This window comes from Chryseobacterium pyrolae (assembly GCF_025153485.1).
Taxonomy (GTDB): Bacteria; Bacteroidota; Bacteroidia; order Flavobacteriales; family Weeksellaceae; genus Chryseobacterium; species Chryseobacterium antibioticum.
In genome coordinates this window covers 57,672-173,014 of sequence record NZ_JANZQH010000005.1, presented here as the reverse complement: position 1 = coordinate 173,014, position 115,343 = coordinate 57,672, and the positions used below count along the sequence as shown (strand labels likewise).

General features: G+C 38.0%; 100 protein-coding genes, 2 pseudogenes and 2 riboswitches (2 of these 104 cut by a window edge). Of the genes and pseudogenes, 46 read left to right on the top strand and 56 right to left on the bottom strand.

Features of this window, described 5'->3' with window-relative positions:
- Positions 1–195, top strand: partial view of an enolase C-terminal domain-like protein gene (locus tag NZD88_RS12310; protein ID WP_259829495.1) — the end only. It extends 798 nt beyond the left edge of the window; 195 of the gene's 993 nt are visible here — the last part of the coding sequence; the start codon falls outside the window, past its left edge; the stop codon is at positions 193–195.
- A gap of 85 nt (positions 196–280) precedes the next feature.
- Here the strand turns inward: NZD88_RS12310 and NZD88_RS12305 are convergent, their stop codons facing one another.
- Positions 281–568, bottom strand: a complete 288-nt coding sequence (locus NZD88_RS12305; protein WP_259829493.1) for a c-type cytochrome — start codon at positions 566–568, stop codon at positions 281–283.
- A gap of 21 nt (positions 569–589) precedes the next feature.
- Positions 590–880 carry a c-type cytochrome gene (locus tag NZD88_RS12300; RefSeq protein WP_169234173.1) on the bottom strand — a complete coding sequence of 97 codons (291 nt, stop codon included), beginning with the start codon at positions 878–880 and terminating at the stop codon, positions 590–592.
- Between the two features lie 140 nt (positions 881–1,020).
- On the opposite strand from NZD88_RS12300, the gene meaB reads away from it, so the two are divergent.
- The gene (gene meaB, locus NZD88_RS12295; protein ID WP_259829487.1) at positions 1,021–2,004 is read left to right on the top strand and encodes a methylmalonyl Co-A mutase-associated GTPase MeaB; all 984 of its coding nucleotides are present in this window, start codon (positions 1,021–1,023) and stop codon (positions 2,002–2,004) included.
- Here meaB and NZD88_RS12290 read toward each other — a convergent pair.
- The gene (locus NZD88_RS12290) at positions 2,001–2,552 is read right to left on the bottom strand and encodes a DUF4251 domain-containing protein (RefSeq protein ID WP_259829486.1); all 552 of its coding nucleotides are present in this window, start codon (positions 2,550–2,552) and stop codon (positions 2,001–2,003) included. The genes meaB and NZD88_RS12290 overlap by 4 nt on opposite strands.
- A 106-nt stretch (positions 2,553–2,658) precedes the next feature.
- Between NZD88_RS12290 and NZD88_RS12285 the strand changes: the two genes are divergently transcribed.
- Complete coding sequence (locus NZD88_RS12285; RefSeq protein ID WP_259829485.1) at positions 2,659–3,465, top strand: M48 family metallopeptidase; 807 nt, start codon at positions 2,659–2,661, stop codon at positions 3,463–3,465.
- 88 nt (positions 3,466–3,553) lie between these two features.
- Positions 3,554–3,865, top strand: a complete 312-nt coding sequence (locus NZD88_RS12280; RefSeq protein ID WP_259829478.1) for a hypothetical protein — start codon at positions 3,554–3,556, stop codon at positions 3,863–3,865.
- A 35-nt stretch (positions 3,866–3,900) separates the two neighbouring features.
- Here the strand turns inward: NZD88_RS12280 and NZD88_RS12275 are convergent, their stop codons facing one another.
- The 12 genes from NZD88_RS12275 to NZD88_RS12220 all read right to left on the bottom strand — a co-directional run bounded on the left by NZD88_RS12275 (position 3,901) and on the right by NZD88_RS12220 (position 14,887).
- Complete coding sequence (locus tag NZD88_RS12275) at positions 3,901–4,515, bottom strand: porin family protein (RefSeq protein WP_259829476.1); 615 nt, start codon at positions 4,513–4,515, stop codon at positions 3,901–3,903.
- Complete coding sequence (locus NZD88_RS12270; protein WP_259829474.1) at positions 4,499–5,314, bottom strand: ABC transporter ATP-binding protein; 816 nt, start codon at positions 5,312–5,314, stop codon at positions 4,499–4,501. Before NZD88_RS12270 ends, NZD88_RS12275 begins: the two co-directional genes overlap by 17 nt.
- Entirely contained in the window at positions 5,314–6,066 is a 753-nt protein-coding gene (locus NZD88_RS12265; RefSeq protein ID WP_259829472.1) for an MlaE family ABC transporter permease, read from the bottom strand. Before NZD88_RS12265 ends, NZD88_RS12270 begins: the two co-directional genes overlap by 1 nt.
- Before the next feature lie 119 nt (positions 6,067–6,185).
- Complete coding sequence (locus tag NZD88_RS12260) at positions 6,186–7,556, bottom strand: exopolysaccharide biosynthesis polyprenyl glycosylphosphotransferase (protein WP_259829470.1); 1,371 nt, start codon at positions 7,554–7,556, stop codon at positions 6,186–6,188.
- 45 nt (positions 7,557–7,601) lie between these two features.
- On the bottom strand, positions 7,602–8,231 hold the full coding sequence (locus NZD88_RS12255) for a 7-carboxy-7-deazaguanine synthase QueE (protein WP_073328950.1): 630 nt from the start codon (positions 8,229–8,231) through the stop codon (positions 7,602–7,604).
- 7 nt (positions 8,232–8,238) lie between these two features.
- On the bottom strand, positions 8,239–9,123 hold the full coding sequence (locus NZD88_RS12250) for a bifunctional 5,10-methylenetetrahydrofolate dehydrogenase/5,10-methenyltetrahydrofolate cyclohydrolase (RefSeq protein WP_259829464.1): 885 nt from the start codon (positions 9,121–9,123) through the stop codon (positions 8,239–8,241).
- Between the two features lie 21 nt (positions 9,124–9,144).
- Positions 9,145–9,969, bottom strand: a complete 825-nt coding sequence (locus NZD88_RS12245) for a class I SAM-dependent methyltransferase (RefSeq protein WP_259829463.1) — start codon at positions 9,967–9,969, stop codon at positions 9,145–9,147.
- 3 nt (positions 9,970–9,972) lie between these two features.
- Positions 9,973–11,613: a glucose-6-phosphate isomerase gene (gene pgi, locus NZD88_RS12240; protein ID WP_259829462.1), complete on the bottom strand. Its 1,641-nt coding sequence runs from the start codon at positions 11,611–11,613 to the stop codon at positions 9,973–9,975.
- A 202-nt stretch (positions 11,614–11,815) separates the two neighbouring features.
- Positions 11,816–12,424: a hypothetical protein gene (locus tag NZD88_RS12235; RefSeq protein ID WP_259829461.1), complete on the bottom strand. Its 609-nt coding sequence runs from the start codon at positions 12,422–12,424 to the stop codon at positions 11,816–11,818.
- The gene (locus tag NZD88_RS12230) at positions 12,414–12,923 is read right to left on the bottom strand and encodes an RNA polymerase sigma factor (protein WP_259829460.1); all 510 of its coding nucleotides are present in this window, start codon (positions 12,921–12,923) and stop codon (positions 12,414–12,416) included. The genes NZD88_RS12235 and NZD88_RS12230 overlap by 11 nt, the downstream gene beginning before the upstream one ends.
- Before the next feature lie 25 nt (positions 12,924–12,948).
- A complete protein-coding gene (locus NZD88_RS12225) occupies positions 12,949–13,818 on the bottom strand; it encodes a TraB/GumN family protein (protein ID WP_259829458.1) in 870 nt (289 codons plus the stop codon).
- 157 nt (positions 13,819–13,975) lie between these two features.
- The gene (locus NZD88_RS12220; protein WP_259829456.1) at positions 13,976–14,887 is read right to left on the bottom strand and encodes a DUF4349 domain-containing protein; all 912 of its coding nucleotides are present in this window, start codon (positions 14,885–14,887) and stop codon (positions 13,976–13,978) included.
- Positions 14,888–15,098: 211 nt separating this feature from the next.
- On the opposite strand from NZD88_RS12220, the gene NZD88_RS12215 reads away from it, so the two are divergent.
- Complete coding sequence (locus NZD88_RS12215) at positions 15,099–16,457, top strand: acyl-CoA dehydrogenase family protein (RefSeq protein ID WP_259829454.1); 1,359 nt, start codon at positions 15,099–15,101, stop codon at positions 16,455–16,457.
- Between the two features lie 84 nt (positions 16,458–16,541).
- Here the strand turns inward: NZD88_RS12215 and NZD88_RS12210 are convergent, their stop codons facing one another.
- The 3 genes from NZD88_RS12210 to lon all read right to left on the bottom strand — a co-directional run bounded on the left by NZD88_RS12210 (position 16,542) and on the right by lon (position 21,260).
- The gene (locus NZD88_RS12210; RefSeq protein WP_259829452.1) at positions 16,542–16,919 is read right to left on the bottom strand and encodes a DoxX family protein; all 378 of its coding nucleotides are present in this window, start codon (positions 16,917–16,919) and stop codon (positions 16,542–16,544) included.
- 471 nt (positions 16,920–17,390) lie between these two features.
- Positions 17,391–18,503 (bottom strand): AI-2E family transporter, encoded by a 1,113-nt coding sequence (locus NZD88_RS12205; protein ID WP_259829451.1) that lies wholly within the window; start codon positions 18,501–18,503, stop codon positions 17,391–17,393.
- A 351-nt stretch (positions 18,504–18,854) separates the two neighbouring features.
- On the bottom strand, positions 18,855–21,260 hold the full coding sequence (gene lon / locus NZD88_RS12200) for an endopeptidase La (protein WP_259829449.1): 2,406 nt from the start codon (positions 21,258–21,260) through the stop codon (positions 18,855–18,857).
- Between the two features lie 260 nt (positions 21,261–21,520).
- On the opposite strand from lon, the gene NZD88_RS12195 reads away from it, so the two are divergent.
- From NZD88_RS12195 to NZD88_RS12175, 5 genes are all read left to right on the top strand, one after another.
- Positions 21,521–23,674: a peptidylprolyl isomerase gene (locus NZD88_RS12195; protein WP_259829447.1), complete on the top strand. Its 2,154-nt coding sequence runs from the start codon at positions 21,521–21,523 to the stop codon at positions 23,672–23,674.
- A gap of 131 nt (positions 23,675–23,805) precedes the next feature.
- Entirely contained in the window at positions 23,806–24,756 is a 951-nt protein-coding gene (locus NZD88_RS12190) for an MlaD family protein (protein ID WP_259829442.1), read from the top strand.
- A 7-nt stretch (positions 24,757–24,763) separates the two neighbouring features.
- Entirely contained in the window at positions 24,764–26,101 is a 1,338-nt protein-coding gene (locus NZD88_RS12185; protein WP_259829440.1) for a 4Fe-4S dicluster domain-containing protein, read from the top strand.
- 71 nt (positions 26,102–26,172) lie between these two features.
- Positions 26,173–26,958 carry a (Fe-S)-binding protein gene (locus tag NZD88_RS12180; RefSeq protein WP_259829438.1) on the top strand — a complete coding sequence of 262 codons (786 nt, stop codon included), beginning with the start codon at positions 26,173–26,175 and terminating at the stop codon, positions 26,956–26,958.
- Between the two features lie 103 nt (positions 26,959–27,061).
- The gene (locus tag NZD88_RS12175; protein WP_259829436.1) at positions 27,062–27,550 is read left to right on the top strand and encodes a hypothetical protein; all 489 of its coding nucleotides are present in this window, start codon (positions 27,062–27,064) and stop codon (positions 27,548–27,550) included.
- Between the two features lie 21 nt (positions 27,551–27,571).
- On the opposite strand, the gene NZD88_RS12170 is transcribed toward NZD88_RS12175, so the two are convergent.
- Both NZD88_RS12170 and NZD88_RS12165 read right to left on the bottom strand, forming a co-directional pair.
- Positions 27,572–28,180, bottom strand: a complete 609-nt coding sequence (locus NZD88_RS12170; protein ID WP_259829435.1) for an acyltransferase — start codon at positions 28,178–28,180, stop codon at positions 27,572–27,574.
- Positions 28,167–29,399 (bottom strand): lipopolysaccharide biosynthesis protein, encoded by a 1,233-nt coding sequence (locus tag NZD88_RS12165; RefSeq protein ID WP_259829433.1) that lies wholly within the window; start codon positions 29,397–29,399, stop codon positions 28,167–28,169. The genes NZD88_RS12170 and NZD88_RS12165 overlap by 14 nt, the downstream gene beginning before the upstream one ends.
- A 71-nt stretch (positions 29,400–29,470) precedes the next feature.
- Here NZD88_RS12165 and NZD88_RS12160 point away from each other — a divergent pair, with 71 nt between their 5' ends.
- Positions 29,471–29,995 carry a hypothetical protein gene (locus tag NZD88_RS12160; protein WP_259829431.1) on the top strand — a complete coding sequence of 175 codons (525 nt, stop codon included), beginning with the start codon at positions 29,471–29,473 and terminating at the stop codon, positions 29,993–29,995.
- A gap of 67 nt (positions 29,996–30,062) precedes the next feature.
- The gene (gene serS, locus NZD88_RS12155; RefSeq protein WP_259829429.1) at positions 30,063–31,331 is read left to right on the top strand and encodes a serine--tRNA ligase; all 1,269 of its coding nucleotides are present in this window, start codon (positions 30,063–30,065) and stop codon (positions 31,329–31,331) included.
- Positions 31,332–31,410: 79 nt separating this feature from the next.
- Here serS and NZD88_RS12150 read toward each other — a convergent pair whose 3' ends face one another.
- From NZD88_RS12150 to NZD88_RS12105, 10 genes are all read right to left on the bottom strand, one after another.
- Positions 31,411–32,187: a hypothetical protein gene (locus NZD88_RS12150; protein WP_259829427.1), complete on the bottom strand. Its 777-nt coding sequence runs from the start codon at positions 32,185–32,187 to the stop codon at positions 31,411–31,413.
- A 78-nt stretch (positions 32,188–32,265) separates the two neighbouring features.
- A complete protein-coding gene (locus NZD88_RS12145; protein WP_259829425.1) occupies positions 32,266–33,006 on the bottom strand; it encodes a hypothetical protein in 741 nt (246 codons plus the stop codon).
- Between the two features lie 16 nt (positions 33,007–33,022).
- Entirely contained in the window at positions 33,023–33,781 is a 759-nt protein-coding gene (locus tag NZD88_RS12140; protein WP_169234142.1) for a sulfite exporter TauE/SafE family protein, read from the bottom strand.
- Complete coding sequence (locus NZD88_RS12135) at positions 33,772–34,224, bottom strand: FixH family protein (protein WP_169234141.1); 453 nt, start codon at positions 34,222–34,224, stop codon at positions 33,772–33,774. Before NZD88_RS12135 ends, NZD88_RS12140 begins: the two co-directional genes overlap by 10 nt.
- A gap of 64 nt (positions 34,225–34,288) precedes the next feature.
- Positions 34,289–35,743, bottom strand: coding sequence for a cytochrome c oxidase accessory protein CcoG (ccoG, locus tag NZD88_RS12130; RefSeq protein ID WP_259829421.1), 1,455 nt, complete (start codon positions 35,741–35,743; stop codon positions 34,289–34,291).
- Between the two features lie 93 nt (positions 35,744–35,836).
- Entirely contained in the window at positions 35,837–36,718 is an 882-nt protein-coding gene (locus NZD88_RS12125) for a cbb3-type cytochrome c oxidase N-terminal domain-containing protein (protein WP_169234139.1), read from the bottom strand.
- A 10-nt stretch (positions 36,719–36,728) separates the two neighbouring features.
- On the bottom strand, positions 36,729–36,929 hold the full coding sequence (locus tag NZD88_RS12120; RefSeq protein WP_259829419.1) for a cbb3-type cytochrome oxidase subunit 3: 201 nt from the start codon (positions 36,927–36,929) through the stop codon (positions 36,729–36,731).
- 16 nt (positions 36,930–36,945) lie between these two features.
- Entirely contained in the window at positions 36,946–39,207 is a 2,262-nt protein-coding gene (gene ccoN / locus NZD88_RS12115) for a cytochrome-c oxidase, cbb3-type subunit I (protein ID WP_259829418.1), read from the bottom strand.
- 5 nt (positions 39,208–39,212) lie between these two features.
- Complete coding sequence (gene ccoS / locus NZD88_RS12110) at positions 39,213–39,440, bottom strand: cbb3-type cytochrome oxidase assembly protein CcoS (RefSeq protein ID WP_169234137.1); 228 nt, start codon at positions 39,438–39,440, stop codon at positions 39,213–39,215.
- A gap of 109 nt (positions 39,441–39,549) precedes the next feature.
- The gene (locus tag NZD88_RS12105; RefSeq protein WP_259829416.1) at positions 39,550–41,928 is read right to left on the bottom strand and encodes a heavy metal translocating P-type ATPase; all 2,379 of its coding nucleotides are present in this window, start codon (positions 41,926–41,928) and stop codon (positions 39,550–39,552) included.
- A gap of 88 nt (positions 41,929–42,016) precedes the next feature.
- On the opposite strand from NZD88_RS12105, the gene NZD88_RS12100 reads away from it, so the two are divergent.
- From NZD88_RS12100 to NZD88_RS12050, 11 genes are all read left to right on the top strand, one after another.
- On the top strand, positions 42,017–42,730 hold the full coding sequence (locus NZD88_RS12100; RefSeq protein WP_169234135.1) for a Crp/Fnr family transcriptional regulator: 714 nt from the start codon (positions 42,017–42,019) through the stop codon (positions 42,728–42,730).
- 62 nt (positions 42,731–42,792) lie between these two features.
- Positions 42,793–43,608 carry a 3-methyl-2-oxobutanoate hydroxymethyltransferase gene (panB, locus tag NZD88_RS12095; RefSeq protein ID WP_034701375.1) on the top strand — a complete coding sequence of 272 codons (816 nt, stop codon included), beginning with the start codon at positions 42,793–42,795 and terminating at the stop codon, positions 43,606–43,608.
- A gap of 3 nt (positions 43,609–43,611) precedes the next feature.
- On the top strand, positions 43,612–43,935 hold the full coding sequence (locus tag NZD88_RS12090) for a hypothetical protein (protein ID WP_259829415.1): 324 nt from the start codon (positions 43,612–43,614) through the stop codon (positions 43,933–43,935).
- A gap of 3 nt (positions 43,936–43,938) precedes the next feature.
- Positions 43,939–44,616: an RluA family pseudouridine synthase gene (locus tag NZD88_RS12085; protein WP_259829414.1), complete on the top strand. Its 678-nt coding sequence runs from the start codon at positions 43,939–43,941 to the stop codon at positions 44,614–44,616.
- A gap of 159 nt (positions 44,617–44,775) precedes the next feature.
- Positions 44,776–44,873, top strand: a riboswitch (TPP riboswitch).
- A 58-nt stretch (positions 44,874–44,931) separates the two neighbouring features.
- Positions 44,932–45,138, top strand: a complete 207-nt coding sequence (thiS, locus tag NZD88_RS12080; RefSeq protein WP_259829413.1) for a sulfur carrier protein ThiS — start codon at positions 44,932–44,934, stop codon at positions 45,136–45,138.
- Between the two features lie 25 nt (positions 45,139–45,163).
- Positions 45,164–46,975 (top strand): phosphomethylpyrimidine synthase ThiC, encoded by a 1,812-nt coding sequence (gene thiC, locus NZD88_RS12075; protein ID WP_259829412.1) that lies wholly within the window; start codon positions 45,164–45,166, stop codon positions 46,973–46,975.
- Positions 46,972–47,562: a thiamine phosphate synthase gene (locus NZD88_RS12070; RefSeq protein WP_259829411.1), complete on the top strand. Its 591-nt coding sequence runs from the start codon at positions 46,972–46,974 to the stop codon at positions 47,560–47,562. Before thiC ends, NZD88_RS12070 begins: the two co-directional genes overlap by 4 nt.
- 35 nt (positions 47,563–47,597) lie before the next feature.
- Complete coding sequence (locus tag NZD88_RS12065; protein ID WP_279324423.1) at positions 47,598–48,212, top strand: thiamine phosphate synthase; 615 nt, start codon at positions 47,598–47,600, stop codon at positions 48,210–48,212.
- Entirely contained in the window at positions 48,209–48,985 is a 777-nt protein-coding gene (locus NZD88_RS12060) for a thiazole synthase (protein WP_259829410.1), read from the top strand. Before NZD88_RS12065 ends, NZD88_RS12060 begins: the two co-directional genes overlap by 4 nt.
- A 16-nt stretch (positions 48,986–49,001) precedes the next feature.
- On the top strand, positions 49,002–50,120 hold the full coding sequence (gene thiH / locus NZD88_RS12055; RefSeq protein WP_259829409.1) for a 2-iminoacetate synthase ThiH: 1,119 nt from the start codon (positions 49,002–49,004) through the stop codon (positions 50,118–50,120).
- Positions 50,121–50,262: 142 nt separating this feature from the next.
- Positions 50,263–50,973, top strand: coding sequence for a HesA/MoeB/ThiF family protein (locus tag NZD88_RS12050; protein WP_259829408.1), 711 nt, complete (start codon positions 50,263–50,265; stop codon positions 50,971–50,973).
- Between the two features lie 68 nt (positions 50,974–51,041).
- Here the strand turns inward: NZD88_RS12050 and NZD88_RS12045 are convergent, their stop codons facing one another.
- Positions 51,042–53,255 carry an outer membrane beta-barrel family protein gene (locus tag NZD88_RS12045; protein WP_259829407.1) on the bottom strand — a complete coding sequence of 738 codons (2,214 nt, stop codon included), beginning with the start codon at positions 53,253–53,255 and terminating at the stop codon, positions 51,042–51,044.
- A gap of 121 nt (positions 53,256–53,376) precedes the next feature.
- A riboswitch (SAM-I-IV-variant riboswitch) is annotated at positions 53,377–53,475 on the top strand.
- 289 nt (positions 53,476–53,764) lie between these two features.
- On the opposite strand from NZD88_RS12045, the gene NZD88_RS12040 reads away from it, so the two are divergent.
- On the top strand, positions 53,765–56,503 hold the full coding sequence (locus NZD88_RS12040; protein ID WP_259829405.1) for a TonB-dependent receptor plug domain-containing protein: 2,739 nt from the start codon (positions 53,765–53,767) through the stop codon (positions 56,501–56,503).
- A gap of 984 nt (positions 56,504–57,487) precedes the next feature.
- Here NZD88_RS12040 and NZD88_RS21315 read toward each other — a convergent pair.
- The 12 genes and pseudogenes from NZD88_RS21315 to NZD88_RS11985 all read right to left on the bottom strand — a co-directional run bounded on the left by NZD88_RS21315 (position 57,488) and on the right by NZD88_RS11985 (position 77,658).
- The gene (locus NZD88_RS21315; RefSeq protein WP_341483019.1) at positions 57,488–59,002 is read right to left on the bottom strand and encodes an RHS repeat domain-containing protein; all 1,515 of its coding nucleotides are present in this window, start codon (positions 59,000–59,002) and stop codon (positions 57,488–57,490) included.
- A 194-nt stretch (positions 59,003–59,196) separates the two neighbouring features.
- Positions 59,197–59,412: a hypothetical protein gene (locus NZD88_RS21310; protein WP_341483018.1), complete on the bottom strand. Its 216-nt coding sequence runs from the start codon at positions 59,410–59,412 to the stop codon at positions 59,197–59,199.
- Between the two features lie 1,185 nt (positions 59,413–60,597).
- Positions 60,598–60,906, bottom strand: a pseudogene (locus NZD88_RS21370) (RHS repeat-associated core domain-containing protein); the annotation flags it as partial.
- A gap of 307 nt (positions 60,907–61,213) precedes the next feature.
- Positions 61,214–61,525, bottom strand: a complete 312-nt coding sequence (locus NZD88_RS12025; RefSeq protein ID WP_259829403.1) for a hypothetical protein — start codon at positions 61,523–61,525, stop codon at positions 61,214–61,216.
- Positions 61,526–61,597: 72 nt separating this feature from the next.
- Positions 61,598–62,764: pseudogene (locus NZD88_RS21300) on the bottom strand (RHS repeat domain-containing protein); the annotation flags it as partial.
- Between the two features lie 136 nt (positions 62,765–62,900).
- Positions 62,901–63,368, bottom strand: a complete 468-nt coding sequence (locus tag NZD88_RS12015) for a hypothetical protein (RefSeq protein WP_259829401.1) — start codon at positions 63,366–63,368, stop codon at positions 62,901–62,903.
- A gap of 8 nt (positions 63,369–63,376) precedes the next feature.
- A complete protein-coding gene (locus tag NZD88_RS12010; RefSeq protein WP_259829399.1) occupies positions 63,377–67,072 on the bottom strand; it encodes an RHS repeat-associated core domain-containing protein in 3,696 nt (1,231 codons plus the stop codon).
- Complete coding sequence (locus NZD88_RS12005) at positions 67,069–67,428, bottom strand: four helix bundle protein (protein ID WP_259829397.1); 360 nt, start codon at positions 67,426–67,428, stop codon at positions 67,069–67,071. Before NZD88_RS12005 ends, NZD88_RS12010 begins: the two co-directional genes overlap by 4 nt.
- A 26-nt stretch (positions 67,429–67,454) precedes the next feature.
- A complete protein-coding gene (locus NZD88_RS12000) occupies positions 67,455–70,226 on the bottom strand; it encodes a hypothetical protein (protein WP_259829395.1) in 2,772 nt (923 codons plus the stop codon).
- Positions 70,227–70,231: 5 nt separating this feature from the next.
- The gene (locus NZD88_RS11995; protein ID WP_259829393.1) at positions 70,232–71,773 is read right to left on the bottom strand and encodes a T9SS type A sorting domain-containing protein; all 1,542 of its coding nucleotides are present in this window, start codon (positions 71,771–71,773) and stop codon (positions 70,232–70,234) included.
- 509 nt (positions 71,774–72,282) lie between these two features.
- Positions 72,283–74,550 (bottom strand): aconitate hydratase, encoded by a 2,268-nt coding sequence (locus tag NZD88_RS11990; protein WP_259829392.1) that lies wholly within the window; start codon positions 74,548–74,550, stop codon positions 72,283–72,285.
- 327 nt (positions 74,551–74,877) lie between these two features.
- Entirely contained in the window at positions 74,878–77,658 is a 2,781-nt protein-coding gene (locus NZD88_RS11985; protein ID WP_259829391.1) for a bifunctional aconitate hydratase 2/2-methylisocitrate dehydratase, read from the bottom strand.
- 442 nt (positions 77,659–78,100) lie between these two features.
- Between NZD88_RS11985 and NZD88_RS11980 the strand changes: the two genes are divergently transcribed.
- From NZD88_RS11980 to NZD88_RS11945, 8 genes are all read left to right on the top strand, one after another.
- On the top strand, positions 78,101–78,871 hold the full coding sequence (locus NZD88_RS11980) for a WG repeat-containing protein (protein ID WP_259829390.1): 771 nt from the start codon (positions 78,101–78,103) through the stop codon (positions 78,869–78,871).
- Positions 78,872–79,184: 313 nt separating this feature from the next.
- Complete coding sequence (locus tag NZD88_RS11975; protein ID WP_259829388.1) at positions 79,185–81,323, top strand: TonB-dependent receptor; 2,139 nt, start codon at positions 79,185–79,187, stop codon at positions 81,321–81,323.
- A gap of 138 nt (positions 81,324–81,461) precedes the next feature.
- Positions 81,462–82,214, top strand: a complete 753-nt coding sequence (locus tag NZD88_RS11970) for an HU domain-containing protein (protein ID WP_259829385.1) — start codon at positions 81,462–81,464, stop codon at positions 82,212–82,214.
- Positions 82,202–82,753: an acyl-CoA thioesterase gene (locus NZD88_RS11965; protein ID WP_259829384.1), complete on the top strand. Its 552-nt coding sequence runs from the start codon at positions 82,202–82,204 to the stop codon at positions 82,751–82,753. Before NZD88_RS11970 ends, NZD88_RS11965 begins: the two co-directional genes overlap by 13 nt.
- Positions 82,754–83,020: 267 nt before the next feature.
- Positions 83,021–83,950, top strand: a complete 930-nt coding sequence (locus tag NZD88_RS11960) for a 2-hydroxyacid dehydrogenase (RefSeq protein ID WP_259829383.1) — start codon at positions 83,021–83,023, stop codon at positions 83,948–83,950.
- Between the two features lie 228 nt (positions 83,951–84,178).
- The gene (locus NZD88_RS11955; protein ID WP_259829382.1) at positions 84,179–85,441 is read left to right on the top strand and encodes a serine hydrolase domain-containing protein; all 1,263 of its coding nucleotides are present in this window, start codon (positions 84,179–84,181) and stop codon (positions 85,439–85,441) included.
- 23 nt (positions 85,442–85,464) lie between these two features.
- Complete coding sequence (locus NZD88_RS11950; protein ID WP_259829379.1) at positions 85,465–87,222, top strand: Ig-like domain-containing domain; 1,758 nt, start codon at positions 85,465–85,467, stop codon at positions 87,220–87,222.
- 4 nt (positions 87,223–87,226) lie between these two features.
- A complete protein-coding gene (locus NZD88_RS11945; protein ID WP_259829377.1) occupies positions 87,227–87,685 on the top strand; it encodes a heme-binding domain-containing protein in 459 nt (152 codons plus the stop codon).
- A 108-nt stretch (positions 87,686–87,793) separates the two neighbouring features.
- On the opposite strand, the gene NZD88_RS11940 is transcribed toward NZD88_RS11945, so the two are convergent.
- From NZD88_RS11940 to NZD88_RS11920, 5 genes are all read right to left on the bottom strand, one after another.
- Positions 87,794–88,309 (bottom strand): NUDIX hydrolase, encoded by a 516-nt coding sequence (locus NZD88_RS11940; protein ID WP_259829374.1) that lies wholly within the window; start codon positions 88,307–88,309, stop codon positions 87,794–87,796.
- Between the two features lie 42 nt (positions 88,310–88,351).
- Positions 88,352–89,266 carry a site-specific tyrosine recombinase XerD gene (gene xerD, locus NZD88_RS11935; protein ID WP_259829372.1) on the bottom strand — a complete coding sequence of 305 codons (915 nt, stop codon included), beginning with the start codon at positions 89,264–89,266 and terminating at the stop codon, positions 88,352–88,354.
- Positions 89,267–89,272: 6 nt separating this feature from the next.
- Complete coding sequence (locus NZD88_RS11930; protein WP_111958590.1) at positions 89,273–89,695, bottom strand: deoxycytidylate deaminase; 423 nt, start codon at positions 89,693–89,695, stop codon at positions 89,273–89,275.
- Between the two features lie 43 nt (positions 89,696–89,738).
- Positions 89,739–90,506 (bottom strand): enoyl-CoA hydratase/isomerase family protein, encoded by a 768-nt coding sequence (locus NZD88_RS11925; protein ID WP_169234107.1) that lies wholly within the window; start codon positions 90,504–90,506, stop codon positions 89,739–89,741.
- A gap of 104 nt (positions 90,507–90,610) precedes the next feature.
- Complete coding sequence (locus NZD88_RS11920; protein ID WP_259829369.1) at positions 90,611–92,098, bottom strand: catalase; 1,488 nt, start codon at positions 92,096–92,098, stop codon at positions 90,611–90,613.
- A gap of 131 nt (positions 92,099–92,229) precedes the next feature.
- Here NZD88_RS11920 and NZD88_RS11915 point away from each other — a divergent pair, with 131 nt between their 5' ends.
- The 9 genes from NZD88_RS11915 to NZD88_RS11875 all read left to right on the top strand — a co-directional run bounded on the left by NZD88_RS11915 (position 92,230) and on the right by NZD88_RS11875 (position 100,756).
- Complete coding sequence (locus NZD88_RS11915) at positions 92,230–93,180, top strand: LysR substrate-binding domain-containing protein (RefSeq protein ID WP_073335787.1); 951 nt, start codon at positions 92,230–92,232, stop codon at positions 93,178–93,180.
- Positions 93,181–93,411: 231 nt separating this feature from the next.
- Positions 93,412–94,692, top strand: a complete 1,281-nt coding sequence (metK, locus tag NZD88_RS11910; RefSeq protein ID WP_259829364.1) for a methionine adenosyltransferase — start codon at positions 93,412–93,414, stop codon at positions 94,690–94,692.
- An 83-nt stretch (positions 94,693–94,775) separates the two neighbouring features.
- Positions 94,776–95,267 (top strand): hypothetical protein, encoded by a 492-nt coding sequence (locus NZD88_RS11905; protein ID WP_259829361.1) that lies wholly within the window; start codon positions 94,776–94,778, stop codon positions 95,265–95,267.
- A gap of 198 nt (positions 95,268–95,465) precedes the next feature.
- The gene (locus NZD88_RS11900) at positions 95,466–96,056 is read left to right on the top strand and encodes an RNA polymerase sigma factor (RefSeq protein ID WP_169234102.1); all 591 of its coding nucleotides are present in this window, start codon (positions 95,466–95,468) and stop codon (positions 96,054–96,056) included.
- A 205-nt stretch (positions 96,057–96,261) separates the two neighbouring features.
- On the top strand, positions 96,262–96,957 hold the full coding sequence (locus NZD88_RS11895; protein WP_259829359.1) for a YjjG family noncanonical pyrimidine nucleotidase: 696 nt from the start codon (positions 96,262–96,264) through the stop codon (positions 96,955–96,957).
- A gap of 254 nt (positions 96,958–97,211) precedes the next feature.
- On the top strand, positions 97,212–97,661 hold the full coding sequence (locus NZD88_RS11890; RefSeq protein WP_259829355.1) for a PepSY-like domain-containing protein: 450 nt from the start codon (positions 97,212–97,214) through the stop codon (positions 97,659–97,661).
- A 195-nt stretch (positions 97,662–97,856) separates the two neighbouring features.
- Positions 97,857–98,528 carry a response regulator transcription factor gene (locus tag NZD88_RS11885; RefSeq protein WP_259829354.1) on the top strand — a complete coding sequence of 224 codons (672 nt, stop codon included), beginning with the start codon at positions 97,857–97,859 and terminating at the stop codon, positions 98,526–98,528.
- Positions 98,528–99,811, top strand: a complete 1,284-nt coding sequence (locus tag NZD88_RS11880; protein ID WP_259829353.1) for a sensor histidine kinase — start codon at positions 98,528–98,530, stop codon at positions 99,809–99,811. The genes NZD88_RS11885 and NZD88_RS11880 overlap by 1 nt, the downstream gene beginning before the upstream one ends.
- Before the next feature lie 93 nt (positions 99,812–99,904).
- Positions 99,905–100,756 (top strand): zinc ribbon domain-containing protein, encoded by an 852-nt coding sequence (locus NZD88_RS11875; RefSeq protein WP_259829352.1) that lies wholly within the window; start codon positions 99,905–99,907, stop codon positions 100,754–100,756.
- A 94-nt stretch (positions 100,757–100,850) separates the two neighbouring features.
- On the opposite strand, the gene trpS is transcribed toward NZD88_RS11875, so the two are convergent.
- The 7 genes from trpS to ileS form a co-directional block, all read right to left on the bottom strand.
- Positions 100,851–101,819 (bottom strand): tryptophan--tRNA ligase, encoded by a 969-nt coding sequence (trpS, locus tag NZD88_RS11870; RefSeq protein ID WP_259829351.1) that lies wholly within the window; start codon positions 101,817–101,819, stop codon positions 100,851–100,853.
- A 168-nt stretch (positions 101,820–101,987) separates the two neighbouring features.
- Positions 101,988–102,632: a SanA/YdcF family protein gene (locus NZD88_RS11865; protein WP_259829350.1), complete on the bottom strand. Its 645-nt coding sequence runs from the start codon at positions 102,630–102,632 to the stop codon at positions 101,988–101,990.
- 15 nt (positions 102,633–102,647) lie between these two features.
- A complete protein-coding gene (locus tag NZD88_RS11860; RefSeq protein WP_259829348.1) occupies positions 102,648–103,286 on the bottom strand; it encodes a lipoprotein signal peptidase in 639 nt (212 codons plus the stop codon).
- The gene (locus NZD88_RS11855; RefSeq protein WP_169234091.1) at positions 103,286–103,471 is read right to left on the bottom strand and encodes a DUF2683 family protein; all 186 of its coding nucleotides are present in this window, start codon (positions 103,469–103,471) and stop codon (positions 103,286–103,288) included. The genes NZD88_RS11860 and NZD88_RS11855 overlap by 1 nt, the downstream gene beginning before the upstream one ends.
- 20 nt (positions 103,472–103,491) lie before the next feature.
- On the bottom strand, positions 103,492–103,737 hold the full coding sequence (locus NZD88_RS11850) for a DUF6576 domain-containing protein (protein WP_259829347.1): 246 nt from the start codon (positions 103,735–103,737) through the stop codon (positions 103,492–103,494).
- Between the two features lie 80 nt (positions 103,738–103,817).
- Positions 103,818–104,198: a TraR/DksA family transcriptional regulator gene (locus NZD88_RS11845; protein ID WP_066754506.1), complete on the bottom strand. Its 381-nt coding sequence runs from the start codon at positions 104,196–104,198 to the stop codon at positions 103,818–103,820.
- Between the two features lie 59 nt (positions 104,199–104,257).
- On the bottom strand, positions 104,258–107,647 hold the full coding sequence (gene ileS, locus NZD88_RS11840) for an isoleucine--tRNA ligase (protein WP_259829341.1): 3,390 nt from the start codon (positions 107,645–107,647) through the stop codon (positions 104,258–104,260).
- A gap of 345 nt (positions 107,648–107,992) precedes the next feature.
- On the opposite strand from ileS, the gene NZD88_RS11835 reads away from it, so the two are divergent.
- From NZD88_RS11835 to NZD88_RS11825, 3 genes are all read left to right on the top strand, one after another.
- A complete protein-coding gene (locus NZD88_RS11835; RefSeq protein WP_279324422.1) occupies positions 107,993–109,681 on the top strand; it encodes a M23 family metallopeptidase in 1,689 nt (562 codons plus the stop codon).
- A gap of 88 nt (positions 109,682–109,769) precedes the next feature.
- A complete protein-coding gene (gene flxY / locus NZD88_RS11830) occupies positions 109,770–111,062 on the top strand; it encodes a flexirubin biosynthesis putative acyl-CoA ligase FlxY (protein ID WP_259829339.1) in 1,293 nt (430 codons plus the stop codon).
- Positions 111,063–111,154: 92 nt separating this feature from the next.
- Positions 111,155–111,763, top strand: a complete 609-nt coding sequence (locus NZD88_RS11825; protein WP_259829338.1) for a hypothetical protein — start codon at positions 111,155–111,157, stop codon at positions 111,761–111,763.
- A gap of 34 nt (positions 111,764–111,797) precedes the next feature.
- On the opposite strand, the gene NZD88_RS11820 is transcribed toward NZD88_RS11825, so the two are convergent.
- Positions 111,798–113,054 (bottom strand): NAD(P)/FAD-dependent oxidoreductase, encoded by a 1,257-nt coding sequence (locus NZD88_RS11820; protein ID WP_169234085.1) that lies wholly within the window; start codon positions 113,052–113,054, stop codon positions 111,798–111,800.
- 97 nt (positions 113,055–113,151) lie between these two features.
- Here NZD88_RS11820 and flxA point away from each other — a divergent pair, with 97 nt between their 5' ends.
- Together flxA and flxB are read left to right on the top strand one after the other, a co-directional pair.
- On the top strand, positions 113,152–114,672 hold the full coding sequence (gene flxA / locus NZD88_RS11815) for a flexirubin biosynthesis tyrosine ammonia-lyase FlxA (RefSeq protein ID WP_259829335.1): 1,521 nt from the start codon (positions 113,152–113,154) through the stop codon (positions 114,670–114,672).
- Positions 114,673–114,740: 68 nt separating this feature from the next.
- Positions 114,741–115,343, top strand: partial view of a flexirubin biosynthesis SDR family reductase FlxB gene (gene flxB, locus NZD88_RS11810; protein ID WP_169234083.1) — the 5' portion only. 129 nt of this gene lie beyond the right edge of the window; only the first 603 of its 732 coding nucleotides appear in the window; its start codon is at positions 114,741–114,743; its stop codon lies off the right edge, out of view.

The window sequence follows — 115,343 nt, the reverse complement described above, 5'->3', positions numbered from 1 at the left end:
TATAAGATCATGATAGGCTGTATGACAGAATCTACCGTTGGAATTTCGGCAGGCTGTGTACTGGCAGGATTGGCAGATTTTGTCGATCTGGATGGAGCCAACCTGATCTCCAATGATCAGGCTTCCGGAAATTTCGTGGAAAACGGGAAAATAATCCTATCCGGAAAACCAGGATTGGGAATAGTTCTAAAATAAGCCATAAAGGAGTTATGAATGATAAGTAGTTATAAGTTTTGTACATCTATACTCTCAATCTCTCACTCACTCCAACTCTAAAATACTATTTCTTATTCACAGAAATCAGATAATCATAAACCATCTGGTGCTGTTCATTATTTAATTTAGCCTTCGGAGCCATTCTGCTTAAAGTTTTGATCCATCCCTGATCATCATGCTTGGCAGGATCAGGTAGTTTATGGCATCGGGAACATGAATTTTCAAAAATAGTTTTCCCTTGAACCAGCTGTTCAGACGCGGTATACTTCGGTCCGGTCACAGCTGTACTTTTAGGGCCGCACGATACCATCAATACAGTACATGCTCCCATACCTAAGATTGTTTTTTTCATACCCATATTTTGATTTGGTGATTATTTCTTCACAGAAACAATGTAATCGTACACCCACTGATGCTGCTCGTCTGTCAATTTCGCTTTTGGAGCCATTGAATTCATGATTCCTACCCATTGTACAGACGTGTGTGCTGTAGGATCCGGTAGTTTATGGCATCTTCCGCAGGCATTTTCAAAGATTGTTTTTCCCTGTGCTATTTGTTCTGCAGTAGAAACAGCGGGTCCCATAGGGGCGGCTGTAGAAGCCTTTGGTGTACAAGATGCCAGTAAAATACAGGTAAATAGTGCAGCAGCGGATATTTTTTTCATGTTTCTCAATTTTGATTCCTAACAAATGTAGGAATTTCCCTCTCCCGTTGATGAAACGACTGCTAGTTTTAATTTAGAAGAAATAAAATTAATGGCCGTTTGTATGGGAGTTTGAAGGTTATTTTTATACTTTTGAATCAATGAAATTTTCTACAGAAGAACTCATCGAAGGAATACGGTCAGGAAATAAACGTCTGACTGCAAAAGCTATTACATTAGTTGAAAGCAAAAAAGCCGAGCACAGAGCCCAGGCTGAAGAACTTCTGAAAGAAATCATGCCTTTTACAGGAAACTCCATCAGAGTAGGAATTACCGGAGTACCGGGTGCCGGAAAATCTACATTTATTGAAAATTTCGGAAGATTGGTCATTGCTAACGGAAAAAAAGTAGCCGTTCTGGCTATTGACCCAAGTTCCTCCATCAACAAAGGAAGTATTTTGGGGGATAAAACAAGAATGGAAGAGCTTGCCAAAGAAGAAAATGCCTTTATACGCCCTTCCCCAAGTTCCGGATTTCTTGGAGGGGTAGCCAATACCACCTTTGAAACCATGATGATCTGCGAAGCGGCAGGATATGATTATATTTTGATCGAAACTGTAGGTGTTGGCCAGTCAGAAGTTTTGGTAGCCGATATTACCGATGTATTTCTATTCCTGAAGATCATTGGTGGGGGAGACGAGCTGCAGGGCATCAAGCGTGGGATTATGGAGATGGTGGATGTTATTTTTATCAATAAAGTAGATAAGGATAACCTTCAGAAGGCAAAAAATACAAGATTGGAATTGAAACGGGCCCTGGACTTTATTCCTCCCAAAGAGAAAGGCTGGAAAATTCCTGTATTATTAGGTTCTGCTCTTTATAATGAAGGTCTGGATGAGGTTTATACAAAAATCTATGAATTCATAGATCTAAAAAAGAAAAGCGACCGCTTTAAAGAAGTTCGCACCCAACAGGCCGAAAAACGCTTTGAATATTGGGTTCAGGAATATATTCTGGCCATGATGAAAAGAAGCAGTTCTGTAGAAGAGGCTTATGTACAGCACAAAAAAAATGCTTCAGAAATGGTTTCTAATCCCAGCACTGAAGCAAAAATATTTGTTGAAAATTTTTTATCTAAAGACTAAAGTTTTTCCTGCGGTTTCTCTGTTTCTTCATTTTTTGAAACAGTACCGTCATAGGTAATTGGCTGTCTGTCGTTACTTCTCATAGAAACGAATGCTTTACCGTTTTTAAATACTTCTATCGTAATTTCGTCAACGTTTCTTACATCCACAGGTTTGATCTTTAAAGTCCAGTTTCCCTTTTTATTTTGAGATTTGTTTACTGTGAAATCTTTCGAAGTAAAACGGTAGCTGTTATTTGCGGTATTATAAGAAGCATTGTATAATCTTCCAAAGTAAGGGAGAGTAACTTCTAAATTATTTTTCTTAAGAACAATAGTGTAACTTAGTCCATCCAGCTGAAGCATTCTTGTGGAAGGAGCATTTTGAATAGACCCCATCACATTAATCACCTCATAGTTCATAGGATTGGCCCGTTGGGCATAAAAAGTAAATTCCTCAGAATCTACCAGTGTGTCTACTGTTTTGGAATCCAATGAACCCTGTGAAGAGCAGCTCTGAAAGAAAAAAAGAAAACCAAAAATAAATATAAGTGAGATATACTTTTTCATAACCGTAATAATTGTTAAATTTAAATAGCAAAATGTATGCAAATATATCCCTTCTCAACCATTTTGGAACAAAAATTGTAAATGTTGAATTATTAACACTCGAAATATGAAATTTACACATCTATTAGGAATAGGAGCAGTTGCCTTGTCAACTGTAGCTTGTACTACAAATCCGATTACGGGCAGGTCTTCATTACAGATCGCCAATAACTCGGAAATACTGACTATGTCTTCCCAGGAATATAAAACAACATTGTCTAAATCTAAGATTATCTCCGGAACTGCAGATGCCAAAAGAGTATCGAGTGTAGGGAGCAGAATAAAAAGCGCTGCAGAAAGATACTATCAGAGCATAGGAAGATCAGCAGATCTTGCCAATTACAACTGGGAGTTTAATCTTCTGCAAAGCAATGAATTGAATGCCTGGTGTATGCCTGGCGGAAAAGTGGCAGTATACACAGGAATTCTTCCTGTCACGAAAAATGATAATGGTCTTGCAGTAGTTATGGGACACGAAGTTTCACATGCTTTGGCAGGGCATGGAAATGAAAGAATTTCTCAGGCAATGGTAGCACAGTATGGCGGTTCTATTTTGGGCGGAACCATTTCCAATTCACAATGGGCCGGTATTTTTGAAAAAGTGTATCCTATCGGGTCACAGGTGGCTTTATTGAAATACGGAAGAAATCAGGAATCAGAGGCAGATCAGATGGGACTGTACCTGATGTCTATGGCAGGATACGATCCGAGAGAAGCCATTCCTTTCTGGAATAGAATGGAAGGTGCCTCTTCAGGAGCAAAACAGCCGGAATTCCTGTCTACTCACCCAAATCCTGAGACCAGAATTTCAGACATCAATAGAAACCTTCCAAAAGCTTTGGAATATTATAAAGCGGCAGGAGGAAAGATATAATGATTTAACATTTTAATCTTATATAAAGCCTTATTGAATTTTATTAAATTGGGTAAGGCTTTTTAATCAACCACTAAACACAATATTTATGAAAAGTTTATCAATTACCGGACTTATACTGCTTGCGGTTTCAGCATTGCTTTTTTATCTGACCACTGATTTTACGGTAGGAGGAATTACCATCTCACATATGATGGGAATGATGGCCGGAGTAGGAATAGGCCTTATTATCGGCGGAATGGTAGGATATGTAAGCAAAGGAAGCGCCCTCAAGGCTGAAGAAAAAAGAAAAGAATTCAAACAACTGCAAAAAGATAAAGAAGAACTGGAAAAGCAGGCGGCAGAAATTGCCCAACGTGAAGCACAACTTCAGCAACAAAATCAAAACCCTCAAATTTAAAATTTGAGGGTTTCTTTATAGCTGTTATTTTCAAATTATTTAAATCTGTAGCCTACACCTACCAAAAACAGGTTAGGTCTGTTGTCGTATCTGATCTCTGAACCAGAAACCTTATTGATGAAGTTTCTTTCATCCTTACTGAATGAGCCTTCATATCGGGCATTAACGATCAGTTTTTTAATTTCAAGCTGCGCACCGAACTGATACCCTACTGTGAAATTATTTTTAACGTTTTCCTTGAAATCGTTGTAGGTATTTTCCTTACTCAAATTGTAGCTGGCCACTGGTCCTACAAAAACCCCAAGCATATCTCCTAAAACATTATGCCCCAGAAGAACAGGCATATCAAGACGGTTGCTTTTTACATCAAAAGTAGTATTCTCTGTAGTGAATTCATTTTTGAAATGTGTATAATATAATTCCGGCATTACATAGAATGAGCCCGGAAGTGCTACTTTTACTGATAGTCCAACATTGAAGCCTGCATTGTTTTTTCCTGTTCCTTCAATGGCTTCATTCACTGTTCCTTTAATATTTTTCCATGAAGGAGAGCCTGTCGGGAAGATTAAGTTAGCTTTTCCTGCCAGTGAGATCTGCGCAGAAGCGAACATTGAAAACCCGATTAATGCTATACTAAGTACCTTTTTCATTATCATCTATTTTATGGATTGTATTTTCAATCGTTTTATTATTTTCAAGTAAATATTCTCTCAGTTCTTTAAACAGTTCCGAAGAATAAACGAAGTCAATAAGATTTTTATTGCCCGCAGTGATCAGAATGTCTTTATTTCCTTCCCATTCTTTGATCCCTAATCTCAGGTATACAATTTTCTGCCCAATCGTCATCACAGAATTCATATCATGAGTATTGATGATGGTTGTTGTATTGTATTCCTGGGTAATCTCCACAAGAAGATCATCAATGATATTCGACGTATAAGGATCAAGACCGGAATTCGGTTCATCACAGAACAGATACTTCGGATTGTTCACAATGGCTCTTGCAATGGCGACACGCTTCTGCATTCCTCCGGAAATCTCCGATGGGAATTTTCTGCCTGCTTTATCAAGATGCACCCTGCCTATTACGTCAAAGACCCTTTTCTTTTTTTCTCTGAAAGTAAGATTTGTAAACATATCCAGCGGAAACATGATATTCTCTTCCACGGTAAGCGAATCAAAAAGTGCACTGCCCTGGAATACCGTTCCAATCTCCGACCGAAGGTGCTGTTTTTGATCTCTGGTCATCGTATTGACATCACGGCCATCAAAAAGGATCTCTCCTGATGAAGGCTGGTAAACATTCAGCAGGCTTTTCAGGAAAACTGTTTTCCCCGAGCCACTCTGCCCGATGATCAAATTCACCTTTCCTTTGTCAAAGGAAGTCGAAATTCCCTTAAGCACTTCAACATTGTCAAAACTCTTCTTAAGATCTTTTACCTCAATCATTAGCTTAATATTAATTGGGTTAAAATTAATTCAGAAATGATAATAAATACCATGGTCCATACTACTGCCTGCGTACTGGCTCTACCTACTTCCAGCGATCCTCCTTTTACATTATAACCGAAATAAGAAGGAACTGTAGCAATAATAAAAGCGAATACAGTAGTTTTTACAAATGCATAGTACACGAATAAGTTCGGCATAAACATCTGAATACCTGTGATATAGTCGTTTTCAGTCCAGTTTCCGGTCAGCATACCTGCCAGATGTCCACCCCCAATACCAAATACGATACTGATGGCGATAAGGAGAGGATTGAAAATAACACAGGCGAAAATTTTAGGCAAAATCAGGAAATTGGGAGAATTCACCCCCATAATGTCCAATGCGTCGATCTGTTCAGAAACCCTCATGGTTCCTATACTTGATGCAATATAAGATCCTACTTTACCCGCCAGAATAAGGCTGATGATGGTGGGAGAAAACTCCAGAACCAAAACTGCCTTTGTAGCATATCCCACGAATGAAGGCGGGATTGGAAAAGAGGAAGAAGCAAAGTTGTTGAACATCTGGATAGCGACTACCGCTCCCACAAATATAGAAGTGAAGATCACAAGCCCAAAAGAATTGACGCCGAGATCATTAATTTCTCTCATGAACAGCTTCCAAAAAACCCTCATTTTCTGGGGTTTCTGCAAGGATTTACCTAGAAGGATAATGTATTCTCCTACTGCTGTGAAAAACTTTTTTAACATGCTGCTAAATTAGACTTTTTTTATTTAATTAAAGTTAAGGCTCAGGGTAATACCTGAGGTTTATTTAACCTTAGAAGCAAATATGATTCCTCAATCTTAATCTTAACCTTTTGTTTGATTTATTTTGCGTTTTTATCGCCACCGATCACCAATAAGACTGTCTTTAAAATAATGACCAGATCCAGAACAAAACTCCAGTTTCTTACATAGAACGTGTCTGCAAGGATCCTTTTTTTCATTTCTACTTCCACATCTCCGTAATCTCCACGCAATCCACTTACCTGAGCAAGGCCAGTGATACCCGGGGATACCATGCTTCTTAAGCTATATCTTCCGATCTTTGGTTTGTAATAATTGTCCACAGACAGCATATGTGGGCGTGGACCTACGATAGACATTTCTCCTTTCAGGACATTAATAAACTGAGGAAGCTCATCAAGACTTGTTTTTCTAAGGAATTTCCCGATTTTTGTGATCCTTGAATCATTCTCTTCCGTAGTTTTTGTAGCAGATTCGTCATTGACGACCATGGTTCTGAATTTTAGGCAGGAAAATACTTCTTCATGGAAGCCGTACCTCTTTTGTACAAAAAAAACAGGGCCTTTGGACGTTGCTTTTATTAGAATCGCAATCACCGGAAAGAGCCATGAGCAAAGTAAAACTAAAATCGTAACTGAAAAAGCGATGTCAAAAATCCTTTTAACCAGAAAATTGGAATAATAGTCCAAAGGATATTTTGCCTGGCTTAGGATCGGCTGTGTCTGAATATACCCAAGATCATACAGGAAAAAATCACTCTGTGTAATGCTGGGAATCAATGAGACGTGAACCTTATTGTCCTCCGCCAGTTTGAAGATTTCTGTTTCTATCCCCTCACTGAATGTATTTTCTGTAGATAAAAACAGGGTGTGAATTCCATTTTTTTTCCAAAAAGCAACCAGATCATTGGGACTTATATCAGAGCTTTCGTAATCAAAAGTTTTATATCCGTAATCTTTTCTGTCTTTAAATATATTCTTTAAAATCTCAGTAGAACCGGTCTCGCCCAGAAACATGACATTTCTATAATTAATCCCCAGCGACCGGAAGTATTTTATGGTAAAATAAATAACTGATTTTGCCAGAAAAATAAAGAAAAAAAGATAAAATGAAAGCCAGTAAATATCCGAATTGAAAAATACATTCTTACTAACCTTTCCTATAAGCATGACTCCCAATATAAAAAATATGAAGTGAATCAGAAGGCGTTCCAAAAACAAAGTATAGGTAAGATTTCTCTGGATATTATAAATTTTTGTCCTGCCGCTAAGCAGCATCCAGAACAAAAAGAGTAATATCAGGGAAAAAATATTCTGATACCAGGTTTCTTCGTGATACCGCAAGCTTTCATTTCTGCTGATAAAAAAGAAAATGAAGATAAATGCAATAACCATAAGGTCAAGCAAAATAATGATCGATTTCAGGTATCTAGAGTATCGAATTCTCTGCATCTATCGGTGTTTATAACGGATACGAAGAGCTAAGGTACGTATTTTTTACGGTATATTCAGGTATTTATGAGTCTGAACCGAAGCCTGCCATTCCGGGTGGGCCAAAATAAAATCGGTAATCTTTGGATACATCTCATCACGCTTGCTCCATTCGCTTTGCATATACAGCTTACAGTTTTCTGAAACCTTTGCTGCCTGCTCCTGTGCAAATGTAAAGTCGTGTTGATTGAATATGATCACTTTAAGTTCACTGGCTTTCTCATAGATCTCTTCTTTCGGAAGTCCTGTTTTCTTAGGTGAAAGGGTGATCCAGTCGATCTGTCCGCTTAGCGGATAGGCACCAGATGTTTCAATATGAATGGTACATCCCAGTTCCTTTAATTTGGAGGTCAGGATATCCAGATTCCACATCAGCGGTTCTCCACCGGTCAGGACAATCGTTTTACAGTGTTTTGCTGCCGTTTCGGCAATTTCCTCTGCATTCATCAGCGGATGGAGGTTAGGATCCCAGCTTTCTTTTACGTCACACCAGTGACACCCAACATCGCAGCCTCCCAATCTTATAAAATAGGATGCTTTTCCGGTGTGGGCTCCTTCTCCCTGTAAAGTGTAAAAATGCTCCATTACGGGGAGCATTTTACCTTCTTTTAATAAAATATCTTCTTCTTTATTCATTTTAAAATTAGTCGTTATAGACCGAAGTTTTGTATGCGATGATGGTGTTCTTCATCAGCATGGCTCTAGTCATTGGGCCTACTCCTCCAGGTACGGGTGTGATCCAGCTTGCTTTGGCTGCACAGCTGTCAAAATCTACATCACCTGCAAGGTAGTATCCTTTTGGAGAGTCATCATCTACTCTTGTAATACCTACATCTACGATTACTGCGCCATCTTTGATCATATTTCCTTTTAAGAAATGAGGATCGCCCAAAGCGGTAATAACAATGTCCGCTTTTCTTGTATATTCTTCGATGTCTTTCGTGTAAGAGTGTGTTAAAGTCACGGTAGAGTTCCCCGGGAAATCTTTTCTTCCCATCAGGATGCTCATCGGTCTTCCTACGATCTTGCTTCTTCCGATGATGACACAGTCTTTCCCTTTAGTTTCAATATTATATCTTTCCAATAAGGTCAGAATCCCGAAAGGAGTAGCAGGAAGGAATGTATCCATTTCCAACGCCATTTTCCCGAAATTTTCAGGATGGAAACCATCTACATCTTTTCTTGGATCAATAGCCAGAATGATCTTTTCCTGATCGATCTGATCTGGTAAAGGAAGCTGTACGATGAAACCGTCAACCGCCTTAGATTTATTCAGCTCGTCGATCTTTTCCAATAATTCAGACTCAGAAACGGTGCTTGGGAATTTGACAAGCGTAGAACGGAATCCTACTTCCTCACAGTCTTTTACCTTACTGTTTACATACGCCTTGCTCGCTCCGTTGTTTCCTACAAGAATGGCTACCAGATGTGGTGCTCTTTTCTTGCTTTCAAGGATCTTTTCCACTTCAACCTTGATCTCCGCTTTTATTTCTTTGGATACTTTCAGTCCGTCAAGAATTTCTGCCATTTTTACTTTTTTTACTTTTATTTAGATTTTATTGAATACAACAATATCCTGAAATTCATCCGCACTTTCCTTATCTACATTAGTTCTCCAGAACCCTTCTTTTACTGTGGTCACTTTTAAACCGGCTTCTGCAGCCATTTGGTTCAGTAAAGGGATACTTACCGCAATATTAGCTGCGGTCACTTTATCATCCATCAGTCTGTAGCCTTCATATTGATGTGGAAATGGCATGGTGCCAAATTCTGTTTTAGAATCATCATACAGAAAGAAAGTGGCTAAACACTGTCCGCTGCTGTTTAAAACACGACTGATCTCATTCAGATATCTTTTGATCTCGGGAATCTGCATATGCGTGAAAACCGAGAATAGGAATACTTTGTCAAATTCTGCATCATGATAAGGGAATGTAAAACTCTCTGCTTTTTGGCTGAAAGTATTATAAAGGTCATTGTAAATAGGGGTAAACTTGAATTTAAAATTCGGATGTTTCTGACTGATATTTTTGTTGCACCAGTTGATTCCTTTTTCTACAGCATCAAAGCCGTCATAAGTTCCTTTATCGATGATTCCTGTAAGTGCTACGGCGGTTCTTCCGATTCCGCATCCCACATCCAGGACGTGATCTGTATTTTGTAAGCCGATATATTTTTTAAGGGCATTTACCTGACGTATCCCGTGAGGAATAAAGTCGCTGCCCCCCACATAAATATCACCTTTCTTAGGTTCATTCTTGGATCTTTTTCCGGTAAGGCCATCATAGAGATCTATTGGGAAATAATAGATCTTTCTTCCCAAGAGCCTAAGGCTGGGAGGAAGTTTATAATAATATGATCGTAATGCAGACATCTGCTATTTATTTCCTTTATAATAATTGATCAATCCATTGGTAGAGCTGTCATGAGAACTTACTGCCTCATTGTTTTCAAGCTCGGGAAGGATCTTGTTGGCTAAAACTTTTCCTAATTCTACACCGAACTGGTCGAAGCTGAAAATATTCCAGATAACACCCTGAACAAAGATTTTATGTTCATACATCGCAATTAACTGTCCTAATGAAAAAGGAGTTAACTCGTTGAATAGTATAGAGTTGGTAGGTGTGTTTCCGTGGAAGACTTTGTAGTTCAGCAATCTGTCGATCTCCTCATCAGATTTTCCTTCGTTTCTTAATTCCTGTTCTACTTCCTCTTCCGATTTTCCAAAGGCAAGTGCTTCAGTTTGAGCAAAAAAGTTAGCTAAAAGTTTCGGCTGGTGATCAGAAACTGCGTTGCTGCTTTTTACATAAGCAATAAAATCTGCAGGAATAAGTTCAGTTCCCTGATGGATAAGCTGGTAGAAAGCATGCTGCCCGTTGGTTCCCGGTTCACCCCAAATAATTGGTCCCGTTTCATATTCTACAAATTCTCCGTTTCTGTCAACACATTTTCCATTACTTTCCATATCTCCCTGCTGAAGATAAGCGGCAAACCTGTCCAGATATTGAGAATAAGGAAGAATTGCATAGGTTGTTGCAGCATAGAAATTACGGTACCAGATCCCTAAAAGCCCCATCAATACCGGAACGTTTTCTGAGAAATCAGCCGTCTGGAAATGTTGATCCGTATCGGACGCTCCTTTCAGAAGCTGTTCAAAATTATCATATCCTACTGCCAGAACGATGCTTAGACCGATAGCGCTCCACAGAGAATATCTTCCACCTACCCAATCCCAGAACTCAAAAATATTTTCTTCTGCAATGCCGAAGTTTTTAACTGCCTCAACGTTAGTAGATAAAGCTACGAAATGCTTGGCCACATCTTCTCCTTTTCCGGCTTTCAGGAACCAGTCTTTCGCTGAGTTGGCATTGGTCATCGTTTCCTGAGTCGTAAAAGTCTTGGAAGCGATAATGAACAATGTGGTCTCGGGATTCAGTTTTTTAACGGTTTCTGCAATATGATTGCCATCAACGTTTGAAACGAAATGAACGTTTAATCTTGTTTTAAAATGTTTTAAAGCAGAACAAACCATCACTGGGCCAAGATCTGAACCTCCGATTCCGATATTCACGATATCCGTAATTTCTTTTCCACTGAAGCCTTTGTGTTCCCCCGAAATAATTTTTTCGGAGAAAGCTTTCATATGGTCAAGAATTCTTCTGATCTGAGGTTTGATATTTTCTCCGTCTACGATGATCTCTTTATCTGAAAAATCCCTTAAAGCGGTATGCAATACGGCTCTTCCTTCTGTTTCATTGATCTTGTCTCCGGAAAACATTTTGGAAATAGCATCTTTCAGCTGACATTCTTCTGCTAATTGCAGCAAAAGCTCCCTGGTTCTTGCGTCGATCAGGTTTTTAGAATAATCAAAAAGAAAATTATCTTTCTGCAAAGAAAATTCTTTGAAACGCTCAGGATTGTACTGGAAAAGACTTCTTAAGTCAAAGTCGTTACCTGCAAAATGTTCGTCAAGAGCTTTCCAGCTGGTGGTTTGTATAGGATTTATTTTTGATAGCATATTTTAGGAATTATATAGATTCAGAAATGAAAGGTTGGATCAGATGTTTAAAATCCATATCATTTTATTTCTGATGTGCAAATTTAAGGAAAAATAAAACCTCAGATAAATTTGAGCATGATAAATAACAATTTTTTAAAAAACAAACCTCAGATCAAGTCTGAGGTTCATCGTTATTGTTTGTGAAAGATGGATAAGAAAATTATTCCTCCATTTCGTTCAGAATATTTTCAAGACGCTTGGCGTTTCTTCCATAGATGTATTTGGTCCATAAAACAATGCCGGTTACAATGGCTATAGTTCCGATGAGAACGATCATAATCAAAGCCTGCTGATAGGAATCGGCGAAATTTCCTAAAGACTTGCCTTTTTTCTCGAATATATTATAGAATTCAAGTCCTAATGCGATCATGAAATGGGGTAGAAGCAGGAATCCGAATGACTGATAGCGCTCCATGTTCAGTTTCAATTCATGGTATATTTTCCAGAGGCTGTTTTTGGTATTTCCGCTATACAGCTCGGTTTGCTTATAAAATTTATAGAATCCGAAAAAGTAATAGGAAGATATGACGACAAGCATGGCGTAGGATGTATAATAAATGATGTACTGAGAGGGCGGAAAATCCAATTGCTGTGGAAAGAAGGCAATAAGAATGATGGCAATGACCTGCATAGGAAATTCTGCTTTCATGCTTTTCTGGATCTTTTCAATGGGATGCTTGCTTTTCTTTAACTGTTCTATGGTGTTGGGAATATAGACGCTGCTACCGTCTTCATTATTCCACTGTTCTTTTAATTGATCAAAATTCATAGCCTGATTTTTTTATGATTTGCTGTATTTTTTCTTTGGTTCTGTTTAGTTTTACACGGGCATTTACTTCGCTCAGCCCTAGGTTTTCCCCAATCTCTTTGTGGGACATTCCTTCCATGAAATAAAAGATAATGGCTTTTTCAAGAGCCTTAAGTTCCTGGACCGCACTGTAAAAAACTTCCATCTGTTTGTCCTTTGCGGGATTGTAGTCTTCATTTTGTACTTCAAAATGGTGGGGTACATCGGTTTGATTACTTGTGCGCTGTTTTTCTTTTTTTAAATAAGTAATAGCGGTATTGATGGCCACACGGTACATCCACGTTGAAAATTCACTGTTACCCTTGAAGTTCTGGTAAGATTTCCACAGCTGAATAAGAATTTCCTGCTGCAGGTCTTCCCGGTCTTCCACAGAATCCGCATAGATGCGGGAGGCCTTATATAGAATGCCTTTGTGCTGGTTGACGAGCTTTAAAAAAGCGGTTTCAGTTTGACTGCTCACGATGATTTCATGGTTTGATTATACATTAAAGACTTGATACGGGTTTTACGGTGTATCCTTTCGATCTTAAAAGATGGATCACTCCGTTTTCACCCATAAGATGAGCGCCTCCAACGGCAAAGAAAGCACTTTCTTTTTTCATCATTTCCGGCATTTTTTCTACCCAGTTTTTATTTCTGTCCGTAAGCATGGCTTTTTCCTGCCCGGCATTCATTATTTTATCATTTTTAAAAAGGGTGTAAACGGACTGTAGATCTTCTTTTTTAAATGCGGTTATCATTTTTTTTAACAGAATTTCGTATTCTTTTCCCATTTTCAACTGTCCGATCACCGCTTTCAAGTCATAAGCTTTATTAATGGAGGTCATCTGGTCTTCTACTTTTTCAAGCCCGGAGACTTTCTTTTTATTTTTAAGGGCATTTTGAAGAAGTTCTATTTCATATAATTTTATTTCAGTCTGTGGGCATGGTAAGGCTTTCATTGAAATCAGCGCGTACAGTGCCTGTGAGCTGGAATTGTCCATCTTTTTTAAATCTGTTCCGTAATCTGCTAAGACCTTATCCAGTTCCTTAGCTTCTTCAGGAGTAAGCTGATCGGATAGTTTTTTGTCCGTCTGATACATTTTCTGCATAGCCGCCATTTCAGTTGGATCCGTATAATTGATCTCCATTACAAAATGATTAGATTTTTCAAGAGCTTTCAATACTTTCGGTTTAATCTCAAAATCCTGACTGCACATGATATGGAACGTTCCTGCTATATAAGAGGGTTGTGTAAGTCCATTTCCGGAAACCTCCCAAAGTGTACTGTTTTCTGTGTCCTTGCTCTGAGCTTTTGCAGTCATAAAGGTTACCGATAATAATGTTGCGAACCCAAGTTGTATTAAATTTTTCATATGATTAAGTTTTTGATTATTTATTCTTTTAAACAGTTGGTAAGGGTAGTATAATAATCGTTACAGTTTTTTTGAAAAAAATAAAAAAACCTCCTGAACAGGAGGTTTGAAAAATCTAAAATTATGATGATAACCAATGGGTTAGGATTGCTTTTTGTTATTCTGTAATTTTTGTAGTTTGCAGTTTTGTCAGCTTTCTTTTTCTTAAAAAGTATATGACTACAGCTAAGATTAATAATAAAGGCCATACTGTGATAAGTCCTACGGCAATTTTTTGGATCAGATAAAACCCTTCTACAAAGGCATTTTTAGCATCATATATAAAATTGAATTTATATTTATTATCAATGTTACGGGTATTGGTAACGGCTATTTCAGCGATGCGAAGTTTAGGTTCTTTAATATAAATATCTATCGTGCTGTATTTGATGTTGTCTGTAGTGTCCATGCTGGCGAGCTGCTGCAGATTTCCTTCCGCCATATTATCATTGTCAAGTTCTACTTTGTCTTTATTGGCTTTCAGCTGATCGATATTTTCGCCTGTTTTTTTAACTCTTTTACCCTCCATTTCCGCGTATTTGATGTTTGATGTTACATCTTCGGCATTGATCGTTCTGGAATTCAGGAAAAGCTTTTTATCATTGATGAGCACAAGAAGCTCACCCAGTTTTTCTGTCGGAACACGCACCTGCATGGTATTTTCCGTCTGGTATTTTTTGATCAGCATGGCATCATCGGTGGAAGTATTGTAAGTGTCCTCGGAAATTACATTGCTTTGAAGATTGCTGTGGGTAACGAAGCCTCCCAAATCCTGCACTGTTTTTTCAATAGAAACCGTTGCTTCATAGACGTCCTTAACTTCCATATTGACATCAGCTGTTTTAATAAACTGTTTGTCCTTTATTTTCATTGTTGCTACAGACGAAACACTGTCTGAAACAATGGCCGTTGCAGAGTCTGTATTAGCATAGGCTTCGAGATCAGTTGAGGCCACTTCTCCTTTTTTACATGAATAGATTCCTAATAAAAGAACTGCTGACAGGGATAATTGAATGTAAGTCGTTTTCATAGCGTTGATTTTTTTTGTGGGTTTTCTTAGATCAAAGTTCTGTCAGGATCGTTTGTAATATTTGAAAATCCGTCGCAAAAAAATTGTAAAGAAATATTTGTGTTTTAATGGGTTGTAAATGAGTGTTTTGTAAAATAGATTGCAATGGGATGGCTTGTTTTCGGAGCAGTTTTTGCTTCACTTTTACAAATCAATCCCACAAAACATTACTATGTCAAATACTTTTTCCAAAATCAGAAACGCAATAGAATTATTCAGATCCATAGATTTTGACGAGTTGAGTACTATTTCTCAAAAAGTCGATCTCCCTAAACTGATGCAGAACTTTTCCCAACTGGATGATAAACAACTGAACGGAATGATGAAAATGCTTGATCCTGATCAGAAAAAACGTGAGCTTCCCCCGATCGATGGTGATTTTTATGATATCTACCACACACTGACTCCTGAGCAACGTGAGATTCAGCTTAAGGTAAGAGCGTTCATGGAAAAAGAAGTAAAACCTTTGGTGAATCATTATTGGCTGAGAGATGATTTTCCTTTTGAACTCATTCCTAAATTTCAGAAACTGAATATTTGTGGGGTCACCTATGAAGGATATGGCTGTCCGGGAATGCCCTTTCTGATGGAAGGGGTGATTGCTATGGAAATGGCGAGAATAGATGCTTCTATTGCTACATTTTTCGGAGTTCAGTCGGGCTTGGCAATGGGATCTATTTATATCTGTGGATCAGAAGAACAGAAACAAAAATGGCTTCCCCAGATGCAAAAGTTTGAAAAAATAGGGGCTTTCGGTCTTACAGAGCCAGAAGTGGGGTCCGGGGCAGCAGGCGGTCTTACCGTCACCTGTAAAAAAACAGAAGAAGGCTGGATTCTTAACGGTCAGAAAAAATGGATCGGAAATGCAACATTTGCTGACTTAATCATTATCTGGGCAAGAGATATGGATAGTGGAGAAGTGAAAGGTTTTATTGTCGAAAAAGATAATCTGGGCTATTCTGTTGAGAAAATCAAAGGGAAAATGGCTTTAAGGATTGTTCAGAATGGTTTGATCACTTTAAAAGACTGTCTGGTAACCGAAGAAAACCGGTTGCAACATGCCAATTCATTCAAAGATACCGGAAAAGTATTGCGTATGACCAGAGCTGGAGTGGCCTGGATGGCTACGGGTTGTGCGAGAGGGGCATATGAAAGTGCACTACAATATACCAGAACAAGAGAGCAGTTCGGTAAACCCATCGCCTCATTCCAGATGATCCAGGGACATTTGGTAGAAATGCTTTCCAATCTTACGGCCATGCAGACAATGGTTTTCAGACTGTCTGAAATGCAGGATGAAGGAATTTTAAAAGATGAACATGCTTCGCTGGCCAAGGTTTTTTGTACTTTAAGAACAAGAGATATTGTTTCCAGAGCCAGAGAAGTGTTGGGAGGAAATGGTATTCTTCTTGAGTATGATGTTGCCAGGTTTGTGGCAGATGCTGAAGCTATCTATTCTTACGAAGGAACGAAAGAGATCAATTCACTTATCGTAGGAAGATCTATTACCGGATTTAGTGCATTTGTATAATAAAAGATGGCAGGTAGCAGATGATAGGTTGCAGGTTAATGCGCGCTTTGTTACTTGCCACCTGCTACCTATTACTATAACCTTTTAACCAATCAAAGCTTTATATTTCTCCCGGTCATCAATAATTGCCCAGATATTAATGAGGAACATTACTCCAGCGGTGATAATTCCCATTTGGGTTGGGTCTCTGTATATATTATGAATTACGATTCCTACCATGACAGGAAGGAGGATAATGGCGCCCAAAGCTTTGGTTTTCTGGAAGATAAATAGGACTCCGCCAACAATTTCTACGATTCCCACTAATGGCAGTAACCAGCCGATTTCACCGAATGCAGCAAAGATTTTTATCTGCTCATCGGACATTTTAGGCATGGGTGAATAATGGAAAAATTTGTTCAGACCGGCATGAATAAACATCAATGCAAATATGAACGAAAGGATAAATTTTACGATTTTCATGATTGTTGATTTTATATCAAATGTAAAACAAAAATGGTATTCGTTTATTTATTTTAAATAAAACTTGAGAATATTTATTATTTTATCTAGTATCACATATGATTTTTTAATTTGATTTGATATATTTGTTGAACAAATCAAACTAAACAATAGTATTATGCTGAAAAATCTTCAAAAATTAGATCGCGAAAATTAAAAAAAATTAATGGGGGAGGTAAAACGCCTATCTGTGATATAGGTCCGGAAGGCTGTTCATGTAAAATACCACCGGGAGACCCTTGTTTAGGAGGTTCAGGCGGTGGAGGTGGTTCGGATTTAGGATATTATTCTGATAGCCATGCGTATATTCCATGTAATCAGACTTGTCCTAACGGGATGGATCCGTTATATGCATTGTAAAAATTACCTATAGGCTGTCTCAAGTGAGGCAGCTTTTTTTATAAGTGATAATCGATGAATGATGACTCATCATCAGTCCATTTCCTTCAGAGTAATGTTTTTAGAGATCTTGTAGGTCTTTTTCTTTTTATTAGGCTTTTCTTCCTCTCCAAGCAGCTTACCCCAAGGTTTCAAGCCATCTACTCTTTCGAAGATGATTTTAATGATGGCAATAGCCGGGATGCAGAGAAACATTCCCGCGATTCCCCAAAGATGTTCACCCAAAATAATTCCGATAAAGGAAAATAAAGCGTTGATCTTCACTTTTGAACCCACTACAAATGGAAGCACAATGTTCCCGTCAACGACATGAATGGCAATATACCCAATGGCTACATAAATACAGGTAGAGGGCGTACCTGTGGCAAAGGCAATGAAACATGAGATCAAAAGGGAAATGCAGATTCCCAGATAAGGAATCACATTGAGTAAGCCTGTCAAAACGGCAAGAAGTATCGCATACTTTACTCCCAGAACTGTAAGAACGATTGAACAAAGAATGGAAACGATAAGAACCTGTAGGCAGAGTCCGAAAATATATTTCTTCGTCATTACTCTGATCTCGTTTACAACTTCCTGTACGCTGGTTTTATGTCTTTCGTTAAAAACGGTTACAATGAAATTATTAAGAATTCTTCTGTAATTTAAAATGAAGATAAAAAACAGGGTGAAGAAAACAATAAAGCCGAAACCGCTGGAAAATATTCCAAAAGTAAAGCCTAAGATGACACCGGAAGAAGAAAGTAATTTATTTAATCCCTGATTAATGTAATCAAGCTGTTCATCTATTTTTACGTTGAATGTTTTTGAGATCCAGTGCTGAAGATTATTAAAAACAGTGGTCATCTGATCCCTGAGATGGGGCAGATCTTTGCTGAAATCGGAAAGCTGTGATCCAAAAAAATAAATGATTCCGGATAAAATGGCGAGCATAACGAAGACCGAAGTCATCGTCGATATAGATCTTGGAAACCTTAGCCTTCTTTCCATGAAAGTCGCAGCAGGAAGAAAGAGCATAGCCATTAAAAAAGCCAAAAAGAAAGGAGCTAAAATACTCTGTCCAAGTGTCAACAGGTAGCCTAGACCAATGATGGAAATAACGACAAGCGTGAGCTTAACAAGAAACGGGAGTCTAAGGAAATTCATAATTTTTCAAATCTGTCGGATAAAAATAAGAAAACACAACTAATTAATCGGGTCTTTTGGTTTAATTAACATAATTCTTTTTGAATCAGAAGATGTAGGAATAGCGCCGTGTGGTATGTATTTCTTTAAAATAACCTCACGGAGATTTCTCAGATTACACAGATTTATTATACTGAAGAAAATCTAAGATTTTCATAAACTTAAGTGCTATTCCTATGTGTAATATATTTAGCTTAAAATCACGTAAGTGTTAAAACTTTTGCATCTTTTGTAGTGAATTTTAATAACAAAAAACGCACCCCAGACAAAATCTGAGACGCGTTTCCTTATTGAGAGTTGATATGTTTTGAATTATTTTTCGATCGCCACATCAATCACCTCTTCCATTCTGTTCACATAATGGACAGTCAGGTTTTTAAGATAATCTTTTTTAATCTCTTCCACATCCTTTCTGTTCGCTTCACAGAGAATTACTTCTTTAATTCCTGCTCTTGTGGCGGCAAGTAGTTTTTCTTTGATTCCGCCTACAGGAAGTACTTTTCCTCTTAACGTTATCTCTCCCGTCATCGCAAGGTGAGGTCTTACTTTCTTGTTTTTGAATGAAGAAACCATTGACGTCAGCATTGCAATACCCGCAGACGGCCCGTCTTTCGGTGTTGCTCCTTCCGGAACGTGAACGTGGATGTTTTTCTTATCCAGATCTTCCTGAGCTATTCCAAGATCGTCATGTCTGGCTTTGATATATTCCAAAGCAATAGTGGCGGACTCCTTCATGACCGTACCTAAGTTCCCGGTCATGGTAAGGCTTCCTTTTCCATTGCTTAAAATGCTTTCAATATATAAAATATCTCCCCCTACACTTGTCCAGGCCAAACCTGTTACAACACCAGGTACACCCGTGATCTCAGACAAACTTTTAGGTCTTGGAACCCCAAGAATTTCGTCTACTTTCTCAATAGTGATCTTTGGATCGTATTTTTTTACTAATGCAGTCTGAAGAGCAACCCATCTTGCAATAGCAGCAATTCTTTTTTCTAAAGTTCTCACCCCACTTTCCGAAGTGTGTGCTTCAATGATATGCTTAAGCTCAGGATTTCCAAGTTTGAATGATTTCGCATCCAATCCATTTTCTTCCTGTTGTTTTTTAATTAAATGTCTTTTGGCGATCTCCGTCTTTTCTTCCATCGTATATCCGGCAATCTGAATGATCTCCGTTCTGTCTAAAAGCGGTGTCTGAATCGTGGAAAGTGAATTGGCAGTTGCGATAAACATCACTTTAGACAAGTCATAACCCATTTCTAAGAAATTATCATAGAACGCTTTATTCTGTTCAGGGTCGAGAACCTCTAAAAGGGCAGAGCTTGGATCACCATGAAGGCCCTGAGCGATTTTATCAATTTCATCAAGGACAATCACCGGGTTAGAAGTACCGGATTTTTTGATCGTCTGCAGGATTCTTCCCGCCATGGCTCCAATATATGTTTTTCTGTGTCCACGGATCTCACTTTCGTCATGAAGTCCACCCAGAGATAATCGTACATATTTTCTTCCCAAAGCATCAGCAACAGATTTTCCTAAAGAAGTTTTTCCTACTCCTGGAGGCCCTACAAGCAATAGAATAGGGGATTTCATGTTGTTTTTTAATTTTAAAACAGCCATGTGTTCCAGAATCCTTTTCTTAATATCTTCAAGTCCGAAATGAGCCTTGTCTAAGATCTTCTCAGCTTTAGCAATATCAAAAACATCTTTTGTGTAAGTCTCCCACGGAAGATCCGTAAAGAAATCAAGATAATTTCTCTGAACGTTATAGTCCGGAGAATTCGGGTTCTGCCGCTGCAGTCTGTTGATCTCCTTCTGGAAATGATCTTCCACTTCCTGGTTCCATTTTTTTCTGCTTGCTTTATCGATGAGTTCTTCCACATCACTTTCCGGACCGCCTCCCAGTTCGTCCTGGATGGTTCTGATCTGCTGGTTCAGAAAATATTCTCTCTGCTGCTTATCAAGGTCTTTTGATGTTTTCTGATGGATCTGATTTCTTAATTCCAGCTTTCTGAAATCCTCGTGCATCATCTCATAGCACTTGTTAGCCCTTTCTACCAGACTCTTTTCTTCAAGAAGTTTCTGTTTTTCTAGAGATGGGAAATTGGAGTTGGTACAGATGAAATTCAGCAGATCATCATTATTATTGATATTCTTAATCGCGAAATTAGCCGCGTTGGGAATATTCGGGTCCAGTTCAATGATCTTTAAAGCAAGATCTTTTATATTTTCAAGAAGAGCATCATACTCTTCCTTATTTTTTGGACGTGTATCTTTTAGTTTTGTGATTTCCGCTTTAAAATAAGGCCGGCTTTCTACGATCTTTTTGATCTTAAATCTGTGGAAACCTTTTGTAATAGCTGTAATATTACCTTCAGGAAGTTTGATGATTTTGATGATCTTCGCCAGTGTTCCGGTCTGGTACATATCTTTCTCGGCAGGCTGCTCCAACTCTGAATTTTTCTGGCTGACGATTCCAATGAAATCACCATTTTTCTGAGCTTCTTCCAAAAGCTGTATCGATGTTTTTCTTCCTGCAGTAATAGGAATTACTACGTTCGGAAACATAACCATATTTCTTACCGGAAGTATAGGGAATATTTTTTGTTCGGAATTTTTATCAGTCTCCGAAAAGTCTGAAAGATTGATCTCTTCGGCTACAATGTCAAACCCATCGCTGATCATTTCCTCTAAACTAATATCTTCAAATTCTGTCATAGTTAATCAAATGACAAATTGTCATCTTCGTTTTAAATCGTTAAAATGATATTTTACAATATGCGCTGAAAACGTGCAGCGTACTATAGTTCTCTATATTGCACAATACCTATGCCATTTGTTTTTTGCTAAAAAATATGGTCAAAATTTCCTTTTTTCAACAATCTTTCATTTTAAAAATTAAAATAAAGGACTTCTGCTTCTCTAATTTCTTAAAAATGTGTATTTTCGCAAACTGATAAAAAACTATAATATATAAAATGGCAATTTTAGGACAGATTAGGAGTAAGCCTTGGCTTTTGATGGGAGTGATAGCATTGGCGCTTTTAGCGTTTCTGGTAAACCCTGAGAGCATCGACAAGGTTTTTGGGAAAAATCCTGACGTTTTAGGAAAAGTAAACGGTGAGAAAGTCACCCGCGAAGAGTTCAACGATCAGCTTTTCGTACTGCAGCAACAGGCTGAACAACAAGGCCGTCCAAAAACGGGACTTGAAGAGCAGGCTTGGCAGTTACTTGTACAATCTAAACTTATCAAGCAACAGTTTGAGAAGTTGGGCTTTGAGATGACTGACGACTATTTCTGGAATCAGATCCAGTATGATCAGATGTTTGCCCAACAAAAGCAGTTCTTTGATGAGAAAGGTAATTTTAAAACTCAAGAACTTAAAAAAGAAATTGAAACGTTAAAAAACACCAATCCGGAAGGTTACAACCAATGGTTGAAAACCAGAAAAACCGTTGAGTACAGACTCATGGCGAGACAGGTGTTTACTAATATTTCAGCGGGTATTACTACTGGTAAGAAAGAAGCTGAAGAGCTTATGAAGCAGAGAGACCAGTTAGCAGACATCGATTTTGTAAAGATTGATTATGCTGCATACCTTCAGAAAACGAAGATCAACGTTACTACGGCAGACCTTGATAACTATATCAAGCAACACCCTGTAATGTTTAAAGCCGAACCTAGCAGAAATATTGGAATTGTATATTTCCCTTCTACACCTAGCCCTGCAGATGATGCAGCTACTCAGAAGGAAATCAATAAACTTTTCTCTGGAGGTACAGATGCAAGTGGAGGAACTGAAAACTTCCAGAATACAAAGAATGACTCCATGTTTGTAATGGCCAATTCTGATATGCCTTATAACAATCAGTATGCAAAGCCGAACCAATTGCCTCAGGCTATTCAGGGACAGATTGCATCTGCCGCTATCGGACAGACTTTCGGACCTTACAAGGAGCAGAATTTCTATGTAGTTTCAAAGCTTTTGGATAAAAAGACTTCTGACTCTACCTTGTCAAGACACATCCTGATCGCTTTCAAAGGAAGCCCGGCAGGAGAAGGTGTGACAAGATCTAAGGAACAGGCTAAGAAACTGGCAGACTCTATCGGAGCTATTGTGAAAGCAAGCCCTGCTAAATTTACAGAGTTTATCAAACTTTCTAATGACCCAAGTTCTGCTGCACAAGGAGGAAGCTTAGGATGGACAACTCCTGAAACGCCTTTCGTTCCGGAATTCCTTACCTATCTAGCCAATAATCCTAAAGGAGCTACTGGTGTTGTGGAAACACAGTTCGGATACCATATCATCAATATTGAAGATAAAAAAGCAGGGTCAATGAGCTATAAAGTAGCTAACCTTGTAAAAGAAGTGAAGTCTTCAGATGCTACAGAAGCAGAATCTGATAAAAAAGCAAGAAGATTTATTCAGCAGGTTCAAGGGAAATCTTTCAACGATTTCGTGAATATTGCTAAAAAAGGAAACTATCAGTTCTCCAATCCTAAAGCAGCCAAAAGATTTGACGGACAGCTTCAGGGACTTGGTACAGATAAAGATGGAGAGATCTTAGCTTGGGCTTTCGATAAGAAAAGAACAAAAGGAGATACAGAATTCTTTACCGTAGAAGGAACAGGTGATAAAATTATAGCCTATCTTAACGGGAAGCAGGATGCAGGTCTTGCAGATGCTGAATCTGTAAGAGACCAGATCGAAGTGATCGTTAAAAACAAATTAGCGGCAAAACAGATTACTGATAAAATTGCTGGAGCTAAAGCTTCTAATTTAGATCAGATCGCTAAACTGTTTGCTTCAACAAAGCAGTCTGCTCAGGTGAATATGCTTAACCCTTCAGTAGCCGGTTCTATGGAGCCTAAGGTTGCTGGTGCAGCTTTCGGTGTTGCGAAAGGTAAACTTTCAAATGCTATCGAAGGTGGAACAGGAGTTTATGTATTGATCAAAAAATCAGAAACAATAAACAAACAGCCGGGCGACCTTAAGCAGTTTACTGAATCTATTACGCAGAGAGGAGCACAGATGTTCGGACAGGCTTGGATGAAGAGTCTTCAGGATAATGCAGATATCAAAGATTACAGAATTGAGATCTGGAACAAGGTTGGAAACCAACAACAGTAAGAAATTAATTTTTACAGATATAAATAAAAGCGGCAGATTTTTCTGCCGCTTTTTTGTATTTAACGCAGAACAATAAAGAAAAAGATTAATTTAAAATGTGTTATATTTGCTCATTAGAAAAAATTTAGCAAGTGAAGTTCAGTAAAGAATTAAAAGCTGGTGTGATCGCACTTTTGGCTATTGTAGGCTTTGTGGTGTTGTTTCAATTCATGAAGGGCAGAAGTCTTTTTACTACCGATAATATATTTTACGCAAAATACGACAATGTAGAAGGGCTGGCTCAGTCGTCTGCAGTTTCCATCAACGGTCTCAAAGTAGGACAGGTCGATAAGATCATTCCTAAGACGGCAAAAGACGGAAAAATTAGTTTTGTAGTAAAAATTACGGTGGATGACAAGTTCGAGTTTTCCAAAAATTCAACTCTAGAAATCTTTGAACCAGGCCTTATGTCCGGAAAAGAAATGAGGGTAAACCTTATGTATGGCGGGCAGACTGCAAAAGACGGTGATACCCTACAAGGGACTTTCAAATTGGGAACTTTGGGAAGTCTTTCTTCTCAGGTAGGTCCGGTGAAAGATCAGCTGCAAACAGTATTACATCGTGTAGACTCTCTAATGGCTAATGCCAATCTATTGGTTGACGGGCAGAACAGAGCTGAAATCAAAGCATTGCTTTCGAATCTTAATAAGACGGTAAGCGCCTTACAGACTACAGCAGGAAGTGTAAATACCTTGGTAGGACATAATGATCCCAAACTTCAGAAAGTACTTGATGATGCAAGCGTTACCATGCAGAGTGGAAAAGTGACTTTGGATAAATACGGAAATCTTGCAGAAAGCATCGATACTAAAAAACTGAATGCAGCCATATCCAATTTAGATGCTACTGTAGGGAAACTTAATCAGGTCATTGCAGGCGTTGATAGCGGACAGGGAAGCTTAGGGAAGCTAATGAAGGATGAGCAACTTTACAATAATCTGAATTCTGCATCTACAAACCTGAATTCATTGATTGAAGATATGAAAGCGAACCCTAAGAGATATATTAATTTCTCGGTTTTCGGTAAGAACAATAAAGACTAATCACCTTATGCAGTACATCGATAACATTATTTTTCTGATCTTATTAGTTGCTGGATTTGGGCTATTTGCAAAAAGCCTGCTCAAGATTTACAGAAATATCAAGCTGGGAAGAGAGATCAACAGAAGCGACAAAAAAGCCGAGCGCTGGGAAACCATGGCCAGAGTGGCGATGGGCCAGAGCAAAATGGTGAAGCGTCCTGTAGCAGGTATTCTCCACCTCTTTGTATACGTTGGTTTTGTTATTATCAATATCGAATTGATAGAGATTATTGTAGACGGAATCTTTGGAACCCACAGATTTTTAGCTTCCATTTTTGGACACGGTTTCTATAATTTCTTTACGGCGACATTGGAAGTACTGGCTCTTTTAGTAATCATTGGAGTGGTTATTTTCTTTATCAGAAGAAACTTCTATGGCGTGAAAAGGCTTACCATGAAAGAACTTTTTGGCTGGCCTAAAAATGATGCTAACTGGATTCTGATCATAGAGTTTGCTCTGATGATGGCGTTCTTTAGCATGAATTCTGCGGATTATGTTCTGCAGATGAGAGGTGTTCTTGCGGAACATGGAAGTTTTCCGATCAGCGAAATGACATTGGTCCCGTTTTTAGAAGTTTTCAGCTTTGATAACGGATTTCTAATGTTTGTTGAAAAAGGAGCCTGGTGGTTCCACTTTGTAGGGATCCTTTTCTTCATGAACTATCTTTATTACTCAAAACACCTTCATATTATTCTGGCATTTCCAAGCACTTGGTTTGCGAATCTTGATAAAAAAGGAAAATTCAATAATCTTGACTCTGTAACCAAAGAAATCAAGCTGATGATGGATCCTAACGCTGACCCGTACGCCGCACCGGCCGAAGGAGAAGCAGCAGATGTTCCGTCCAAGTTTGGAGCAGAAGATATATTTGACCTGAATCAGGTACAATTACTCAACGCCTATTCCTGTACAGAATGCGGAAGATGTACTTCGGTATGTCCTGCTAACATTACAGGGAAAAAGCTTTCTCCAAGACTGATCCTGATGAAAACAAGAGACAGGCTGGAAGAAGTAGGTAGAAATATAGACAAAAACGGAAAATTCGAAGACGACGGTAAGAAGCTTCTGAATGATTATATTACAAAAGAAGAACTTTGGGCATGTACAACATGTAACGCCTGTACAGAGGCATGTCCGGTATTGCTGGATCCGCTTTCTATTATTTTCGAAATGAGAAGATTCCTTGTAATGGAGCAGTCCGCTGCACCTCAGGAGCTAAATCTGATGATGACAAATGTAGAAAACAATGCTGCTCCTTGGCAGTATAATCAGGCTGACCGTCTGAACTGGGCAAACGATAATTAATGTAAAATAATGTAACAATGTAGCAATTCATTGGTAAACTGGTACATTGGTATATTCGTAAATTTGAAAAAATGGATTTCAATATAAAAACAATGGCAGAATATGCTGCCGAAGGAAAATCCCCGGAAGTTTTATTTTGGGTGGGATGTGCCGGAAGTTTTGACGACCGTGCGAAAAAAATCACCAAAGCCTTTTGTAAAATTCTTAATAAAATAGGAGTTGAATTCGCTGTTCTCGGACAGGAAGAAAGCTGTACCGGAGATCCCGCGAAAAGAGCAGGAAACGAATTTGTCTTCCAGATGATGGCCCTTACCAATATTGAGGTCCTGAATGCGTACGAAGTTAAAAAGATCGTTACCGCCTGCCCTCACTGTTTCAATACCCTTAAAAATGAATATCCGAGCCTTGGAGGACACTACGAAGTGGTTCACCATACTCAGTTCCTTAAGACATTAATGGAAGAAGGAAGACTGAAGATCGAAGGAGGAGCTTTTAAAGGAAAAAAGATAACTTTCCATGATCCTTGCTACCTGGGAAGAGCCAACAACGAATATGAGGCTCCGAGGATTCTTCTTGAAAAACTGGATGCCGAACTTGTAGAAATGAAGCGTTGCAAAACCAACGGTTTATGCTGTGGAGCAGGAGGTGCACAGATGTTTAAAGAACCTGAAAAAGGGAACAAAGACATCAATATTGAAAGAACGGAAGAAGCTTTGTCTTTCCAGCCTAAAGTCATTGCGACAGGATGTCCGTTCTGTAATACCATGATGACAGATGGTGTAAAACACTTTAACAAAAACGAAGAAGTAGTTGTAAAGGATATTGTAGAACTTCTTGCTGAAGCAGAAGATTTATAAGAAATCTATTAAAGATATGTAAAAACTCAGGCTCAGGCTTGGGTTTTTCTTGATTATAAACTCAGGAATATTTCTTAATTTTATACTTTAAAACCGACAGGATATGAAAATTGAAGAATCTAGTATAGTAGAAACCAACGACTACAGAGTCATTATATACCCCGCATCGAGACCATTTGAAACCAAAGAAGCTAAAGTGATCACTGAAAAACTGTTCGATTTCCTTGCTACCTGGGCAGCACACGGAAAACCGCTTGCTTCCTCCTTTAAAATTGAGAAAAATCAATTTATCGTGGTATGTGTAGACGAGGAGAAAGAAATGGCTTCAGGATGCAGTATTGATGCCCTAGGGAAGATCATGCGCGAGATCGACGGAGAATATCAACTGGGACTTTTCGACAGAATGAAGGCCAGCTTTGTAGAGAATGGAGAAATTAAGACTCTGAAACTTCAGGACTTCAAAAATAAAATCAGAAGCGGAGAATTATCAAAAGAAATAGAAGTATTCGATTTTTCCAAAAATACCTATCTGGACTTTTTAAGTCACTTTCTTCTTCCATTAGAGAAAAGCTGGGCAGCAGGGATTGCTTAGCCCCATATAAAATACAATCTTCTAGAACTTTAGATTGATGCCTTCAGGGAGTTTTCTGTTAAAAACAGTCTTCGTGAAGTCTTCAATGTAAGGTTCTTTTTGTTTGATAACCTTACAGGGATTTCCTACTGCAATAGAGTTGGAAGGAATATCTTTTGCAACAATAGAGCCGGCTCCGATCACGACATTGTCACCTATTTTTACGCCCGGAAGAATCACAGAATTCGTTCCTACAAAAACATTATTACCTATAGTGATAGGCGGACATTGGTCATGAATGCTGTGGTCATTGTGGTTATGATTGGCAGATATCAGAGACGTTCCCGCTCCGAAACCTACATTGTGTCCTATAATGATCCCGTTATTTGCCTGAATATAAATATTGGGATTATCACCCGGATCACACATAATCCCTTTCTTGATATTCTGGTATCCTCTGATTTCCGAAGTAAAATGAACCGGCCATGGAACTTTCCCATTGATTCTCAGTATTTTTTGTGGAACCAAATAATAGAAAAAGAGTACATGAGGAAGCAGGTAGTCATATTTTTGGCGGTAATACTCCGGATAGAAAAAATTATTAATTCTATGGAAAATCTGGTATTCAATAAATTTTTTAATCGGATTCATTTTTCTTCAGAATAAACATGATGTAAAAGTACAAAAATCCATAACCTATAAACAAGAACATGGAAAAAATACCCACCAGATAGCTGATTCCTTTCTCTTTTCCGATCAGGATAGCGGCAATATTGGCCAGGAAAAGATAAATATTAAAGACCATGGCTACATTATTCCTCTTCAGGATCGTGAGAATATCTGAAATAGGATTGATAAGGCTTCGGGTAAGATATCCAAATGACATCAGGAAAATAAATAAACCAAGATGTTCCCAGTTTTTATTGAAAAACAATTCCAGTATAGGAATTCCAACGACGTTGACGAGGATATACAGCGCAAAAATGATATAAAAATTCATTAAGCTCATTTTCTTGGTATACGCAAAAAGTTCACTTTTGCTCCGGCCTCTGTTGTTAATCTCCGCAGCTCTTGGATAGTAAACCGTTGCAATAGATGAGGAGACCAAAAGAAGTGGAACCGACATGATTTTTACCGATAAAGAATATTCTCCAAGCAATGAATCTGCAAAATAAAGGGAGATCAGGATCGGCATAATATTATTTCCTAATGCATTGATCAGTGTGGAAGGGTAAGAGTATTTAAAAAGCTCCGGCCGTTTTTTTGCATTGGCTATGTATCTTTTGAAATCTGGTTTTACATAATATTTTCTGGAGTAATAAATGGCAGCAAGGAAAGCGGCGATATATCCGATCAGGCTGCCGATTACAAGGCCGTTTTCTATCTTAATAAATACAAATACCACCTGAAACAGAAAGCTTATCAGAGAATCTACGATCGTCAGAACGGAAACCAGTTTGAAGAGTTTCTTTTTAGCCAGTAAAAATTTCGCATTGTTGGTAAATAAGTAAATAAAACCGGTAAAAATCCCAAGAAATAAAATGTTTTTAGGAATATCAAAAGGAATAAATACCAACAGGAAAGCCAACATCATAACTGCCCCTGAAATAATGCCGGCCGCACTGAAATTATTGTTCACATCCTCCTCATTTCCCTCGAGCATGATCATATGTTCCTGTGCAAGGCTCAGTACTACGGTAAATATGCTCATGATGCTCAGGTAGATACTGAATATCCCGTATTCAGATGAACCGTAATATTTTGCCAGCAGAAGCCCTCCAATCACCAAAACAAACTTAGAAATAAAGTTCCCTTTAAAGATGGTGGTGATGTGGCTGCTGTTTAATCTTTTGAGTTTGTTTAAAAACATGGTAAAATATTACGAGAACAAATATATAATTATACATTTGCATAAAAAAAATTATTGAAAATTAAGGGAAGATGAAATCTAAGCTCAATCATATTGTCATACTTAAACTTATAGCCGTCCTTTTTTTAACGGTTTCATGCGGAAGCGACGATGAATCTTTACAGAGGATTGATCAGATCATGAACTTCTATATGAAGAACAGTGCCGGACAGGATCTGCTGAACGGTAAAAAGACAGGATCATATACTGCCTATTCAGTGAATGATGCGAATGGATTAGCAGATATTGCTCCAGTATCTGTCCCTCTTAAAATGACAACGGATTCCTTATACTATTTTGAGTATTTGAGAGGAGCAAGAAGGGTGATTTTAGATTCTGTCAGCCCCGAGAATAAAACATACAGATCAAATCTCACTTTTTCGCTTAGCAGAACAGTGAACAATCAGGTGGTTACCGTTACTGATGCTATGGAAATTCGTTACCGCTGGACTCCTTCATTGTTCCAGGTTTCCGAGGTCCGTTACAATGGTCAGGTCGTATTTTCGAAAGCTGCCGATGCACCTAATGCGATAAATACCTTTACTATCATAAAATAATTCTAAATTTGTAAAACTGTTAGCTTAGTATTTAAGTTTAACATCTAATATTTAACATCTAAATAAAATGTTACAAGTCAATTTTTTACGCGACAATAAAGAGCGCGTTTTAGAAGGTCTTCAAAAAAGACAATTCAAGAATCTTGGGTTGGTAGACGATGCTGTCGCTACTGACGACGAAAGAAAAAGAATTCAGTTTGAATTAGATTCCCAACTTGCTGAAATCAACAAAATTTCCAAAGAAATTGGACTTTTGATGAAAGAAGGAAAAAAAGAAGAAGCGGAATCCTCAAAATCTAAAACAGCTCAATACAAAGAATCGAGTAAAGAACTGCAGGCTCAGTTAGATGTAACGGAGAAGGCTTTACTGGATATTTTATACCAGATTCCCAACGTTCCTTTTGATTTAGTTAAAAGCGGATCTTCTGCGGAGGATAACGAAAATATTTACCAGTCTCATGATGTGGAAGGCCTTGGAGAAGGGGCTATTCCTCACTGGGAACTTGCCAAAAAATATAACCTGATCGATTTTGAATTGGGAGTAAAGATTGCCGGTGCCGGTTTCCCTGTTTATTTGGGTAAAGGAGCAAGACTTCAGAGAGCATTGGTTCAATATTTTCTGGATAAAAACGTTGAAAAGGGCTATATGGAAGTTAATCCTCCTCACGTTGTGAATGAAGCTTCAGGATACGGAACGGGACAGCTTCCGGATAAAGAAGGTCAGATGTACCATATCGGTATTGATGATTTGTATCTGATTCCTACGGCAGAAGTTCCTGTAACGAACCTTTATCGTGATGTATTGCTGGAGGAAAAAGACCTTCCGATCAAAAATACAGCTTTCTCTCAGTGCTACAGAAGAGAAGCGGGAAGTTACGGAGCTCATGTAAGAGGTCTTAACCGTCTTCACCAGTTCGAAAAAGTAGAGATCGTAAGACTTGAAAAGCCTGAGAACTCTTATGCTGCATTAGAGGAAATGGTAGAACATATCAAGGAGATCCTTACAGATCTTGAACTTCCGTTCAGAGTATTGAGACTTTGCGGCGGAGATATGGGATTCACTTCAGCAATGACTTATGACTTTGAAGTATGGAGTGCAGCTCAGGAAATGTGGCTGGAAGTAAGCTCTGTATCTAATTTTGAAACCTTTCAGGCAAACCGTCTGAAATGCCGTTTCAAAACAGATGGGAAAGCGCAGTTAGTGCATACCCTAAATGGTTCTGCAATGGCTCTTCCGAGAATTATGGCTGCATTGCTTGAAAACAACCAGACCGAAGAAGGAATCAGAATTCCTAAGAAGATTGCAGAATATGCAAGATTTGATCTGATTAACTAGAATCATATTTTAATAGAAATACATCATCCCCTTTCAGTTTTGGAAGGGGATGATTTTTGTTTGTTACTGGACACTTGAATTATTCTGTAGTGATCACTACTTTTTTATCCTTATTGACCAGGTTTTTACTGTCTAAAAGATCATTGGATCTTACGATGATCTGAATGGTTTTATGATCAATCTGTTTGACGAAATCGTGTTTTCCTGTAATACTTTTAATTGGTTTCTGAAACTTCAGGGTATTGGTAAAGGTAAGATTGAACATTCTGAGCATTCCTGCCATTCCGGAAGCCATTTGTTTTCCGTAAGCTTCAATGGAATCGCTTTTGGTTTGGGGAACTGTTTTTTCTTCTGAATCTTTTTCTTCCAGCATTTTAAGAATACCATCAGAATTGAATTTATCTGTATTAATAGTCAGTGACTGACCATTCCAGACTGCAATATCTTGTAAAGGGATCTTTTTCAGACGCTTGTCGCTGGTTAAAAGTTGAGTGACCTCTGAAGGCATCAGTTTATCATATTTAAGAGAAAGACCTACGATTTCGTTTTTGTCTTTATCCACTTTCATATACACTTTCTTCAGCACCTTCACCGAATCCTCATTAAGTGTTACTTTTCCATGTTTCTGAACATTGTAAAGACTTGTCCAGTCAGTAGGTAGCTTATCAAGCTCGCTCAATTTCTTTGAATCCGGTCCCATCATGCTCATCATGCCCATTACATTTTTATCCATCAGGATATTAGACTGCATACTGGTTGCGGCATCCTTATAATAGGTAGTCTCTGTATTGATAGAGCAGGACTGGAGAAATATCAAAAGAATGGCAGCCCATAAAAACTTCATCTGTGTAATCATTGCTAAATTTTTTACTGTTCTATGATATATTACAAAACAGATACCAACAAAAAGCGGCTGAAACTTCAGCCGGTCATTTTATTCTGTAACGATCACAATTTTTTTGTCTGCATGGTTTAGCTTAGCCTCCTTATCATACATGGCCTTGAGATCGTAATCTATTTTGACGGTATAATTATCGGTTTGTTTCACCCAATCGTGTTTTCCGGTGATAGATTTTATTTTGTTTTCAAATTTCAGGGTGGTTCCGATGCTTTTGAAGAACATCGTGATCATGCCTTCCACCTTTTCAGCTTCATCTTTTGATGCTTTGCTTTTAAGGCTTTCCTCAATATTCTTAAGGTTGAAGTTTTCAGTATTGATCGTTAATGTTTTTCCATCCCAGTCATTGAAAATATTCTGATCAAACGGAAGCTTTTCCTTTTTGTTGTAGCTGCTTAGCATTTGGTAATCTCCCTTGGTAAAGCGCTCCATTTTTAAAGAAAAACCGGCAGGCTCATTATTCTCCTTATTGGTTTTCATGAATATTTTTTTCATGATTCTGATGGAGTCCGGATCTTGGGTCTTCAGTTTTCCTTCCTTCTTCTGTATGTCAAAAATACTTGTCCAGACCGTTGGGAGCTTATCCATGTCTCCGAATTCCTTCTGCTGTTTCAGAGAGTCGGGAGTCATGGCCTTCATTTCGGCTATAAACTGTTTCATGTCAATATCTGTAACAGAAGTAGATGCAGCATCCTTGTGATAGACAATTTCAGAATTAATGATACAGGATTGCAGTACAAAAGCGGCAGCAATCAGTAAGAAGAATATTTTTTTCATGGGTTAGTTAGTTCTATTAATGACAGTTGGTCGAACTGTGGTCGTGTCCTTCAATATGACAGTTGGCGCCGTTATGGTCTTTAGAAATCGTCATTGCTTCAGCTCGGGGAGAGATATAAGGAATTCCGAGTTCTAAACCTCTAAGGATAAATAATCCTCCCAAAATGATCATGATCACCGGAACGGCTTTTAAAACCTTTACTCTGAAAGCCTGATTCATGAGGTTTCCGGCAAGAACTACCGCAAACATGAATGGAAGTGTTCCTAGGCCAAATAAGGCCATATATGAAGCTCCCTGCCACACTCCTCCGCTTGCCAGGCTTGCGGTAAGAGCCATATACACCATTCCGCAGGGTAGAAAGCCGTTTAAAACTCCCGTACTAAACCTTGAACGGTAATCTGCTTTCTGCAGGAGTTTTCCTAAATTTGATTTTACAGAAAACAAAAATTTAGAAAGAAAAGGAATCTTAGAAGCAAAATCCTTTCCTCCAAACGAAAACAAAGCCATAATAATCAATAGTATTCCTGCAATAATCGTCAGATACTGCTGAAATCCTGCCATCTCAAAACCTTCTCCTATAATTCCCAGAACTGCTCCTAATAAAGAGTACGTGAAAATTCTGCCGAATTGGTAGGTCAGATTCTGAAGGTAAAAATTGGTGGCCTGTTTTTTTGTCAATCCCATCGATAAAGCAATAGGGCCGCACATTCCGATACAGTGAAAACCGGAAGCAAATCCCAATGCAATGGCCGATAAAATGAGTCCTATTTCCATATCACATCATAATCCATTCTGTAGTCTGTTTTATCTTTAGTCCACATCAGTCTCAAGGTATAGTTCCCTACTTTCAATACCTGTGCAGGGATCATGAAAGAATGTGAAGCATCAAGATGTACAGGTTTTTTTATGTCTAAATTCTGGTCGTCGGTTCTGTTTAAAACAAATTTTGCCGTAGTATTCGTATTGTCGTATTCTTTTGGGAAAACAATCTTTATTCCGTCTTTTTCCTGACTGTATACAGGTTTTTCCTGTAAATCATCCGCTTTCTTTTTAGCATCAATAACGTCCTGGTATTTAAGCTCCTCTTCGTAATAATTATCGGTTACCATTTCAGAATTCTTCTGCCCGTTCGGGAAAAGAAATAACATGGATAATATAAAAACAATGAATGCAAATAATGCAATTACAACACCGTGTCCCCAACTAAAGTTTTTCATTTCTTCCGGATTTTTTATTTGTTTTTAGGACCTCTGCGATTTTTTAATTACAGAGGTTTTTAAATTAAAATTGCAGTTTGAATGGCCCCTCGAAATACGTCTGATAAGAATCGATAAGTTTACCTTTCATATCATAAACACCGATGGTTATATTCTGTTTGGAAAGCTTCATTTCATCTTCCGGGAAGCTGATATTGATGGTTCCTTTCGAAATTTTGTCTCTATCTACCTGAATCTTGCTGGAAGCACTGTAAATAACCTCACCATGAGCAGGCTCAACAATTTTGATCGTTACGATCTTTTTCTCGTTGGTTTTGTTTAGGAAGGTATAATTGTAGGTATTGGTAATCTTCCCATCTCTTACAAAGAATGTACTTCCTGCCGGTTTAATGAATTTTGCTTCCATCTCCCCTCTGCTATAAAGAAGGAATCCCAAGAATCCCACCAGTAAAACAAGAACAACGGCAAAGCCTTTCATTCTTCCGGTGAATTTGAACTCGGTCTGATTCTCAATTTCATTCTCAGAGGCATATCGTACCAGTCCTTTTGGAAGACCAACTTTTTCCATCACCTCGTCGCAGGCATCAATACACGCGGTACAGTTGACGCATTCCAGCTGCTGTCCGTCTCTGATGTCGATTCCCGTAGGACAAACTACCACACACTGGTGACAGTCGATACAGTCTCCTTTTCCTGCAGCCTTACGGTCTTCCCCTTTTCTCCATTTTGATCTGTTTTCCCCTCTTTTAAAATCGTAGAAAACGTTGATCGTATCTTTATCAATCAAAACACCCTGTAATCTACCGTATGGGCAAACCAATGTACAAACCTGTTCTCTGAACCATGCAAATACAAAATAGAATGCAGAGGTAAACAGCACCATGATGATAAAATTGGTAGGGTGAGCAAAAGGCCCTTCAGATATGATTCTTAATATTTCCTCATACCCAACAATATACATCAGCATAAAGTGAGTGATAATTAAGGAAATAGCAGCATACACCATCCATTTCAAGCTTCTTTTCCAGATTTTCTCGCTGTTCCACTCCTGTCTGTCCAGCTTCATTTGCCTGTTTCGGTCACCTTCAATCAGATATTCAATTTTACGGAAGATAGATTCCATAAAAATTGTCTGAGGACATATCCATCCGCAGAAAATTCTTCCGAACGCAATCGTAAAAATGATAATAAAAATTAAAGATGCAATAGCACCTAAAGTGAGGATAAAAAAGTCTTGTGGATAGAAAGGCTGTCCAATGATGAAAAACTCTCTATCTATAACGTTGAATAAAAAGAAAGGGTTACCATTGATCTTAATGAATGGCACCGTAAAATAAATAATTAATAAAGCATAGCTTACAAGGTTTCTATAGTTGGTGTATTTCCCTTTTGGTTTTCGTGGAAATACCCATCTTCTCTTACCGGATTGCTCCATTGTCCCGATAGAATCTCTGTAAGTCTCAGGGTCCAGAACCTGTCCCTGTCCACCGCGTACTTCTGTTTCTTCTATATCTGACATTTCGTAATATGTTTAAAAAAGAAAAAACATAATTCGTTACTATTTTTTTTAATAACAAATTATGTTTTTTTCATATGATTTAATCTTTTAAAATTATTCTTTTTCCCAATGCGCTTCAGTTCCTTGAGGAGCTGCTCCTCCCTGAGCTGGAGTCACTGGCGATTGTTCCTGATTGATGTGATATACATATGCTGCAATCTTCTCAATCTCTGCTCCTGAAACCTCTCCGTTTTTACCGAAGGCTCTCATCGAAGGGTTAGTAGGCGAACCGTTCCAGTCCATGTGGAAAACATTTTTAAACAACGTTTTCTCCGGCTGGTTGATCCAGAAGTTATCTGTAAGGTTGGGTCCAATACCACCACTACCATCTTCTTTGTGACAAGATGCACAGTTGGTTTTGAATAATTCTTTACCTTCCGCGATATTGTCGGCAGAATATTTTGCAGTTTCTATCGTTACAGGAGGCTGTTCAGCTTCATATTTTGCAATACTTGCCATTTGTTCCTTGTATTCCTGCTCGTATTCGCTCAACGGGTGAGCAAAATCTGTGAAAGAGTAAGCTGCGATATATACAATACAAAAAGCAGTCCCAAAATAGAATAATCCTACCCACCATTTTGGAAGCTGATTATCTAATTCCATAATTCCATCGAAACCGTGGTCAATAAGGATATCCTTTTCTTCCGTTTCAGATTGCTTTTTGAATGCAGCATCATACATTCTTCTCAGGAATGGTACTTTCTTTTCTGCTAAATAAGCTGCTTTTTCTTCCGGAGATAATTTTTTGAATTTGTTGTTTTCAATCAAATCTCCAATAGAGCTGTGGATGTATGCTAAAATAGCACTGATCACTACAGTTCCCCAGAAGTATGGTGAAGCTAGAAACGAGTAGCTCTGTACAAACAAATAATAAAAAACTATTAGAAGTCCAGTTATTATTAAGATGTTTACAACAACAGGTGTTCTTTGTTTCATAATAAATAGTTTAATTTTTTAAATTAAAATCGTCTTCCTCATCATCCCCAAGCGGTGCCTCTTCCTCCTCTTTGTAATATTTTTTAGGCCTGCTAAAAACATAGATTACCAGAGCTACGAAGAATAGCATAAAGAAAATCAGAGCCAGCGTCTGGTAAAGACCAGCGTTTTCTGTATTGGATAATATATCTTTAAAGTTCTGAGGAATCATGTGAACCTTTTAATGTTTAGTTAGTACTTGCTGTTTTTATTTCTGTAGTCTTGATATCTGTACCTAATCTCTGAAGATAAGAGATAAGCGCTACGATCTCTTTTTTCTCCAATTCTCCCTGAGGTTTCTTAGCATAAGCTACCTTAAGGTCATTAGCTTCTGAGAAGATATCTTTTACAATTTTCGTTGCCTGGTTGTCTGCCCATGTATTGGCAGAATCTATTTGAGCTTTAGTATAAGGAACATCAAACGTATTCTTCATAAGCTTCATTTTGTCTACCATTTTAGATCTGTCTAGGTTGGTAGCAATTAACCATGGGTAACGAGGCATGATAGAACCTGCAGATGTAGATCTTGGGTTGTACATGTGTTTGTAATGCCAAGAACTTGGGTTTTTCCCTCCCTCTCTATGTAAATCCGGTCCTGTTCTCTTAGAACCCCATAAGAATGGTCTGTCATAAACGAATTCTCCCGCTTTGGAATACTGTCCGTTCTTACCGTTGAATCTTGTAATCTCATCCCTGAACGGTCTGATCATCTGAGAGTGACAAGCATTACATCCTTCACGGATATAAAGATCTCTACCCTCTAGTTCAAGTGGTGAATATGGTTTTACTGCTGAAATCGTAGGGACACTTTTCTTTAAAGATAGGGTAGGGATAATCTCTACCGAACTACCGATTGAAATGGTGATGAAAGATAAAATACCTAATAATACAGGCATTCTTTCAAGCCATAAGTGAGTACCTTCACCTTCTTTACGTTTGTTTCCGATGTTGGCCAACGCTGGAGCTTCAGCAGGAACTTCTTTTTGGAATGAACCTTTTCTTACCGTAGCGATGACGTTAACAATCATTAAGATAGCTCCTGAAATATAGAATATACCTCCTAAGAATCTCATTTTGAAGTAAGGAATAATCGCCGTTACAGTATCCAACCAGTTTTTGTACATCAAAGTACCGTCCGGATTGAACTGCTTCCACATTAACCCCTGTGTAAATCCTGAAATATACATGGGTACTGCATAGAAAATAATTCCTAATGTCCCTAACCAGAAATGCCAGTTAGCTAATTTTACAGACCAAATTTTTGTTCTCCACATAATCGGTACCAGATAATAGATAACCCCGAATGCCATGAAACCATTCCATCCAAGAGCTCCTAAATGTACGTGACCGATAACCCAGTCTGTAAAGTGACCAATTTTGTTAATATTTTTAGTAGCTAAAAGCGGACCTTCAAATGTTGCCATACCGTAGCATGTAACTGCTACTACAAAGAACTTAAGAATAGGGTTTTCCCTTACTTTATCCCAAGCACCTCTCAGCGTAAGAAGTCCGTTTAGCATTCCTCCCCAAGACGGTGCGATAAGCATGATAGAGAAACCAGTTCCCACAGCCTGCGCCCATGCTGGAAGAGCTGTATACTGAAGGTGGTGAGGACCAGCCCAGATATAGACGAAAATTAATGACCAGAAGTGAATAATAGACAGTTTATAAGAGAAAACCGGTCTGTCTGCTGCCTTCGGAAGGAAGTAATACATCAAACCAAGAACCGGAGTTGTCAGTACGAATGCTACGGCATTGTGACCGTACCACCACTGTACAATAGCGTCTTTTACCCCTGCATATGCTGAATAAGATTTCCAGCCCGTGAAGGATAATGGAACCTCTAGGTTGTTGAAGATGTGAAGCATTGCTACGGCAATCCATGTACCGATATAGAACCAGATGGCTACATACAGGTGTCTTACTCTTCTTTTTGCAATCGTCAGGAACATGTTGGCCCCGAAAATAATCCATGAGAATGCAATCAATATGTCGATCGGCCACTCGTGTTCAGCATATTCTTTTGAAGTATTAATCCCCATAAAGAACGTAACGAACGTAGCAACGATCATAAACTGCCAAGTCCAGAAATGTAACCAGGATAATGTATCACTGTACATTCTTGTTTTTAATAATCTCTGTAATGAGTAATAAATACCAGTATAAACGATATTACATACGAATGCCCAGATTACGGTATTGGTATGAAGCATTCTGATTCTACCAAAACCAAATGCACCATGAGTGTTTATTAACCCTTGAATATTGCCTGATGCAAAACTCTTGATGGTGGTATCATCAGTACCGAATATAAATTCCGGTAATTCAGGGTAAAAAAGCATTAATGCCGCCGTAAGCCCGAACGTAAATCCTATAAGACCGAAAACTAAGGTCGCATAAAGGAACGCACGGACAATACTGTTGTCATAACTAAACTTTTGTGTTTCCATATCAACTATTCACTTTTTTCTTCAATTTTATTATTCTCTCCTATTTTTTTCTCGTCTTTATTTTTGTTGCCTTTTTCATCCTTTTCCTTGATTTCTCCACTGTCAAAAAGAATCCTGACAGCAGGAGATTCATCATCTTCAAACTGTCCTTTTCGGGCATACACTATAAATACGATCAAGAAAATCGCAGCCAAAGAAACACTGCAGAGGATCATTAAATATAGAATATCCATTGGACAACAAAATTAACCTATTTTCGGGGTTCAAATTTAGTGAAAAATAATGACTTTCATCACGAAATGCCGATTTCAGCTAATTTAAAATCAGTCTAAATAAGGGCTTCTACGCCTGCTTTTTGAAATGTTTTCTACCCAAAATCCAGGTGGAAATAGTAGTAAATGTTACTACGGTGATTGAACTGATTGGCATGATGATTGCTGCAAAGAGCGGATGCATATGGCCTGTAACTGCGTAACTTAAACCAACGATATTGTATAGAAAACTGATTATGAATGTCATTTTTACAATAGTGATTGAGCCTTTGCAGACATTCAGATAGTTATTCAGGGTTACTACTTTATCACCATTCATGATCACATCGGAAGAAGGTGTGAAGCTATTGGTGTCATCAGAGATAGCGATTCCTACGTTACTTTGTTTAAGTGCTCCTGCATCATTCAGTCCGTCTCCAAGCATGGCTACTTTCAGGTTTTGATCCTGAAGGTTCTTGATGTAGTTCAGCTTATCCTCCGGGCTTTGGTTAAAAGCCATTCCCTGGTAGTTCGGGATCAATTCCTTAAGCTGGTTTTCCTCAGAAGAATTATCACCGCTCAGGATGAATATTTTATAAGAAGTAAGTTTTGTAAACAGTTCTTTTAATTTCGGACGGTATTCATTTTTGAAGATAAATTTACCAACAAACTCATCATTTTTACTGATGTAAACAGCGGTTTCAAGGTTTTTAGGTTCCTGGTTGTTATAGCGGGCAGAACCGATCTTATAAAGGCTTCCTCTTACCCTTGCTTCGTATCCTTTTCCTGAGATCTCCCGGAAGTTTTCAACAGGGAAATAGTCATCATTTACATCTATGAATTCGTATAGTGACTTAGAAAGCGGGTGATTGGAGTTCTTTAGTAATGTTTTGATATTCAGTTGGTCAAAATCATTGATTTCAACACCTTCATATCTGATGTTGGACTTTTTTCTGTGGGTAATGGTTCCTGTTTTATCGAAAACAATAGTATTTAATTTGGCAATCTTTTCGATCGTCAAGGTATCTTTTACATAAAACTTATTACGGCCTAATATTCTCATAATATGGCCGAAAGTAAACGGTGCAGATAAGGCAAGAGCACACGGACAAGCGATGATAAGTATGGCTGATATAACCTGGAACATGATCTTCAGATCAATGAATGCCCAGTAAATTCCGGAGATCAGAGCAATGCCTAAAATAATGAATGTAAAGTATTTGCTGACGTTGTTGGTCAGTGTATCAAGACCTGTTTCGTGCTTTTTAAATGCTTCCTTATTCCAAAGCTGTGTCAGATAACTCTGGTCAACATCTTTGATCACTTCAAGTTCCAGTGAAGAACCGATTTGTTTTCCTCCTGCAAAAATCTTGTCACCCGGCTGTTTGCTGATGCTTTCACTTTCTCCGGTGATGAAGCTGTTGTCTATATTTCCTTCTCCGTTGATCAGGATGGCATCCACTGGAATGATTTCCTGGTTTCTCACCAAAATCCTGTCTCCTACTTTAATTTCGGAAAGAAGGATATTGTTCTGTTTTCCCTCGAAATCCACTTTGGTAACGGCGATAGGATAGAATGATTTGTAATCTCTGTCATAAGAAAGTGCGCTGTACGTTCTTTTTTGGAAGATTTTACCCATCAGCATGAAGAATAATAATCCACACAGGGTGTCGAAATATCCAGGACCGTAATTGGTCACTACTTCATAAATACTTCGCCCGAAAAGAACAAGAATACCCAGTACGATTGGGACATCAATATTCACGATCTTGTTTTTTAATCCATACCAGGCAGATTTATAATAATCTGAAGCGGAATAAAATACAACCGGGCATGCCAGAAGAAACATCAGTGTTCTGAAAAGACCTTTGTAATGCTCCATCCAGAAATCTTCGCCACCTACATATTCAGGAAAGGCAAGGAACATGCTGTTTCCGAATGCAAACCCTGCGATTGCAAATTTTATAAGAAGAGATTTATCAAGATGATCTACATTTTTATCGGCTGTTTCAAGGCTGATAACCGGTTTGTAACCGAGATTGGTTAAAAAAACAGCTAGTTCGCTTAATTTTAGATCGTTATGGTTAAATGAAATCTGTAGGGTCTTTCTTGTGAAATTGACCTGTGAATAATTGATATGCTCATTCAATGTATGAAGGCTTTCCAGAAGCCATATGCAAGAAGAACAATGTATTACGGGGATCTTAAAAGTAACAAGGCTGGTCTTTCCTTCTGAGAAATCGGTTACCTTTTCAAAGATTTCCTGAGTATCGAGGTATTCAAACTGAGAAGAGTTCTCATCACCGGGACGGATTCCTGCCTTCTTATTTAGTTCGTAGAAATTAGTTAAATTATTGATATTCAGAATCTCGTAGACAGATTTACATCCGTTGCAACAGAAAGTCTTTTCATCAAACAGAATTCTCTCTTTTTCTATACCTTGACCACAATGAAAACAGTTCTCGCTCACCTCATAATATATTGAACTACAAAATTATAACAATTTTTTTTGTTTATCGCGTTAAAAAGTTCTATTTTTGTGATAAATGTCATATAAAATGTCGCAGGAACAACAGATTGCAATGGAAGAGAGGTTCGCCAGAGTTTTTAATGATAAATCATTTAAGGAAAGACTTTCTAGCACTGATTTTGAAAAGTATATTAACGGCAAAAAAAAATTGAGTTTTCAAAAACATGATACTATTTTTGAGGACGGGGAAACTCCAAAAGGAGTGTTCGTTTTAGAAAAAGGAGCCGCTAAACTTTCAAAATCCGGAGCTTTTGGAAAAGACCAGATTTTAAGATTTATAAAAGAGGGCGACATCATCGGCTATCGTTCATTGCTTTGCGGGGAAAATTTCCAGGCAAAGGCAGAGGCTATGACAGATATTGAATGCATTTTCCTTCCCGCAGATATTTTCATGTATCTTCTGGAAGTAGATCCGCAGCTTTCTTTTGCAATGCTTCAGAAAATCTCTTATGAATTAGGAGAGTCATCCAATACCATTACCTTCCTTGCACAGAAAACAGTAAGGGAAAGACTGGCAGAAATTCTAATCCTTCTGGAACAGAAACTGGGGGTAGATCCTGAAGGATTTATCAAAATTTCGCTCACCAGAGAAGAAATTGCCAACATCATTGGTACCGCTACAGAAAGTGCCATCCGTTTGATCTCTGAATTCAAACAGGACAGTCTTATAGAAGTAGACGGAAGAAATATCAAAATTCTGAACCACGACAAACTGATGAAACTAGGTCACGTAGTTTTATAACAATCATACAAAAACTTAAGTCGGCGAAAGCCGACTTTTTAACTTTTAAAAATAGATACATTATGTCTGTTCACTCTGAAATTAAAAAAGTTACGACTGAAACCTTGCGTAAAATGAAATTCGACAAGGAAAAAATAACAATGCTTACGGCATATGATTTTACCACTGCAAAAATGGTAGATGCCGGAGGTGTTGACGCTATTTTGATAGGAGATTCTGCAGCCAATGTGATGGCTGGTTTTGAAACAACTTTGCCGATCACTTTAGATCAGATGATTTATCATGCTCAAAGTGTTGTTCGTGGAGTAGACAGAGCCCTTGTAGTAGCAGACCTTCCTTTCGGAACCTACCAGAGTAATCCTGAGAAGGCATTGGAGTCTGCGGTTAGAATGATGAAGGAAGGAGGTGCTCATGCTGTAAAAATCGAAGGTGGTAAAGAAATCTCAAAATCTATTAAGAAAATTATCAATGCCGGAATTCCTGTGATGGGACATTTGGGTTTAACGCCCCAGTCTATCTACAAATTCGGAACCTATAAAGTAAGGGCTAAAGAAGAAGCTGAAGCAGAAAAACTGATCAGCGATGCGCAGCTTTTGGAAGAATTGGGATGTTTTTCTATAGTTTTAGAGAAAATACCAGCTGATTTAGCCAAAAAAGTATCAGAAAGCATTACGATTCCGACCATCGGAATCGGAGCTGGAGCTGACTGTGACGGACAGGTTCTTGTGTACCACGATATGGTTGGAATGAACAAAGGTTTCAGTCCGAAGTTCTTGAGAAGATATCTTGATCTCTATACAGAAATTACAGGGGCGGTTGCTCAGTATGTAAAAGACGTGAAAAGTGTTGAATTTCCTAACGAAAATGAAAGCTACTAATCGATGATGAACCAACAACAATCACTTCAGGGAATTTTATCAATCGCAGCAATTATATGCATGGCGGTAGGCTGGTTTAATTTATTCTCTCCGGAGATCAACGAGCTTCTCTCCAGAAAAGTTTTTTATGTATTGATAGGAGCGAGTTTCTTCGTTCAGGCACCATCGCTTCCCAATAAAAATTTTATGTACGGGATGTATGCGGCAGCGGCACTTTGTGTAATCGGCGCATTTTTACCGGCAGATTCTAAACTTTCAATGCTTAAAACAATCGGTCTTCTTGGAGGAATTGTTATTTCTTTTACTAACAGACCAAGGCGTTCGTAATGTATGAAAGAGCAGATTGTATATGAAGACAACCATCTTTTGGTGGTTAACAAAAAAGTAGGACAGCTTGTTCAGGGTGATAAAACCGGTGATGAATCTTTACTGGAGTCCATTAAGAATTTTATAAAGAAAAGAGATGACAAACCGGGAAATGTTTTTCTCGGTTTGGTTCATCGTATAGACCGCCCAACTTCGGGTCTGGTCATTTATGCCAAAACGTCCAAGGCACTTTCCCGTCTTACACAGATGGTCAAAAACAGGGAAGTCAAAAAAACCTATTGGGCTGTGGTGGGAAAAGAAATGCTTCCTCAGAGCCAGCGGCTTGTTCATTATTTGAAGAAGAACGAAAAGAATAATAAAGCGAGTGTCTTTACAAAAGTAACAGAGGGTGCCAAAGAAGCGATTCTCACCTATCATATTATCAAGACATTAGATAATTATATGTTGCTTGAGATTGATCTGGAAACCGGAAGACATCATCAGATCCGTGCCCAGCTCTCGAAAACAGGAATTCCAATAAAAGGAGATCTTAAATACGGAGCACCCCGTTCAAATCCGGACGGTGGTATTAATCTTCATGCAAGAAAGCTGGAGTTTATTCATCCGGTTACTAAAGAAGAAATAGAAATTATAGCTCCTGTCCCACAGAACGATGCCATCTGGCGAGCTTGTGAAGAATAAAAATTAGCTGTATTTAAGGTTTAATCTTTGTTTTGCAAGCCAATTTTTTAATACAGAAAGCTTTTAAAAGTAATAGGAGATCATTTCAATTCTGAAATGGTCTTTTTTATTTTAAGCAAAACTTAGATTTTGCCTGTTCTCAAAAAATACCTACCTTCGTCACAACTTTAGGGGTGTCTGCCAATAGGCAGACTGAGACTTTACCCTTTGAACCTGATCTGGATTATACCAGCGTAGGGAAAAGTAAATGACTTTTGCTGTACATTCTATTGTGCAATAATGGCCATTCCTAAAGTATATATAAAATAATTAGGAATGGAACTTACAATCAACCACACGACGAAAACATTTGAAGTACTTCCCGAAAATCTGGAAGAACTGATGGCTATGGAAATACCCGGAAAGAAAAAAGGGATAGCCGTAGCCGTGAACAACCGTATTATTCCACTGTCTGCCTGGACAGAAACCCTCCTTAAAGACAAAGATTTAGTTTTAATCATTACTGCCACTCAGGGCGGATAATTCTCATTTAATAATACAAAAACTTATGGCTCATTCAATCACATGTTCGCCATTTCCGAACGCCAGGAAAATTTATGTTGAAGGAAAAATACATCCTATCAGCGTAGCAATGCGGGAAATTCATCTCAGTCCGACACGTCTTACCAATGGAACACTGGAAGAAAATTCTCCGGTAACCATTTATGATACTTCGGGCCCCTATACAGATGAAAATGCATCAATTGACATTATGAAGGGGCTTCCAAGAATCCGGGAGCAATGGATTCTGGACAGGAAGGATGTAGATATCCTGGAGGGAATCACTTCAGAATATGGAAAAGCACGTCTTGCAGATTCCCGGCTTGATGAACTGCGTTTCGGGTATGATCACAAACCGAAGGTCGCTAAAGACGGATTTGAACTTACCCAGCTTTACTATGCAAAACAGGGAATCATTACCCCCGAAATGGAATATGTAGCCATCAGGGAAAACCAGCGTATTGAACAACTGGATACGGTTCCCAAAGAAATGGCATTGCAACATCCGGGAAACAGTTTTGGTGCCAACACTCCAAAAGGAAAGATCAGTCCGGAATTCGTCAGAGATGAAATTGCAGCCGGAAGAGCAATTATCCCTAATAATATCAACCATCCGGAGAGTGAACCGATGATCATCGGACGTAATTTCCTGGTTAAAATTAATGCTAATATTGGTAACAGTGCTGTTTCCTCAAGCATTGATGAAGAAGTGGAAAAAGCAGTCTGGGCCTGCCGCTGGGGAGCAGATACCATCATGGATCTTTCCACAGGAAAAAACATCCACGAAACCAGAGAATGGATCATCAGAAACAGCCCGGTTCCTATTGGGACAGTTCCTATTTATCAGGCTCTGGAAAAAGTAAAAGGAGTCCCCGAAGATTTGACGTGGGAAGTTTTTAAGGATACCCTGATCGAACAGGCAGAACAGGGAGTATCCTATTTTACGATTCATGCAGGAGTATTATTAAGATATATTCATCTGACCGCGAAAAGAGTGACGGGAATTGTTTCCAGAGGCGGCTCCATCATGGCAAAATGGTGTCTTTACCATCATAAAGAAAACTTTTTGTATACCCATTTCGAAGAGATCTGTGAGATCATGAAGAAATATGATGTTGCCTTTTCTTTGGGAGACGGACTTCGACCGGGTTCTATCGCCGATGCAAACGATGCTGCCCAATTTGCAGAACTTGAAACTTTGGGTGAACTGACCAAGATCGCATGGAAACATAACGTACAGGTGATGGTGGAAGGGCCGGGTCATGTACCCATGCATATGATCAAAGAAAATATGGAGAAGCAACTGGAAGAATGTCATGAAGCCCCGTTTTATACTTTAGGTCCATTGACAACGGATATTGCGCCAGGTTATGATCATATTACTTCAGGAATTGGAGCGGCTATGATCGGCTGGTTCGGATGTGCAATGCTTTGCTATGTAACCCCGAAAGAACATTTGGGTCTTCCCAACAAGGAAGATGTAAAAATGGGAGTAATTACTTACAAACTAGCCGCACATGCTGCAGATTTGGCAAAAGGTCATCCAGGTGCTCAGTACAGAGACAATGCATTAAGTAAAGCTAGATTTGAGTTCAGATGGGAAGATCAGTTCAATCTTTCATTGGATCCCGATACGGCAAGAGCCTATCATGACGAAACTTTACCAGCGGAAGGAGCTAAGATTGCCCATTTTTGTTCCATGTGCGGCCCGAAATTCTGTTCCATGAAAATTACCCAGGAAATCAGAGATTCTGCAGAAAAAGGGATGCTGGATAAATCACAGGAATTTATTGAAAAAGGAAAAGAAATCTATATATGATTTTTGTGATCACTCCCGAAGCTCCTGTTCAAAATGAGACGGAAATAATCAATCAGATGTTTCACGAAGGATTGGATTTGCTGCATATCAGGAAACCTTTGACCAATAAAGCAGAAATGAAAAGTTTTCTGGATGGTATTGATGAGGAATTTTATTCTCAATTGGTACTGCATGGACATGATGATCTGGGTAAAGAATATCCTGTTTCACGTCTTCATTTCAGGGAAGCAGATAGGCTAACCGAAGGTTTTAAATCTTATGCAAACGAATATATTATTTCAACATCAGTGCATGATATCGAAGTATTTAATGCTTTGGGAAAAGAATGGGAATATGCATTGGTAAGTCCTTTTTTTCCAAGTATTTCTAAAAAAGGCTATGGTAAGCAATCTACTGTGATGGAAGATATCAAATACAGAAATAATCCGGATGTCAAGTTGATTGCTTTGGGTGGAATTAATGAAGATAATATCAGTAAAGCCTTTGAAAACGGAGCGGACGGAGCAGCACTTTTGGGAGCTGTTTGGGAAAGTGATCAGCCATTAAATACATTCAAAAAATGCATGCAGAAATACCTTTTATTATAGGTTTATAGAGATCGTATACATCATTCAGTTTAATAATGGAAAAATTACAATACATATCACAGGGACAAACAAGGGAGGAACAGGAATTCAATATCCGTACCGCTTTAGACCACGGAATACAATGGGTACAGGTCCGCTGGAAAAATGCTTCAGAGAAAGAATTAACTGAACTCTGTACGTTTTCAAAACAGCTCTGTTCAGAATATCAGGCGGTCTGTATCATCAACGATCATGTTCAGATCGCAAAAGAAATCGATGCTGATGGTGTTCATTTGGGTTTAAATGATCTGTCCATTGAAGAAGCAAGAACTGTTTTAGGACATAATAAGATCATCGGTGGCACGGCCAATACCTTATCAGATGTAATTCATAGAATAGAAGAACAGTGTGGTTATATCGGTCTTGGACCCTTGAGATTTACGGCTACTAAAGAAAAACTCAGTCCGATTTTAGGATTTAAAGGCTATCAGGATATCGTTAATGGTTTAGAAGAAAAATCAATCACCATTCCGAAGATCTTTGCGATCGGAGGCGTTGTACTTGAGGACGTAGAGCTGTTACAGCAGATCGGACTCTATGGAGTAGCGGTCTCGGGGCAGATCACCAATCGCCCGGTCGCCATCAGTGAATTTCAAAAAGCAATGATATGAATAATCAGAAATTAATAATAGCAGACAGAATATTTGAGTCCAGGCTGTTCCTCGGAACCGGAAAATTTGGGAACCTCAATGAAATGGCCACCGCTGTGATCGCATCAGGAACAGATATGGTCACCATGGCGCTGAAAAGAATAGATTCCGGAGCTGCAGAAGACGGATTGCTGGATTCATTAAAAGAAACCCATGTTCATCTTCTTCCCAATACTTCAGGCGCCAGAACGGCAAAAGAAGCAGTATTGGCCGCACAGCTTGCAAGGGAAGCACTGGAAACAAACTGGGTGAAATTAGAAATCCATCCCGATCCGAAATACCTTCTTCCGGATCCTATTGAAACCCTTTATGCCACTGAAGAATTGGCCAAACTTGGATTTATCGTGATGCCTTACATCCATGCCGATCCGGTTTTGTGCAAACGCCTGGAAGATGCTGGAACAGCAGTGGTAATGCCTTTAGGTGCTCCAATTGGGACCAATAAAGGCTTGAGAACCTTAGATTTCCTAGAGATTATCATCAGTCAGAGCAACGTTCCCGTTGTGGTAGATGCCGGAATCGGAGCGCCTTCAGATGCTGCAAAAGCGATGGAAATGGGCGCTGATGCCGTTTTAGTCAATACCGCTATTGCCGTAGCAAGAAACCCAGTCAATATGGCTTTAGCCTTTAAAGAAGGAGTCATTGCAGGAAGAAGAGCTTTTGAATCAGGATTGGGAGCAATAGCGGATCATGCTGAAGCCTCAAGTCCATTGACCTCCTTTTTATTTGAATAAAAAAAAGCAGAAAAAAATGAACAGCTTTAAAGATGTTTTTGAACGCTATCAGTGGGATGAAATAAAGGCCAGACTCACAAAAGTTACCCACTCAGATGTACTGAATAGTCTTCAAAGGAAGCATAAAACCTTAGATGATTTTCTGAATCTGCTTTCTCCTGTTGCTGCACAGGAGCTTGAACTGATGGCGAAAATGACCCGTCAGCTTACTCAGAAACGCTTTGGGAAGACGATTCAGCTGTATGCGCCTATGTATCTCAGCAATGAATGTCAGAATATCTGTACCTACTGTGGTTTCAGCCTGGATAATGACGTAAGGAGGAAAACCCTTTCCGATACTGAGCTTATGATTGAAGCCTCCGTTCTAAAATCTATGGGAGTGAATCATGTCCTTTTAGTAAGCGGAGAAGCTAATAAAACAGTGGGAATTTCTTACTTTCTGAATGCCGTCAGCCTGTTGAAGCCTCATTTTGCCAATATCTCGATCGAGGTACAGCCTTTGTTAGAAGAAGAATATCTCCAGCTGCATCAGGAAGGCGTTTATTCTGTGTTGGTGTATCAGGAAACGTATCATCAGGAAGTGTATAAGGAATATCATCCCAAAGGGAAAAAATCAAACTTCCATTTCCGCCTGGATACACCGGATAGAATTGGAAGAGCTGGAATTCATAAGATCGGGCTTGGCGTTCTGCTTGGACTGGAAGACTGGCGTGTAGACAGTTTCTTTAATGCTCTTCACATTGATTATCTGCAGAAACAATACTGGAAAAGCCGCTTTTCAGTGTCATTTCCAAGACTCAGGCCTGCAGAAGGAATTATTGAGCCCAATTTTATCATGGAAGATAAAGACCTGCTTCAGCTGATCTGTGCCTACAGGATATGGAATGAAGACCTGGAAATCTCCATATCGACCAGAGAAAATGAAAAATTCAGAAACCATATTATATCACTGGGAGCAACCGCTATGAGTGCGGCTTCAAAAACAAATCCAGGAGGTTATGCCGTAGATGTAGAATCTTTGGAGCAGTTTGAAACCAGCGACGAACGCAGCATGGAGGAAGTGAAAAACAGCATCAGAAAAGCGGGCTACGACCCGGTTATGAAAGACTGGGATCCTGCGTACAGCGGATTTTAAAAAATTAAACCATTAAGAACATTGAAGTCATTAAGCCTAATTAAGAAAAATCAAATAGATTTTTAAATATTAAAGCAGAGCTTACCTTAATACTTCTTAACCTCTTAAAAAAAACTTAATGGTTCAAAGTATGTAATTTAGAATGAAAAGCGAAGATATTTTTGCAAGATACAGCCGGCAGATATTCATAGAAGAAATCGGGCTGGAAGGACAAAAGAAAATCAAATCGTCCAAAATACTTGTCATTGGGGCAGGAGGCTTGGGGAGCCCTGTTATTCAGTACCTGGCAGCAGCCGGAGTCGGAACTTTAGGCGTGGTAGATTTTGATGAGGTGGAACTTCACAACCTGAACCGCCAGATCATTCACAATGAAAATACAGTTGGAATTTCGAAGATCAAAAGTGCGGAAGCCTTTGTGAAAAATCTTAATAATCAGATTAAATTTACAGGAATTGATAAGAAGATTGACAGCTCAAATGCAGAAGAAATCCTTTCAAAGTATGACATTATTGTAGATGGATCCGATAATTTTGCCACCAGATATCTGATCAATGATACCTGTGTGAAACTTGGAAAACCGCTAGTGTACGGAAGTATATTAGGGTTTTCAGGACAAACTGCTGTATTCAACTATCAAGGAAGCAAAAATCTTAGAGATTTGTTTCCGGAACTACCATTTGACGAAAATTCCCCGGATTGTGACAGTCTCGGAGTGCTGGGAGCGTTGCCGGGAATTGTAGGGAGCATGATGGCTCTGCAGGTTTTAAAGATGATCACCGGGCTTCTCGTATATCCTGATCAGCTTACTCTTATCGATACCCTGAATTGGAGATTCCAGACTATAGATTTTTAAATGATATTGTTTTTAAATAAATGAGGCCGTAAAATTTCTATACGGCCTCATTTTATATGGATCAATTACTAGGGAGTTTGCATGACGCCCGTCTCCTCTTTTTTAGTCTGGTTCAGGATATTAGGATCCTCTTTCGCCAGTTTATTTCTGGTTGGAATTTTATAATTGATGGAAATTCCGAAGTTTCTCGTATCATACTTGCTTCTGATCATCACAGCCTGTCCCTCAGGCGGATTGGAATAGACCTGCATCACCTGTCCGTTGAAGATGTCGTTCGCGAAAACAGAAACCGTAAGACGGTTGTTCATGAATTTTTTCGTCAGGGTGATATCCAGATTATTATTGAACGGTTTATCTGCTGTAAAGTAGAAATAGCCTGCTTTTGGAGTCAGATAGCTATAGTTAGCCGTCAGTTTGATGTCTTTCGGTAAAAGCAACTGGGTCATAATATTGAAGATCCAGAAACCTTTATTGTTTAAATTGTCGATCTCATGCTTCTGATAACCGGCATACAGATACATGAAATTAATTTTATCAGGATTAAAATCAAACTTCATGATCTCGCTCATCGGCTTGCTGAAGATCATAAACGGAATCGGAAGACCCAGGTTGAAGTTGTGAATTTTCATATTGGAAATATTCACCTGCTTGTTGAAAAGGTTCTTACCGTCTTTCATCACGATCTGAGCGACCTGGTCTTTAGCAGAACTTACGCTGTATCCAATAAAAGCATAGTCAAAAGCTGATACTTTTAATTCATAATTATCAAAGATCGTAGGCTGAAGATCCGGGTTACCCGTGACCTGTGTATTCGGGCTGCCAAACGTTACGTTATTCGGGTTCAGGGCAGAAATACTCGGAAGGCTGATCTTTTTGTTGTAGTTCGCTGCAATGTAAACCTGGTTCATCAGGTTGTATTGTACGCTGGCATTAGGAAAAAGCTTAAACTTATTAAATGTTGTAAGATCTCTTTCAAGAACAGCGCCGTCCTTTATTGTTCTTGTAATCCCTGAAATATCATAATTTTCAGCACGGGTGCCTAAAATAAAGTCAAACTTCTTAAGTTTTGCCTGAAATTCAAGATAAGTAGAAGCTGTTTGCCTCTGATATTCTAAATTGGTAAGCCCTTTACTTTCCGTATCATAATCCTGTCTTTCATATAAACCGCCTAAACTCACTTTCCCGCCATCCAGAAGTTTTATCGGTTGAGAATAATCGACCTTGAAATTCGCGATCCTCATATCCGATTTATTATTAAGAACATCATTAATCCCGGCATTACGGAAAAATTGCCCGTTATCAGTATAATTACCTTCCTGGAAAAAATTATCCTGAGCAAACTTACTGTCAGATTTCGTATATCCAAACTGGAAGTCCAGCTTTTGAGACTTGTCGCTGAAACGCTTCTGATACGTCACGACCCCTTCTTGTCTTAGATTGTTGGTATGAGCCACATCCGATGCTTGATAATCAGCTTCCCGATAGGTGATAGGATTAAGGTTGACAAGGATATCGGCAAGCCCTCTACTTGCGGTATAGTTGTCGTTATTGTTGTGGTAAATATCGTAGTTCACCAATAATCTGTCCTGTCCAAGATCAAAAGTAAGACCTGATTTCGCAAAATACCCACGTCCTATTCTGTCGGTATTGTTATGAAGAATTACGTCCTGATCACCGTTCAGCATACTTTCACGGTAATTCTGACCCACATTCAGCTGCCAGCCGAATAGTTTATTTCTTGCATTCAGATTCACAGAATGCGTTGTTCTGCTTCTGAACTTATCGTAGTTGGTAAATGAGTAGTTTCCCGAATAGGTTGCCGTTAAATACTTATTAGCGTTTTTATTCGTAATGATATTCATGATTGCTCCTCCTGAAGTGGCAGGGAATTCTGCTCCCGGCTGCGTAATTACTTCAATTTTTTCTACCGAATTGGCAGGCATTCCTTCAAGGAAAGAATTTAATTCATTGGAGGTAATATTTAGAGGTCTTCCGTTCAGGTACACATCCAGGATTTTACCCTGATACATCATTCCTGCAATATCGGTAGCCACCAATCCGGGAAGTTTTTTAATCCCTTCCAGAACGTTACCGTTATTCAGCTGTGGCTGTTCAGAAAAGTCAAAAATCGTACGATCTGCTTTCTGTTCAACGGCTTTTTTAGTTTTCGTAATAACTACGCCTTCAATTTGCTTTTCCTTCTCTGCATTATTGCTGCTCTTCTCTTGCGAATAGGCAAAAAAAGATCCCAACAGGGATAAAGCTAATATAGTTTTTTTCATAATGTTTTTTACTACTGTTCAGTTAGACGTAAAAAAGAACAATTTGTTACGGTAAAATTTGCGAAAAGTTAAATTTTTAAGCAATTATTTTTTTTATTCCGAAATAATTATATCTTTGCCGTGTAATTATCAAGAATCTCATAGATGGGATAGCAACCTGCAAAAACAAGCAAGGTGCTAAAATAGATAAGCCGGTATGCCCGGAAAAAATGTTTATTCTCTATTTTCTACCCATCTTGACATTTTTGTTTTAAAAATAAAATCAATGTTTAAAGACAAGGGAAACCACAAGACCAATTTAAATTTTCGTTTCTCAGATCATGAAGTGTCCCTTCATTATTCTGACCTCTTTTCATGCCATTTTCACATGCGCATGTGTTGTTGTTTTTAGACTTCTTTAAAAAATAAACCCAACATTCAGGCTTTTCACGGTAACCTTAAAATAAGGTTACGGGAATACTATTGCCAAAAATCAAACAAACAATCAGTAATAAAAAAATAGAAAACACATGCGCAATTTTCAGAAAAAAACAATCATAGCTTCAGCGGCACTCATTTCAGTATTTTACTTTGGACAGTCGGATTCGGCATCATCCAAAAAGATCGATGATGTAGTTATTCTGGGGTCGAGGGGATCCGGAAGATCTCTTACAGAAACTCCGGTTCCGGTAGATATCATCAATATCTCAAAAATCTTAAGACAAAGTCCTGTTAATAATATAAGTCAGGCCCTCAACTATGTGGTGCCTTCATTTTCTTCTACCTCACATACGGTCAATGACGGAACCGATTTTGTAGATCCTGCCCTTCTCAGAGGACTGGGTCCGGATCAGGTTCTGGTCCTGCTTAATGGAAAAAGAAGATATCAGTCTTCTCTTATCAATGTTACATTGACTCCCGGGAGAGGCTCGGTAGGGACGGACCTTAATGCTATTCCTGCATTTGCCCTGGAGAAAATTGAAGTACTAAGAGACGGAGCTTCTGCACAATACGGCTCTGATGCCATTGCCGGAGTCGTGAATTTGGGTCTTAAAAGAAGGTTGGGACTGTCAGGACAGGTTTTCCTTGGGGGATACGCTTCTCCGGTCGCCAATAATTTTTCCGCAGGAATAGACGGACAGACCATTTCAGCCGATCTGAACTATGGAGCGAAAATTGGTGAGAAAGGCTTCATTAATGTAACAGGATCCGTACAATACCGTGATCCGTATTCAAGAGCGGGTGTACGAGAAGGTAATATTTATAATGCTTATAATGCTATTAATTACCGGGCATTACAGGATGGAGTGAATATCGATGGACTGTATAAAAACATTACCAATACTTTCAACAGTCAACAGATCATCAATACCGTCAAGCAGTATGCCTCTCAGGTTGGTTATTTTTCACAGGATTTTAAGAATCAAATATCAGGAGCCAACAGCATTGCTGCATTGCAGGGTTTACTAGGAAAAGACTTTACGGACCAGGAGCTTACTTACAGAGGGTTGGAGAGAAAGGATTTCAGTCTGAGGGCAGGACAGTCCAAGCTGCAGTCAGGACAGCTTTTTTTCAATTCTGAAATTCCGGTGAATGAAGACTGGAAAGTCTATTCCTTTGGAGGGTATAGTTATCGTTTGGGAAATGCCGGAGGATTTTACCGTCTTCCCAACACAGAAAGGAATATCAATGCCATTACTCCCAATGGATATTTGCCGCAGATTGAAGCCAATGTGAATGATTATTCCTTAGCCGGAGGGATCAAAGGGAAATGGAACGGCTGGAATGTAGATTTGAGCAATACTTTCGGGAAGAATGCTTTTAATTTCGGGGTCGTCAATACATTTAATGCCTCTCTGGGAGACAGCTCACCCAGAACTTTTAAAGCAGGAGGTTCTGAATTTTTACAAAATACCCTGAATCTGGATTTCTCAAAAAAATATGATGTCCTTCACGGCCTGAACGTAGCCTTCGGAGGAGAATACCGTTATGAAAACTATAAAGTGAATGCAGGAAATGAAAACTCTTATGTTTCCTATGATATTTTTGGACGTGTAGTGACTGGTGCTACTCCTGACAATGAAAAAGCGACTGACTTTTTTGGAGTTACAAGACCTGCGGGATCACAGGTGTTTCCAGGTTTCAGTCCGGATAATGCAGCTTCAGGAAGCAGAAACAGTGTTGCAGCATATGCTGATGTGGAAATTGAGCCGACTGATTGGTGGTTGGTAGAAGGAGCGGTACGGTACGAAAACTATTCCGACTTTGGTTCTACCTTTAATTATAAAGTAGCCACGAATGTAAAACTGGCTAAAAATTTTAACTGGAGAGGAGCGGTTTCCACAGGATTCAGGGCGCCTTCTTTAGCACAGATTTACTACAGCTCCACGTCTACATTGATCCAGCAGGGAAAAACAACACAAGTCGGGACTTTTAGAAATAATTCTGAAGCAGCTCAGGCCTTAGGAATTCCAAAATTGAAGCAGGAAACTTCACAGTCTTACAGTACGGGGATTACCTGGAAGATTCCAGCTTTAAGTCTGGTCTTTACAGCAGATGCCTATCTGATCAAGATTAAAGATAGAGTAGTGCTTACCGATTTATTTTTCCGTCCAGACAAGATTAACAACCCTGATGATCAGGTATTGCAAAGTGCTTTTGATATCGCGCGAGCCAGTGCTGCGAATTTCTTTGCCAATGCGGTAGATTCCCAAACCAAAGGATTGGATATCACCATCTCTCAGAATTCAAGGATTTCGGAGGGAATATCTCTGGAAAATAATCTGGGGCTTAACCTGAATCAGACCAAAAGGATTGGTGATATTCATGCCTCTCCTAAACTGGTAAGCCAGATCGATAATTATTTCTCTGAACCGAACAGAGTCTATTTTGAAGAAGCTGTACCGCACATAAAAGCAACCCTTGCTAATACCCTGAAATTCTCTGCACTTACGGTTGCTCTTAGAAATTCCTACTTTGGAAAAGTGACAGATGCTGATGTGCTGGATGCCAATTTTGACGGAGTTACAGAAAGTAGAGAGCATTTTGTTTTAAATGACCGTATTGTGACCGATCTTTCTGTAGGATATGATTTTAACAAGAATATTTCGGTGACGGTAGGAAGCAATAACATATTCAATATACTGCCTTCCAAAAGCCCAAATATAAGTTCATTGACTGCTGATAACCAGTTTGTGTATTCCAGACAGGTTTCTCAATACGGGATAGGAGGACGTTTCGTTTTCGCGAGAGTAGAATTTAAATTTTAAAAAATAAATAAGATAAAGCAAAAAAAAACAGAGATTCATTCTCTGTTTTTTTGTTTGGATGAATAACAAAAGGGATCAATTACAAAACTTGGAAATGGATAGAGATCAAATAATTTTAAAATTTCACGCAGATTAATCAGATGATGCAGATTTTTACTTTTGCTCGTTCATCTGTGAGAGAAAAAATTCAAACCATTAAGATTCTGTTAAGCTTTTAAGAATATTTAGTTTTAGCTTCGCTTTAAGACCTACAACTTAAAAAATCATTTGATTTTTTCTTAACTAACCTTACATCCTTCATTGATCTTAATGTTTAAAAAAAGCGTGAATTGAGAATCTGTTCCATCAGCCAGATCTGCGAGAGCCCATCATTATAAACACTCTCTTGTGGTCTAAAAAAAGGTCGGGACTGAGCCAACGAAAACAATTACTGTGCTCTTTCCAATTTTCTATTAAAAAACAAATAGAGTGACCAAAGGATCACTCTATTCTATATAATTATTGTTTATTATTTCCCGTTACTATTGATTAATAAAAGAAACCAATATTTTTGAAACATTATCACATTACCTAATTCCAAAGGATAATAACTATTGCAATTTAAAAATATTAATAATTCTTTCTTGGAACGACCATAAACATTAAAATTACAGTTAATATAAATAATATAAGTAATACTAAATATCCTTTGTAGCTTTCTTTAAATTCATACTCTAAAAACCTTTCATTTTTAATAAAGAAATAGTAGACCAAAGCCATTACAATTGGAATCATTAAGAAAAAAATATACTTATGGTATATATGCAAATAGTTACCCAGGCAAACATTATCAATACTTGAAGTATTCAGATTAATAAAAATAGAAACAACTACGACCAACCAAAATTTCTCTGTTCCTCTATCTTTATATTTAAATTTGTCCATTCTTTTATATAAACAATCTAAATGGAAAATTAAATAATCTATAAATTTAATCATATAATATTATTTTTTTTGAGGACCTAATCCCATATCATTGAAAATACTTCTACCTGTTACAGCTTGATAGCCACCTGTAACAACTCCATACACTAGACCAGCTCCAATTGTCCAAGGTGTAGGAATTAGTCCTACTCCGGTCATCATGTGATTCATTATTCTTTCAGTTTCTCCTATCTGGCCATCTGCATATTGAAGTTCTGTGGCAACAACAGAAACAGCAGCTAAACCATATCCTCCATACTTTGCTACTTTACTTAAGGTTGCAGCCGTAGTTGGCTTTAATTTAATGCCTGCCATAGTTGTGATCCTATAGGGTTTTGCAGCATCGTCTAACATTGTATAATTTACAGAATAGTCGGGTCTTAAAGCCTTACTTAAAGAATATGCTCCAAAACGAGCAACAGATTCACTTGCAATTAAATGTCCTGCACTAAAATATCGATCATTTGCAATATCTGTAAGCTTTTTTTCAACGTTTTTCATAGCATTTTCAAATGCCACCATCATAGCATCATGAAGCTTATCCATATTATATCCCTTTTTAGCTGTTACAAAAACTGTAGGAACCTGAAAATGCGTACTATCATCAGTATTTGAACTTTCTGTAGCAGACCCTTTATCATTGCCTCCGGAAGATTTTGAAGATGAAGATGAATTTGAAACTCCTCCTGAGCTTTCCATAATGTTCATTATGTTTTGAAATGATCCCACTCCATTATTCTGTGCAATAAAATCTATTAGAGCTGTAGTGTTTTTCTGTCCTCCTTGCATAAAGAAGCCCCAAAGTGATTTTGGATACATAAGCGATGCTTCTTCAGCATCACGTGTCCGTGGCTTTCTTCCATCTAGGTCTATAAAACTTACCGGGTTGTTGAAGGCATAGTTATAAGGAGAGTATCTTCTCATTTGCTCTGCCAAAGGATCTATGACGCCCCATCGTGCTATATCACCCATGTACATCCTTGCTCCGTAGTCGCTCCAACCTGTTTCTTTTTGCAGTTCTTTTCCGTTGTATCCATAGTTGTAAGCAGGATTTCCTGCTAAAACATTGTAACCTTCATGCTTTAAACCAAACGGATAATAATTATTTTCTTCAAGAACTTCTGCGCTGCCATTTGAGTTTTTAGAGTAGCTTAAACGGACATTTCCCAGATGGTCGGTATAGCTGTAAATATACTTATTATTTTCAAAATTGTAATAGCCTTCAGCGGTAGGGACAAATTTTAAAATAAGTGTTCCTCCTCCGCTTTTCCCGGTCTTGTTTTCATACTGAAATCCATCCAAATATTCTGTAACTTTAGTTGATAACGTGGTGGTAGTGCCTGAGGGATCAACAAAAGGAGGAGTATAGTTATAAATTTTCTTTAGCTTAGTTCCGTCTGCACGATAGGTATAATATATATTTTCATTAATGATTCCTCCACGTGTTACTATTCCTTTATCAAACTTAATATAATCAGGAAGGTTCAGCAAGTTGTAATCAATCTGCAAAACCCCTTTATCTATATGGTCCTTCATATTACCGTTATCATCATAGGAGATAATGTTTCCTGAAGTATCAGGGTAGCCACTATAATTCCCTGAGGTATCTGTAACAGTATTAAGCCTGTTTCCTGTATAATTATAGGTCAGGTCATCTATGAGCTGTATTGTTCCAACATCGGACTTTCCATTTCTCTGCAGAGAAGTAATATTCCCGTTCAGGTCATAAGCTAAGGTTTCATTAAAGAATCCGTTCTGTGGAATAGAGGTTCCCGGTTCAGAATAGATTCCTTTTTTAAGTCTGTTAAGGGCATCATACTGTAATTATACTGTCTTAAAACCTGGTCCGAAGCTGTTTTCCATGTCACTTCCGTAATATTCCCATTGTATTTCCCTATAGAGCTTCCAATTTCTACAAAAAACAAATAGAGTGACCAAACGATCACTCTATTCTATGCAATTACTGTTTATTATTTCTCTTTAATATAAAACCAACACTTTTGAAACGTTACCGAATATAATGGGTCTTTCTTTTCTTAACTGTAAATACACTACCAAACTTTAAATGATAGAATTATGATACAGCAATTAATTAATATTAATAGCAAAAAAATAAGTTGATTTAAAATATTTTTATTTATTAAGAAGGCATTAATAAAAATAGAAATTATAAGGAAAAAATATGTAAGATACCTAATCTCAGGTATTTTATAGTCAAAAATATTATATATGTTATCAAAGATATTTTTAATAGCTAGACTATAAAAAATTCTAAGCGCAAAAATAATTCCCAAAGTTATTGTATGTATTAATCTAATTTTCATATTTAAATTTTAATATCTGTGAACAATTTTTCCACCGGACAAATATTTATGAGTTGAAATATCATATATCATAATATTTGTATATCCACCACCATTTGTTCCTATTACTACTTGAATATTTACAGTCACACCTTTATCAAACTGTGTATTTTTCTTATGCAACTGATCATACCGATAATCAGCATTCTTGTAAATATCCATTATCTGACCAATTCTTTCGCTTTCCATCGATATAGATGTTCCTACAACTCCGGCTATTGTACTTGCTGTAGATGCGAGGCTAGGATTAAAACTTTTAAATTTTTGAAAAATTTCTTTAACTGTTTTTAAATTATCAATAGCTAAACCTGAAACTGATGCTCCTCCCAATTTATCACTCGCAGAGTCAAAATACTCTTTCATATTTCCCAAAAATTCCATTGTCCCTTGATATTCATCAGTCCAACCCGAATTATCTAGTTGATATTGACTTATACTCTCGATTGCTCCAAAATAAGATTTCGTTTCATTTTTCAAATATTTTCTTTTAGGTGTCGGATCATCAAGTCCATATTTTGAAAAATCTATCCCTGAGAAGTAAAAAGCAGCCATTAAATCTCTATATGCTTGTGTCTGTCCAAAGGCAATACTTTGGTCACCGCCACCTTCTGCCGAATTTACCAAGTTCTGAAATGATCCCACTCCATTATTCTGTGCAATAAAATCTATAAGAGCTGTAGTGTTTTTCTGTCCTCCTTGCATAAAGAAGCCCCAAAGTGATTTTGGGTACATAAGCGATGCTTCTTCAGCATCTGGTGTTCGAGGCTTTCTCCCATCTGGGTCTATAAAACCTATCGGGTTGTTGAAGGCATAGTTATAGGGAGAGTATCTTCTCATTTGCTCTGCCAAAGGATCAATGACACCCCATCTTGCTATATCACTCATGTACATCCTTGCTCCATAATCACTCCAACCTGTTTCTTTCTGCAATTCTTTCCCATTGTATCCATAGTTGTAAGCCGGATTTCCTGATAAAGCATTGTAACCTTCATGTTTTAAACCGAACGGATAAAAATTATTTTCTTCAAGAACTTCTGCGCTGCCAGTTGAGGTTTTAGAGTAGCTTAAACGTGCTGAACTACGTTCGTAGCCTTCATAAAAGATTCTCTTTTATTTGTCTATCCAAATGGTCTGTATAGCTGTAAATATATAGATTTTCTGTGAATTAATTTTTCACCAACACATTTAGAACATGAATAAATTTTTACATGCATAAAGATTCCAATTTTCTATTAAAAAACAAATAGAGTGACCAAATGATCACTCTATCTATACAATTATTGTTGATTATTTCTCGTTAATATTAATTAGTAAAGGAAACCAACATTTTTGAAACATTAACCTTCGATTCCATTTGGAATAATATTCATTACAAAATACTATTTTATTTTTTATATAGAATACCTTCATCTGCATTAACCTCCAAAATTAGATGACCGTTTTGTTCATAAATAGGAAAAGAAGTTAGCATTAAAAACTTTTTAGCATCTTCATTGGATAAAGGCTCTTGTAATTCATTGTCTTCGTTATTATAAAATTTATCAAGATTAATTCTATCTTTATCTAAAGTCCATTTATTCTCTCCTTGATACATTAATTGTGAGTTTTTATTATAAATTTTATGGATGTACATATCATCTTTAATAATTAATGTATCAATAATATTTTCTCGTGTGAAAGAATAATTTCCTAACAATTTTTTTTATTTACACTACAACTTATAGTTACAACTGATCCAAGTATAATGGACAAGATTAATTTTTTCATTTTATTTTTTTTGCATATTATTTTTATTCATCCACAATAGATATGTTTGTCGTGTAGTACTTTCAGCCGCCCCAATACCATTAACCCTAGGTATATTTCTTGATTCAGCCTTATTAAAAGGGTTTAAAGAATAAGATGAAACCGATTTAGAGTCAAATGCCATTATAACAACTTTGTTTCCCACAGGATAAAAACTAAAATTAGTTTTCCCCATAAACTGCCCCTGCATATTGGTGTTCTCAGTAGCAACACCAATAAGCCCAAACATACCAGAGTAAGATACTTTTTCGTTCATTGATGTTTCTTTAAAATATTGAATAGCTGATTTATACATATCAGTTTTCATCAGTTGATTTACAGCTGCATTTCCCTTTACAAGTAAACTATTTTCAGGACCTCCTCCTCTTAAAAATTCATCATATAGATTTGCCCAATTGGTACTATTGCTTCTACGTGTATAACCTTTTAGATTTTTGGATGAATTCATCCATTGATCCTCTCCAGATTCTCTATCCACTATTCTGGTTTTACCATTAAAACTTGTTCCACCACCTATATAATGGAAAAAGTCTATTTCATCACCACCTAAATCACTTACTTGTGTAACTTGTCCAGTTTTCACATCAACGACATATTCATTAGGCGGTACACTAAAATCAATACCTGAGAAGTAAAAAGCAGCCATTATATCTCTAAAAGCCTGGGTCTCTCCAAAAGTTCCACTTCCACCTCCCCCTAGATCCATAGATTTCAACAGATCCTGAAATGCTCCCCATCCGTTGTTTTGTGCAATGAAATCCATAAGAGCATCTTTATCTGTGCTGCCTCCTCCCATGTAAAAACTCCAAAGGGATTTAGGAAACATAACGGATTCAGCTTCAGCATCAGGTGTTTGCGGCTTTCTCCCATCAGGGTCTATAAAACTGATCGGGTTGTTGAAGGCATAGTTATAGGGAGAGTATCTTCTCATTTGCTCTGCCAAAGGATCAATTACACCCCATCTTCCTATATCTCCCATGTACATCCTGGCTCCATAATCGCTCCAGCCTGTTTCTTTCTGCAATTCTTCCCCATTGTATCCATAGTTGTAAGCAGGATTGCCTGATAAAACATTATAGCCTTCATGTTTTAAACCAAACGGGTAATAATTGTTTTCTTCAAGAACTTCTGTGCTGCTTCTGGTGAAACTTATTTTATAAAATTAGAGTATTGAAAGTTCAATACTCTAATTATTTTCAAGATTATCCAAAATAGGAGTATAAAAAAGTATAAACTTTTTGTCTCAAAAAAGGGATCAATTCCACCTATTTCTTAATATACCATTTTTCATCAATTTTTTTATAATTCTTTTCAACATTTATATTGTTTACTCTTAGTAAAGTGACAGAATTTTCCTTAATGTTTATATATACATTATGATTTTCATCTACCGATATTGATGAAATATTGTATTTTTTAAAAAGATCTAAATAGTGTTGAATTTGACTCTCATTCAAATAGTCTTTCTTATTTAACTTAGTTAACAAATTTCTATTAATAGAAATTTTATTATTTACATTATTTTGGGTGATAAAGTATGGAGGGAAATTACTTTTACTTATTATATATATAGTCTCAAACGTATTTGATTGTCTAATTCCTATATATAAATTGTCAAATTTTGAAAAGTCTTCATTTTTATACTTTTCTACAAAATCTTGTATGGTATTATTTTCTTGTTTATTACAAGAGAATAATAGAAATAAAGTAAGTATGAATAGTGTAATTTTCATGTAATAAATTATTTTATATTTCTAAAGCGATTTTTCATTGAATAATAGGCTCCTAATACAATTGAATACTGGTCATCTTTGCTATCCCATTGAGATTTATAACCGTTTGTATTTGAATTAATTTTACTATTTAAATGTGCTGCCATTTGCAATGTTGAGAAACTAAATCCTAATGTATAGCCCGATGCTCCCCACAAATAATTACCAAAATTCATGTGATTATGTACAACTCTATCTCCTTCCGGTAAAAATAGTACATGAGATGGTGTCTTAGGATCTAGTGGTGTCATACTAACCCCTTGTCCATAATATTCCAAAGGTAAAATAGAATATGAATAATCAAATTTTCCACCACCTTTGCTTTCTGTGTAAAAATTTATATAACTATTTTTATTATTGCTATTAAATGCTCCTTGGCTCCTAAGCATACTTGCAATTGCTGTTTTTGAAACAAAAATATAATTTGTTATAATACCGTTTGCAATGTCTTTTGGATCATTTATTGGATCTGCAAAAGAATAGTATTGTTTACTACCACTCTTAGAATTTTCAACAACAAATCTATCAGATAATTTATTTTTTTCAGTCCTCACATATTGTCCTTTTTCATTGAAAATAAAATCATCTGGTGGAGAGTTAAAATCAATACCTCCGAAGTAAAAAGCAGCCATTATATCTCTAAAAGCCTGGGTCTCTCCAAAAGTTCCACTTTCACCTCCCCCTAGATCCATAGATTTCAACAGATCCTGAAATGCTCCCCATCCGTTGTTTTGTGCAATGAAATCCATAAGAGCATCTTTATCTGTGCTGCCTCCTCCCATGTAAAAACTCCAAAGGGATTTAGGAAACATAACGGATTCAGCTTCAGCATCAGGTGTTTGTGGCTTTCTTCCATCAGGATCTATAAAACTTACCGGGTTGTTGAAGGCATAATTATAGGGAGAGTATCTTCTCATTTGCTCTGCCAATGGATCAATTACACCCCACCTGCCAATATCTGATAGATACATTCTTGCTCCGTAGTCGCTCCAACCCGTTTCTTTCTGTAATTCTTTTCCATTATATTCATAGTTGTAAGCAGGATTTCCATATAAAATATTATAACCCTCATGCTTTAAGCCAAACGGATAATAATTATTTTCTTCAAGAACTTCTGCGCTGCCAGATGAGGTTTTAGAGTAGCTCAAACGTACATTCCCCAAATGGTCTGTATAGCTGTAAATATACTTATTATTTTCAAAATTGTAATAGCCTTCAGCGGTAGGTACGAATTTTAAAATAAGTGTTCCTCCTCCACTTTTCCCGGTCTTGTTTTCATACTGAAATCCATCCAAATATTCTGTAACTTTAGTTGATAACGTGGTGGTAGTGCCTGAGGGATCAACAAAAGTAGGAGTATAGTTATAAATTTTCTTAAGCTTAGTTCCGTCTGCACGATAGGTATAATATATATTTTCATTAATGATTCCTCCACGTGTTACTATTCCTTTATCAAACTTAATATAATCAGGAAGGTTCAGCAAGTTGTAATCAATCTGCAAAACCCCTTTATCTATATGGTCCTTCATATTACCGTTATCATCATAGGAGATAATGTTTCCTGAAGTATCAGGGTAGCCACTATAATTCCCTGAGGTATCTGTAACAGTATTAAGCCTGTTTCCTGTATAATTATAGGCCAGGTCATCTATGAGCTGTATTGTTCCTACATCGGACTTTCCATTTCTTTGCAGAGAAGTGATATTCCCGTTCAGGTCATAAGCTAAGGTTTCATTAAAGAATCCGTTCTGTGGAACAGAAGCTCCCGGTTCAGAATAGATTCCTTTTTTAAGTCTGTTAAGGGCATCATACTGGTAATTATACTGTCTTAAAACCTGGTCCGAAGCTGTTTTCCATGTCACTTCCGTAATATTGCCATTGTATTTTCCTATAGAGCTTCCGGTATTCTGAGGATTAAAGTATTTCAGGTCATACCCGAAAAGCTTGATCCCTAAAGCAGCCGGATCATTGACCTTCGTAAGCGCCCCACGGATGTCATACTGATAATCGATACTCTCCAAACCGCCACCTACTTTTTTATTCGAAAGCTGGGAAAGTTCATTATAGGTATTTTCTGTCAAAAGTTCCACAGGGCCACTGCCTACCTGGTGACGGTGTTTCATTACCCTGTTTTGGTTGTCATACTCAAAGCTTTGGGAGATGACCTTTTCTGTATCTGTAATGAACCTTTTGTGGTAGACTTTGGACTGTTTGGCCACTCCTACAAAATCCAGTTCTGTTTCGGTCCTGGTATATCCACCCAAATGATTAATGGTATACGTACCTACAGATCTTCCTTTTGTATCGTAGTATGCATAGCTTTTAGTCCAGTTGTCATCCTCCATATTTTTCACAAGACCTAAGGTCGGCATTGCCTGGGTATTTACTGAAGCGTTCTGGGTGTCGGTCATGATGGTCTGTCCCAATATGGTAGTAGGAAAAGCAGGGTTAAAGCTGTATGAAGGGTAAGTGTCATAATAATTGACACTTAATAACTTAAAGTTTGTGGTAGGATAAGCTATATTATTTGTATAAAAAACATCTATTCCACTATTATTCCAGCTGGAAGTACTTCTTGTTTCAATATTAGAAACTATTCCTTCTATAGCACTCACCTGTGCGAGCCTTCCTGGAGGGCTGTCTAGTATTCCGCTATAAACAGGTCTTGAGAACTGATCATATTTGGTGAATAGCCATTGCCCTTTAGCCCTTAAGTTAGCATCCTGGGTAAGGATCAACCTGTCTGCTTTGTCGTAGACCATATATTCCCAACCTTTCCCCGGAACTTTTTTCTCCACAAGTCTTCCCAGTCCGTCATAGCGGTACTGGTAGCACAGCTTATCCAGCAATGCCTGATCCGGAATGGTCTGCGAAACTGCCAATGGTGGAATCACATAAGCCAGTTGCCCAAATTCATTGTAAAGATAATAGGTGTCTACATCTCGCTGTCCGTCATTTTTTCTCACCAGAATCGTCTGTCCTTCACCGTTCTGGAATTCTGTAGTGGTATTTCCATCCTGGTCGGTAATGGAGGTTTTATTAAGCTGGTTGAACACATAACTTCCCGGTAAACCGATCGCAGAATTGGTTCTGCCTTCCGTCCAGTCGGTAGTGAGTACATACTTTTTTACTTCACCGTCAGCATTGGTATTATAGGTCATATTAACAGGCTTCTGGGACCATGCGGTTCCTGCCGGAACCATTTGGTTGACCCTGCCTGTGTAGATGTTATCATAGATCTTTTCGGCATAGATCTTTTCATTTCCATATCCTGCTGAAGAGGCATTACCTAGCGGATTGGTATAGATGGCTCCGTTCGTGGTTCCGGCCTGAGGAACCGGAAGGTAGCTTTTAGCCTCCCTGCCTTTGGAATCATATTCTACAGGCATCACCACATCTCTTCCAAGAGGTGTTGCTTTAATAGCCACAGTCTGGATCGGTCTTCCTAATCCATCAAAATACTGAACGGTTTCTGACTTTTTGATACAGTCTGCATCCAGACAGTTTTTGGTATAGACATAGTTCTCAGCGGTACTGAGATTGGTTTGCGCAAAAACCGTAGTGAATGAAAAGAGAAGAGCGAAGAGTGAAAAATTATTTTTCATTTTTATTTTTTCACCTTTCATTCGGGTTTGGGTTTTTATTTTTTCATTAGGTGTAATCATTTGTTCAGTTTTAGTTTTGAGGTTTTAATGCTTGCTACCAGCATACTGACAAGCTCATGGCTTTGTTCCGAATGTGTTCTAAAGCTATCAGCACCCATATAATTGGTTTGGTGCAAAAGTTCAAGCCAGTAATGGGTTTCATTGGCTTCTTTTAATGCAATCGAAAGTTTACTGATAAAGTCCGGTTTGCTTTGGGCAAATTCAGCTTCTCTTATCAATGCTCCTACTGCTGTTCCGCTTCGAAGGAGTTGCTTAGACATGACAAATTCCTTATTTTCAGTCAATTTTTTATACAGTTCCACGATACCAATGCTGAAAGAAAAACTCTTATCTTTCAATACATTCTTAGTTTTCATTTTTAATTCTTCATTCATCATTTTCATTAGTGTTTGTAGTTGTACTGATTCTCCTGCAATGTTTTCCCTTCTGCATCGGTCACTTTTACCAACCTGTTAGCATTATCATATACATTAATCGTTCTGATCCCGTTGGCTGAAATAGAATTGGTTACCCCTATCATTGGATCATACGTTGTTGCTGTTACACTGTAATTTTTCAGTGCGGGATCTTTTCTTAAAGCTTCCAGGGCTTGCAGCAGGGCTGGTTCAGTGGCCGGGTTATCACGGTCTGCATTGGATGCAGCAATAGCAGCAGTCACCGTAGCAAGGGAGGCTATCTGGGAATAGGCTGCTCCTGAAATCACAGCAATAGGTTTGGTCTGGTAATATCCCCAGATCGTCGTGGTAGGGATCCCATTTTTCCCGGTGATCTGGACAAGATTTCCTTTGCTGTCGTACAAATCAAGTGTAGACGCAGTAAAGGGACTTTGCGTCTGCATATTGTAACCAATCACAGAGGTGGGGTATACATGGGAAGGGTCATCAAATTTGGTTTCAGCTTTCCCCACCAGCTTTCCGTTTCTTTTGGTAGAAGTTTCCAGAGGCACATCGATCATATTAGCATTGAGTAATTTCTGTACTCCTTTATCAGCCGGATAAAGAAGTGTTTTTTCTACAACTGTTCCATCAGATAGTATTTCCTTAGAAGAGATCATATTGTTGTAAGTATCTTCAAAATTGCTTTCTGAGCTGGAGACCAGTTTTTTTGCCATTCCTGAAATATAGTTTTCTGTGGTAGATCCCTGTTTTGAGATTACAATCTTTTTTACAGGCACAGGAGGAGACGGATTCTCTAAAATATTAGCTAATAGGACTTCCTTAAACTGATAATCCATTTCTGTCTTTTGAAGCAATTGTCCTTCACTGTACGTTTCTTTCTTCTGAAGAAGCCCCATATCACGGAGGTAAGTATTCATTTCTTCGTCCGAAAACTGGTATGAGGGGTTAATACCTGGTGTAATATTATCAGGATTGTTGAAATAATATTTGGAATAGCTGCTGTTGATCATATCGGTCACCTTGATATTGGTATACCCGATAGGTTTCACTTCATTTCTTGATTCTCCAATGAAGCTTAGTTCCACACTTTGATCCAATATAGTTCCACTGGAACGTAGGGGATTGTCGAATAAGTTATACTCATACTTCGTATAGCTCAATGGAGAGGAAGCTCCAGAATTAAAGTTTTTAATGCTTTTGATTCGCAGGCCGTGTCCATAATCATTTTCATCAATCCGTGTTTTTTTAAATGCATAAAGCTCTATCGTTCCTTCACTTTTCCCCTGAAATGTAAAATTAAGGGTTCCTTCTCCCTCAAATGTAGACATAGCAATAGGACAATACAGGTTATTATTGGAACCATAAGTATAGGGTTGTGGTTCTACGCCATTGATGTATATGGAATACTCAGGAATACCATGTCCAGGTTGTTGACCATAGAATAGAGCATCAATTTTCACCATGGCTACCTTATAGTCTACCGGTACCGTAAAAGGTGCAGGATATTCTCCGGGCTCGGTACGGTACGTTATGGTCTTAATTTTTTCAAAAGGATAATGATCATAGTAATTAGACGGACTGGAATTGTTATATGGCAATGTCTGGGATTCAAATTCATATTCTGTTCTTCCTCCCGAAGGAAGCGTAATACTTTTTAAAGCACCATAGCTACAAGCATCCGGGTTTCTTGCTTCCGGGGAACGAAGAATACCACTGTCGAAATCACAGAAATGAAATGCATTGTGATAGCCAAAGTTATCAAATCCGTTTTCAGATCCGGAGGGAGGCTGATTATATTCAAAGGAAAACTTTTGGGTCTGGCCACCATTTTTATCAAGGTTAATGAGCCCCATCAATTGATCTCCGGGTCTTTCAAAAGCATATTGATTGATGACTGCATTTCGGGCATCTTTAAGAACAAGTTTATCCACAATATACCAATCTCTGTCCTTTTCAGCACTTAGTAATGGAGCAGGTCCCGTATGCCTGTAAAGGTATTCGATACTTCCTTCACCAGGAACTGTAATTTTCTTAATCTTCTGCTGCTGTAATAATATAGCCTGACTAAACTGCTCTGTCGTTGTCTCATATTCAATAGTAGCGACTTCTTCATTTCTGATATTGAAGATCTTCGAAAGGAAAAAACCACTGTTAATTGATTTAGTAACCGAAGTGGTCATTTGTTCCACAGTTATTTTATTGATATTCAGCTTATCAAAAAGATAGGTATTACCCTTGGTATCGGTAATGGTAAAAGATTTTATTTTACCTTCCGGGGTATCTTTGGTTATGACTATTTTATCGTTTGACGGAGAAGCATGTACCACTGTCAATTCATGGGTGGCATTATTATCTGTAATAAAGAATTTTCCGCCTCCCCCCGGATAATTGTACGAAAAAACATCAGAATCTACCTTGCCATTACTTGCTTTGTAATAATCTTCTGCCATACGGGTTTTGGATCTTACAATACTTCCAATACCGGAAAGATTCCAGCCCTGTCCTACATCACTTACTAAACTGAAGCGGGCAAGGCTTTCAGTGGTGTAGCTGACCGACAGATTTATGCCAATGCCTGTTGTGGGAACATCCAGACCCATCAGCGGAAGGCCTATATTAGGAATGCCTTGAAATACATTGGCATCACCGTTGGTTACATAATCATATTTTTGAAGGCCTATTTTATCCTGCGCGGAAATACTGATATTTCCTAAAAGAGCAGTTAATAAAAAAGTACTAAGTATTATTTTTTTCATCTTGGTTATTTCTTTATGAGTTTAGCGTTTGCGGTTTTATTGGTATCCGTTTTTATCGTCACCAAGTAAGCCCCCTGAATCAAATTCTGGGTATTCATCTTCGTCACCTTATTCTTAGTCTTCAGACTCTGAAGCTGTCTTCCTCCCATATCATACAGGATAATATCAGCTTCTTTAAAGTCAAAGCCTATTTCTACATAAGCATAGTCAGATACCGGATTCGGATAGATTTTGATGTCTTGTTTTTCGATTAACTGGTCAAGCTGTTTATCCCCAAGCTTCACGATTTTCCAGTTCTCTTTTCCAAGCTCTTCAGCGCTGGTTCCAGCTAAGATTATTGAACCATCTCTATTAAGTTTAATGTCTGAAAGTCTCTCCTCTCTTTGTCTCTTGTCTCCTTTCACATATTTCCGCCACTGTTCATTTCCATCTTGATTCAGGTAAAGCATCCAGAATGTTTCATCATCCGATTCTATTCTTCCTTCTGCCTGCGTATAGCCACCTAATAGAATTCCTTTTGAAGATTTATCATCTGCTGAGTGAAGCACACTCATTCCCATCAGAATATCACGGTTCTTGAAATTGTAAGACTTTTGCCAGATTTCGTCTCCTCTTTCATTGAGTGAGATCAACCACAAATCTGTTCCTTCTTCAATACCTACAGTCTTATTTCCTGATCTTTCCGATCTCGATTCTCCACCGATGATATAGCCAGAAGAAGTTAAAGCTAGGGTTCTTAGATGATCATCTGCTTTTCCTCCGAAGTTCTTTTCCCACTCCACTTTTCCTTCTTTGGAAAGTTTGATAATATAGTAATCTCCTTCGCCAAAGTTTTCAGTTTTCTTTGAACCTCCCAAGTTGCTTCTTGAATAAATTCCCAGCAAAGCACCACCGTCTCTAGTTGGAATCATTTTCTCTACTTCATCGAGTCCCTTTCCTCCTAAAACCGATTGTGACAGTTCTTTTCCATCTTTTTCAAGTTTTATAATCAAAACATCTTTGGAGCCGTAGCCTTTAGCTGAGTTCTGTACATTACCCGCTACAAAGAATCCCAGATCTGTGCTTTGAATAACTGTTCTGGCTTCTTCATCTGAGGAACTTCCCAAGGTTTTCTGCCAGAGTTCATCTCCAAATTCATTGATCCTGATCAACCAAATGTCGGAGCCTCCTTTAGAATCTTCTTTTTTATCCAAACCTTTGTTAGAATAGCTTGTCCCTGCCAGAAGACTTCCTCCTTCCTGTGTAGAAACGGTTGCGGATAGATAGTCATGATTCTGCCCTGAGAAATATTTTTCCCAAACCTGTTCACCTTGTTGGTTGAGTTTAACCAGATGAAAATCATAGCCATTATTTTGTTTTTTTTCCGTTGAAAATTTCTGAGATTGGATCGAACTTCCTGTAATTAGATACTGTTGATCTATTGTTGTCGTTACCTGGCTTAAGAAATCCTGAGTAGAGGATTTGATATCTTTCTGCCACAATACTTCCTGAGCAGAAAGCCCCAGGACAGTGCATAGAATACATGCACCAGAGTAGAATTTCTTCATCTGTTTGTGTATTTGAGTTAATGTTAGTTTTTAATAAAAGTTGCGCAAATTTAACAATTTTTAACGTTTCTGCAATGTCTCTTTAATGAGATTTAATATTAGTTTTATCACTTTCCGGTGTATTTTTAAATGCTGTTAAGTAGTACTATAACAAATATATAATCGGTGGACGACAAAGTATGTCGTATTATTTTTTTCATTTCATTTGATTTTTATGAGGTCAATATAATATTTATTTTCATCGTAGAATCATAAATAAAAAACATACTTTAAAGAGATTTTTGCAAAGAATTATTTTCATTAAAAAGCATAATGTTATGCCTAGTCAAGCAATTAACTGGTGGAATAGATTTAAATCGAAAAGTTTAAATAGGGCTAGAAAGTGACTATCAACATCTGATTATTGCTGAGCAAATTCTTTTATAGTCAACCTTTTTCAGAACGAGACAGATCAAATAAAAAGCGGCTTCCTAGGAAGCCGCTTTTCTATGATAGATTAAATCTGACAATTAGTTTTCCTGTCTCTTAATCAGGTTAAGTGCAGAACCCGCCTTAAACCAATCGATCTGCTGATCGTTGTAAGTATGGTTTGCTATGATGGTGTCTTTAGTTCCGTCAGCGTGTACGAATTCCAAAGTCAACTGCTTTCCTGGCGCGAATTGATCAAGATCTAAGAAGTTAACGGTGTCATCTTCCTGGATTTTGTCATAATCCGCTTCATTAGCGAAAGTAATTCCCAACATCCCTTGTTTTTTAAGGTTTGTTTCATGGATTCTCGCGAATGATTTTACCAATACTGCTTTTACACCAAGATGTCTTGGTTCCATAGCCGCGTGCTCTCTTGAAGAACCTTCACCGTAGTTTTGGTCTCCAACAACGATAGTAGGGATTCCGGCAGCTTTGTAAGCTCTCTGTACAGCAGGAACTTCACCAAATTCACCCGTTAATTCATTTTTAACGTGGTTGGTTTCCATGTTGTAGGCATTAACAGCCCCAATCAACATATTGTTTGAAATATTATCAAGGTGTCCTCTGTATTTCAACCATGGTCCAGCCATAGAAATGTGGTCAGTAGTACATTTTCCGAAAGCTTTGATCAATACCTTAGCACCTTCGATGTTTTTACCGTCCCATGCCGGGAACTCTTCCAACAACTGAAGTCTGTCTGAAGTAGGACTTACGTTCACCACTACAGAAGAACCGTCTTCAGAAGGTGCCTGATATCCGTTGTCATCCACAGCAAAACCTTTTGCAGGAAGTTCAGAACCTTTAGGCTCATTCAGCTTCACTTGCTCGCCGTTTTCTGCGGTTAGTGTATCTGTAATTGGGTTAAAGTCTAATCTTCCCGAGATCGCTACTGCAGCTACCATTTCCGGAGAAGCTACGAAAGCATGTGTATTCGGGTTACCATCAGCTCTTTTGGCAAAGTTTCTGTTGAAAGAGTGGATGATGGAGTTTTTCTCCCCTTTATCAGCACCTTCTCTGTCCCATTGTCCGATACAAGGTCCACAAGCATTCGTAAAGATTCTCGTATTCTCAAATTTTCTGAAAGAATCCAAAAATCCATCTCTTTCTGCTGTGAATTTCACCTGCTCAGAACCTGGATTGATCCCCAAGATTGCTTTTGGTTTAACCCCTTTTGCTACCGCATCTTCTACGATAGAAGCTGCTCTTGATAAATCTTCATAAGAAGAGTTGGTACAAGAACCGATCAGTGCCCATTCTACCTCTATTGGCCATCCGTTCGCTTCAGCTTTAGCTCTGAATTCAGCTACTGGGGTCGCTAAGTCCGGAGTGAAAGGTCCGTTTAAGTGTGGTGTAAGTTCAGAAAGGTTGATCTCGATTACCTGATCAAAATATTGCTCAGGGTTCGCATATACTTCAGCATCACCCGTTAAGTGTTCTGCTATTTTGTCAGCGGCATCTACAACATCCTGTCTTCCGGTTGCGGCTAAATATCTTCTCATGGAATCATCATATCCGAAAGTAGAAGTGGTCGCCCCGATCTCAGCACCCATGTTACAGATGGTTCCTTTACCTGTTGCTGAAAGAGATTGTGCTCCTTCTCCGAAATATTCTACGATGCATCCTGTTCCTCCTTTTACGGTAAGGATACCTGCTACTTTTAGGATAACGTCTTTTGCAGACGTCCATCCGCTCATTTTACCGGTTAATTTTATACCGATAAGTTTTGGCATTTTAAGCTCCCAGGCCATTCCGGCCATCACGTCTACTGCATCAGCACCACCAACTCCGATGGCAACCATTCCTAATCCTCCGGCATTTACGGTGTGAGAATCTGTACCGATCATCATACCTCCCGGGAATGCGTAATTCTCAAGGACAACCTGATGAATAATACCTGCTCCCGGTTTCCAGAAACCGATTCCATATTTATCACAAACCGAACTCAGGAAGTTGAACACCTCAGAGTTTTTGTTGATCCCTTCCTGCAAATCGGATTCTGCACCTACTCTTGCCTGAATCAGGTGATCGGCATGAGCGGTTGAAGGAACGGCTACTTTGGCTTTTCCCGCCTGCATAAATTGTAAAAGCGCCATCTGCGCCGTTGCATCCTGCATGGCAACTCTGTCTGGTGCGAAATCTACGTAAGAGTTTCCTCTTTCATGTGCTGATGTAGCATTTCCTTCCCATAGGTGGGTGTAAAGGATTTTTTCTGAAAGTGTAAGTGGTTTTCCCACGATTTGTCTTGCCGCAGCAATCCTTTCGGGGTAACGCTCGTACACTTTTTTGATCATATCAATATCAAAAGTCATATCTTAATTTAATTTTTCTTTTTTCAAATAAACTTTTCCGCTATTAATTAAGGTTTAAAAGCGGAAATTCTTTTATTACTACAATTCATCAAATACTGTTCCTTCGATGTATAAAAAGGATATTTCTAATCAATAATCAGGATGTTTTATTTCTATCAAGTTAAGAAAAAATGGAATTTCGTTTCTCAATTTTATTTAAAATAATTGTTAATCGGTCTTAAATGGAAAGGTTCTAAACAAAAATTGAAAGATTTTGAATCCCGCAGGACCAAAATCTTTCAATTTTATATTTTTTGAAATAGCCGTAAGACTTATCGTCAAACTCTATTAATGACCAACCTGAACCAGCTCCTTAATAGGTGGAGCGAATTTAGTCAGGTCAATACCTTCAACGGCAGCTTTGTATTCATCTATATTAGGAATTCTTCCAAAGATTGCAGAAAGTACAACAACCGGAGTTGAAGCCAATAAAGACTCTCCTTTTTTACGTTCAGAATCCTCAACCACTCTTCCCTGGAAAAGACGGGTAGAAGTTGCCAATACCGTATCTCCTTTAGCCGCTTTCTCCTGGTTACCCATACAAAGGTTACAACCTGGACGTTCCAGATACATCATGTTTTTGTATTCAACACGTGCTTCACCTTTAGGGGCGTTATCATCAAATTCAAAACCAGAATATTTTTCTAAAAATTCCCAGTCTCCTTCCGCTTTCAATTCATCAATGATATTATAGGTTGGAGCTGCTACTACAAGAGGAGCGTTGAATTCTACTTTCCCTTGTTGCTTTTCAATATTTCTAAGCATTTGAGAAACGATTTTTAAATCTCCTTTGTGAACCATACAAGATCCAACAAAACCAAGATCTACTTTTTTCTCACCTCCATAGTAAGAAAGTGCTCTGATTGTATCGTGAGTATATCGCTTGGAAACATCATCATTGGTTACATCCGGGTCAGCAATCATAGGTTCTACAATGATATCAAGATCAACAACTACTTCAGCATAATATTTAGCATTGGAATCCGGAGTTAAAGCTGGTTTTTCACCCGATCTGATCTCAGCGATTCTCTTATCCGCTTTATTAATTAAGCCTTGAAGAACCTGGTTGTGGTTATCCATGCCCTTATTGATCATGATCTGGATTCTGCCTTTTGCAATTTCCAATGATTCGATTAAGGTTTCGTCTTCAGAAATATTGATGGACGCTTTAGCTTTCATTTCTGCAGTCCAGTCTGTAAATGTAAAGGCCTGGTCAGCAGGAAGTGTTCCGATGTGGACCTCAATGATTCTTCCCTGGAATACGTTTTCTCCTCCAAACTGTTTAAGCATTTGAGCTTGGGTAGCATGAACCACATCACGGAAATCCATGTGTTCTTTCATATCCCCTTTAAAAGTCACTTTTACAGATTCCGGAATCGGCATAGACGCTTCACCTGTAGCCAGTGCAAGAGCAACGGTTCCTGAGTCTGCTCCGAAAGCAACCCCTTTAGACATTCTTGTATGAGAGTCACCACCAATGATGATCGCCCACTCGTCTATCGTTATATCGTTAAGAACTTTGTGAATTACGTCAGTCATGGCGTGATATTCACCTTTCGGGTCACGGGCTGTGATCAAACCGAATTCGTTCATGAATTTCATTAATTTTGGAATATTAGCCTGCGCCTTTTTATCCCAAACTGAAGCAGTGTGACAGCCAGACTGGTATGCACCGTCAACAATTGGCGAAATTACAGTTGCCGCCATTGATTCCAGTTCCTGAGCAGTCATAAGACCTGTTGTGTCCTGAGATCCAACGATGTTTACTTCTACACGAACATCAGAACCAGCGTGTAACACTTTTCCTGGTGTTGAACCAACTGCATTTCTGTTAAATATTTTTTCTACTGCGGTAAGACCTTGTCCTTCGTGAGAAATTTCTTTTGACGGAGCAAAAACAAGAGGTGTTTCTATTCCTAAAAGTTTCGCAGCAAATGTTTGTAGTTTTTTACCGAATACAATAGCGTATGATCCGCCAGCTTTAATGAATTCCATTTTCTGAGGCGTGAATGCCTTCGAAATGTCAATCAGTTCCTGGTCTCCGTTATATAATTTTTTTGTTTTTGTATTGATGGTAAGAACAGTTCCTGTAGCAACTGAATAAGCTTCTTCAAGAATAGGTTCTCCAGCTTTGTTACGAATTGGCTCCCCTTTCTCGTCCAGTTTTTTAACCCAGTTTTTAAGGTCAAGACCAATACCTCCGGTAACGTCAACCGTTGTAAGGAAGATTGGAGAAATACCATTTGTTCCTCCTACAATTGGAGCAATATTTACGAAGGGAATATATGGGCTTGCTTGTTTACCCGTCCATAAAGCCACGTTATTTACTCCTGACATTCTTGATGAGCCTACACCCATTGTTCCTTTCTCAGCGATCAGCATGACGCTTTTGTCAGGATGTTGTGCCTGTAAAGCTTTAATTTCTTCCTGTGCCTGAGGAGTGATCATACATTTACCGTGAAGTTCACGGTCTGATCTTGAATGCGCCTGGTTACCCGGAGAAAGTAAATCGGTTGAGATATCACCTTCACCAGCGATAAATGTAACCACTTTTACTTCTTCAGCAATTTCCGGAAGTTGAGTGAAGAACTCAGCTTTTGCGTAGCTTTCAATGATCTCTATGGCGATCGGGTTACCACTATTGAATGCTTCTTTCAAACGATTCGTATCGGCGTCATAAAGAAAAACCTGTGTCTTAAGAACGTTTGCTGCTTCTTTGGCAATAGATAAATCGTTACCCAAAGCAAGATCAAGCAATACTTCAATGGAAGGACCTCCCTTCATGTGAGATAATAATTCAAAAGCAAACGCCGGTGATATTTCTTCTACTACTGATTCACCGAGAATGATCTCTTTTAAAAATTGAGCTTTCACCCCCGCTGCACTGGTAGTTCCCGGTAAGGTGTTGTAAATGAAAAATTGAAGAGAATCCGATCGATATTCGTTACCTGAGTCTTTAATTTGTGCAATGATTTCGCTTAATAATCCGGCACCGTCAATTGGCTTTGGATGAAGCCCCTGGTTTTTTCTTTCCTCAATCTCTTGGATGTAATCCTGATACATATTCATAATAATAGAAGTCTTTTAAATTTTTAAAAGTAGAGTCAGTTCTGTTATTCTTTCTTAACAGGGTTATAAATTACAATAAAACATTTAAAGTTGCCGCAGCAAAACGACTATAGTAATAAACAACATCATCTACCTCCTTAAAAAATGTGAGATAATGTTTAGTTTTGAAGTGAAGTATATGATCTTTATAGAAGTATAAGTAGTTTACCTGCGGTTTGTCTTGTTAAAAAAACTCTCTTTGGGTAAGATTTATACACTTTTTTGAAAGTATTACGATCAAAAATTATATCTCCAAAACGTTTTTAGATTATCAAACACTTAAAAAGTGCTCCCAAATTTACGTATTTTTAATATTTTATAAGGATGAAATTATTTAGATTCTTTATAAATATGAATTTGATAGTTTCTATTTTGGCCGTAGTTTTGCACACAAATGGTGAATATGAAAAATATCCTGAATTTTTTCTGCGTATTGATGTCGATTTTCGTTTTTTCTCAAACAAAATCTGTGAAGAAGCTGCCGGTTAAAAATGTAACGAAAACTATCGTAAAGAAGCAACCTGTCGCGGCTAAGCCGAATCCTGATCTGGTGGTCATCCATCAGGATCTTCCTGTGCTGATCCCTAAAAAGGAAAACGGAAAATTTGGGTACGTCAATCAAAACGGAAAATTTATCATCAAACCTGAGTATCATATCGCTGTCTTTTTTTATGAAGATTGCAATCTTTTGAATTCTCCCAATCAAAAAGCACGAAAATTTGGAACTGAGGAATACGCAACGGTAGAAAAAGATTTGATCTCTTACCGCGTGGACAAAACAGGGAAAAGAGTCTACCAGTTTAAAGATTCTGATCTCGGAAAATGTAAGTTTGGAGATTATAAGCAACAGGTGTATCAGGCATATGTTTTAAATGGTTTTTACGGAATCATTGAAAAAGCCAAATTTGTGAATGCTGCAGACTACAGAGATTACAAAATCTATCCTCAATACCAGTATTTATATATTATGGAAGGTGATGATATTGAAAACCCAATGATTGTTGCTTCCCATAATGACAGATTTGGAGTGATAGATGTTAATAATAAAGTGATCATTCCTTTCGAATATTCCAACATCAAAAGAAATTTCAGCTGGAAACTGGGAAGAATGTTTGAAGTCACGAAAGATGGGAAGAACTATTACTATATTGATGCAAGAAATAAGACATATTAGGTGGAAAGCTATAAGCAAAAGGCTTTAGGCTTTTATTAAATCGCGCACCTTGCCTCCCGAAAACACCGGATTCTTCACAAACTCCACATCTCGCATTTTTTTTGTAATTTCGCGACTGAAATAAAGGGGTGCTGTAAAAGGCTGAGATTATACCCAATGAACCTGGAACGGATAATGCCGTTTAGGGAATTTAAAATGTACCAATGGAACAGTATAACAATATACCAATTCTCATTGCTAGACTGTTAAACTAGTAAATTGTTACATTATTTAATCCGCCCCTTTTATTCATTAAATTTTAAAAATTTATAGAATGAAAGGATTGTTTTTTTTAGGCCTTACCGTAGGCGCTGTAGCCTTTATCCAGGCTCAAAATAAAGATTCCCTGAAGATCAGGGAAATTGAAGCTGTCAATTTTACCAAAAGACTTCCCGTTGCTAAGGAAATTATCAATGTACAGAAGGATATCGACAGCAGGAATCTAGGTCAGGATCTTCCTATCCTCTTAAAAAATCAAACGTCTATTATCTCTACTTCTGATGCCGGAAACGGAGTCGGATATACTGGATTCAGGATTCGTGGAGTGGCTGGAAATGGGATTAATGTGATGATGAACGGTGTTCCGTACAACGATTCTGAAAGCCAGGGAACGTTCTTCGTGAATGTTCCGGATCTTACAAGTTCTGCTTCACAGATCGTCATTCAGAGAGGTGTGGGTACTTCCAATAATGGGGTTTCTGCGTTTGGAGCGAGCATCAATGTGATCTCCAAAGAACCGGACGAGAAAATGTATTTTAAGACCGACGACAGTTATGGTTCATTTAATACCTATAAGTATTCTGCGGAAGCGGGTTCCGGAAAATTCTGGAAAAACAGGCTTTCGGTGATGGGAAGGTATACGCGTATTCATTCTGACGGATATATCGACAGAGCTTCATCAAACCTGGATTCTTACAATTTCACAGCATTATTTGAAGAAGGGAAAACGAGACTTCGCCTTATGGCTTTCGGAGGAAAAGAGAAGACTTATCAGGCCTGGAACGGAATTGACCGACCAACGTGGGAAACGAATCCAAAATTCAATTATTCAGGACAGTACACAGATCTGTTTACAGGAGAAGAGACGTTCTATGATAATGAGACGGACAATTACAGACAGAATCATTACCAGCTTTTATGGGAGCAGAAATTCAATGATAACTGGAGTTTAGAAACCACTTTCCACTATACGAAAGGAAGAGGGTATTATGAAAACTATAAAAGAGTAGATGAAACGGATGTAGATGCAACACATTATGCCAATTATAATTTGCCGGTACCGATCGTGAGCGGATCTGCTGTGGAGCAGACTGATTTTATCAGAAAAAAATGGTTGGATAATGATTTTTATGGTGCTGTTTCCACGTTGTATGGAAAACTGGATCATGTAGATCTTAATTTCGGAGTAGTGGCCAACCAGTATTACGGAAGACATTTTGGAAATGTTACTGGTGTGTATTTTCCACAGATCAATGAATATGAATATTACAGAAACCGTTCTGTAAAAACTGAAGTAGCAGGTTTTGCGAAAGCTTTATGGAGAACAGGGGAGCATTTTGAATTCTTTGGAGATCTTCAGCTCAGAAATATCGATTATAACACAAAAATTCTTACTGCCGGAGATGGTGAAGGTGGAAATCTTGATAAGAACTGGCTTTTCTTTAATCCGAAAGCGGGTGTAAATTACAAGATTGGAAGTGGAAAAGTGTTCTTTTCCTATGCTCATGCTCAGCGCGAACCGAACAGAGATGATTTAATGAGCGACAATGAGGTGAAAGCTGAAAAGCTTCACGATTTTGAAGCAGGTATTGAAAAGCAATTCGGGATTTTGTCTGTAACGGCTAACTTATATTATATGTACTATGTCAATCAGTTAGTGCTGAATGGACAATTGAATAATGTAGGTGCGTTTATAAGAACGAACTCTGGGAAGAGCTACAGGAGAGGGGTTGAGATTGGTGCATTGGCCAGGCTTTCCAAGCAATGGGAAGTGTCCGGAAATGTCACCCTGAGCCAGAACAGGAATCTAGATTTTAATATTAAAAGCAATGAGACCCTTCAGAATCTGGGAAATACCGATATATCGTTCTCCCCAAATGTTATTGCCAATCTTGGTCTGAAGTTCAATCCGAATAAAAATTTCCAGTTGGCTTTAATGAATCAGTATGTCGGAAAACAGAATCTGGATAATACGGGAGACAAAAACCTGGAACTGAAAGATTATTTCCTGACGGATTTCAATGCACAATATCAGTTTACGCTAGCTCATCATGATATCGCATTAAAATTACTGGTAAATAACCTTTTCAATAAAAAGTATGTAAACAATGGTGCAGTTTACGGTGGTGATCCTTACTATTTTTCACAGGCAGGAACTAATTTTATGTTCGGGATCAGCTGGAAAATTCAATAATCTGTAAAATAATTTATCAAACAGATTTTAATACATTCAATTTTATACCTATTTATCAAAAGACTGTTTCGGCAGTCTTTTTTTATATCCGATAAATCTCTTCAAAAAGTCATGAAAAAATTATAAATTTGCTGCCAAATGAATATTTCAGCTTACATTTTAGAATATCTGAAACAATTTGGAACTGTGACGGTTCCGAGCTTCGGTGTGTTTTCGCTTAAAAACTCCAAGGCAATTATCAATTCCGAGAACGGAAGCATCCTTCCGCCCGCAAGCGAGATCGTTTTTGCGGTGGATTATGAAATCCAGTCTGACGAACTTGCAGCTTTTATAGCGGCACAGAAACAGATGTCTCTGGAGGCTTCCAAAAGCGATCTGAAGATCCAGACGGATTTCTGGAAGAAAAAACTTCAGGCAGATCAGGCCCTGGAAATTCAGAACCTTGGAATCATTACGATTGAAGATGACACTGCCCGTTTCAAAGGGAAAAGAATAGAATCAGGACATCCGGATTTCTATGGACTTGAAGAAATAAGGCTTTCGGATATCAATAACGGAGAAAAGATCAATACCACCGAAAACAGAGAAAAAGATTATACATTCAAAAAGTCTGTTCTTTGGATTTTCCTGGTTGCTGTTCCTGTTTTAGGAATTATTTATCTGGCATTTACCCAGCAGGAACTTCTTTTCGGAAAAAAATCTTTTGATAAGGTTTCTGTGCAGACTTCTACGCACAGAATTGTAAAAGATACCGTAAAAGTAATGGTTCATACGCCGGAAACAGCAGTTTCAGATTCCTTGAAAAAAGATTCATTATCAAAATCAGCCGGGAAAGGGACAAAATCCGCTCCGGCAGTTCAAAACCACACTAAGACTCAATGGCAAAAGTAAAAAAAGCGTCAGAATCCCTGACCATCATGACCAATATTGTTCTTCCGAACGAAACCAATTCTTTAAGAAACCTTTTCGGAGGTGAGCTTCTGGCAAAAATGGACCGTTGTGCTTCCATTTCTGCAGCAAGACACTGTGAGAGGAGAGTCGTAACGGCATCAGTCAACCACGTTTCTTTCAATCATCCTATTCCTGAGGGCGGAGTAGTAGTTCTGGAATCTAAAGTATCCAGAGCTTTCTCTACTTCAATGGAGGTGTATGTAGATGTATGGTTGGATGACCCGATCAATCAGAAGAAAATTCACACCAATGAAGGGATTTATACATTCGTTGCGGTAGATGAATTCAACCGTCCTATTCCTATCCCGGATATGATCCCGGAAACAGAAGAAGAAATATCGAGACATGCTGCGGCCATCAGAAGAAAAGAACTTTCTCTTATTCTTTCAGGGAGAATGAAACCTCTTGATTCTGTAGAGCTTAAGAAATTGTTCCAGGATCCGGAAGAAGTAAAAGAATCAAAGAAGGATAAGAAATAAATTCTGCCTTTGTAAAGATTTAAACACAAATAACACAAATGCCTGAACAGATTTTCACAAATGAATTGTGCAGAGTAAATGGAAAAAAATGATAGCATCAGATATTTCGTGTAAGCAATTGTAAGCTTAGAATGCTGATCAGTTTTAATACCCTTCAGTTTAAAAACTGGGTAAAAAGAGTAATCAATGGGACGCTATGAAATTCAAATTAGTGTCATTTGTGAAATAATTAGTGTCATTAGTGTTTAAATTATTCGTGTTTAAAAAATGAAAATTCTCCTTTTAGATAAAAACCATCCTCTCATCACAGAACAGCTTTTAGCTAAAAATTTTGTGCTGGAAGAGGATTTCACTTCTTCTTACGATGAGGTTTGCCGTAAAATTGAAAATTATGACGGTATTATCATCAGAAGCAGAATTCCTTTGGATAAAAACTTTCTTGAAAAAGGGAAAAATCTGAAGTTCATCGCCAGAGTAGGAGCGGGGATGGAAAATATTGATATTCCTGTCGCTGAAGAGCTGGGAATACTACTCATCAATTCTCCTGAAGGCAACAGAGACTCTGTAGCAGAACATGTTGTAGGCATGCTGTTGATCCTGATGAACCGACTTTTCATTGCTTCCCAGGAAGTGAAAAACGGGATCTGGAAGCGTGAAGAAAACAGAGGTGATGAGCTGCTTGGAAAAACCGTTGGACTTATCGGGTACGGGAATATGGGCAAAGCTACGGCGAAGAGATTTTCAGGATTTGGCTGTAAAGTCATATTTCATGATATCCTTCCCGGACTTTCAGACGAATATGCCACACAAGTAAGTTTGGAAGAATTAAAGCAGTCTGCGGATATCTTAAGTCTTCATATTCCATTAACTTCTGAAACTCATTATCTTGTTGATGAAAAGTTTATTTCAGCAATGGAAAAAGACTTCTATTTTGTGAATACCGCAAGAGGAAAAAACGTAGAAACTAAATATTTAGTTGAGGCCTTAAAATCAGGAAAAGTAAAAGGAGCTTGCCTTGATGTTCTTGAATACGAAAAGGCATCTTTTGAAAATCTTGAAACAGAAAATGAAGACCTCCAATACCTTCTGAAATCAGAAAAAACAATTGTAACACCGCATATAGCAGGCTGGACGCACCAAAGCAAGGAAAAGCTTGCGCAGGTGATTGTAGATAAAATTGTCGCTCAGTTCTGTTAAATTGATAAAAAGAATACAGATGCTTTGGCTTTGCTTAACAAATATTGGTAACAGTATCGTGATGAGTGAGGCCGAAGCATTTTACCATAATACATGAGTCTTCTCTAAAAGATTACTTTTCTGAGTTCAAAATTTCGCATAAGATTATGTTAAATAATTCATAATGTACGCTCCTTATTAAGAATTTATTTTGGAGTTTTATTAAATTGCTGCTCATTTTTGATACTCATGACGACGCGCAACCTTGTACTTATTGTAACTGTTTTTTTATCCCTTATTTCCTGTAAAAAAAATTCCGATTCCAAACAGGCTTCAGCAGAAAATACAACCCATCTTCCGAACTATGGAAATGTAGACCTGGACAATGTATTTACCAAAGCAGAAAGCCAGCTTGGTGATAAAGGAATATTGACTGGATACATCGACCAGTATTATAAAAAAATATGGGAAGGCGGAGACCTGAGTGGAGGCGTCCTTGTGGCAAAAGGAGACGAAATTCTGTATGAGAAATACAGAGGTTTCGGAAGAGAAGGAGACCAGATGCCTATCGATAAAAATACTCCGCTGCATGTAGCTTCAGTTTCAAAAACACTGACCGCAATGGCGATGTTAAAGCTCGTAGAAGCTGGAAAAATTAAACTTTCTGACCATCTGACCCAGTATTTTCCGGGATTTCCTTACCCGAATGTTACCGTACAGACTTTACTCGATCAGAGAAGCGGTCTTCCGAAATACGAATATTTTATTGCCAAAATACAGCCCGCTCCGGCTGAGCTTTCCAAAGCTTTCATTACGAATCAGGATGTCCTGAATATGCTCATTAAATACAAGCCAGAACTTGCAAGAGATACAGATACAGGATTTATGTACTGTAATACCAATTTTGCGATGCTGGCTTTACTGATTGAGAAGATTACCAAGACTCCTTTTCCGCAGGCTATGAAAGAAATGGTATTTCAGCCCCTGAAAATGGAACACACTTATATTTTCCAGGAAAAAGACATTCCTACCGCGGCACAGTCCTTTTATTACGGTGGAAAGAGACTGTATCCTCTGGACAGACTTGATCTTATTTACGGGGATAAAAACGTTTATACAACACCAAGAGACCTTTATAATTTCTCCAAAGCCATGTTTTCCAAGGATTTCCTAAAGCCGGATCTGATGCAGATGGTTTTCACACCTTACAGCAATGAAAAGGCAGGAATGAATAATTACGGACTCGGTTTCAGGATGAAAATCTTTGATAACGGAGAAAAGCTTACCTACCACAACGGCTGGTGGCATGGGACCAATTCAGTATTTGCGCATCTCTTAAAATCCAAAGTAACCATTGTAGCCATTGGAAACAGATATTCAACTAAAGTTTATACAGCATTGGCGTTATCAGGATTATTCGAGGATTTTCCAGTTCAGAAAGATAAGCTGCACAGTGTAATGAACGATAATAAAGATACTTTAAATGCTGGACATGAAGTTTTTGGAGAATAATGTTTAATTTTGCTTAAACATATATGAAAAGACTTCTTCTATTATTCGTGATCTGCTTTCTTGTCCATTCATGTGCAAGAGTCGGGGCTCCTGTGGGAGGTCCGAAAGATACCCTGGCTCCAAAGTTTTTAAGCTCAAACATTGATAGTACAAGAATCAATGTCAAAAGAGATATCCACGAGCTCAGACTGGATTTTGATGAATATATTACGCTAAAGGATATCAATAAAAACCTGATCATCTCGCCGCCTATCAAAAATATAAAGAGGATCCTTCCTTCCAATATCGCGAATAAATATGTGATGATTCAATGGGAAGATACGCTTCAGGCCAATACAACCTATAACTTCAACTTTGGAAATTCTATTGCGGATAACAACGAAGCTAATATTCTCCGTTATTTCAATTTTGCATTTTCAACAGGTGATAAACTGGATGATCTCTATGTCAGCGGTGATATCACAGATGCGGTAGCTATTAAAAAGAAGCAGGGTGAAAATAAACTTGTGGTAGGACTCTACCAGGTGAAAGATACCATCAACTATAAGCAGAAGCCTTACTACATCACCAAAGTGGATGAAGACGGATATTACGAGCTTAATTATCTTACACCAGGAAAATATAAGATCATTGCCTTTGAGGATGAAAATGCAAATTCTGTATATGATCCCGGAAAAGAAAAAATTGGATTCCAGAAAGAACCGATCGATGTTGAAAAGTCTGTTTCAGGATTAAATTTAAAGGTTTACCCTTCCAAAAAGCCTGTGAAATATGGGGAAATGAAAGAAAGTCCGGGCGGAATTGTCATGACATTTGAAGGAAACCCTGAGAACGTGAAAGTAGCTTCTATCAATGAAAAGCTTCAGGATATTAAGGTTACTCACCGTCCGAAATCAGATTCTATAAAGATCTGGTTTGATGCTGTAAAAAGCGATGTGGGACAGACCACTAATGATAATCTTAAATTCAGCTATGATACCGGGAAAAAGCAGGATACGGTGTCAGTATTCTATAAATACAACAAGAAAAATGCAATGGATCTTGAGAATGATAATGGTGGCCCTGCCTTAGCCCCCAATTCTGATTTTAAGATAAGATCAGGTTATATCATCGATAAGATCAGTCCCGAAAAATGGGTTCTGAAAAGCGATAGTTTAACCACTCAGGAATTCACAGCTAAAATCTCTGAAACAAATCCTTATCAAATCCTGATACATTCAGATTTTGTGACAGGAAAAAAATACCAGCTAACCATTCCAAAAGAAACAGTTTCGTCATTCTACACTAAAAATGTACAGTCAAAGCGTTTCGATTTTGAGGTAGATAAAGTAGATCAGTTCGGAAGCTTAGCATTTACCATTCAGAATGCTCCGGATGCCAGCTATTGGATTCAGCTTCTGGATAGCTCTGATAAAGTAATCTATTCAAGCTATACCAAAGGCAACAACGTGAAATTTGACATCCTTAAGCCTAATGAATATATTGTAAGAATATTGGTAGATAACAACGGAAATAAATTCTGGGACGAAGCTGACTTTGAAACAGAAACTTTTGCGGAAGACTCCTATGTATTCTACAAAAAAGCGATTGTGAGGGCACTATGGGAAACCAAAGAAGACTGGGATCTGAAAGACACCAGAACGCTTGATAATCCTAAAGGAAATACTCCTAAGCCTGCAGAGACTCTAAAAGAAGATACTCCGAAAGAAACGGTGCAGAAGGAAGTGGATAAAGAACTGAAGTCAGAATCCGGAAATGCTGTATTGACACCGGTAAAGTAGCCATATGAAAACGGTAAAGAAAGTATTATTTTGGACACTGGTCGCTTTTGCACTGGTCCAGTTCATTCCCATTGATAAAGTAAATAAACCTGTTGATAAAGCAGTGAATTTTGTTGATGCTACAAAGACTCCGGAGAAGATCAGCGGCTTAATAAAAGGAGCCTGCTATGATTGCCATTCCAATGAAACAGTTTATCCTAAGTATGCCCATATAGCCCCTGTTTCCTGGTCTATAAAAAGCCATGTCAATGAAGGGAGAGAACATCTCAATTTTTCTGTTTGGGGGACCTATAACAAGGAGCTAAAAGAAAGTATGCTGAATAAGGCGATCCAGACTGTCCAAAATAAGACGATGCCTATGCCGGGCTACATTGTTTATCATGACGCAGCCAATCTATCGGACGCAGAAAGAACACTGCTGACTCATTACTTCGAGGATATGCTGAAGTCAAAATCTTACTAGCTGTAATAAAAATAAAAATTCCCGCAGATTTCACAGGCCTGGTACAAATCATGTTTTATCATGATGCACCACCTGCAAAATCTGCGGGATATTTTTTTATAATATTATTTAGATATTCTTCAAATATTCCTCAAAAAACTTCTTTTGAGAATCAAAAGCAAGATCATCAAGATCCAATGCATTCAAAGAAATCCAAATAGCCTCTGATATTTCAGAAAGTTCAAGGTTCACCTCAAATTTCTCCGAAACATTGTACTCATAAAACAGATCGATGGTATTATAATCAATTTCCTTGTATTGATAAATATTTGGAAGACTGGTCAAATACCTTAAATTTGAAAGGTTTACATCAAGCTGAAGTTCTTCAAAAAGCTCTCTTTTACACGCTTCCTCTGCGCTTTCCTTTGGATCTACGAAACCTCCGGCCAGATCGAGTTTCCCCTTTTTAGGATCACGATTTCTTCTGGTAAGATAAATTTCGTCACCACATCGGATAACAGCTGCTACCGCGCCGGCAACGTTATTGTAAAGCTTGAAATCACATTCGGGGCAGCTCCATTTTTTTTCGCCGTCCCAGTGTAGTGTTTCTTTGCCACAGCTTGGGCAATATTTCAATAATTTCATCTGTTTATACTTGTTTTATCAAAGGTCAGATGGAACTTCTTTTCATTGAGCAATATTAATATTTCTCGGATGGTAATTCAATATAACATCCCGAAGTTCTTCTGTCTTCAGATGGGTATAGATCTCCGTTGTCGTAATACTGGAATGTCCCAGCATTTCCTGAATATAACGAAGGTCTGCTCCATTCTGTAAAAGGTGCGTAGCAAAAGAATGTCTGAAAGTATGTGGAGATATTTTTTTACTTACTCCAGCTTTGTCCGTAAGTTCTTTTATAATCAGAAATACGATCACTCTGGACATAGATGTTCCGCGGCTGTTAAGAAACAGCGTATCCTCATATTTTTTATTGATCTTATTGTTCGAGCGTACCTCTTTAATGTAGGTTTCCAAAAGTTCGGCAGTATAGTCCGCCAAAGGAACAAAACGGGTTTTATTTCCCTTTCCGTTTACTTTGATGTACTGTTCTTTGAAATTAATGTTCGAAATTTTTAGATCAATAAGTTCTGAGACGCGTAATCCGCATCCGTAAAGAACTTCAATGATACAGTGGTTTCTCTTTCCGAGGTCAGAATTGGCCTCAATGGCTGCGATAATCTTGTTGATATCAGGCAGGCTTAAGGTGTCAGGAAGATATAATCCCAATTTTGGGCCTTCAAGCAATGATGCTGGATTATCTTCTCTAAACTCGTCCTCAAGCAGAAACTTGAAGAAAGCTTTTATAGAAGAAATCCATCTTGCTTGAGATCTTTCGCTGAACTTTTGTTTGGAAAGATTGAAGATGTATTCCTGTAAGTTTTCGTACCCGATAGCGTCTGGTCCGACGTTTGCCAGATCTTCTTTCGCGTAATCTTTTAATTTCTTGATGTCTCGAATATAGGCATCGAGAGTGTTTTCTGAAAAATTTCTTTCGAAGCGAAGAAATATTTCAAAATCTTTGATCTTTTCATCCCAGGTCATTTGTGCTTATTTTTTTAGTTCACAGTCCGATATTTGTTCTATTTCAATGTTATGGTTTCTCAAGAACGCGATACCGTCGTCGTCTGAATACTCATTAATATACACCAGTCTTGTAATTCCTGCCTGTAGAATCAGTTTGCTGCATTCTTTACAGGGCGACAGCGTTAAATATAACGTGGCACCTTTTGCAGACTGAGTGGAAGCGGCCAGCTTTAATATCGCATTGGCTTCCGCATGAAGTACATACCAGTGTGTTTTCCCCTCTCCATCTTCACAGCAGTTTTCAAACCCCGAAGGCGTTCCGTTGTAACCATCTGAAATAATCATCCTATCTTTTACGATAAGTGCTCCTACCTGTTTTCTCTTACAGTAGGATAGTTTTGCCCACTCCTGGGCCATTTTTAGATAAGCTTTATCAAACTTATTCATACCGCTACATTAGTTTTTTTCGAAATAATTTGGATTAAAAATCTTAGAAGTTAGGCTTTCTTTTCTCTATAAAAGCGGTAACTCCTTCTTTCTTGTCTGCCATTTCAAAAAGTTCCCCGAAATACTTGATTTCAGATTCAAAACCTTTATCTGTATCAGACAAGTTTACGGCCTTAATGGCCTTTGATATAGCCATTGGTGAGTTATTGGCTATACTACTCGCTAATTCTTTTGTTTTGGTTAATAGTTCTTCAATAGGGTATACTTCATTCACTAATCCGATTTCTTTTGCTCGTTGAGCAGGAATCATTTTAGCAGAGAAGATCATTTCGTTGGCAATACCTTTTCCTACAAGTTTAGGAAGTCTTTGGGTTCCTCCGTAGCCTGGAATTAATCCAAGCGTTACTTCCGGAAGCCCCAGTTTTGCATTCTCTGATGCATATCTGATATGGCACGCCATGGCAAGCTCTAAACCTCCTCCTAATGCAAAACCATTAACGGCTGCAATAACAGGCTTAGATGTATTTTCAATTTTGTTGAACAGGGTATTATGCCCGTTTCTGGCCAATTCTTCGGCTTTTTCCTGTCCAAAATCACTGAATTCTTTTATATCGGCTCCAGCTACGAATGATTTTTCGCCACTTCCTGTAATGATAATAACTCTACAGGTTGGGTCAGCATTAAGTTCATCCATCGCTGAGCTTATCTCTTGAATAGTTTTTGCATTTAAAGCGTTTAAGCTCTGAGGTCTGTTTATGGTCACGACCGCTAATCTGTCTTCTTTTTCTAATAATATATTTTCGTAACTCATTTTTCCACTTTAAAATATTATTTTCTGCAAATTATAAATTTTTTACAAAAAAAAGGAAAAAATATTAGTTTTTTTTCCTTTTTTTTGATTTATCATTCAAAATACTATTTCGAATGATTCATCATATTTGCATCTATATTGATATTTAGCTGTGATGCCACTTTCATGCCAAGCTCTATATTAGCCCTGAAAAAATGACATAGCTGACGGTTGATGATCTCATCTCTTTTCGGTCCTGTAATTCCTTTCATGCTTCCGATGATGTTGCTGATTAGGTGTTCTCTATCTTCAGAAGTCATGGATTTTGTATACAGTAATCCGGGTTGAGTGTAATGATCATCATCATTTTCGTTTCTGTTGTAATTCGCTACATGGGCACTGTCCAGCTCATATTCATAATTCTTGTAGGCCGGGTCCGGCTTGACATCGTCAAAGCTGTTTGGGTAATAATTCGGCTTGTCCTGGTAGTCACTGGAATCTGCCATGAAACCATCTCTCTGGTAGTTATTGACCGCAAAAGGGCATCGGTTCACTTCAAGCTGATGAGCGTTTACCCCAACTCTGTATCTGTGGGCATCAGGATAAGAGAACAATCTTCCCTGAAGCATTTTGTCCGGTGAAAAACTTATTCCGTTCACAAGACTGCTTGGTGAAAAAGTGGACTGTTCTACATGGGCAAAATAATTTACAGGAACTTCATTCAGTTCCATTTCACCTACTTCGATCATCGGGTAGTCATCGTGGAACCAGACTTTGGTAACATCAAAAGGATTCCATCTGAAATCTTTTGCCTGCTCCTCTGTCATCACCTGAATATACATTGTCCATTTCGGGAAATCTCCGTTTTCAATAGCGTTACAAAGATCTTCCTGTGCAAAATCCGGGTTTTCACCTGCCATTTGTACCGCTTCCGCATCGGTAAAGTTTTTAATGCCCTGTTTGGTTTTAAAATGGAATTTTACCCATACTCTTTCATTTTGAGCATTAATCATCGCGAAAGTATGAGATCCGAATCCATGCATATGTCTGTAGCCATGTGGAGTTCCTCTGTCCGACATTAATATAAGGACCTGATGAAGAGACTCCGGATTGTGGCTCCAGAAATCCCACATCATCGTGGCACTTTTTAAATTGGTTTTCGGAACCCTTTTCTGTGTGTGGATAAAGTCCGGGAATTTTTTAGCATCCTTAATAAAAAACACAGGTGTATTATTTCCTACCAGATCCCAGTTTCCATCTTCTGTATAAAATTTTAAAGCAAAGCCTCTAGGATCCCTTGCTGTATCTGCACTACCTTTTTCTCCACCTACAGTAGAGAACCGGGCAAACATTCTGCATGAATTTCCAACTTTTGAAAATAATTTAGCTTTCGTATACTGACTGATATCATGAGTGACAGTAAATGTTCCATAAGCACCGCTTCCTTTGGCATGTACAATTCTTTCAGGAATTCTTTCCCTAACAAAGTGCGCAAGGTTTTCCTGAAGAATAAAATCCTGCAAAAGCACAGGCCCTCTCGGACCTACAGTTTGTGAGTCCTGGTGTTCAAAATAAGGAGCGCCATTGCTGAGCGTTAATTTTTTAGAATCCATATCGTTATGATTTGTATGATTGATTTCCCTTGTAAACGTCTTATGCAGACGTATTAAATATCAAATTTACTTGAATTTTTGATTACTAATAGCAAAAACCTTTTATCTTTGTAATAGATAATATTAATCAGATGAACATTCAGCAACTGGAGTATCTTATCGCTGTAGATAAGTACAAACATTTTGGTAAAGCAGCTCAGGCTTGCTTTATTACGCAGCCCACGTTAAGCGCGATGATACAAAAATTTGAGGATGAACTGGATGTGAAGGTGTTCGACAGAACTACGCACCCGATCCGTACCACAGATGTGGGGCTTCAGATCATTGATCAGGCAAAGGTAATTATAGAATCTGTCAATGAGCTGAAAAATAAAGCGAATCTTCTGAATAATATTTTGGGTGGAACAATCAATCTGGGAATTATTCCTACCGTTTCTTCATTCATTTTGCCAACAGAAATCTTTAAGTTTTTGGAAGAAAACCCAAAAATCCAGATGAATGTGAAGGAAATGACCACGGATAACATTATAAAAGCTTTAAAAGCCGGAGAGTTGGATGCAGGGATTATCTCTACACCCTATGATACTGCCGATGAATTTTATCAGGATTTCCTGTTCAATGAAGAGTTGATGATCTACAGTTCCAACACGGAAGCTAATAAAAAGAACTCTTATATCATCCCTGAAGAACTAAATGTTGAAAAAGTATGGCTTCTGGAAGAAGGAAACTGTTTGAGAAACCAGTTTGAGAATATCTGCCACCTAAAAGAAAATACATTAAAGCCTAAGAACTTAGATTTCCTGGCATCCAATATTCAGACATTGGTGCATATGGTAGATAAAGTAGGAGGAATCAGTATTCTTCCGGAATTGGCATTGAGTCAGCTTTCAGATGAACAGAAGGAAAATGTCTTCAGATTTAAGAAGCCTTTCCCTTACAGAGAAATCAAAATCATCTATTATAAGCCGACCTTTAAGCAGAAAATCATTGATGAATTATCTCACTCTATCAAAAGTTCCCTGGAGCTTAAGCTTAATTATCATATCAACCCGAAGGAATTTGTGAGCATCAAGCCGCAATGAACTAAGAAGTCCGCAAAGTGATTTAAACCATTAATTTTAAGAAAATTATAATTAGTAAGTAAAATTCTTTAGTATTAAAAAAATAGTACTTAAATTTGCAGACGTTTATAAACGAGGAAAAATTTGACCTGATTGCAACCTCTCTAAAAATATGCTAAAACAGTATTCTTTTTCTGGGCAATTATTCTTATTTTTCTTCACTTAATTTTAATCTAAAAAACAAAGAATAATATGTCTTATCTATTTACATCTGAATCAGTTTCAGAAGGACATCCGGATAAAATTGCCGACCAAATTTCCGATGCATTAATCGATCATTTTTTAGCATACGATAAAAACTCCAAAGTAGCGTGTGAGACTCTTGTAACTACCGGGCAGGTTGTACTTGCCGGAGAAGTGAAGTCTGATGCCTATCTTGATGTACAGACTATTGCAAGAGATGTTATCAACGGAATAGGCTATACTAAGGGAGAATATATGTTCAACGGTGATTCATGCGGGGTAATTTCTGCCATCCATGAGCAGTCTCCGGATATCAATCAAGGGGTAGACAGAGCCGTAAACGACGAATCTTTTGAGGCTAAAGCAAACGCACAGGGAGCTGGTGACCAGGGGATGATGTTTGGGTATGCAACCAACGAGACGGCTAATTATATGCCTCTTGCTTTAGATCTTGCCCACACAATCCTTAAAGAACTTTCTGTATTGAGAAGAGACGGAAGTGAAATCGCTTACCTTCGTCCTGATGCAAAAAGCCAGGTAACTATCGAATATTCCGACGACCATAAGCCGGTAAGAATTGATTCTATCGTAGTTTCTACACAGCACGACGACTTCGGAACTGAAGAAGACATGCTGAACAAGATCCGTGAAGACATCAAAAGTATTCTGGTACCAAGAGTTGTGGCTCAACAGACTGATGAAATCAAAGCGTTGTTCAACGACCAGATCAAATATCACATCAATCCTACCGGTAAATTTGTGATCGGAGGTCCTCACGGGGATACAGGTCTTACAGGAAGAAAGATCATTGTAGATACTTACGGAGGAAAAGGGGCTCACGGTGGTGGTGCTTTCTCTGGAAAAGACCCTTCAAAAGTAGACCGAAGTGCTGCTTATGCAACAAGACACATTGCCAAGAACTTAGTGGCTGCAGGAGTAGCTGATGAAGTTCTGGTACAGGTTTCTTATGCTATCGGTGTTGCTGAACCTTGTGGTTTGTACATCAATACATACGGAACTGCGAAAGTAGATCTTAACGACGGTGAAATTGCAAGAAAGGTATCTACCATCTTCGATTTAAGACCATACGCCATTGAGCAGAATTTAAAATTAAGAAACCCAATCTATCTGGAAACGGCTTCTTATGGACACATGGGGAAAGAACATTATACAGCTGACAAAACATTCAATAAAGGTCAGAAAAATGAGCTTACTCTTACAGGTCTTGAGTTCTTTACCTGGGAAAAACTGGATAAAGTAGACGAAATTAAAGCTTCTTTCGGAATTTAATTTCTCTTCAGAAATAATAAATAGACTGCTTTATCTTTGGGTAAGGCAGTTTTTTTTAATTTTACACCTTAAATAATTTAAAGATGATGAATTTTAGATCAGCAGTAACTGTACTTTTTATATTTTTCCTGAGCGTAATGGCAAAGGCACAATACACCATGCACAAAATGGTAAGTGTGGGGTATACCTACCAGAACCAGAGCTTTGGAGAAGTGGGAGGGAAGCTGCTTTTCCTGAAGAATGATGATGTGATTTACAGGCTGGGAGGCTCTGCTTTAATGGGTTCTGCCGGTTCTAAATTTGCGATCATGCCGAAACTGCAGGCGGATGTACTCCTGAATTTTGAGAAAAATGTAGACTTTTATCATTCCTATTATCTTTTGATAGGGGCAGAAGGAACGAATAAATATATCGCTCCCAAAATTGGCGTTACCCTTTTCGGACTTTTAGACCTTGCAGGAGGCTATGCTTTCCCGATTGGAGATGCCCGTTTAAACGGAAAAGAGATGAAAGGTTTAAATGTTAATTTAACATTAAATATCCCTACAGTGTTTATTCATGATATGTTTAAATAAGTTTTTTTAAATTTTTCTCGTAAAAATTTAATAATTGGTTAACAGTTATTAAAAAATTATTATATTTACACCACATAATAATTGTACTGCCTATTGATTTTACTTTACTCTAAAGAACTGTTTTGTATTTACAGCTAGGGCCAGATAAAATATCTGGAGAATTGCTGGTCTGCAAATTTTTTATTATTGAGAAGAGTTATGAAATTAAAAACGGACAGCCTACTAATTTCCCTTTACCAGAAAGGAGACGAAGAAGCCCTATCAGCCCTTATTCATCGTCATCAGAGAGAACTGTTTACATTCATTTTTTACAAAATTAATGATGAAGACCTTGCCAATGATGTTTTTCAGGATACCTTCATGAAAATCATCCTGATGCTGAAAGAAGGACGATATAATGAAGAAGGTAAATTTATTCTTTGGGCCAAAAGAATCGCACACAACCTTATCATTGATCATTTCAGACTAAAAGCGAAAAACGTTAAAGTTTCGGAAACCACTTTTGAAACAGACGAGTATTCTATTTTTGATCTGATCAGAGAGCCATCGGAAAATATTGAAGATCAGCTTGTCACCTTACAGATCCAGGAAGATCTGCTGAGAATGCTTCAGTTTCTGCCGCAAAACCAGCAGGAAGTTATTAAATTAAGATTTTTTGACGGGTTAAGCTTCAAAGAAATTGCAGATCATACCAATATGAGTATCAATACCACATTAGGCAGAGTACGCTATGCACTCATCAACCTGAGAAAAATCATGGACGAAAATAATATTGTATTGACACGATAGGATAATATTTTTAAAAAATTCACGTTTAAAGGAAAACATACTTTTCGCCTATGAAAAAAAATGATTCCTTAAAAGTGAAAACTTTGAAACCTAAGAAACAAACAATTGATTTTCTGTTGAATTACTCAAAAAGTCTGGAAGTGGTATCAACCAAAAGTAAGAATTTCCCGATTTCCAAAAATTAAATTGAGTAATTTTGTGCTGTATGAAAATTCAGCACATTTTTTTTGACCTGGACAATACGCTCTGGGATCACCGTAAGAACGCTTATCTTACCATAAAAGACCTTTTTGAAAAGCAGGAAATCACTTTACACTATACTATCGACTTTGAAGAGTTTCATGCCGTCTATCACGACATCAATGAAAGCCTTTGGGAAAAGATACGAGACGGCATTATCGGTAAAGAATACCTGAGAAAGCATCGTTTCTATGATACCTTCAAGCATTTTGGGGTAGATGATGAAGAACTTTCCCAATATTTTGAAGAGCATTTTCTGGATAAAATCCTTAACCACAATGAGCTGGTAGAAGGAGCACAGGACATTTTGGACTATCTTAAATCCAAACATTATACTCTACATGTTATTTCCAACGGCTTCCAGGAAGTAACGGAAAGAAAATGTATCTTATCCGGAATAGACAAGTATTTTAAAACCATTACCAGCGCCGATTCTATAGGTGTAAGAAAACCCAATCCGAAAATCTTTGAATATTCTTTAGGACTTGCAGAAGCCGGTAAAGAAGAAAGTATTCTGATCGGGGACGACTGGATCGCAGATGTTGTTGGTTCTCAAAATTATGGAATCGATGTGATTTTCTTTGATGTTTATAAAGAAAATAAGCAGGAAGAAGGCTTAAAAGCTATAACCCATCTTTTGCAGATCAAAGACTACTTATAAAATATGCAGTTTTCAATAGCTGTAAAATTCTTTTTTTTTGAACCATTAAGATTATTGAAGGTTTTAAGTTTAATTAAGAAAAAATCAAATGATTTTTTTTAAGCAGTAGCTTTCTTAATTTTCTTAAACACTTATCTGATCTTAATGGTTCAAATATTTTTCACTATTCATTCTTCACTTTTCGTTTTTCCTAATTCTTTCCTAAATTGATTCTGACCTTTGCTTCATCATAAAGACAGAAAAAATTTAATATTATGAAAAATTTTAGAAAAATCACCGGAGCGCTTGTTTTCATCTTTTTAATGGCAGGCGGATTTATTTTTGCACAGGATAAAGCGATCAACGCAAATCAACTTCCTAAAACAGCTAAGAATTTCCTTGCCACTTATTTTAAAGGTATTACGGTAGGATCGGCTATTGAAGACAGAGAGATCTATGGCGTTGACGAATACCAGGTGTATCTGGCCAACGGAATGAAAGTAGAGTTCGACAGCAACGGAAACTGGAAAGAAGTGGATGGGAAACACCAGAAACTGCCTTATGGATTTATTCCAGCATCAATCAGAAACTACGCCGCTAAAAATTTCCCAAACACCTATATCGTTAAGATAGAAAAAGAAAGATGGTCTTATAAAGCTGAACTTTCTAACGGACTGGATCTTGAATTTGACAAAAAAGGAAATTTCAAAAGAATTGATGATTAATTCCCGTGAAAAAATATAGCTGAGGGAAGCTGGAGGATGGGAGTTTTTAAGCCACAGTTATGAATAGATGAATATTCAATTCATAGAGTAAAAAACGGACGGAAGATATCAGTCGTCCGGAATATAACTTCAAGCTTCGATCCTCCCATCTTCCTCCCTATTTTCATATATTTGATAGAAGCTAATACTGGAAGGATGAAGATATTAATTGTAGAAGATGAACCGGAACTGAAAGACACTATCCAGACTTTTCTGGAAGCGGAGCATTTTATTGTGGAATTTGCGCTGACCTACAGTGCCGGGCTTGAAAAGATTATTTCATATGAATACGACTGTATTCTTCTGGATATTATGCTGCCGGACGGAAATGGAATTGATCTGCTGAGAGAGATCAAGAAGCTGCATAAAAAGGATCCCGTGATCATTTTGTCAGCTAAAGATTCAGTAGATGATAAAGTAGCCGGATTGGAGATCGGTGCAGATGATTATCTGGCAAAACCTTTCCACCTTGCAGAACTGATGGCGAGAATCCGATCAGTGATCAGAAGAAAGAATCAGGATGGGGAAAATACGATCACCTATAAAAATATCAGCATTGATCCGGAAAACAGAACGGTGAAAGTAGGGAATGAAGATCTGATTCTTAACCGTAAAGAATATGATCTTTTATACTATTTTGTCATCCATCCGGAAAAAACGTTGCAGAAAACTACTTTAGCGGAGGCGATCTGGGGAGACTATATAGATCAGGCAGACAGTCTGGATTTTATCTACTCTCAGATTAAAAACCTTCGTAAAAAATTGAAAAACCTCAATGCGGAAGCCGATTTTCAGGCTGTATACGGAATAGGTTATAAATTTGTCTGATGAAAGTCTCGCTAAAATACTACACCATCAAATACATGATCGCGATCCTGCTGCTCATCATTGCAGTCTGGGCGGCGCTCTTTTACGCCTATATTCTGGATGAAGTGTATGATAACGTAGATGACGGACTGAAAGACAGAAAGATACAGATTATCAAGGCAGTATATCACGATCCTGAACTATTAGACAGTAAGGATTTTGGATTTAATGAATTTAAAATCAAGCCTATTTCGGAATCTGATTACAAGGATAAGAACAGATTGTATAACAAGATGTTTTACATGGAGTACGATGATAAAGACCAGCCTTACCGGGTACTTGAGACCGATTTTATAGATCAGTTCGGAAAACGTCAAAGACTTGAAATACGAACATCTACGGTAGAGCAGGATGAATTGGTCTATGACCTGACAACGGCTTTGATTGTTTTGTACATTCTGCTTGTGATAAGTATTTTGGCGGTGAATGGCTATATGCTGAATAAGGCGATGCGCCCTTTCTATACCATTTTAGATAAGCTTAAAAAATATCAGTTCGGGGTTTCTTCTCTGGAGAACCCTCAAAATTATTCCATCAAAGAATTTGAAGAACTGAATGTAGAAATAGAGGAAATGATTGAGCGTAATGAGCTTGTGTTCCATCAACAGAAACAGTTTATTGAAAACGCTTCGCACGAACTTCAGACGCCACTGGCTATTATGATCAATAAGATTGATCTGGTGATCCAGAATGAAGATCTTGACAAAAAGAATCTGAATTTTATTTCAGAATTAAAAGGAGACCTGAGGAGAATGGCGGGATTGAATAAATCGCTGCTCATGCTTTCAAAAATAGAGAATAGCCAGTTTAATAAAACCTCAAAAGTTGATTTCAATGAAATGATTTCCGAGCTGGTTAAAAGCTATGAAGATTTTATTGAGTTTAAAAAGATTCAGGTCCAGATTGTGGAGAAAGGGTTCTTTGGGGCAGATTTTAATCCTGATCTTGCAGGTATCCTGCTTTCTAATCTGCTTAAAAATGCGGTAAAGTATAATAATCAGGAAGGAAATGTCAATATCATCATAGAAGATAACAGGCTGATCTTCCAGAATAGTGGCAGTGGTATTCCATTAGATAAAGCGCAGATCTTCAACCGTTTTTACAAACAGGGGGCAGATCACAGCTCTACCGGTCTTGGACTGTCTATTATCAGGACTATCATAAAACAATATCCGGGATGGGACATTGTGTATGAGTTCGAAGATAGGATGCACTGCTTTATTCTTTCAAAGAATAATGCTTAAATGATGGTCTATTAAAATATTAAGTCAAAATATACATTAACTTTTTTGTAAGGTATTGACAAATAGGATTATTTTTGAAGAAATCAAAAACTAATGCTGTTTCTTTTCGGGACTGGAAAGTCCACTTTAAAAAATCAATATCCGCTGCAAGGCTGCTCATGTCCTTCCTGTCATCAGAATAATACCATGGTAGCCGGGACGATAGCAAGATATTTCCATTTCTTTTTTATTCCTGTTTTCCCCACATCAAGGGACAATGTTGCTGTGTGTAATCATTGTAAGGGCAGTTTTTCTTACAGCCAGTTTACGGAGGAAATGAAGCAGAGTTTTGATACTCAGCAGACCACACATCCGAACTCCAGACCAATCTGGCACGGCTGCGGTTGTTTTATTATTCTTATAGGCATCGTGTGTTTTATAGGGCTCCTAATTGTAGGTTGGTTTAAATCTAAAGATGAGCCTGAAAAACCTAAAGACAAAAGAGAGGCTTACCTTAAAGCTGATATGAAAAAGGTGACGGAAAATCCTACGATGGCCACTGACAGTACATCTTTTTATATCAAAGAGTATATGGATGATATACTTGAAAACGAGCTGAATAAGAAAGATATTAAATACTTTTCCAAGGTGAATGGAGATAAAATTCTGATTATTCTTGATATCGATGATATAAAAAAAATAAAATCATCGGAAAGATATTATATTATCAATTTTGTGCAGGCTGCTCTCGAGGAACATGGAGGCTATGAAAATCTGCAACAATATATTGGGGTAGATGGAATGTGGAATATGGTTTTGGCGGTATCTCCCCATTATACGGATGTAGACGGGAAATTTGCAGAAGAAAGCGTGTTGTTCCCATTTTACGATGCTCCTAAGAATTATAGTGAACCGGTAGAAATTACAGTAAAATCTAATAAAACAGAGCAGAAAGAGAAGAATTAAACGGCTCAGACCAGATTCTTATGATGAGATAAAAAATGATCAATAAAAAAAGCCTTTCAAACTGAAAGGCTTTCATATAATTGGAAAGGAATTACTAAATTCCTAAGCTTGCTCTTACTTTTTTAATGGTTTCGGTAGCAACTACTCTTGTTTTTGCGGCTCCTTCCTGAAGTTTAGCTTCCAGCTCGTCGAGGTTATTCATGTAATAAGTGAACATTTCTCTTTCTTTTGCAAAACGGGTTAAAATCAGATTTAACAGCTCTAATTTAGCGTGTCCGTAACCGAAGTTTCCGGCCAGATATTTGGCTCTTAATTCTTCGGTCTGCTCAGGAGTGGCAATCAGTTCGTAGATGGCAAAAACCTTATCTGTTTCAGGATCTTTCGGCTCTTCCAAAGCTTTAGAATCGGTTTCCACACTCATCACTTGCTTTTTCAGTTCCTTTTCAGGTAAGAAAATATTAATGATATTTCCCATAGATTTAGACATTTTACGGCCATCTGTTCCGGGAACATATTTCGTGTCTTCCTGAAGCTCAGACTGAGGCAGTACAAAAACTTCTCCCATCTGATTGTTGAATCTTGATGCTACATCACGGGCAATTTCCAAATGCTGAAGCTGATCTTTTCCTACAGGAACGATCTCTGCATTATACAGTAAAATATCTGCAGCCATCAGAATAGGATAGGTAAACAGCCCTGCATTCACGTCCTGAAGTCGGTCTGCCTTATCTTTAAATGAGTGGGCAAGCGTTAATCTTTGATAAGGAAAAAAACATGATAAATGCCAAGAAAGTTCACAGGTTTCAGGGATGTCACTCTGTCTGTAAAAATATGTTTTTTCTGTATCCAGCCCACAAGCAAGCCAAGCCGCAGCGATCTCGTAGGTATTCTGTTTTAAAACCTTCGCATCTTTAATCTGGGTAAGAGAATGAAGATTCGCGATGAATAAAAATGATTCATTTCCCTCCTGCTTGGAAAGTTCAATAGCAGGAATGATCGCCCCAAGGAGATTTCCAAGATGGGGTGTTCCGGTGGCTTGAATGCCGGTAAGAATTCTTGACATTTGTTTAAATTATTTATAAAAATTAATGAATTGCAAATTTAATTAATTCTCCCGCAGATTGCACAGATGTTTGTATAAAATTCAAATCTGAAAAATTTTTTTTATTGGAAAAAGGCCTGCAAATATTTGGATCATCATATTAAATCTACGCAATCGGTAAGAAAAAAATTAAGGAATCAGAATCTTTTCTCCTCCGAACTTCGGCTGTACTCCGAAAAGCAGGTCCCAGTAGACTTTAGTCTTGGCCAGATATTCTCTCAGATTCGTTTTTAATCCGGCGTATTTATTCACATCGTTTGCATTATATCCGAAGGCTTCCATTCCATTCTTTCTGGCGAGAAAAACAGCTCTTTCATTGTGAAATTTCTGCGAAATAATCACCAGTTTATTCTGTCCGAAGATATCCTTAGCCCTGATCACAGAATCCAGGGTCCGGAATCCGGCATGATCCATCACGATTCTATCTTTCGGAATACCGTACTTCATCAAAGTAAGCTGCATATCTTCCGGTTCATTATAATCTTTGGTGCTGTTGTCCCCGCTTACAATGATGTATTTTATTTTTCCGCTTTTATAAAGATCTATAGCAGCCTGTATTCTGTTGTAGAAATAAGCATTGGGCATTCCGTTGCTTAATGTTTTTCCGGTTCCAAGCAGCAAAGCTACCTTGGTTTCCGGTACATCAGAAATTTTGTAAGAAACAAAGGCACTGCTTTCTTTTCTGATGCTGTAATTGGCCCAGGCTATAAAAATAATTCCCGCCGCAAGAAGCAGCAGGAAAATTTTAAAAATATTTTTGATTACTTTTTTCATCCGGAATACTGTTTTTTAAAACTCAAGTCCGTTCGGGAAAGCTTTTTTTCTGAATATTAATAATAAAGCGGCTCCTACCGTAATGGCGGAATCAGCTACGTTGAAAATATACTTAAAGAATTCTAAGTGTTTGCCACCGATCAAAGGAATGTTTTCAGGAACATACCAGTCTACGATAGGAAAGTGGAGCATATCTACTACGCAGCCTTTCATAAAAGCAGAATAGCCTTGTCCTACAGGAACGAACTTTGAAATTCCGCCGTACCCGATCCATCGGTCGATACTTTGGTCATAAACCGTTCCGCTGTCGAAGATCAGTCCGTAAAACATACCATCGATAATATTTCCGATCGCACCGGCAAAAATAATAGCCATAGGAATCAAAAGATAATTGGAAGCACCCTGTTTCAGCCATTTCTTGAACATATACACCATACCTCCAATTAAGAAAAGCCTTAGGATCACCAGAAAATATTTCCCGATAATGCCTCCGAAATGAAGCCCGTAAGCCATTCCCGGATTCTCTACGAAAGTCAGTTTAAAACCTGGGAGAACAGTGACACTGTCATCCAGATTGAAATGGGTTTTGATATAAATTTTTGAAGCCTGATCAATTAACAATACTAAAAATGTTATAGCTAAGATCTTTTTCATTACAATCCTTTTGGTTTAGAAGGTTTCTCCGGATTTTTCTTGTCGAAAATTTTCTTGGCCACTTTTTCTGTATGGAAAGTATTTTTGGTCTGCGCCCTTTCGTATCTGATGTTCATGTCTTTTAAAACACTTTTCAGTGCACTCAGTTCCATAGGGTTTTTAGGATGTACTATGATAGATTCCATTTTCTTTTCTATTTAAAATTTTACATTTTGGACAGTTCATCGAGTCTCTTCCTGTCTTTTGGAGACAAGTCGCTGATCCCGTTTTTGCCCATCTTACTCAAAAGTCTGTCGATTTCTTTTTCTCTCTCGCGTTTATCAGAATTAAACTGATCATCGATGGTGTAGTTTCTGTGCTGATCAGGAAAGAATCTGTTTTTGATCCAGACTCTGTTGACAAACACTAAAACGGCAACCACGATGATGCCTAAAATTAATACTCCGCTCATGGGTATACATTAAAAATTAGGTTTATAAAGTATTCACGAATACCATATAAACCCAATATTATTTTTACAAACCTTACGGCTTATTTCTGCATATTTTTCGCTTCAATGCTTAACGTAGCATGAGGAACAGCTAATAATCTTTCTTTAGGAATCAGCTTTCCTGTTACTCTGCAAACACCGTAGGTTTTATTCTCAATTCTGATCAAAGCATTTTTAAGATCACGAACGAATTTTTCCTGGCGTCCTGCCAAAATAGAGTTTTGTTCCTTGCTTAACGTTTCTGCTCCTTCTTCAAATGCTTTGAATGTTGGGGAAGTATCATCTGTACCATTATTCTGGTCGTTGATGAAGCTTTCTCTGATCAATTGCAAATCCCTTTCTGCTTTTTCTATTTTTTCTTTAATGATCGCTTTAAACTCTTGTAAATCAGAATCATTATATCTTACTCTTTCGTCTGACATGTTCTTTTCTCTTTTTTAATAAAATTATGAAATGGAATTTAAAAAACAATAACTATATGTTAATTTTTTTCAACATTTATCTTAAAATTAACCTCATCTATTTCGATTTCGTTAAAATTTGAAAGTGAAGATACAATTTCTATTTTATTTGACAAGACCTCAGATGAAATATATTCCTCATTTTTCCTAACATCTTCAAGGAATGGTGAGTTTTCTTCAATAGAGATTTTTATTCTGTCTGTCAGTTCAAAGTCCTTCTCTTTTCGCAGATTCTGAATTCTGTTGATGAATTCCCTTGCGATACCCTCAGATTTTAATTCTTCTGTTAACGTCAAATCTAATGCCACAGTTGTTTTTCCGTCGGAAGTTACGGTCCATCCCGGGATGTCTTTTGTAGAGATCTCTACATCATCGAGTGTGATCTCGTACCCCTGGATATCTATTTTCCCTTCTTTTTCAAGACTGGCGATCTGTTCTGTATTCAGATTGGCGATTTCTCCACCTACCGCTTTCATGTCTTTTCCTAATTTAGGACCCAACGCTTTGAAATTCGGTTTGATCTGTTTTACAATTAAATGAGAGGCTTCTTCAGCATTGATCAACTGAAGTTCTTTAACATTTACTTCCTGCTTGATCAGGTCTGCAACGGCTAAAATTTGCTCTTCTGTTTTAGCATCCAGAACCGGAACCAATACTTTCTGTAACGGCTGGCGAACTTTTACATTTTCTTTCTTTCTTAAAGAGAAAACCATACTGGTAATGTTCTGCGCCAAATGCGTTTTTTCTACCAGATCCTGATCGATCAGACTTTCGTCTGCCACAGGGAAATCCGTTAAATGTACAGATTCACAGTTTTCTTTTCCTGTTACTTTATTCAGATCCTGATACAATTGATCCATAAAGAACGGAGCAATAGGGGCGGATAATTTCGCCACTGTTTCAAGACACGTATATAAAGTCTGGTAAGCAGAGATTTTATCATCAGAATAATCTCCTTTCCAGAAACGTCTTCTGCATAATCTTACGTACCAGTTGCTCAGGTTATCATTCACAAATGTACTGATTGCTCTGGCTACTCTTGTCGGTTCGTAATCTTCGTAGAATGCTTTTACTTCTTTAATTAAAAGATTAAGCTCAGAAAGGATCCATCTGTCGATTTCAGGACGGTTTTCCACTTCTTTTTCTTTGTAATTGAATCCATCTACATTGGCATACAATGCAAAGAATGAATACGTATTATAAAGGGTTCCGAAGAACTTTCTTCTTACTTCGTCAATACCTTCGATGTCAAACTTCAGGTTTTCCCAAGGATTGGCATTGGAGATCATATACCATCTGGTAGCATCTGGCCCATAAACTGCTAATGTTTCAAATGGATCAACTCCATTTCCTTTGGATTTTGACATTTTTAGACCGTTCTTATCCAAAACAAGCCCGTTACTCATTACGTTTTTATAGGCAACTGAATCAAAAACTGCCGTTCCTATTGCGTGAAGTGTGTAGAACCAACCACGAGTCTGGTCAACCCCTTCTGCGATAAAATCTGCCGGGAACGCTTTATTGTTGTCAATTAATTCTTTATTCTCAAAAGGATAATGCAACTGAGCGTAAGGCATCGACCCTGAATCGAACCAAACGTCGATTAAGTCGCTTTCACGTTTCATTGGACTTCCTGAATCTGAAACTAAAATTATTTTGTCTACCACATTTTTATGAAGATCCACCAATTCATAGTTCTGCTCAGACATATTTCCGATCACAAAACCTTTGAACGGATTCTCTTTCATGAATCCTGCCTCTATAGATTTTTCTATTTCGTTGTATAATTCCTCTACAGATCCGATGATCTTTTCTTCTTTTAGATCTTCAGTTCTCCAGATTGGTAAAGGAACTCCCCAATATCTTGAACGGGAAAGATTCCAGTCGTTCACGTTTTCAATCCAGTTCGCAAAACGTCCTTCTCCCGTTGATTTAGGTTTCCAGTTAATTTCTTTGTTTAAATCTACCAATCTGTCTTTTACAGCAGTCATTTTGACAAACCATGAATCCAACGGATAGTATAATACAGGCTTGTCAGTTCTCCAGCAATGGGGGTAACTGTGAACGTATTTTTCTACTTTGAAAGCTTTATTTTCCGTTTTTAAAACGATCGCCAGTTCTACATCCCATGATTTCTCAGGAGCAGTTCCGTCATCGTAATATTCATTTTTGATATATTTTCCTGAAAATACTTCAGGTACTTTGTCTCCTTTGATAAATTTACCCTGTAAGTCTACAAGAGGAACCAGATTATCATTTCCGTCTTTTATCAACATGGGAGGAATACCTGCATCTTTTGCAACTCGGGCATCATCCGCACCAAATGTAGGAGCGATGTGAACAATACCAGTACCGTCCTCAGTGGTTACAAAATCTCCGATGATCACTCTGAAAGCTTTTTCAGGTGCCTCATCAGGTGTAAACCAAGGGATCAGCTGCTCGTATTGAGTTCCGGCTAATTTTTCTCCGGTAAATTCTTTGACCACTTTGAAAGGAATCACTTTGCTTTCTGCCGTATAACCCGCAAAATCTTCATCTGTTCCTTCCGTAAATTTCTTACCGAAGACTTTCGGCAAAAGAACTCTCGATAAAACAATCGTTATCGGTTCAAAGGTATATTGGTTGAATGTTTTAACTAATACATATTCAATATCTCTTCCTACAGCTAATGCTGTGTTGGATGGCAAGGTCCATGGAGTTGTCGTCCAGGCAAGAATGCTTACATCTCCTTCAACATCACTAAATAATTCAGAAGATTCTTTCTTTACTTTGAACTGAGCTACAACGGTAGTATCAGAAACATCATGATAAGTTCCCGGCATATTTAATTCCGCAGAAGAAAGTCCTGTTCCTGCTTTTGGAGAATAAGGCTGAATGGTGTACCCTTTGTACAATAATTCTTTACTGTACAATTGCTTCAGCAACCACCAAACCGTCTCCATATATTTTGACTTATACGTGATGTACGGATCTTCAAGATCTACCCAGTATCCGATCTTTTCCGTAAGGTCATTCCATACGTCTGTATATCGCATTACCGCTTCACGACAAGCTTTATTGTAGTCTTCAATAGAGATTTTTTTGCCAATATCCTCTTTAGTAATTCCTAATTCTTTTTCTACGCCCAGTTCTACAGGAAGTCCGTGTGTATCCCAACCCGCTTTACGGAAAACCTGTTTTCCGTTCTGAGTTTGATAACGACAGAAAATATCCTTTAATGCTCTGGCCATAACGTGGTGAATTCCGGGCATACCGTTTGCTGAAGGTGGTCCTTCATAAAAAACAAACTCGGCATTACCCTCGCGAATCTCAACACTTTTATTGAACGTTTTATTCTGTTTCCAAAATTCCGAGACATTCTCGGCTATGTCAATAAGGTTGAGGTTTTTGTATTCTTTAAATTGGCTCATTGTAAATATCTCAATATCGTTGATTAATTAAGTCTGCAAATTTACTAAATTTTGTCGGTTTATAATATATGTTTTATTTAGCTTATATCTATTAAAAAGTTCAATTTCAGAAATATAAACGAAGAAATAGGGCAGAAGTGAATGGTGAATGGTGAATAGGTCAATTTTATTCGCTGTTTTTATCAATTTTTCACAACCGTTTTATTCAATAGGAGCGGGTTTTAACCCGCTTTAAAAGATGAATTTTACACCTTGGCCTTAGCCACAAACTAAATAATAGAAGATTCTCCCTCTTCATTATTTAAAATGTTGTAAATTGAAGTGAATCCCCAAACCAAACAATGCATGAATATTTTTTGCAAACTTCTAGTGATTATTTTATTCATCAATGCTTTCACAATAAAAGCTCAGAAAAACTATCCGCAAAATTATTTCCGGAACCCTCTGAATATTCCGATGCAACTGGCCGCCAACTTTGGAGCTGTACGTTCCAATCATTTTCACATGGGATTGGATTTACGAACCAACAGCCAGGAAAATCTGTCGGTTCTTGCTGCAGCAGATGGTTATGTAAGCAGGATAAAAGTGGAGCGATATGGCTTTGGAAATGCCGTGTACATTACCCATCCGAATGGGTATACCACTTTGTATGCCCATCTCAATAAATATTATGACAAACTGGATGAATACGTTAAAGAAAGACAGTATAAAGATGAAAAGTGGGAGCAGGATATCACTTTCTCTCCCGGACAGTTTCCTATATCCAAAGGACAGCTCATCGCATTAAGTGGCAATACAGGAGGCTCAGCAGGGCCACATTTACATTTTGAGATAAGAGATACAAAAACGGAAGAATGTATCAACCCTTTGCTTTTCGGATTTAATATTCCGGATAGTATTGCACCAATTATTAGTGGGCTTTACTGGTATGATCGCCGTTTCAGTACATATGAACCCGGAGCCAACGGAATTGCTGTTAAAAAGACAGGAAGTACATACACCACTGATATAGTTCAGGTCAGTTCACCAGAGATCAGTTTGGCAATTAAAGCTGTGGATAAGGCCGACCAGGGATTTAATATTGGGATTTATCATGCAGAATTACGGATGGATGATCAGGTGATTTATAGCTTTTCCATTGATAAAGTGAGTTATGATGATACTCGTTATATCAATGGCTGTATAGACTATCCTAAGTTTATAAAAGATAAAATGAGCATCCAGCACTTATCTTCTTTGCCGGGAATGAAATTGAAAAATTACAGTCTGCCTGATTTAAACGGAATTATTAATCTTAAGGACGAAAATGTTCACACGATTGAAATTGTTTTACAAGATGTCAATGGAAATACAAGCCGACTGAAAACAAAAGTTAAGTTCAGTAAAACTTCAGATCAGATTTTTCCGACCACTAAAATGGTAAAGGCTAATGAAGGAAAAACGGTCACTACTGAAAATGCAGAGATCAATTTCAGTAAGGCTGCCGTTTATGATGCCGTGAATTTTCAAATGTCTGAAAAATCAAATACCAATGCTGATGGAGTTTCAAATACGATTGTTTTGCAGTCTCCCTATATCCCCGTTCATGATTATTATACTTTAAAAATAAGACCTAACCGGAAGCTCACCAATGAAGAAAAAGGAAAAGTGGTTGTTCTTTTAGATTATGGAAGTGACACCAATGTCGTCCAAGGAAAATGGAATGGTGACAGGATGGAGTCAGAATTTAACAGATTAGGCACTGCAATACTTCTGCTGGATCAGAGTGTGCCATCTGTTTCTCCAGGCTGGAAGGAGGGAGCACTGATCAACAGCAGTACTTTAAGATTGAGTGGAAAAACTAAAATTGGGGATGTCATATCATTCCATGCAGAACTGGATGGAAAATGGCTTCGTTTTGCCCGTATGAAAGATGGTTTTGTCTATGTTTTTGATGAAAAATGTCCCAAAGCTTCAGGTTTGCATACTTTAAAGGTTACAACCATCAATACGGCTGGAAATACAAATACACAAACATTTACCTTTCAACGTTAAGATTATTGAGGGCTCAAATTTTTTAATTTTTTAATCATTCAATCTTTTAATTTTAATTAAATAAATTTGTTCCTTAAAATCAACATCATTGGAATTCTATCCGGCTATCGAAAAATCAGACCTTCAGGATATCAAAAAGTTTCAGGAACATAAGCTTCGGGAACTTGTGGTTTATCTTGAAAACAATTCACCTTTTTACCAGAAATTGTTTAAAGAAAACAATATCGATATTACTGATATCCAAACTCTGGAAGATCTGCAGAAAATCCCTACTACCTCAAAGAATGATCTGCAGCAGCATAATGACGATTTTTTCTGTATCCCACCGGATAAAATTGTAGACTATAGCACGACTTCAGGAACCTTAGGTGATCCGGTAACTTTCGGACTCTCTGATAGTGATCTTGAAAGATTGGCCTACAATGAAGCAATTTCCTTTGTTTGTGCAGGAATCCGGAAAGGAGATGTTGTACAGATGGTCACTACGATCGACAAAAGATTTATGGCAGGTCTGGCTTACTTTCTGGGATTGAGAAAAATGGGCGCCAGTGTGGTAAGGATGGGCCCTGGTGTTCCGGAGTTGCAATGGGATTCTATCTTCAGATACAAACCCAAATACCTGATCACAGTTCCGTCTTTCCTTTTGAAAATGATCGATTATGCCGAAAAACATGGAGTAGATTATAAAAATTCCAGTGTTTATGGAGCGGTATGCATCGGTGAGAGTATCAAAAACCAGGATTTTACGGACAATATTCTTTCGCAGAAAATCAAAGAAAAATGGGATATTAAATTATTCTCAACCTACGCTTCTACAGAAATGAGCACAGCGTTCACGGAATGTGAGTTTCAGATCGGAGGGCATCATCATCCGGAACTGATTATCACGGAAATTTTGGATGATAACGAAAATCCAGTTGAAGAAGGAGAAAATGGTGAGCTGACAATCACGACTTTAGGGGTTGAGGCAATTCCTTTGCTTCGTTTCAAAACAGGAGATATTGTAAAAGCGCATCACGAACCATGTGGCTGCGGCAGAAATACCATGAGGCTCGGCCCTGTTGTCGGAAGAAAGCAGCAGATGATCAAATACAAAGGAACTACGCTGTATCCGCCTGCTATGAACGATATTTTAAATGATTTCAATACTATTTTATGCTATCAGATCGTTATTCAGTCTAATGAGATCGGGTTGGACGAAATTATCATCAGATTAAGCACAGAGCAGGATCATGAAACCTTTGTGAATGAAGTGCGTGACCACTTCCGCGCCAAGCTGAGGGTAAGTCCTAAAATTGAAATCGTAGATTTTGATATTTTATCGAAAACTGTTTTTAATCCCAATAGCAGAAAACCGATTACGTTTATAGATTTGAGATAACTTCTCACTACAAAGAAAAATAAAAGGGCAGTCTAGGAGAATTGCTTTTTAATGATATATTTGAAAACTTAAATTTTAGAAAATTATAAATCATGAAAAAATTATTTTTGCTATTGTTTATGGCATTGGCAACGACAACTTTTGCACAAAGTAAGATCAATGTTGTCTCAGGAAATTTTCTTGCCTTAAAAGATCAGACTGAAGTAAATGTAGACCTGAAGTTTGAAAATGTATTATTTATGAAAGAAAATATTACAGAATCTCAATATCTTGAAAATAGGAAAAAACAAGTTCTGGAAAATCCTAAAAGAGGAGAAGAAGCATGGAAGAAATGGATTGACGAGTGGGAACAGTATAAAAAAGAGAATTATGCAGATTATTTGATAAAAGGATTAAACAAATCATATAAAAATATTTCATTTAAAAAGGACGATTCTGCGAAATATACCTTGTTGCTGGAAACAAAATGGATCTTTCCTGGCTGGCACGCAGGACTTACTGCAATGTCTGCGGAAATAAACGGTAAAATAAAGTTGGTGGAAACAGGTAATCCTTCAGTTGTTTTAGCTGAAATAGAACTTAATAAATTTGATAAATTTGTGAATAATAAAGAGTTCGTAATGGAGTATGGTCGAATTGCCGCGGGTTATGAATCTGTTGGAAGATATGTAGGAAAAGAAATAAAGAAAGCTTTAAAATAAAACAAAAAACGGTCTGAATGTTCAGACCGTTTTTTTATGATTGTTCTTGCTGCTGCTGTCTTTCAAGCTTAATAAGATTTGCAAGGTTTTTAATAGCTGTATCATGCTTTCTCACAAAAGGATTGTCTTTATTCCAGACATATCCTGCGAGTACAGCACAGATTTTTCTCTTGACATCTTCATTTTCAGGTCTGTGGAAGAAAAGTTCCTGAAGATTTCCCGTGTACCATTCTTTTACATAGGTCGTGAAAACATCTACACCATAAAGGATATAATCTGCATACTCTTTCTGCCAGTCGATTTTCTCGCCATTAAGCTGTCTTAAAGCCAGTTTCGCGGCAAGCATCCCAGATTCCGTGGCAAAGGCCATTCCCGATGAGAAAACCGGATCAAGGAATTCAGACGCATTTCCCGTAAGGGCATATCCTTCTCCAAATAGCTGCTTCACCGAACATGAATAATCTTTCAGATGTCTTGGCTCAAAAAGGAAATCTACATTTCCAAAACGTTTTACATAATAATCAGAAAGAGAAATCGCTTTTCTTAAAGCTTCTGCGGGATCACCATTTTCAGACAGCTGATCAATATATTCCGTAGGTCCTACAATTCCTATACTCGTATTTCCATTAGAAAAAGGAATAACCCAAAGCCAGACCTCCGTTTCAATAATATCAAAAGAAATCAAAGTTCCTTCCTCGCCTTCTTCCCTGTTAATATCTTCTACGTGGGCAAAAATAGCAGAATGGGGAGAAAGTTTTGAAGGCTTTTCAAGATCAAGAAGTCGTGGCAGTACTCTTCCATAGCCACTTGAATCTATGACAAATTTAGAGTGAATTTCTTTAGTCTCGCCGTCCTTGGTTTTTACCGTAGTGATAGAGTCTGTTCCATTGAATTGGATATCAATAACTTCGGTCTCGAATTCCAGGTCAATGCCTTTTTTGATCACTTCCTGGGCCAGAGTATCATCAAAATCAGCTCTCGGAACCTGCCAGGTCCAGTCCCAGCCTTCCCCGAACTTGTCACTAAAATCAAAAATGCAAACTTCATTGCCTCTTAAAAAACGGGCTCCCAGCTTTTTTTCAAAGCCCATTTTATCTAAAGCAGGAAAAAGTCCGGCTTCGTCAAAATGATCCATTACTCTGGGAATTAAGCTTTCACCAACAACCAGCCTTGGAAATTTTGTCTTTTCAACAACTTTTACGTTGATATTGTTCTTCTTTAAGTATGAAGAAGATACGCATCCGGAAGGCCCAGCCCCGATTACGAGAACATCAACAAATTCTTTGCCCATCTTGATTTTTTATTTTAATAATAACTTCTATCTTTGCCGCAAAATTAGTGACAATTAATTAATATTTTACAAAATTAGCAACTATTACTTTTAATTGATGAAAATAAATAACTTTTTAGAACTGAAGGATTTTCAAAAAATTATCATTGAGAATGAAAAAATTGAACTGGACGAATCACTTTTAGACAGAGTGGAAACAAGTTTTCAGTTTTTAAAGGAATTTTCAAAAAACAAAGTAATATATGGTGTGAATACCGGTTTTGGGCCAATGGCTCAGTTTAAAATCAGTGATGAAGATACACACCAGCTTCAGTACAATCTGATCAGAAGCCATTCTTCAGGAATCGGAAATCCATTGCCTGCCCAGGAAGTAAAAGCCTGTATGCTGGCAAGACTCAACACACTTTCATTGGGGAACTCAGGTGTTCACCAATCTGTTGTTCATTTGCTTAAAGAATTGATCAACAGAGATATTACACCATTGATATTCGAACACGGAGGCGTAGGAGCAAGTGGAGATTTAGTACAGCTAGCACACCTTGCTTTGGTTTTAATAGGAGAAGGAGAAGTTTTTTATAAAGGCGAAAGAAAACTGACAAAAGATGTTTTTGAAACAGAAGGATTAGAACCTATCAAAGTAGAGATCCGTGAAGGACTTGCTTTGATGAATGGAACTTCCGTGATGTCCGGAATAGGAATTGTCAATGCCTATAAAGCCAATCAGTTAACAGATATTTCGATCAGACTTTCATGCGCCATCAATGAGATTGTTCAGGCTTATGATGATCACCTTTCAGCAGCTTTGAACGGCACGAAAAAACATTACGGCCAGCAGAAAGTAGCAGAAAGAATGCGTACGCATTTGGCAGATAGTAAACTGATCAGAAAAAGAGAAGACCACCTTTATACACACTTTGAAGAGCAGGAAAAAGTATTTAAGGAAAAAGTTCAGGAATATTATTCTTTACGATGTGTTCCACAGATTTTAGGTCCTGTTTTAGATACTTTGGAATATACTGAAAATGTCCTTGAAAATGAGATCAATTCAGCGAATGATAACCCGATCATCAATGTAGAGGATAAGCACGTATACCATGGCGGAAATTTCCACGGAGATTATATTTCGCTGGAAATGGACAAATTAAAGATCGTCGTTACCAAGCTTACGATGCTTGCTGAAAGACAGTTGAACTACCTTTTGAATGCAAAGATCAACGAAATTTTGCCGCCTTTTGTAAATTTAGGTAAATTAGGCTTCAATTTCGGGATGCAGGGCGTTCAGTTTACGGCAACATCTACAACGGCAGAAAGTCAGATGCTTTCAAATCCTATGTATGTACACAGTATACCTAATAATAATGATAATCAGGATATTGTAAGCATGGGAACCAATGCAGCAGTAATCTGCAGAAAGGTCATCGAGAATGCTTTTGAAGTATTGGCGATAGAAGCCATTACGATTATTCAGGCTGTGGAATATCTTGGTTTTCAGGATAAAGTTTCGTCTTCTACTAAAGAATTGTATGACGATATAAGAAAGATCATTCCTGCTTTCTCAGACGATATGGTGATGTATCCGTATCTGGAGGAGGTGAAAAAATATTTAAAGGCAATGTAATGATCAACGGTAATGAATTGTCATATCCATAGGGATTAAAAAAACTAAAACTAACTAAACACTAACACATGAAATGTGCAATTGTCACAGGCGGCTCCAGGGGAATTGGAAGAGCGGTCTGTATAAAACTGGCGGAGGAAAAAAATTACCATATACTCATCAACTACGCTTCAAACGAAGTGGCAGCAAAAGAAACTTTGGCTAAAGTACAGGAACTGGGTGCTACAGGAGAGATCCTGAAATTTGATGTAGCCAGTGCCGAAGAAAGCCTTAATGTTTTGACGCAATGGCAGGATAACAATCCTGACGCAATAGTTGAGGTGATCGTAAACAACGCCGGGATCACAAGAGACGGATTATTCATGTGGATGCAGAGTGAGGATTGGAACAGTGTCATCAATACCAGCCTGAATGGCTTTTTCAATGTAACCAACTTCTTTATCCAGAAACTTTTGCGTAATAAATACGGAAGAATAATCAATATGGTTTCTGTTTCCGGAGTAAAAGGAACAGCAGGACAAACCAATTATTCTGCTGCAAAAGGAGCTTTGGTAGGGGCTACAAAAGCCCTGGCACAAGAAGTTGCCAAGAGAAATATTACGGTAAACGCAGTGGCTCCCGGATTTATCAGAACAGATATGACCCAGGACTTTAACGAAGATGAGCTTAAA

Coding starts and splice junctions, on each gene's coding strand:
- NZD88_RS11995 (WP_259829393.1), bottom strand. CDS start 71,773: ATGAAGAAATTCTACTCTGGTGCATGTATTCTATGCACTGTCCTGGGG.
- metK (WP_259829364.1), top strand. CDS start 93,412: ATGTCTTATCTATTTACATCTGAATCAGTTTCAGAAGGACATCCGGAT.
- NZD88_RS11945 (WP_259829377.1), top strand. CDS start 87,227: ATGAAAACGGTAAAGAAAGTATTATTTTGGACACTGGTCGCTTTTGCA.
- NZD88_RS12195 (WP_259829447.1), top strand. CDS start 21,521: ATGGCAATTTTAGGACAGATTAGGAGTAAGCCTTGGCTTTTGATGGGA.
- NZD88_RS12070 (WP_259829411.1), top strand. CDS start 46,972: ATGATTTTTGTGATCACTCCCGAAGCTCCTGTTCAAAATGAGACGGAA.
- NZD88_RS12285 (WP_259829485.1), top strand. CDS start 2,659: ATGAAATTTACACATCTATTAGGAATAGGAGCAGTTGCCTTGTCAACT.
- NZD88_RS11860 (WP_259829348.1), bottom strand. CDS start 103,286: ATGAAAAAGATCTTAGCTATAACATTTTTAGTATTGTTAATTGATCAG.
- NZD88_RS12300 (WP_169234173.1), bottom strand. CDS start 880: ATGAAAAAAATATCCGCTGCTGCACTATTTACCTGTATTTTACTGGCA.
- NZD88_RS12010 (WP_259829399.1), bottom strand. CDS start 67,072: ATGATTACACCTAATGAAAAAATAAAAACCCAAACCCGAATGAAAGGT.
- NZD88_RS12180 (WP_259829438.1), top strand. CDS start 26,173: ATGGATTTCAATATAAAAACAATGGCAGAATATGCTGCCGAAGGAAAA.
- NZD88_RS11825 (WP_259829338.1), top strand. CDS start 111,155: ATGAAAAAATTATTTTTGCTATTGTTTATGGCATTGGCAACGACAACT.
- NZD88_RS11980 (WP_259829390.1), top strand. CDS start 78,101: ATGAAAAATATCCTGAATTTTTTCTGCGTATTGATGTCGATTTTCGTT.
- NZD88_RS12040 (WP_259829405.1), top strand. CDS start 53,765: ATGCGCAATTTTCAGAAAAAAACAATCATAGCTTCAGCGGCACTCATT.
- NZD88_RS12220 (WP_259829456.1), bottom strand. CDS start 14,887: ATGAAAACGACTTACATTCAATTATCCCTGTCAGCAGTTCTTTTATTA.
- NZD88_RS11895 (WP_259829359.1), top strand. CDS start 96,262: ATGAAAATTCAGCACATTTTTTTTGACCTGGACAATACGCTCTGGGAT.
- pgi (WP_259829462.1), bottom strand. CDS start 11,613: ATGCTATCAAAAATAAATCCTATACAAACCACCAGCTGGAAAGCTCTT.
- NZD88_RS12145 (WP_259829425.1), bottom strand. CDS start 33,006: ATGAAAAAAATATTCTTCTTACTGATTGCTGCCGCTTTTGTACTGCAA.
- ccoN (WP_259829418.1), bottom strand. CDS start 39,207: ATGGAAACACAAAAGTTTAGTTATGACAACAGTATTGTCCGTGCGTTC.
- lon (WP_259829449.1), bottom strand. CDS start 21,260: ATGACAGAATTTGAAGATATTAGTTTAGAGGAAATGATCAGCGATGGG.
- NZD88_RS12000 (WP_259829395.1), bottom strand. CDS start 70,226: ATGAAAAAAATAATACTTAGTACTTTTTTATTAACTGCTCTTTTAGGA.
- NZD88_RS12120 (WP_259829419.1), bottom strand. CDS start 36,929: ATGATTCCTCAGAACTTTAAAGATATATTATCCAATACAGAAAACGCT.
- NZD88_RS11975 (WP_259829388.1), top strand. CDS start 79,185: ATGAAAGGATTGTTTTTTTTAGGCCTTACCGTAGGCGCTGTAGCCTTT.
- NZD88_RS11915 (WP_073335787.1), top strand. CDS start 92,230: ATGAACATTCAGCAACTGGAGTATCTTATCGCTGTAGATAAGTACAAA.
- serS (WP_259829429.1), top strand. CDS start 30,063: ATGTTACAAGTCAATTTTTTACGCGACAATAAAGAGCGCGTTTTAGAA.
- NZD88_RS11900 (WP_169234102.1), top strand. CDS start 95,466: ATGAAATTAAAAACGGACAGCCTACTAATTTCCCTTTACCAGAAAGGA.
- NZD88_RS12210 (WP_259829452.1), bottom strand. CDS start 16,919: ATGAAAATCGTAAAATTTATCCTTTCGTTCATATTTGCATTGATGTTT.
- NZD88_RS12150 (WP_259829427.1), bottom strand. CDS start 32,187: ATGATTACACAGATGAAGTTTTTATGGGCTGCCATTCTTTTGATATTT.
- panB (WP_034701375.1), top strand. CDS start 42,793: ATGTCTGTTCACTCTGAAATTAAAAAAGTTACGACTGAAACCTTGCGT.
- NZD88_RS12175 (WP_259829436.1), top strand. CDS start 27,062: ATGAAAATTGAAGAATCTAGTATAGTAGAAACCAACGACTACAGAGTC.
- NZD88_RS12140 (WP_169234142.1), bottom strand. CDS start 33,781: ATGGAAATAGGACTCATTTTATCGGCCATTGCATTGGGATTTGCTTCC.
- NZD88_RS12215 (WP_259829454.1), top strand. CDS start 15,099: ATGTCAAATACTTTTTCCAAAATCAGAAACGCAATAGAATTATTCAGA.
- NZD88_RS11885 (WP_259829354.1), top strand. CDS start 97,857: ATGAAGATATTAATTGTAGAAGATGAACCGGAACTGAAAGACACTATC.
- thiH (WP_259829409.1), top strand. CDS start 49,002: ATGAACAGCTTTAAAGATGTTTTTGAACGCTATCAGTGGGATGAAATA.
- NZD88_RS11960 (WP_259829383.1), top strand. CDS start 83,021: ATGAAAATTCTCCTTTTAGATAAAAACCATCCTCTCATCACAGAACAG.
- ileS (WP_259829341.1), bottom strand. CDS start 107,647: ATGAGCCAATTTAAAGAATACAAAAACCTCAACCTTATTGACATAGCC.
- NZD88_RS12255 (WP_073328950.1), bottom strand. CDS start 8,231: ATGAATAAAGAAGAAGATATTTTATTAAAAGAAGGTAAAATGCTCCCC.
- thiS (WP_259829413.1), top strand. CDS start 44,932: ATGGAACTTACAATCAACCACACGACGAAAACATTTGAAGTACTTCCC.
- NZD88_RS12065 (WP_279324423.1), top strand. CDS start 47,598: ATGGAAAAATTACAATACATATCACAGGGACAAACAAGGGAGGAACAG.
- NZD88_RS12270 (WP_259829474.1), bottom strand. CDS start 5,314: ATGATTGAGGTAAAAGATCTTAAGAAGAGTTTTGACAATGTTGAAGTG.
- NZD88_RS12205 (WP_259829451.1), bottom strand. CDS start 18,503: ATGAATTTCCTTAGACTCCCGTTTCTTGTTAAGCTCACGCTTGTCGTT.
- NZD88_RS12100 (WP_169234135.1), top strand. CDS start 42,017: ATGTCGCAGGAACAACAGATTGCAATGGAAGAGAGGTTCGCCAGAGTT.
- NZD88_RS21315 (WP_341483019.1), bottom strand. CDS start 59,002: ATGAAGGACCATATAGATAAAGGGGTTTTGCAGATTGATTACAACTTG.
- flxA (WP_259829335.1), top strand. CDS start 113,152: ATGAAAATAAATAACTTTTTAGAACTGAAGGATTTTCAAAAAATTATC.
- ccoG (WP_259829421.1), bottom strand. CDS start 35,743: ATGTCAGATATAGAAGAAACAGAAGTACGCGGTGGACAGGGACAGGTT.
- trpS (WP_259829351.1), bottom strand. CDS start 101,819: ATGTCAAGAATTCTTACCGGCATTCAAGCCACCGGAACACCCCATCTT.
- xerD (WP_259829372.1), bottom strand. CDS start 89,266: ATGACCTGGGATGAAAAGATCAAAGATTTTGAAATATTTCTTCGCTTC.
- NZD88_RS12305 (WP_259829493.1), bottom strand. CDS start 568: ATGAAAAAAACAATCTTAGGTATGGGAGCATGTACTGTATTGATGGTA.
- NZD88_RS11865 (WP_259829350.1), bottom strand. CDS start 102,632: ATGAAAAAAGTAATCAAAAATATTTTTAAAATTTTCCTGCTGCTTCTT.
- NZD88_RS11845 (WP_066754506.1), bottom strand. CDS start 104,198: ATGTCAGACGAAAGAGTAAGATATAATGATTCTGATTTACAAGAGTTT.
- NZD88_RS11855 (WP_169234091.1), bottom strand. CDS start 103,471: ATGGAATCTATCATAGTACATCCTAAAAACCCTATGGAACTGAGTGCA.
- NZD88_RS12275 (WP_259829476.1), bottom strand. CDS start 4,515: ATGAAAAAGGTACTTAGTATAGCATTAATCGGGTTTTCAATGTTCGCT.
- ccoS (WP_169234137.1), bottom strand. CDS start 39,440: ATGGATATTCTATATTTAATGATCCTCTGCAGTGTTTCTTTGGCTGCG.
- NZD88_RS12245 (WP_259829463.1), bottom strand. CDS start 9,969: ATGTCTGCATTACGATCATATTATTATAAACTTCCTCCCAGCCTTAGG.
- NZD88_RS11985 (WP_259829391.1), bottom strand. CDS start 77,658: ATGAATATGTATCAGGATTACATCCAAGAGATTGAGGAAAGAAAAAAC.
- NZD88_RS11965 (WP_259829384.1), top strand. CDS start 82,202: ATGGCAAAAGTAAAAAAAGCGTCAGAATCCCTGACCATCATGACCAAT.
- NZD88_RS11850 (WP_259829347.1), bottom strand. CDS start 103,737: ATGAGCGGAGTATTAATTTTAGGCATCATCGTGGTTGCCGTTTTAGTG.
- NZD88_RS12235 (WP_259829461.1), bottom strand. CDS start 12,424: ATGAATTTTGATCAATTAAAAGAACAGTGGAATAATGAAGACGGTAGC.
- NZD88_RS12265 (WP_259829472.1), bottom strand. CDS start 6,066: ATGTTAAAAAAGTTTTTCACAGCAGTAGGAGAATACATTATCCTTCTA.
- NZD88_RS12125 (WP_169234139.1), bottom strand. CDS start 36,718: ATGAAACAAAGAACACCTGTTGTTGTAAACATCTTAATAATAACTGGA.
- NZD88_RS12170 (WP_259829435.1), bottom strand. CDS start 28,180: ATGAATCCGATTAAAAAATTTATTGAATACCAGATTTTCCATAGAATT.
- NZD88_RS11820 (WP_169234085.1), bottom strand. CDS start 113,054: ATGGGCAAAGAATTTGTTGATGTTCTCGTAATCGGGGCTGGGCCTTCC.
- NZD88_RS12225 (WP_259829458.1), bottom strand. CDS start 13,818: ATGAAAAATTTAATACAACTTGGGTTCGCAACATTATTATCGGTAACC.
- NZD88_RS12015 (WP_259829401.1), bottom strand. CDS start 63,368: ATGAAAATTACACTATTCATACTTACTTTATTTCTATTATTCTCTTGT.
- NZD88_RS11970 (WP_259829385.1), top strand. CDS start 81,462: ATGAATATTTCAGCTTACATTTTAGAATATCTGAAACAATTTGGAACT.
- meaB (WP_259829487.1), top strand. CDS start 1,021: ATGAAATTTTCTACAGAAGAACTCATCGAAGGAATACGGTCAGGAAAT.
- NZD88_RS12250 (WP_259829464.1), bottom strand. CDS start 9,123: ATGGCAGAAATTCTTGACGGACTGAAAGTATCCAAAGAAATAAAAGCG.
- NZD88_RS11955 (WP_259829382.1), top strand. CDS start 84,179: ATGACGACGCGCAACCTTGTACTTATTGTAACTGTTTTTTTATCCCTT.
- NZD88_RS11940 (WP_259829374.1), bottom strand. CDS start 88,309: ATGAAATTATTGAAATATTGCCCAAGCTGTGGCAAAGAAACACTACAC.
- NZD88_RS12005 (WP_259829397.1), bottom strand. CDS start 67,428: ATGAAAACTAAGAATGTATTGAAAGATAAGAGTTTTTCTTTCAGCATT.
- NZD88_RS11925 (WP_169234107.1), bottom strand. CDS start 90,506: ATGAGTTACGAAAATATATTATTAGAAAAAGAAGACAGATTAGCGGTC.
- NZD88_RS11930 (WP_111958590.1), bottom strand. CDS start 89,695: ATGAATAAGTTTGATAAAGCTTATCTAAAAATGGCCCAGGAGTGGGCA.
- NZD88_RS12085 (WP_259829414.1), top strand. CDS start 43,939: ATGAAAGAGCAGATTGTATATGAAGACAACCATCTTTTGGTGGTTAAC.
- NZD88_RS11875 (WP_259829352.1), top strand. CDS start 99,905: ATGCTGTTTCTTTTCGGGACTGGAAAGTCCACTTTAAAAAATCAATAT.
- NZD88_RS11920 (WP_259829369.1), bottom strand. CDS start 92,098: ATGGATTCTAAAAAATTAACGCTCAGCAATGGCGCTCCTTATTTTGAA.
- NZD88_RS11890 (WP_259829355.1), top strand. CDS start 97,212: ATGAAAAATTTTAGAAAAATCACCGGAGCGCTTGTTTTCATCTTTTTA.
- NZD88_RS12060 (WP_259829410.1), top strand. CDS start 48,209: ATGAATAATCAGAAATTAATAATAGCAGACAGAATATTTGAGTCCAGG.
- NZD88_RS12260 (WP_259829470.1), bottom strand. CDS start 7,556: ATGCAGAGAATTCGATACTCTAGATACCTGAAATCGATCATTATTTTG.
- NZD88_RS11905 (WP_259829361.1), top strand. CDS start 94,776: ATGATGAATTTTAGATCAGCAGTAACTGTACTTTTTATATTTTTCCTG.
- NZD88_RS11950 (WP_259829379.1), top strand. CDS start 85,465: ATGAAAAGACTTCTTCTATTATTCGTGATCTGCTTTCTTGTCCATTCA.
- NZD88_RS12165 (WP_259829433.1), bottom strand. CDS start 29,399: ATGTTTTTAAACAAACTCAAAAGATTAAACAGCAGCCACATCACCACC.
- NZD88_RS12160 (WP_259829431.1), top strand. CDS start 29,471: ATGAAATCTAAGCTCAATCATATTGTCATACTTAAACTTATAGCCGTC.
- NZD88_RS12045 (WP_259829407.1), bottom strand. CDS start 53,255: ATGAAAAAAACTATATTAGCTTTATCCCTGTTGGGATCTTTTTTTGCC.
- thiC (WP_259829412.1), top strand. CDS start 45,164: ATGGCTCATTCAATCACATGTTCGCCATTTCCGAACGCCAGGAAAATT.
- NZD88_RS11835 (WP_279324422.1), top strand. CDS start 107,993: ATGAATATTTTTTGCAAACTTCTAGTGATTATTTTATTCATCAATGCT.
- NZD88_RS11990 (WP_259829392.1), bottom strand. CDS start 74,550: ATGACTTTTGATATTGATATGATCAAAAAAGTGTACGAGCGTTACCCC.
- NZD88_RS12135 (WP_169234141.1), bottom strand. CDS start 34,224: ATGAAAAACTTTAGTTGGGGACACGGTGTTGTAATTGCATTATTTGCA.
- NZD88_RS12280 (WP_259829478.1), top strand. CDS start 3,554: ATGAAAAGTTTATCAATTACCGGACTTATACTGCTTGCGGTTTCAGCA.
- NZD88_RS12090 (WP_259829415.1), top strand. CDS start 43,612: ATGATGAACCAACAACAATCACTTCAGGGAATTTTATCAATCGCAGCA.
- NZD88_RS12290 (WP_259829486.1), bottom strand. CDS start 2,552: ATGAAAAAGTATATCTCACTTATATTTATTTTTGGTTTTCTTTTTTTC.
- NZD88_RS12050 (WP_259829408.1), top strand. CDS start 50,263: ATGAAAAGCGAAGATATTTTTGCAAGATACAGCCGGCAGATATTCATA.
- NZD88_RS12185 (WP_259829440.1), top strand. CDS start 24,764: ATGCAGTACATCGATAACATTATTTTTCTGATCTTATTAGTTGCTGGA.
- NZD88_RS11880 (WP_259829353.1), top strand. CDS start 98,528: ATGAAAGTCTCGCTAAAATACTACACCATCAAATACATGATCGCGATC.